91 protein-coding genes, 2 tRNA genes and 1 pseudogene (1 of these 94 cut by a window edge) are annotated in these 104554 nt (G+C 72.4%); 29 read left to right on the top strand and 65 right to left on the bottom strand.

Annotated features, from left to right (window positions below):
* A protein-coding gene (locus B5M43_RS02200; RefSeq protein ID WP_134745329.1) for an AI-2E family transporter crosses the window boundary here: on the bottom strand, positions 1-300 show its 5' end (the start). Its footprint begins 990 nt before the window's first position; 300 of the gene's 1290 nt are visible here — the first part of the coding sequence; the start codon lies at positions 298-300; the stop codon falls past the left edge of the window.
* A 97-nt stretch (positions 301-397) separates the two neighbouring features.
* Between B5M43_RS02200 and B5M43_RS02205 the strand changes: the two genes are divergently transcribed.
* Positions 398-1720, top strand: coding sequence for a winged helix-turn-helix domain-containing protein (locus B5M43_RS02205; protein WP_134745328.1), 1323 nt, complete (start codon positions 398-400; stop codon positions 1718-1720).
* Here B5M43_RS02205 and B5M43_RS02210 read toward each other — a convergent pair whose 3' ends face one another.
* The 6 genes from B5M43_RS02210 to B5M43_RS02235 form a co-directional block, all read right to left on the bottom strand.
* Positions 1721-2971: an FAD-dependent oxidoreductase gene (locus B5M43_RS02210; protein ID WP_134745327.1), complete on the bottom strand. Its 1251-nt coding sequence runs from the start codon at positions 2969-2971 to the stop codon at positions 1721-1723.
* A gap of 57 nt (positions 2972-3028) precedes the next feature.
* Positions 3029-3853, bottom strand: a complete 825-nt coding sequence (locus tag B5M43_RS02215; RefSeq protein WP_134745326.1) for an ABC transporter permease — start codon at positions 3851-3853, stop codon at positions 3029-3031.
* A complete protein-coding gene (locus B5M43_RS02220) occupies positions 3850-4707 on the bottom strand; it encodes an ABC transporter permease (RefSeq protein WP_134745325.1) in 858 nt (285 codons plus the stop codon). Before B5M43_RS02220 ends, B5M43_RS02215 begins: the two co-directional genes overlap by 4 nt.
* Entirely contained in the window at positions 4704-5645 is a 942-nt protein-coding gene (locus B5M43_RS02225) for an ABC transporter ATP-binding protein (protein ID WP_134745324.1), read from the bottom strand. Before B5M43_RS02225 ends, B5M43_RS02220 begins: the two co-directional genes overlap by 4 nt.
* 108 nt (positions 5646-5753) lie before the next feature.
* Entirely contained in the window at positions 5754-7064 is a 1311-nt protein-coding gene (locus B5M43_RS02230) for an HNH endonuclease signature motif containing protein (protein WP_230667530.1), read from the bottom strand.
* A gap of 267 nt (positions 7065-7331) precedes the next feature.
* Positions 7332-7898 carry a LemA family protein gene (locus B5M43_RS02235; RefSeq protein ID WP_055989900.1) on the bottom strand — a complete coding sequence of 189 codons (567 nt, stop codon included), beginning with the start codon at positions 7896-7898 and terminating at the stop codon, positions 7332-7334.
* 149 nt (positions 7899-8047) lie between these two features.
* Here B5M43_RS02235 and B5M43_RS02240 point away from each other — a divergent pair, with 149 nt between their 5' ends.
* The 3 genes from B5M43_RS02240 to B5M43_RS02250 are packed head-to-tail and all read left to right on the top strand — an operon-like array spanning position 8048 to position 11094.
* A complete protein-coding gene (locus tag B5M43_RS02240) occupies positions 8048-8530 on the top strand; it encodes a hypothetical protein (protein ID WP_134745642.1) in 483 nt (160 codons plus the stop codon).
* A gap of 8 nt (positions 8531-8538) precedes the next feature.
* Complete coding sequence (locus B5M43_RS02245; RefSeq protein ID WP_134745641.1) at positions 8539-10605, top strand: bifunctional polysaccharide deacetylase/glycosyltransferase family 2 protein; 2067 nt, start codon at positions 8539-8541, stop codon at positions 10603-10605.
* Between the two features lie 45 nt (positions 10606-10650).
* On the top strand, positions 10651-11094 hold the full coding sequence (locus B5M43_RS02250; protein ID WP_134745640.1) for a MarR family winged helix-turn-helix transcriptional regulator: 444 nt from the start codon (positions 10651-10653) through the stop codon (positions 11092-11094).
* A gap of 85 nt (positions 11095-11179) precedes the next feature.
* Here the strand turns inward: B5M43_RS02250 and B5M43_RS02255 are convergent, their stop codons facing one another.
* Both B5M43_RS02255 and B5M43_RS02260 read right to left on the bottom strand, forming a co-directional pair.
* Complete coding sequence (locus tag B5M43_RS02255; RefSeq protein ID WP_167626769.1) at positions 11180-11671, bottom strand: hypothetical protein; 492 nt, start codon at positions 11669-11671, stop codon at positions 11180-11182.
* Positions 11672-11758: 87 nt separating this feature from the next.
* Positions 11759-11832 (bottom strand) — tRNA-Leu (locus B5M43_RS02260).
* Positions 11833-11902: 70 nt separating this feature from the next.
* On the opposite strand from B5M43_RS02260, the gene B5M43_RS02265 reads away from it, so the two are divergent.
* On the top strand, positions 11903-13600 hold the full coding sequence (locus B5M43_RS02265) for a formate--tetrahydrofolate ligase (RefSeq protein ID WP_374198145.1): 1698 nt from the start codon (positions 11903-11905) through the stop codon (positions 13598-13600).
* A gap of 84 nt (positions 13601-13684) precedes the next feature.
* Here B5M43_RS02265 and B5M43_RS02270 read toward each other — a convergent pair whose 3' ends face one another.
* The 7 genes from B5M43_RS02270 to nagA form a co-directional block, all read right to left on the bottom strand.
* A complete protein-coding gene (locus tag B5M43_RS02270; protein ID WP_055989913.1) occupies positions 13685-15076 on the bottom strand; it encodes an NAD(P)/FAD-dependent oxidoreductase in 1392 nt (463 codons plus the stop codon).
* A 19-nt stretch (positions 15077-15095) separates the two neighbouring features.
* The gene (locus B5M43_RS02275; RefSeq protein ID WP_134745639.1) at positions 15096-16400 is read right to left on the bottom strand and encodes a S8 family serine peptidase; all 1305 of its coding nucleotides are present in this window, start codon (positions 16398-16400) and stop codon (positions 15096-15098) included.
* Entirely contained in the window at positions 16397-16915 is a 519-nt protein-coding gene (locus tag B5M43_RS02280) for a DUF501 domain-containing protein (protein ID WP_134745638.1), read from the bottom strand. The genes B5M43_RS02275 and B5M43_RS02280 overlap by 4 nt, the downstream gene beginning before the upstream one ends.
* A 73-nt stretch (positions 16916-16988) precedes the next feature.
* On the bottom strand, positions 16989-17531 hold the full coding sequence (locus B5M43_RS02285; RefSeq protein ID WP_055989922.1) for a septum formation initiator family protein: 543 nt from the start codon (positions 17529-17531) through the stop codon (positions 16989-16991).
* A 31-nt stretch (positions 17532-17562) separates the two neighbouring features.
* On the bottom strand, positions 17563-18843 hold the full coding sequence (gene eno, locus B5M43_RS02290; RefSeq protein ID WP_134745637.1) for a phosphopyruvate hydratase: 1281 nt from the start codon (positions 18841-18843) through the stop codon (positions 17563-17565).
* Between the two features lie 115 nt (positions 18844-18958).
* Complete coding sequence (locus B5M43_RS02295; RefSeq protein WP_055989928.1) at positions 18959-19633, bottom strand: O-methyltransferase; 675 nt, start codon at positions 19631-19633, stop codon at positions 18959-18961.
* Between the two features lie 57 nt (positions 19634-19690).
* Positions 19691-20845: an N-acetylglucosamine-6-phosphate deacetylase gene (gene nagA / locus B5M43_RS02300; protein WP_134745636.1), complete on the bottom strand. Its 1155-nt coding sequence runs from the start codon at positions 20843-20845 to the stop codon at positions 19691-19693.
* A gap of 89 nt (positions 20846-20934) precedes the next feature.
* Here nagA and B5M43_RS02305 point away from each other — a divergent pair, with 89 nt between their 5' ends.
* Together B5M43_RS02305 and B5M43_RS02310 are read left to right on the top strand one after the other, a co-directional pair.
* Positions 20935-22212, top strand: coding sequence for an APC family permease (locus tag B5M43_RS02305; RefSeq protein WP_134745635.1), 1278 nt, complete (start codon positions 20935-20937; stop codon positions 22210-22212).
* A gap of 13 nt (positions 22213-22225) precedes the next feature.
* The gene (locus B5M43_RS02310) at positions 22226-22708 is read left to right on the top strand and encodes an NUDIX domain-containing protein (protein WP_134745634.1); all 483 of its coding nucleotides are present in this window, start codon (positions 22226-22228) and stop codon (positions 22706-22708) included.
* Between the two features lie 6 nt (positions 22709-22714).
* On the opposite strand, the gene hisS is transcribed toward B5M43_RS02310, so the two are convergent.
* The 5 genes from hisS to mfd all read right to left on the bottom strand — a co-directional run bounded on the left by hisS (position 22715) and on the right by mfd (position 29991).
* Positions 22715-24001, bottom strand: coding sequence for a histidine--tRNA ligase (hisS, locus tag B5M43_RS02315; RefSeq protein WP_134745633.1), 1287 nt, complete (start codon positions 23999-24001; stop codon positions 22715-22717).
* 15 nt (positions 24002-24016) lie between these two features.
* A complete protein-coding gene (locus B5M43_RS02320; RefSeq protein ID WP_055989940.1) occupies positions 24017-24673 on the bottom strand; it encodes a MazG family protein in 657 nt (218 codons plus the stop codon).
* Between the two features lie 37 nt (positions 24674-24710).
* Entirely contained in the window at positions 24711-25871 is a 1161-nt protein-coding gene (gene nhaA / locus B5M43_RS02325) for a Na+/H+ antiporter NhaA (protein WP_134745632.1), read from the bottom strand.
* A gap of 114 nt (positions 25872-25985) precedes the next feature.
* Positions 25986-26324, bottom strand: coding sequence for a GNAT family N-acetyltransferase (locus B5M43_RS02330; RefSeq protein WP_167626768.1), 339 nt, complete (start codon positions 26322-26324; stop codon positions 25986-25988).
* Between the two features lie 43 nt (positions 26325-26367).
* Positions 26368-29991 carry a transcription-repair coupling factor gene (gene mfd / locus B5M43_RS02335; RefSeq protein WP_167626767.1) on the bottom strand — a complete coding sequence of 1208 codons (3624 nt, stop codon included), beginning with the start codon at positions 29989-29991 and terminating at the stop codon, positions 26368-26370.
* Positions 29992-30051: 60 nt separating this feature from the next.
* On the opposite strand from mfd, the gene B5M43_RS02340 reads away from it, so the two are divergent.
* Complete coding sequence (locus tag B5M43_RS02340; protein WP_055989952.1) at positions 30052-30561, top strand: hypothetical protein; 510 nt, start codon at positions 30052-30054, stop codon at positions 30559-30561.
* A gap of 7 nt (positions 30562-30568) precedes the next feature.
* Here B5M43_RS02340 and pth read toward each other — a convergent pair whose 3' ends face one another.
* Together pth and B5M43_RS02350 are read right to left on the bottom strand one after the other, a co-directional pair.
* Entirely contained in the window at positions 30569-31153 is a 585-nt protein-coding gene (pth, locus tag B5M43_RS02345; protein ID WP_055989955.1) for an aminoacyl-tRNA hydrolase, read from the bottom strand.
* A gap of 112 nt (positions 31154-31265) precedes the next feature.
* The gene (locus B5M43_RS02350) at positions 31266-31883 is read right to left on the bottom strand and encodes a 50S ribosomal protein L25/general stress protein Ctc (RefSeq protein WP_134745630.1); all 618 of its coding nucleotides are present in this window, start codon (positions 31881-31883) and stop codon (positions 31266-31268) included.
* A 493-nt stretch (positions 31884-32376) separates the two neighbouring features.
* Between B5M43_RS02350 and gndA the strand changes: the two genes are divergently transcribed.
* Positions 32377-33840 (top strand): NADP-dependent phosphogluconate dehydrogenase, encoded by a 1464-nt coding sequence (gene gndA, locus B5M43_RS02355; RefSeq protein ID WP_055989961.1) that lies wholly within the window; start codon positions 32377-32379, stop codon positions 33838-33840.
* Between the two features lie 65 nt (positions 33841-33905).
* On the opposite strand, the gene B5M43_RS02360 is transcribed toward gndA, so the two are convergent.
* Both B5M43_RS02360 and B5M43_RS02365 read right to left on the bottom strand, forming a co-directional pair.
* The gene (locus B5M43_RS02360; RefSeq protein WP_230667534.1) at positions 33906-34334 is read right to left on the bottom strand and encodes a BBE domain-containing protein; all 429 of its coding nucleotides are present in this window, start codon (positions 34332-34334) and stop codon (positions 33906-33908) included.
* A 463-nt stretch (positions 34335-34797) separates the two neighbouring features.
* A pseudogene (locus B5M43_RS02365) lies at positions 34798-35262 on the bottom strand (FAD-binding protein); the annotation flags it as partial.
* A gap of 107 nt (positions 35263-35369) precedes the next feature.
* Between B5M43_RS02365 and B5M43_RS02370 the strand changes: the two are divergent.
* The gene (locus B5M43_RS02370; protein WP_134745628.1) at positions 35370-36104 is read left to right on the top strand and encodes a response regulator transcription factor; all 735 of its coding nucleotides are present in this window, start codon (positions 35370-35372) and stop codon (positions 36102-36104) included.
* The gene (locus tag B5M43_RS02375) at positions 36101-37573 is read left to right on the top strand and encodes an ATP-binding protein (RefSeq protein WP_308067701.1); all 1473 of its coding nucleotides are present in this window, start codon (positions 36101-36103) and stop codon (positions 37571-37573) included. Before B5M43_RS02370 ends, B5M43_RS02375 begins: the two co-directional genes overlap by 4 nt.
* Before the next feature lie 3 nt (positions 37574-37576).
* Here the strand turns inward: B5M43_RS02375 and B5M43_RS02380 are convergent, their stop codons facing one another.
* The 6 genes from B5M43_RS02380 to B5M43_RS02405 all read right to left on the bottom strand — a co-directional run bounded on the left by B5M43_RS02380 (position 37577) and on the right by B5M43_RS02405 (position 43131).
* Positions 37577-39124: an FAD-dependent oxidoreductase gene (locus tag B5M43_RS02380; protein WP_134745627.1), complete on the bottom strand. Its 1548-nt coding sequence runs from the start codon at positions 39122-39124 to the stop codon at positions 37577-37579.
* Positions 39121-39978 carry an FAD:protein FMN transferase gene (locus B5M43_RS02385; RefSeq protein ID WP_134745626.1) on the bottom strand — a complete coding sequence of 286 codons (858 nt, stop codon included), beginning with the start codon at positions 39976-39978 and terminating at the stop codon, positions 39121-39123. The genes B5M43_RS02380 and B5M43_RS02385 overlap by 4 nt, the downstream gene beginning before the upstream one ends.
* A gap of 15 nt (positions 39979-39993) precedes the next feature.
* Positions 39994-40449, bottom strand: a complete 456-nt coding sequence (locus B5M43_RS02390) for an FMN-binding protein (RefSeq protein ID WP_205829481.1) — start codon at positions 40447-40449, stop codon at positions 39994-39996.
* A 121-nt stretch (positions 40450-40570) separates the two neighbouring features.
* Positions 40571-41608 (bottom strand): ribose-phosphate diphosphokinase, encoded by a 1038-nt coding sequence (locus B5M43_RS02395; protein WP_134745624.1) that lies wholly within the window; start codon positions 41606-41608, stop codon positions 40571-40573.
* Complete coding sequence (gene glmU, locus B5M43_RS02400) at positions 41580-43058, bottom strand: bifunctional UDP-N-acetylglucosamine diphosphorylase/glucosamine-1-phosphate N-acetyltransferase GlmU (protein ID WP_134745623.1); 1479 nt, start codon at positions 43056-43058, stop codon at positions 41580-41582. The genes B5M43_RS02395 and glmU overlap by 29 nt, the downstream gene beginning before the upstream one ends.
* A 1-nt stretch (position 43059) precedes the next feature.
* A tRNA-Gln gene (locus tag B5M43_RS02405) sits at positions 43060-43131 on the bottom strand.
* A 57-nt stretch (positions 43132-43188) separates the two neighbouring features.
* On the opposite strand from B5M43_RS02405, the gene B5M43_RS02410 reads away from it, so the two are divergent.
* Positions 43189-43698 (top strand): MarR family winged helix-turn-helix transcriptional regulator, encoded by a 510-nt coding sequence (locus B5M43_RS02410; RefSeq protein WP_055989981.1) that lies wholly within the window; start codon positions 43189-43191, stop codon positions 43696-43698.
* 124 nt (positions 43699-43822) lie between these two features.
* On the opposite strand, the gene B5M43_RS02415 is transcribed toward B5M43_RS02410, so the two are convergent.
* Positions 43823-45619 carry an ABC-F family ATP-binding cassette domain-containing protein gene (locus B5M43_RS02415; RefSeq protein ID WP_134745622.1) on the bottom strand — a complete coding sequence of 599 codons (1797 nt, stop codon included), beginning with the start codon at positions 45617-45619 and terminating at the stop codon, positions 43823-43825.
* 150 nt (positions 45620-45769) lie between these two features.
* Between B5M43_RS02415 and B5M43_RS02420 the strand changes: the two genes are divergently transcribed.
* Complete coding sequence (locus tag B5M43_RS02420) at positions 45770-47242, top strand: sugar transferase (protein ID WP_134745621.1); 1473 nt, start codon at positions 45770-45772, stop codon at positions 47240-47242.
* A 4-nt stretch (positions 47243-47246) separates the two neighbouring features.
* On the opposite strand, the gene B5M43_RS02425 is transcribed toward B5M43_RS02420, so the two are convergent.
* The 20 genes from B5M43_RS02425 to B5M43_RS02520 form a co-directional block, all read right to left on the bottom strand.
* Positions 47247-48035 carry a DNA/RNA non-specific endonuclease gene (locus tag B5M43_RS02425; RefSeq protein ID WP_134745620.1) on the bottom strand — a complete coding sequence of 263 codons (789 nt, stop codon included), beginning with the start codon at positions 48033-48035 and terminating at the stop codon, positions 47247-47249.
* Positions 48036-48118: 83 nt separating this feature from the next.
* The gene (locus B5M43_RS02430) at positions 48119-49234 is read right to left on the bottom strand and encodes a sugar-binding protein (RefSeq protein WP_055989994.1); all 1116 of its coding nucleotides are present in this window, start codon (positions 49232-49234) and stop codon (positions 48119-48121) included.
* Positions 49235-49278: 44 nt separating this feature from the next.
* Positions 49279-50637 (bottom strand): multiple monosaccharide ABC transporter permease, encoded by a 1359-nt coding sequence (gene mmsB, locus B5M43_RS02435; protein WP_134745619.1) that lies wholly within the window; start codon positions 50635-50637, stop codon positions 49279-49281.
* Positions 50634-52172 (bottom strand): multiple monosaccharide ABC transporter ATP-binding protein, encoded by a 1539-nt coding sequence (gene mmsA / locus B5M43_RS02440; RefSeq protein ID WP_055990621.1) that lies wholly within the window; start codon positions 52170-52172, stop codon positions 50634-50636. The genes mmsB and mmsA overlap by 4 nt, the downstream gene beginning before the upstream one ends.
* 148 nt (positions 52173-52320) lie before the next feature.
* Positions 52321-53346 (bottom strand): LacI family DNA-binding transcriptional regulator, encoded by a 1026-nt coding sequence (locus B5M43_RS02445; RefSeq protein ID WP_134745644.1) that lies wholly within the window; start codon positions 53344-53346, stop codon positions 52321-52323.
* Positions 53347-53517: 171 nt separating this feature from the next.
* The gene (locus B5M43_RS02450; RefSeq protein ID WP_134745618.1) at positions 53518-54507 is read right to left on the bottom strand and encodes a DUF2332 domain-containing protein; all 990 of its coding nucleotides are present in this window, start codon (positions 54505-54507) and stop codon (positions 53518-53520) included.
* 3 nt (positions 54508-54510) lie between these two features.
* A complete protein-coding gene (locus tag B5M43_RS02455; RefSeq protein ID WP_134745617.1) occupies positions 54511-55440 on the bottom strand; it encodes an ABC transporter substrate-binding protein in 930 nt (309 codons plus the stop codon).
* A 64-nt stretch (positions 55441-55504) separates the two neighbouring features.
* The gene (locus tag B5M43_RS02460) at positions 55505-56218 is read right to left on the bottom strand and encodes an ABC transporter permease (RefSeq protein ID WP_134745616.1); all 714 of its coding nucleotides are present in this window, start codon (positions 56216-56218) and stop codon (positions 55505-55507) included.
* A complete protein-coding gene (locus B5M43_RS02465) occupies positions 56215-56886 on the bottom strand; it encodes an ABC transporter permease (RefSeq protein WP_134745615.1) in 672 nt (223 codons plus the stop codon). The genes B5M43_RS02460 and B5M43_RS02465 overlap by 4 nt, the downstream gene beginning before the upstream one ends.
* Positions 56883-57722: an ATP-binding cassette domain-containing protein gene (locus B5M43_RS02470; RefSeq protein WP_055990012.1), complete on the bottom strand. Its 840-nt coding sequence runs from the start codon at positions 57720-57722 to the stop codon at positions 56883-56885. Before B5M43_RS02470 ends, B5M43_RS02465 begins: the two co-directional genes overlap by 4 nt.
* Positions 57723-57813: 91 nt before the next feature.
* Entirely contained in the window at positions 57814-58128 is a 315-nt protein-coding gene (locus tag B5M43_RS02475) for a DUF427 domain-containing protein (RefSeq protein WP_134745614.1), read from the bottom strand.
* A gap of 40 nt (positions 58129-58168) precedes the next feature.
* Positions 58169-59101 (bottom strand): 4-(cytidine 5'-diphospho)-2-C-methyl-D-erythritol kinase, encoded by a 933-nt coding sequence (locus tag B5M43_RS02480; protein ID WP_134745613.1) that lies wholly within the window; start codon positions 59099-59101, stop codon positions 58169-58171.
* Positions 59098-60171 carry an aldo/keto reductase gene (locus tag B5M43_RS02485; RefSeq protein WP_055990022.1) on the bottom strand — a complete coding sequence of 358 codons (1074 nt, stop codon included), beginning with the start codon at positions 60169-60171 and terminating at the stop codon, positions 59098-59100. Before B5M43_RS02485 ends, B5M43_RS02480 begins: the two co-directional genes overlap by 4 nt.
* Before the next feature lie 9 nt (positions 60172-60180).
* The gene (gene rsmA / locus B5M43_RS02490; RefSeq protein WP_055990025.1) at positions 60181-61056 is read right to left on the bottom strand and encodes a 16S rRNA (adenine(1518)-N(6)/adenine(1519)-N(6))-dimethyltransferase RsmA; all 876 of its coding nucleotides are present in this window, start codon (positions 61054-61056) and stop codon (positions 60181-60183) included.
* 18 nt (positions 61057-61074) lie between these two features.
* Positions 61075-61971: a TatD family hydrolase gene (locus tag B5M43_RS02495; protein ID WP_055990028.1), complete on the bottom strand. Its 897-nt coding sequence runs from the start codon at positions 61969-61971 to the stop codon at positions 61075-61077.
* A gap of 17 nt (positions 61972-61988) precedes the next feature.
* Complete coding sequence (metG, locus tag B5M43_RS02500; RefSeq protein ID WP_055990031.1) at positions 61989-63566, bottom strand: methionine--tRNA ligase; 1578 nt, start codon at positions 63564-63566, stop codon at positions 61989-61991.
* Positions 63563-65140 (bottom strand): gluconokinase, encoded by a 1578-nt coding sequence (locus tag B5M43_RS02505; RefSeq protein ID WP_055990033.1) that lies wholly within the window; start codon positions 65138-65140, stop codon positions 63563-63565. The genes metG and B5M43_RS02505 overlap by 4 nt, the downstream gene beginning before the upstream one ends.
* A 14-nt stretch (positions 65141-65154) precedes the next feature.
* Positions 65155-66174, bottom strand: a complete 1020-nt coding sequence (locus B5M43_RS02510; protein ID WP_134745612.1) for a zinc-binding dehydrogenase — start codon at positions 66172-66174, stop codon at positions 65155-65157.
* Between the two features lie 14 nt (positions 66175-66188).
* Positions 66189-66959: an SDR family oxidoreductase gene (locus B5M43_RS02515; RefSeq protein WP_134745611.1), complete on the bottom strand. Its 771-nt coding sequence runs from the start codon at positions 66957-66959 to the stop codon at positions 66189-66191.
* A 16-nt stretch (positions 66960-66975) separates the two neighbouring features.
* The gene (locus B5M43_RS02520) at positions 66976-68358 is read right to left on the bottom strand and encodes a GntP family permease (RefSeq protein ID WP_055990041.1); all 1383 of its coding nucleotides are present in this window, start codon (positions 68356-68358) and stop codon (positions 66976-66978) included.
* Positions 68359-68495: 137 nt separating this feature from the next.
* On the opposite strand from B5M43_RS02520, the gene B5M43_RS02525 reads away from it, so the two are divergent.
* On the top strand, positions 68496-69203 hold the full coding sequence (locus tag B5M43_RS02525; protein ID WP_055990045.1) for a FadR/GntR family transcriptional regulator: 708 nt from the start codon (positions 68496-68498) through the stop codon (positions 69201-69203).
* A gap of 13 nt (positions 69204-69216) precedes the next feature.
* Here B5M43_RS02525 and rsmI read toward each other — a convergent pair whose 3' ends face one another.
* Complete coding sequence (gene rsmI / locus B5M43_RS02530) at positions 69217-70035, bottom strand: 16S rRNA (cytidine(1402)-2'-O)-methyltransferase (RefSeq protein WP_055990051.1); 819 nt, start codon at positions 70033-70035, stop codon at positions 69217-69219.
* Between the two features lie 84 nt (positions 70036-70119).
* Here rsmI and B5M43_RS02535 point away from each other — a divergent pair, with 84 nt between their 5' ends.
* Positions 70120-70668 (top strand): NADPH-dependent FMN reductase, encoded by a 549-nt coding sequence (locus tag B5M43_RS02535; RefSeq protein ID WP_055990054.1) that lies wholly within the window; start codon positions 70120-70122, stop codon positions 70666-70668.
* Positions 70669-70695: 27 nt separating this feature from the next.
* Here B5M43_RS02535 and B5M43_RS02540 read toward each other — a convergent pair whose 3' ends face one another.
* Positions 70696-71829: an HNH endonuclease signature motif containing protein gene (locus tag B5M43_RS02540; RefSeq protein ID WP_230667536.1), complete on the bottom strand. Its 1134-nt coding sequence runs from the start codon at positions 71827-71829 to the stop codon at positions 70696-70698.
* Positions 71830-72178: 349 nt separating this feature from the next.
* Between B5M43_RS02540 and B5M43_RS02545 the strand changes: the two genes are divergently transcribed.
* On the top strand, positions 72179-73690 hold the full coding sequence (locus B5M43_RS02545) for a dolichyl-phosphate-mannose--protein mannosyltransferase (protein ID WP_134746571.1): 1512 nt from the start codon (positions 72179-72181) through the stop codon (positions 73688-73690).
* Between the two features lie 54 nt (positions 73691-73744).
* Here the strand turns inward: B5M43_RS02545 and B5M43_RS02550 are convergent, their stop codons facing one another.
* The 3 genes from B5M43_RS02550 to B5M43_RS02560 form a co-directional block, all read right to left on the bottom strand.
* Entirely contained in the window at positions 73745-74581 is an 837-nt protein-coding gene (locus tag B5M43_RS02550) for an aldo/keto reductase (RefSeq protein ID WP_055990066.1), read from the bottom strand.
* Between the two features lie 54 nt (positions 74582-74635).
* Positions 74636-75910, bottom strand: a complete 1275-nt coding sequence (locus B5M43_RS02555) for a glycosyltransferase (RefSeq protein ID WP_055990069.1) — start codon at positions 75908-75910, stop codon at positions 74636-74638.
* A gap of 72 nt (positions 75911-75982) precedes the next feature.
* Entirely contained in the window at positions 75983-76927 is a 945-nt protein-coding gene (locus tag B5M43_RS02560) for a DUF817 domain-containing protein (RefSeq protein ID WP_055990072.1), read from the bottom strand.
* Between the two features lie 57 nt (positions 76928-76984).
* On the opposite strand from B5M43_RS02560, the gene hrpA reads away from it, so the two are divergent.
* The 4 genes from hrpA (at position 76985) to B5M43_RS02580 (ending at position 83650) form a co-directional block, all read left to right on the top strand.
* On the top strand, positions 76985-80959 hold the full coding sequence (hrpA, locus tag B5M43_RS02565; protein WP_134746569.1) for an ATP-dependent RNA helicase HrpA: 3975 nt from the start codon (positions 76985-76987) through the stop codon (positions 80957-80959).
* A 113-nt stretch (positions 80960-81072) separates the two neighbouring features.
* Entirely contained in the window at positions 81073-81981 is a 909-nt protein-coding gene (locus B5M43_RS02570) for an ABC transporter substrate-binding protein (RefSeq protein ID WP_134746567.1), read from the top strand.
* Positions 81978-82883: an amino acid ABC transporter permease gene (locus B5M43_RS02575; protein ID WP_205829528.1), complete on the top strand. Its 906-nt coding sequence runs from the start codon at positions 81978-81980 to the stop codon at positions 82881-82883. The genes B5M43_RS02570 and B5M43_RS02575 overlap by 4 nt, the downstream gene beginning before the upstream one ends.
* Entirely contained in the window at positions 82880-83650 is a 771-nt protein-coding gene (locus B5M43_RS02580) for an amino acid ABC transporter ATP-binding protein (protein ID WP_134746565.1), read from the top strand. The genes B5M43_RS02575 and B5M43_RS02580 overlap by 4 nt, the downstream gene beginning before the upstream one ends.
* A gap of 550 nt (positions 83651-84200) precedes the next feature.
* Here the strand turns inward: B5M43_RS02580 and B5M43_RS02585 are convergent.
* Together B5M43_RS02585 and B5M43_RS02590 are read right to left on the bottom strand one after the other, a co-directional pair.
* Positions 84201-85370 carry a hypothetical protein gene (locus B5M43_RS02585; protein ID WP_134746563.1) on the bottom strand — a complete coding sequence of 390 codons (1170 nt, stop codon included), beginning with the start codon at positions 85368-85370 and terminating at the stop codon, positions 84201-84203.
* Between the two features lie 167 nt (positions 85371-85537).
* Positions 85538-86737 (bottom strand): PLP-dependent aminotransferase family protein, encoded by a 1200-nt coding sequence (locus B5M43_RS02590; RefSeq protein WP_134746561.1) that lies wholly within the window; start codon positions 86735-86737, stop codon positions 85538-85540.
* 93 nt (positions 86738-86830) lie between these two features.
* Between B5M43_RS02590 and B5M43_RS02595 the strand changes: the two genes are divergently transcribed.
* From B5M43_RS02595 to B5M43_RS02610, 4 genes are all read left to right on the top strand, one after another.
* Entirely contained in the window at positions 86831-89041 is a 2211-nt protein-coding gene (locus tag B5M43_RS02595) for an NADP-dependent isocitrate dehydrogenase (RefSeq protein WP_205829527.1), read from the top strand.
* A 75-nt stretch (positions 89042-89116) separates the two neighbouring features.
* Positions 89117-90058 (top strand): NADP-dependent oxidoreductase, encoded by a 942-nt coding sequence (locus B5M43_RS02600; protein WP_055990093.1) that lies wholly within the window; start codon positions 89117-89119, stop codon positions 90056-90058.
* Between the two features lie 87 nt (positions 90059-90145).
* Positions 90146-91159: a Gfo/Idh/MocA family protein gene (locus B5M43_RS02605; RefSeq protein WP_134746559.1), complete on the top strand. Its 1014-nt coding sequence runs from the start codon at positions 90146-90148 to the stop codon at positions 91157-91159.
* Positions 91160-91184: 25 nt separating this feature from the next.
* Positions 91185-92150 (top strand): NYN domain-containing protein, encoded by a 966-nt coding sequence (locus B5M43_RS02610; protein ID WP_055990099.1) that lies wholly within the window; start codon positions 91185-91187, stop codon positions 92148-92150.
* A gap of 6 nt (positions 92151-92156) precedes the next feature.
* On the opposite strand, the gene B5M43_RS02615 is transcribed toward B5M43_RS02610, so the two are convergent.
* Genes B5M43_RS02615 through B5M43_RS02640 form a run of 6 tightly spaced genes read right to left on the bottom strand, consistent with a single transcriptional unit; the run spans position 92157 to position 99474 of the window.
* Positions 92157-93569, bottom strand: coding sequence for a rhamnulokinase family protein (locus B5M43_RS02615; protein WP_134746557.1), 1413 nt, complete (start codon positions 93567-93569; stop codon positions 92157-92159).
* The gene (locus B5M43_RS02620; RefSeq protein WP_134746555.1) at positions 93566-95602 is read right to left on the bottom strand and encodes a bifunctional aldolase/short-chain dehydrogenase; all 2037 of its coding nucleotides are present in this window, start codon (positions 95600-95602) and stop codon (positions 93566-93568) included. Before B5M43_RS02620 ends, B5M43_RS02615 begins: the two co-directional genes overlap by 4 nt.
* 54 nt (positions 95603-95656) lie before the next feature.
* Positions 95657-96409, bottom strand: a complete 753-nt coding sequence (locus B5M43_RS02625; protein ID WP_134746553.1) for a DeoR/GlpR family DNA-binding transcription regulator — start codon at positions 96407-96409, stop codon at positions 95657-95659.
* Between the two features lie 4 nt (positions 96410-96413).
* Complete coding sequence (locus tag B5M43_RS02630; RefSeq protein ID WP_205829526.1) at positions 96414-97436, bottom strand: LacI family DNA-binding transcriptional regulator; 1023 nt, start codon at positions 97434-97436, stop codon at positions 96414-96416.
* Between the two features lie 47 nt (positions 97437-97483).
* Positions 97484-98638 (bottom strand): Gfo/Idh/MocA family protein, encoded by a 1155-nt coding sequence (locus tag B5M43_RS02635; protein WP_230667538.1) that lies wholly within the window; start codon positions 98636-98638, stop codon positions 97484-97486.
* Positions 98635-99474, bottom strand: a complete 840-nt coding sequence (locus B5M43_RS02640; protein ID WP_134747230.1) for a class I fructose-bisphosphate aldolase — start codon at positions 99472-99474, stop codon at positions 98635-98637. Before B5M43_RS02640 ends, B5M43_RS02635 begins: the two co-directional genes overlap by 4 nt.
* A gap of 126 nt (positions 99475-99600) precedes the next feature.
* Between B5M43_RS02640 and B5M43_RS02645 the strand changes: the two genes are divergently transcribed.
* The 5 genes from B5M43_RS02645 to B5M43_RS15015 form a co-directional block, all read left to right on the top strand.
* Entirely contained in the window at positions 99601-100632 is a 1032-nt protein-coding gene (locus B5M43_RS02645) for an aldose 1-epimerase family protein (protein ID WP_134747232.1), read from the top strand.
* A 145-nt stretch (positions 100633-100777) separates the two neighbouring features.
* Positions 100778-101836, top strand: coding sequence for a LacI family DNA-binding transcriptional regulator (locus B5M43_RS02650; protein ID WP_167626837.1), 1059 nt, complete (start codon positions 100778-100780; stop codon positions 101834-101836).
* A complete protein-coding gene (locus B5M43_RS02655; protein ID WP_134747236.1) occupies positions 101833-102879 on the top strand; it encodes a class I mannose-6-phosphate isomerase in 1047 nt (348 codons plus the stop codon). The genes B5M43_RS02650 and B5M43_RS02655 overlap by 4 nt, the downstream gene beginning before the upstream one ends.
* Entirely contained in the window at positions 102876-104288 is a 1413-nt protein-coding gene (locus B5M43_RS02660; protein WP_134747238.1) for an L-fuculokinase, read from the top strand. Before B5M43_RS02655 ends, B5M43_RS02660 begins: the two co-directional genes overlap by 4 nt.
* A 2-nt stretch (positions 104289-104290) precedes the next feature.
* A partial coding sequence (locus B5M43_RS15015) for an ATP-binding cassette domain-containing protein (RefSeq protein ID WP_268992992.1) occupies positions 104291-104554 on the top strand: 264 nt, incomplete at its 3' end.

Consider the following 104554-nt stretch of genomic DNA (forward strand, 5'->3'; position numbering starts at 1 on the left):
GCGCGGGACGCGGTGACGCAGCAGCCAGGAAAGCGCCGGCCAGACGAGGGCCGTGACGAGGATCGCGACGAGCAGCGGGATGACCAGGAGCTTGAACTGGATGACGAGCCAGAACAGCACCCCGGCGGCGGCCGCGATCACGAGGAAGCGCCACGCGTAGGCGGTCGCGATGCGCAGGCCGAGCGGCACGGCGTCGGGCGCGGAGGCCGCCGGGCGCGCCGTCGGACGGACGCGCGACGACTCGGCCGGGCGCGTCCGGAAGACGTCCCAGAACCCGCCGCGGGGCTTGTCGTCGCTCATCTGCGTCAGTCTAAAGCCGGGGCCTCTGCGGGCTCGGCATATATGTCAGCCGCTGCGCCCGCCCGCGATGTCGGAGCCCGCCGCTAGCGTGGCGCGCGTGAAGCAGCAGCTGTCCCTGGCCGAGGCCCGCCGCACCGCCCTCGCGGCGCAGGGCTTCGCTCGGCCTCGCCCGCAGTCCCCCACGGCGCGTCACCTCGGAGGCGCGATCGCCCGCATGGGGACGCTGCAGATCGACTCCGTGAACGTGTTCGCCCGCTCGCACTACGTGCCGCTGTTCTCGCGGCTCGGCCGTTACGACACCGCCCGCCTCGACCGGCTGGTGCTGCGGCACGGGGCGAATGGCCGGCCGCGCGCGACGGGCGCCTACTTCGAGTACCTCGGCCACGAGGCGACGTTCCTCCCGGTCGAGGACTGGCCGCTGTGGCGGTTCCGGATGGACGCCATGCGCGCCAAGTACGGCGGCCCGGGCAGCTGGTACGCCGAGAACGCCGCGACGGTCGAGTGGGTGCGCGCCGAGCTGGCTTCGCGCGGGCCGCTGCGGCCCGCGCAGATCGAATCGGACGCGCACCGCGGCGCGCGCGGGCCCTGGTGGGACTGGGATGTCGTCAAGCGCGCGCTCGAGATGATGTGGCGCTTCGGCGAGGTCGCGATCGCCGGACGAAGGGGCTTCGAGCGCCGGTACGGGCTCACGGAGCAGGTCATCCCGGCGGCGCTCCTCGACGTCGAGGTGAGCAGTGAGGATGCGATCCGCGAGCTCATGCGCCGGGCCGCACGCGCGTCCGGCGTCGCGACGGCGTCCGACCTGGCCGACTACTACCGCATCCGCGATCGCCGCGCCGTGCTGGCGGCGGTGCACGAGCTGGTCGACGCGGGCGAGCTCGCGCCGGTCGCGGTCGAGGGGTGGAACCGGGGCTCCTCTCCCCTGCCCGCGTGGGCGCACCGCGACGCGACGCTGCCACGCCGGATCACCGCCGCGACGGTGCTGACGCCGTTCGATCCCGTGGTGTGGTTCCGGGAGCGGGCCGAGCGGCTGTTCGACTTCGACTACCGGATCGAGATCTACACGCCGGCGGACCGGCGCCGCTACGGGTACTACTCGCTGCCGGTGCTCGTGGATGACCGCATCGTCGGCCGCGTGGATCTGAAGGCCGACCGCCCCGCGTCGACCCTGCGGGTGCAGTCCGCGTGGTGGGAGGCCGGCGTGCCCGCGGCGACCGCGGAGCGGGTCGCGACGGCGCTCCGTGAGGCGGCCGCCTGGCAGGGTCTGGAGCGGATCTCGATCTCGACGTGGGGCGACGCGACCGCCGACCTCGCATTCGTGATGCCGGATGCCGCCCGGCACGAGCGCCCCTCGGTCGAGCCGTCTGCCCCCGAGCCGGTCCCGGCGGAGGGGGTCGAGCCGGCGCTCGACCCCGCTTGATCAGCGACGCGCGAAGTCCGGGGCATGCTCCGGACGGACGCCCACGCCGACCACGCGCGCGGGGACGGCGCTGAGCACGGGGGCCAGCCGCAGCAGACGCGCGACGGTGCGGGGCACCAGCGGCACCGTGCGACGCGCGAACGCCCGACGCAGACCGAGGTGCACGATGCGCTGCGCCGTCTGCGTGATGATCGTCGCCGGCGCGCGCCGGCGCTGCACGGCCGTCACGACGCGGTCGCTCATCCGACCCTGCAGCAGCGGCTCGGCGACGAGGGCGGCGGCGGCCACGCCGTCCTGCACCGCCAGGTTCACGCCCACGCCGCCGACGGGCGACATGGCGTGCGCGGCGTCCCCGATGCACAGCAGGCCGCGCGTCCACCACCGTCGCGCGCGGTTCAGCCGTACGTCCAGCAGGTGGACGTCGTCGAAGCCGACATCCTCGAGCGCGGCCGCGAGCTCCGGGACGGCCGCGGCGACCTCCGCGCGGAAGGCGCCGATCCCCGCGGCGCGCAGCTCGGGCTCGGAGCCCTTCGGGATCAGCATCGCCGCCTGCACGTAGTCGCCGCGCGGGATCAGGATGAACAGGCGCCCGCCCGCGCCGCGCGGCAGCAGGCTCCGCCCGACGTCGACGGGCGCGCCGTCCGCGTCGCGCGCGGCGATCCGGAACCACAGCACATCGAACGGCACGGGGAACTCGCGCATCCGGAGCCCCGCGAGACGGCGCACGCGCGAGCCGCGTCCGTCCGCCCCGATCGTGAGCGGCGCGAGCAGCTCCTCGGTCTCCCCCGTCGCGTGGTCCCGGCAGCGGACGCCGACGACGGCGCCGTCGCGGCGGACGAGCTCGACCACCTCGGTGCGCATGCGCAGGTGGAAGCGCGGCTCCTGCCGGCCCGCGTCGGCCAGCAGATCGAGGAAGTCCCACTGCGGCGCCATGGCGATGAATGGATGCGGGTGGCGCAGGCGCCCGAAGTCCGCGAGCGTTGCGACCGTGCCGTCCGCCGCGGGCACGCGCACGCCGTCGAGGCGCGAGAACGGGATCCTCGCGAACTCGTCCGCGAGGCCCAGCTCGTCGAGCAGCAGCTGGGTCGACGGGTGGATGGTGTCCCCGCGGAAGTCGCGGAGGAAGTCGGCGTGCTTCTCGAGCACCGTGGTGTCCACGCCGGCGCGGGCGAGGAGCAGCCCCGCGATCATGCCGGCCGGGCCTCCGCCGACCACGATGCAGCGGGCCGTGCCCGGGGCTCGTTCGCTCATGCCCTCACGATCCCGCAGGCGCGCCGGATCCGCCACCGCCGGGTGCGACGGCGCCCGTCAGCCGAGGAAGAGGGCGCGCAGCCGCTTGGTCGTGAACACCAGCCCGAAGGCGATCATCACGACGTAGTAGAGGACGTGCCACAGCAGGCCGGCGCTGAGCACGCCGGTCGTGAGTCCGCGGACCAGCTCCACGCCGTGCCACAGCGGCAGCGCCATCACGATCTGCTGCACCCACTCCGGGTACACCGCGATCGGGTAGAACGTGGCCGAGAACAGGAACATCGGAAGCAGGGCGAAGTTGATCCAGTCCATGTGCTGGAACGTCTTCATGTAGCTCGTGACGGCCATGCCGAGGCTCGCGAACCCGAACGCGATCAGCAGCACCGCCGGCAGCGCCAGGATCGCGGTCCACGACAGGTTCAGCCCCGCGAGCTGCATGATCGCCATGAAGCCGGTCGCGTAGAGCAGGCCGCGCAGCAGCGCGTAGAGGATCTCGCCGAGAGCGACGTCCAGCGGGCCCAGCGACGTGGACAGCATGCCCTCGTAGAGCTTGCCGTAGTTGAGCTTGAAGAAGACGTTCCAGGTGGAGTCGTAGATGGCCCCGTTCATGGCCGAGACGGCGAGCAGCGCGGGGGCGATGAACGCGGCGTAGCTCACCTCGACCCCCTGGGAGGTCTGGACGTCGCCGACGAGGGCGCCCAGACCGATGCCCATGGAGGCCAGGTAGAAGACCGGCTCGAAGAACCCGGAGAGGACGACGATCCAGCTCGACGACCGGGCCGCGACGAGTCCGCGCTCGACGACGGACCAGGGATTGCCCGCCCACAGGGCGCGCACTCCCCCGCGGCGCGTGGTGTCCTCGACGTCTGCCACCGCGGTCATCGGGCGAGCCTCCGGACGAACACGCGACGGCCCCAGACGTACCCCGCCACGCACAGGGCGACCAGGTACGTCACGTGCACCGCGATCATCCCGGGCGCGATCCCGGCCCCGTACGTCGCCGCTCGTCCGAGCTCGGAGCCGTGCCACAGGGGCGAGATCCAGCCGATCCACTGCAGCCACACGGGCAGTGTGTCGAGCGGGTAGAACGTGCCCGAGAACAGGAACATCGGCATGAACACGAAGCGCTGCACGAGCGCGAACTGGCCCTTGTCGTCCTGCAGCGACCCCGCATAGGCCATGAGCGGGATGCCGAACGCGAGCCCGGCGAGCAGGCCGGCGGGGATGGCCAGCCACCCCGTTCCCGGCTGGGGCACGGACCCGAACAGCCACACGAACAGGTAGTACGCGGCGACCGCGACCGCCATCCGCGCGGCCGCACCCGCGATCACACCGTGCGTGATCTGCGGGCTCGACAGGGCGGAGGCGTTGAAGCCGTAGAAGTACCGCCGCCACTTGAACCCCGCCATGACCGGGTAGGTCATCTCCTCGGACGCGACCGCGATCGCGGCCGTGACCAGAAGGGCGGGCGCAACGAACACCAGGTAGGGCACCTCGGTGCCGTGGTCGACGACGGGAACCCGGATGAGCGCGGCGAGCCCGAGCGCGAGACCCAGCAGGTACATGATCGGCTGCCCGACCGCGCCGACCACGATCGTCCATCCGTACGCCCGCATGGCGCGCACCATGTGCTCGGTGACGTACCAGCTGCCCCGGCGTCGCGGGCGGCGGCCCCACTCCAGGGCCTCGGCGCGCAGCTCGTCGAGAGTCGGCTGCGCCGTGCGCGTGGCGCTCATTCGATCAGCGACCTTCCCGTCAGCCGCAGGAACACGTCCTCGAGGCTGGAGCGGCGCACGAGGCTCGTGATGGGCTGCAGACGCGCCGCGGTGACGCGCTCGAGCACGGCCTCGCCGTCGTGCGCGTAGATCAGGATGCGGTCGGGCAGCACCTCGAGGCGATCGCCGATGCCCTGCAGCTGCGCGGCGACCTGCTCGTTGCGCTCGGAGCCGAAGCGCACCTCGAGGACCTCCCGGCTGGAGTGCTCGCGGATGAGCGATGCGGGCGTGCCCTCGGCCATGATGCGGCCGTGGTCGACCACGATCAGGCGGTCGCAGAGCTGCTCGGCCTCGTCCATGTAGTGCGTGGTCAGCACGAGCGTCGTGCCGCGCTCCTTCAGCCGGAACAGCCGATCCCACAGCACGTGCCTCGCCTGCGGATCGAGGCCCGTGGTCGGCTCGTCGAGCAGCAGGATGCGCGGGTCGTTGATGAGCCCGCGGGCGATCGTGAGCCGGCGTTTCATGCCGCCCGACAGCTGATCGACCTTGCTCTTGGCCTTGTCCGACAGCTGCGCGAAAGCGAGCAGCTCGTCGGCCTTCTCGTGGCACACGCGGCTGGGCAGCCCGAAGTAGCGCCCGTAGATGTAGAGGTTCTCGCGCGCGTTGAGCTCGCCGTCGAGGTTGTCCTGCTGCGGCACGACCCCCAGCCGGGAGCGGATCTCGGGCCCGTAGCGGTCGGGATCCAGGCCGAGAATGGACAGCTCGCCCGCGGTGCGTGCCGAGACCGCGCCGATCATCTTCATGGTGGTCGACTTGCCGGCGCCGTTCGGGCCCAGCAGGCCGAACGACTCCCCCGGAGCCACCTCGAAGCTCAGCCCGTCGACCGCCACGAAGTCCGGCTTGCCCTTGACCTTGTACGTCTTGACGAGGCTCTGCGCGGAGATCACCGGTTCGGACACCGGACAACCATATCCGCGGCCTCCGACAATGGGCAGACCCCGTTCGATCGTTGAGCGGAGCGAGCGCCAGCGAGCGGAGTCGAAACACAGGAGACCGCCACCGGCACGTCAGAACGGCGGCGGGTCTGCGCCGAAGTCGGCGCGCGCGATCTCCGAGGACGCCTCGAACCGGACCACCGGGGTGGGTTTGTGCTTGTAGGCCTTGCCGGTGGGACTGATGACCTCCATCACGCCGCCCGGCCCGTGACGGAATCTCCACGCGGAGTTGTGTTTCAGGACGTGGTGGGCGCGGCACAGGTTGGCGAGGTTGCGGACGCTCGTGGGGCCGCCGTGGGAGTACGGGATGGTGTGGTCGTCCTCGCAGCGGATCGCGGGTTGCCGGCAGCCGGGGAAGCGGCAGTGCTCGTCCCGGGCGATCAGGAAGCGCCGCTGCGCTTTCGTGGGCGTGTAGGTGTCGACGGTCTTCAGGCACCCGGTGTCGGGATCCTGGAACAGGCGCGTCCATCTGGCGGCCTCGCCGGCCAGGCGGCGCGCGGCCTCCGCGGGGATCGGGCCGTATCCGGCGAGGAACGCGGACTCGTCCCCGACGCCGGTGAGGGTCTGCCACGGGACGGTGACCTGAACGGTGGCGGTGATCTTCGTGAGGGCGTCCCCGCCGTGCTGGTCGATCAGCTCGGCGGTGGGGAGGCCGGCGAGGGCGATCTCGGCGAACACGTCCGCCCGGATCTGATCCAACGTCCGCTCGTCGGTCTCATCCTTGGTGCGGTAGATCGTGCGCGCCATCTGAGTGGCCCGGTCGTGCATCGCGTACACCGTCACCGCCGGACCGATGTAGGTCAGCTCGCCCATCCCGTCCGGGAGCGGCGCCGCCCGCAGGGAGCGGTCGGCCATGGCCTCCTCGTGCCGCTCCTCCAGCGGCAGCGGCTCGATGTCATCGGCGAGCTTCCGCGCGACGGACCCGAGCTGCCCGGCGGTGAGCTTCTCCGCCCGTGGCAGGATGATCTGCTCGAACTCCGCCCGCGCGTCCTCATCCTCCAGACGACTGCCGGCGTCGACGATCGCCCGGACCTGGGCATCCGAGATGCGCCCTTCCTCGAACACCGCGAACGTCGCCGGGAACCCGTCAACCAGGTCGACGGACCATTCCATCCGCATCCGGATCGACCGGTCGGAGATCCGGGCGGCCACTCCGAACTCGGCAGCCATCGATCGGACCGGGTGCTCGAACTCCGATCCGATGCCGGCGCGGCGCATCTGCGCCTCCGCGATCGCCCGCGCTTCGGCGAGCCGCTTGGCCTGACGCGCCTGCGCCCTCGCGATGACCGCCTGGTCCTCCAGAAACCCCTCGACCAGCTCCGACATGCGCGCCAGCTCACCCAGGGTGGGAGTCCACCCGGTCGAGTGCGCCTGTGTCGTCATGCTCCGATTCTTCCAGGGGCCACCGACATTCAGCGGGCCGGAAAGGGCAGATCAGGTCAGTGAACCGAATCTGTGGAGAAGTCGTCGGTACGGCACCCTGTGGACGAGCGGCGCGCCGGCCGGCAGGGAGGGTTCGGACACGTTTCGACTCCGGCGCTGGCGCGCCTCCGCTCAACGACCGGAGGGTGGGCCGGCGCTGGCACGCCTCCGCTCAACGACCAAAGGGGTGGGCCGGCGCTGGCACGCCTCCGCTCAACGACCGAAGGGTCAGAACTGGACGCGGGGCGGCTCGGCGATTGCGGCGCCGTCGACCACCTCGAAGAACTCCCGCTCGTGGAAGCCGAGGTTGCGTGCGAACAGGTTGTTCGGGAAGACCTTGATCTTGGTGTTCAGCTCGCGCACGCCGCCGTTGTAGAACCGGCGCGACGCCTGGATCTTGTCCTCGGTGTCGACGAGGGCGTGCTGGAGCTGCAGGTAGTTCTGGCTGGCCTGGAGCTGCGGGTAGGCCTCCGCGACCGCGAACAGGCTCTTGAGCGCCTGCTGCAGGTGCCCCTCGGCGACGCCCGCCTCGGCGGGCCCCTGCGCAGAGAGGGTCTCGGCGCGTGCCCGGGTGACGTTCTCGAACACGGCCTTCTCGTGCGCCGCGTATCCCTTGACGGCCTCGATCAGGTTGGGGATCAGGTCCGCGCGGCGCTTGAGCTGCACCGTGATGTCGCTCCAGGCCTCGTCCACCCGCACGTTGAGCTGCACGAGCGAGTTGTACGTCGCCCACAGGTAGATGCCGGCGATGACGACGATCGCCAGCACGATGACGACAGGAATCAGCCATTCCATCGGGAACCCCCCTCGGTGATTGCCCCCATCCTAGACGCGGGTCCTCCCCGCACGATCGGCGGCCGCGGGACTCGCAGGGCCTCCCCATCGTCGCTCCGGGGACAGGTCCCCAGCGCGCTCGGAGCGCGAGCTTCCTAAAATGGGGCCGGATGTCGACCCGAAGACAGCTGCGTGAAGCCCGGACCACGCTCGCCGCGAAGCCGGTGTTCGTCGACACCTCGGGACGCCGCATGCGCCGCGCCCGCATCGCCGGAACCGCGGCCGTCGGCGCGTCGCTCGCGTATCTCGCGCTGGTCGGCGCGGTGCTGCTGAGCGGCCCCGATGTGATGGGACCGCTCATGCCCACGACGCCGGAGCCGGGCGCCGCGGCGGCGACCCCCGCGCCGCGACCGACCCCGGTTGCGACGCCGGCGCCCGCCGCGCGGCCCACGACGGCGCCCGCTCCCGAGACCGTCGAGGTTCCGACGCCCACCCCCACGCCTCAACCCGCCGTCACGACGCAGCCCGAGGCCGAGCCCGCCACGGCCGCCGTTCCGGCGCCGACCGCGGAGCCCGAGACCGCGACCGCGCCGGGCCGCAGCGGCGACGCCCCCGGCCGCGCCAAGAAGCCGACCGAGCCGCCGCGACCGTGACCGGCGGCATGCGACGGGCCCTGCGGCGACGTCCCGCGGAGCGCGCCCACTGGGTCGTCCTCGCGGCCGTACTGCTCGCCGTCCTGGTCGCCCTGCTGGTGCAGGGCTGCACCCATCGCCTCAGCACGATCGGCGACGCGGCGCCGCTCGCGACCGCGAGCGCCGAACGCGTTCCCTCCGAGGTGCTCCACGGCGGGCCGGTGATCGACACGAGGGGCGCGGATCCGCGCACGGCGTCACCCGCGCCGGGCACCGTGGCGCTCACGTTCGACGACGGGCCCGATCCGGAGTGGACGCCGCGCATCCTGGACGTCCTGCGCGAGCACGGCGCCACCGCGACATTCTTCGCGGTCGGCACCGCCGTGATCGACCACCCCGACCTCGCGCGGCGCATCGTCGCCGAAGGCCACGAGCTCGGCGTGCACACCCTCACGCACGTCGACCTCGCCACGGCCCCCGCGTGGCGTCGCGAGGTCGAGATCGACGCCGCGCAGCTCGCGATCATCGAGGCGACCGGGCGGTCCGCGTCGCTGCTGCGGCCGCCCTACACCTCGACGAACTCGGCGGTCGACGACGCGATGTGGTCGGCCATCCGGCACGCGGGCGACGAGGGCTACCTCACGGTGCTCGCGACGAAGGACGCCCGCGACTGGGAGACGCCGGACCCGGATGCGATCGAGCGCGCCATCGTGGACGGCGCCGCGTCGGGCCAGGTGGTGCTGCTGCACGACGGCGGCCGGAACCGCGCCGCGACCGTCGCGGCGCTCGACCGCGCGCTCGACCGGCTCGACGACGCCGGGCACCGGGCGACGACCGTGAGCGAGGCCGTGGGGCTGGAGCCCGTGATGACCGAGGCGGCACCCGGCGACCGCCTGGCCGCGTCCGCGGCGGTCTGGGGCATCCGGATCAGCGACGCCGTCGTCACCGTCATCACGTGGATGCTCGTGATCACGGGCGCCCTGACCGTCGCGCGGGCCGTGCTGGTCGTGGCCGCGGCGGCTCGGCATCGCCGTGCCGCGCGACGGCGACGGGAGGAGCCGGCGCGGCCCGTGGTGCTCGATCCGGTGACGGTCATCGTGCCGGCCTACAACGAGTCCGCCGGCATCGAGGCGGCCGTCCGCTCGATCGCCGCGTCGGAGCACGAGGTGGAGATCATCGTCGTCGACGACGGCTCGACGGACGGCACCGCCGACATGGTGGAGGCGCTCGCCCTGCCGCGGGTCCGCGTCATCCGGCAGCCCAACGGCGGCAAGCCCGCCGCGCTCAACACGGGCCTGCGCGCTGCGTCGCACGAGCTCATCGTGATGGTCGACGGCGACACCGTGTTCGAGCCGGGAACCGTGCGCGCGCTCATCCAGCCGTTCTCCGACAGCCGCGTCGGCGCGGTGTCGGGGAACACGAAGATCGTGAACCGCGGCGGCGTGCTCGGAGCCTGGCAGCACATCGAGTACGTCGTGGGGTTCAACCTCGACCGGCGCCTGTTCGACGTCGCGGAGTGCATGCCGACCGTGCCGGGCGCGATCGGCGCGTTCCGGCGCGAGGTCCTGCGGCGGCTCGGGGGCGTAGGCGACGACACGCTCGCGGAGGACACGGACCTCACGATGGCCGTGTGCCGGGACGGCTGGCGCGTCGTGTACCAGGACGACGCCGTCGCGTGGACGGAGGCACCCGCCTCGATCGGCGCGCTGTGGCGGCAGCGATACCGCTGGTGCTACGGCACGATGCAGGCGATGTGGAAGCACCGCGCGGCGCTCGTGCAGGGCGGCGCGGCGGGCAAGCTGGGGCGTCGCGGCATCGTCTACCTGCTGCTGTTCCAGGTGCTGCTGCCGATGCTCGCGCCCGTGGTCGACGTGTTCGCGGTGTACGGCCTGCTGTTCCTCGACCCGCTGCGCGTGCTCGCGGTGTGGGTCGGATTCCTCGCGCTGCAGACGATCATGGAGCAGGTCGTGTACCGGCAGCTCATGTACCTGGTCGTGTTCCAGTCGGCGTTCACGGCCGTGGCGGGCGTGCGCCTGCGGTTGCAGCGCATGGAGCGCTATGGAACGCTGCGCGCGCCCGCGGAGCCGGTCGCCTGAACGGCACATTCAGTTACCTCACGTAACAGTGAAGTAAGGAGCGGTATGGTTCCCACCATCCTCGACCACCTGCTCCATGTCAGCGAGCTGTTCCAGCGCGACATGACGCGCGCCTTCGCCGGCACCTCGCTCTCCCCCGCGCGCGTGCGCGTCCTGTGGGTGCTGCAGCACCAGGGACCCTCGACGCAGCGCGCGCTCGCCGAGGCTCTCGAGGTGAGCGCCCGCAACGTGTCCGGGCTCGTCGACGCGCTCGAGGCCGACGGCTACGTGCGACGGACGCCGCACCCGCAGGACCGGCGGGCGACCGTCGTGGAGCTCACGGAGGCCGCGGCGCGGCAGATGGCCGAGATGCAGCGCGACCACGCTGCGCTCTCCGCCACGCTGCTCGAGGCGGTCGCCCCAGAGGACCGGCCCGCGGTCGAGCGCGGCGTCCCCGCGATCGCGGCGCGGCTCGCCGAGCTCGTCGAGCGGGCGGAGCACGAGCGATGACCGCCACCGCGACGACCGCCCGTCCCACGCTGGGCGCCCGGGCGCGCTCCTGGGCCCTCAGGGCGCTGCGCGCCGAGCTCGCGATCTATGCGAGCATCGCCCGCGCGTCGTGCGCCGCCCCGCGCTGCCCGCGGGCACGGCGGGGTTCTCGTACCACCGCCCCGTGCTCACCATCCTGTGGATCTTCATCGTGCTGTCGGCGATCGAGATCCCGATCCTGGACCTGATCGTGCACCGGTGGCCCGTCGTGCGCATCGCGGTCCTCATCCTCGGGATCTGGGGGCTCACGTGGATGATCGGGCTGCTGTGCGCCATGCTGATGCGCCCGCACACGGTCGGCCACGAGGGCATCCGCGCCCGCAGCGGGCTCGAGATCGACGTGCCGCTCGCGTGGGACGACATCGCCTCGGTGGAGATCGCCCGACGCGCCGACGAGGAGAAGGCGCCGCGGATCGCCGACGAGCACGGCCGCGCGACCCTCGCGTTGCGGATGGCGAACGAGACCAACATCCTGATCGCGCTCGAGCGGCCGACCGTCGTGCGGCTGCCGGGCCTCGCGCCGAAGGGCGGCGACCACCTCGTGGAGCGGGTGCGGCTCTGGGCGGACGACCCGAAGGCGCTCTGCTGCGCGCGGTCGCGCAGCACATCTGAGCCGACGCGCGCGTGCCCCCGCTGGGATTCGAACCCAGACTGCGGCGAGTTTAAGTCGCCTGCCTCTGCCGGTTGGGCTACGGGGGCGGTCGCTCCACGTTACCCGCCGCGCGTGGCATAGCCTGGTGCCGCTGTCGACGAAGACGCAGGAGGTCCCGTGCCGCACACCCCCGGCCACAAGCCCGTGCTCAGCAACATCGAGATCGCCCAGGCCGCTCGCCTGCGCCCCATCGGCGAGATCGCCGCGGCGGCCGGCATCCCCGACGAGGCGCTCGAACCGTACGGCCGCGCGAAGGCCAAGGTCGCGCTCTCGTGGCTGCACGGCCTCACGGATCGCCCGCGCGGGCGACTGGTGCTCGTCACGGCCGTCTCCCCCACCCCGGCCGGCGAGGGCAAGACGACGACCACGGTGGGGCTCGGCGACGCGCTGACCCGGATCAGCGAGCGCGCCATGATCTGCCTGCGCGAGCCCGCCCTGGGCCCGGTGTTCGGCATGAAGGGCGGCGCCGCCGGCGGAGGCCGCGCTCAGGTCGTGCCGATGGAGGACATCAACCTGCACTTCACGGGCGACTTCGGCGCCATCGCCGTCGCGACCAACCTGCTCGCCGCGATGATCGACAACCACGTGCACCACGGCAACGCGCTGGGCATCGACGTGCGGCGCATCACGTGGCGCCGCGTCCTGGACATGAACGACCGCGCGCTGCGCGATACCGTGATCGGCCTCGGCGGCACGGGCAACGGGCACCCGCGCGAGAGCGGGTTCGACATCGTGGTGGCCAGCGAGGTGATGGCGATCTTCTGCCTCGCGACGAGCCTCGCGGACCTCAAGCGGCGCCTCGGCCGCATCGTCGTGGCCCGCACCCGCTCCGGCGCGCCCGTCACCGCCGCCGACCTCGGAGCGCACGGCGCGATGACCGCCGTGCTGCGCGACGCGCTCGCCCCGAACCTCGTGCAGACGCTCGAGCACACGCCCGCATTCGTGCACGGCGGCCCGTTCGCCAACATCGCGCACGGCTGCAGCTCGCTGATCGCGACCGAGGCCGCCCTGCGACTGGCGGACTACGTGGTGACCGAGGCGGGCTTCGGCGCCGACCTCGGGGCCGAGAAGTTCGCCGACATCGTCGGCCGCCGCGGCGTGCAGGCGGACTGCGCGGTGATCGTCGCCACGGTCCGCGCCCTCAAGTACCACGGCGGGGTGGACGTGCCGCAGCTGCCGGTCGAGGACGTCGCCGCGCTCGAGCGAGGGCTGGCGAACCTCGACCGGCACGTGCGCAACGTCCGGGAGGTGTACGGCCTGCCGTGCGTCGTGGCGATCAACCGCCGCGCGGACGACACCGACGCCGAGATCGCGGCGCTGATCGCGGGTGCCGAGCGGATGGGCGTGCGCGCCGTGGCCGCGACCCACTTCGCCGACGGCGGCGCAGGAGCCGAGGACCTGGCGCGCGAGGTCGTGCGGCTGTGCGACGAGGGCGGGGCCGCCCCGACCTTCACCTACCCCGACGAGGCGCCCCTGTGGGACAAGATGCGCGCGATCGCCCAGCGCGTGTACGGCGCCGCCGACGTGACCGGCTCGGCATCCGTGCTGCGCGCGGTCGAGACGCTCGAGGCGGAGGGCTACGGGGGCCTCCCCGTGTGCGTCGCCAAGACGCAGTACTCCTTCTCGACCGACGCGAAGCTGCGCGGCGCGCCGTCCGGTCACGTCGTCGACGTGCGCGAGGTGCGGCTGGCGGCGGGCGCGGAGTTCGTCGTGATGATCTGCGGCGACATCATGACCATGCCCGGCCTGCCCGCCGACCCCGCGGCGGCGCACATCGACGTGACGGACGACGGCCGGATCACCGGCCTGTTCTGATCCTCCCGCCCCGGGAGCGCCCGGAGAGACGGCGAGAGCCGCCGGCCCTCGCGAAGGAGGAGCGGCGGCTCTCGGGCGTCGGCCTCAGCGGGCGCCGGCCTCGACGGGCTCGGGCGCCTTCTCCGGCGCCGGCTCGACGGGAGCCTCGACCGGGGGCTTCGGACGCGACGCGAACGTCTCGAAGAAGACGCGCGGCGACTGCGTGGCGCTCAGCTGCACCATGTCGCGGCCGAGCCAGAGGTTGTGCCACCAGCCCCACAGCACGCGCCACTTGCGCTCCCACGTGGGCATCGCCAGGCCGTGGTAGCCGCGGTGCGCGACCCAGGCCAGGAAGCCCTTCAGCGCGAACTTGCCGGACTGGAAGACGCCGTTGTAGAGGCCCAGGCCCGCGACGGCGCCGAGGTTCTTGTGGAAGTAGTCGACGGGCTCGTCGCCGCGGAGGACGGCGACCAGGTTCTTGGCGAGGCGCTTGGCCTGGCGCACGGCGTGCTGCGCATTGGGCACGCACGTGCCGTCGGGCAGGCCGCCGGTCTTGTCCGGGACGGCCGCGATGTCGCCGGCGGCCCAGGCGCCCTCGACCACGGTCTCGCCGTCGACCACGCGCAGGTCGGCCTGCGTCGTGATGCGGCCGCGGGGCTCGGTCGGCAGGTCGCTGCCGCGCACGACGGCCGGGTTGGCCATGACGCCCGCGGTCCAGACGATCAGGCCGCTCGGGAACGACTGGCCGGTCGAGGTCTCGACCACGCCGTCCACCGCGCTGGTGACCTGCGTCTCCAGGTGCACGTTGGCGCCGCGCTGCGCGAGGTCCTTCAGAACCCACTCGCTCGTGGGCAGCGAGACCTCGGGCATGATGCGGCCCATCGCCTCGATGAGGTGGAACTGGGTCTCCTCGAACGAGATCTCGGGGTACTTGCCCACGAGCGACGACGCGAGCGAGCGCAGCTCGGCGAACGTCTCGATGCCCGCGAAGCCGCCGCCGACGATCACGACGGTGAGCAGGCGCCGGCGCAGCGGGTCACCGGCGGGCAGGGCCGCGGCCTTCTCGAAGTTGGAGATGAGGGTGTCGCGGACGAAGACGGCCTCCTCGACCGACTTCAGGCCCACGGCGTTCTCGGCGATGCCCGGGATCGGGAACGTGCGCGAGACGGATCCGGCGGTCACGACGATCTGGTCGTACGCCATCTCGTAGGGCTCGCCGCCCTCGGGCGTGATCGTGGCCGTCTTGTTGGCGTGGTCGATGCCCGTGACCTTGGCCGTGATGACCTTGGTGGTCTTGAGGTGACGACGGTGCGAGACGACCGTGTGGCGCGGCTCGATCGAGCCGGCCGCGACCTCGGGCAGGAAGGGCAGGTACGTCATGTACGGAAGCGGGTCGACCATGACGACCTCCGCCTCGTCACGACGCAGGTGCTTCTCCAGCTTCCACGCGGTGTAGAACCCCGCGTAGCCGCCACCGACGATGAGGATCTTGGGCACGAGTGAAGAACTCCTTGAGTCAGGGATTGCCCGGCGACCGCCGCACACGGGCCGATCGGACGCGTCGCACTGCCGCGATGACGCCCAGCACCACGAGGATACCAGCGCCGCTGAGGGCCACGAGCGGCAGGGTGCCGTAGCGCAGGCCGTCGGCCGTGGGCAGGTAGGCCGAGCCGGCCTCCGCGGGCGGGTCGGCGGGCGGCAGCGGCGGGATCTCGACCGGGGCCGCGGACTGCGTCGGCTGCGGGGCGGCGTCCTGGCGGCGGTGCAGCGCGATCCAGCGCTCGAGGTCGCCCATGGGGTTCTTCGTGACGGGGGCGACGGCCGCGTTGACCGCCGCGTTCGCGTCGACGAGGCCGTAGCCGTAGAACGCGTCGGGGACCTTGGCGACGCCCGGCGGCTTGCGCGCGGTCTGCACGATCCGGTTGATCACGTCGTTCGCGCTCAGCTCGGGATGCGCCGAACGCACCAGGGCCGCGATGCCGGCGACGATCGGCGCCGCGCCGCTCGTGCCGTCCCACTCGACGATCTCGCCGTCCGCCGACACCCCGAGCAGCTTCTCGCTGGGCGCCGAGACGCCGATCGTGATGCCCTGCGTCGAGGCCTCGACGCTCGCCTTGCCCTGCGGATCCACGCCGGCGACCGTCAGGACGCCCGGGATGGTGGCAGGCGCTCCGACGGAGTTCGTGCCTGCGCCGCGGTTGCCCGCGGCGACCACGATCACGACGTCGTTCTCCATCGCGTACAGGAACGCGTCGTCCCACGACTCGTCCCAGCTCTGCTTGTTGGTCGTGAACGAGAGGTTGATGACATCCGCGCCGTTGTCGACGGACCAGTGGATGGCCTCCGCGACCTGCTGCGCGAACGGCACGGCCGCCGATGAGCCGAATCCGAGCGAGACCGAGAGCAGGTTCGCCTGCGGGGCCACGCCGATCATCGCCCGCGGGTCGCCGCCGCTGCGGGCGGCCGCGAGCGAGGCCACCCAGCTGCCGTGGTTGCGGTTGACGACGTCGACCGGCGTGCGCCCGTCGGGGGCGCCGGCGCCCGACACGTCCGTGCCGCCCACGACGGCGCCCTCGAACTGCGCCGGCCCGGCGACCACGCCCGTGTCGATGATCGCGATCGTCACGCCCGCGCCGCGCGTGGTCTCCCACGCGTCGGTGATGCCGTACTCCTCGAGCCAGTACTGGCGCTCGCGCGGCGTCGGCTCCGCGGTCGCCGCGGGGTTCGGCGTGCCCTCGGGCGTCGGCGGCGGCGTCGGGGCGGCACCGGTCAGCACGACCACGAGGACCGCGGTCGCGAGGATCCGGCGCAGACGCGTCATCCGGCCTTCCCGGGCTCCGCGCACTCGCAGCGGTCGGGCGACCACGCGGAGCGCTCGAGCGCGGCGTCGCCGATCGGGTTCACACCGGGGCCCGCCGCGAGGGCGTGGCCCGCGAGGGCGTGCAGGCACTTGACGCGCGTCGGCATCCCGCCGGCGGAGATCCCGTCGATCTCGGGCACGTCGCCGAACGCGGCGCGGTCGGCGAGGTACGCCTCGTGCGCGCGCGTATACTGCGCGGCCAGCTCGGCGTCCTCGGCGAGGCGCGCGGCGAGCTCGGGCATCAGCTGGCCGGCCTCGAGCCGCGACATCTCGGCCGTGGCGGCCGGGTGCGTCAGGTAGTAGAAGGTCGGGAACGGCGTGCCGTCGGGCAGTCGCGGCGAGGTCGCGACCACCGCGGGGTTGCCGCACACGCAGCGCGCGGCGATGCCGACGACCCCGCGGGCCTCGCGCCCGAGCTGCGCCGAGACCACCTCGAGGTCGACCGGGCGCACGGGATCGAAGGGAGGAGTCGTCACCCCTCCAGGCTACCGGCGGCGCACCGGGAGCCCCGGCCAGGGCGGCCGCTTGCCAGCATTCCGTGAGGTCGCGTCAGGGCGCGGGCGTCTCGGTCGGCTCCGGCTCGTCCGGCACGCCGATCGTGATCTCCATGGCGGTCTCGGCCGTGCCGGCGCCCACGATCGAACGCAGCAGGCCGCCCATCCAGTCCGCGGCCCGCTCCTCCACGTCGGCGCTGACCGGCTCCGGGTCGCGCGGCACCTCGGCCTCGTCGAGGTCGTCCACGATCAGGAAGGAGACCTCCCCCGGCTTGACGTAGTAGAGCCGCTCGCGTGCCTGGGCGGTGATGAACGCCGGGTCGTTCCAGCGATCCCGCTCCCGCTCGAGCTCGGCGATCTCCTCGCGCGTGACCTGGACCGACTCCTGGAGCGCGGCGATCTTCTGCCGCTGCTCCACGTACGTCGACACGGTCGGGGCCAGGACGAGCACGGCCAGCACCACGAGGCCCAGCATGATCGCGGCGAAGCCCGAGAACCGGATGCCCCCGAGCCACTCGCGGGCATCCGCACGCGCGGCGGGCGCGGCCGCACCGCGCGCGCCCCGGGACGCGGAAGGGGGAGCCGTCTTCCTGCTCACGGCTCCCCCTCCGGTAGATCTGTGCGACTGGTTACGCGGTGAAGCGCGGGTACGCGCCGCGACCTGCGAAGGTCGCACCGGCGCCCAGCTCCTCCTCGATGCGCAGAAGCTGATTGTACTTCGCGACCCGGTCGCTGCGAGCGGGCGCGCCCGACTTGATCTGACCCGCGTTCACGGCGACCGCAAGGTCGGCGATCGTGGTGTCTTCGGTCTCGCCCGAGCGGTGCGACATCATGACCGTGTAGCCCGAGTTCTGCGCCAGCGTGACGGCGTCGAGCGTCTCGGTGAGCGAGCCGATCTGGTTGACCTTGCAGAGCAGCGAGTTGGCGACGCCCTTCTGGATGCCCTCGGCCAGGCGCTGCGGGTTGGTGACGAACAGGTCGTCGCCCACGAGCTGGACCTTGGAGCCGATGCGCTCGGTCAGGGCCTTCCAGCCCTCCCAGTCATCCTCGGCCAGCGCGTCCTCGATCGTGACGAGCGGGTAGTTGGCGAGCAGCTCCTCGTAGTACGCGGTCATCTGCTCGGCCGACCACTCGTTGCCCTCGAAGCGGTACACGCCGTTCTCGAAGAACTCGGTCGACGCGACGTCGAGGCCGACGGCGATGTCCCTGCCGGGCGTGAAGCCGGCCTTCTCGATCGCGGCCATCAGGAAGTCGAGCGCGCCGCGGTTGCTGGGCAGGTCGGGCGCGAAGCCGCCCTCGTCGCCGAGGCCCGTGGCGTAGCCGCCGGCCTGCAGCTCCTTCTTGAGGACGTGGTAGGTCTCGGTGCCCCAGCGCAGCGACTCGCTGAACGTCTCGGCGCCGAGCGGCACGAGGAAGAACTCCTGCATGTCGACGCCGGTGTCGGCGTGGGCGCCGCCGTTGATGACGTTGAGCGCGGGGACGGGCAGGACGTGGGCGTTCGGGCCGCCGATGTAGCGGAACAGGGGCAGGTCGGCGCTGTCGGCGGCGGCCTTCGCGACCGCGAGGCTGACGCCGAGGATGGCGTTGGCGCCCGTGCGCTGCTTGTTGGGGGTGCCGTCGGCCTCGATCAGCGCGGCGTCGATCACGCGCTGATCGCTGGCGTCGAGGCCCTCGATGGCCGGGCCGAGCTCGTCGATCACGGCGTCGACGGCCTTCAGCACGCCCTTGCCGCCGTAGCGGCCCTTGTCGCCGTCGCGGAGCTCGTACGCCTCGAAGGCGCCGGTCGAGGCGCCCGAGGGGACGGCCGCGCGCTGCACGATGCCGTCGTCGAGCAGCACCTCCACCTCGACGGTCGGGTTTCCGCGCGAATCCAGAATCTCGCGCGCGCCTACAGCTTCGATCAGTGCCACGGAACGACTCCCTCTGAGTGGACGGGTTCGGGGCCGCAGAGCCCCGCGGTCAGTCTATGGCCCCGCCGTGACGCCCTCATGCCGTGTGACGGCGCCCGCCCCTGCGGCCGGGCCGTCAGCCCGCGAGCACCGCAATCGCGACGCCGTCCCAGCCCTTGATCCCCACGGTCTGCAGCGCGGTGGCGTCGAAGCGCGGATCGGATCCCAGCATCGCAAGCGCCGCGCGTGTCCCCTGCACCATCGGGTCCTCGGAGTCGTCGCGCACGATCTCGCCCTCGCGGCCGATGTTGTCGACCACGACCACGGCGCCGGGCCGCCCGAGCCGCGCCGCCCAGTCGAGGTACGCGGTGTTCGACTCCTTGTCTGCGTCGATGAACACGAGATCGAAGGGCTCGCCGTCGCCCTCGAGCGTCGGCAGCACGTCGAGCGCTCCGCCGACGCGCACGTCCACGCGGTCCGCGACGCCGGCCCTGGCGAGATTCGACCGGGCCACCTCGGCGTGCGCGGGCTCGGCCTCGATCGTGACGACCTGTCCGCCGTCCGGGAGCGCCCGCGCGAGCCAGATCGTGGAGTAGCCGCCCAGCGTGCCGATCTCGAGCACGCGCCGCGCCCCGGAGATGCGCACGAGCAGGTGGAGCAGCTTGCCGGAGACCGGCGCGACCTCGATGCCCGGCATCCCGGCGGCCTGCTGGGCCGCGATCGCGGCGTCGAGCGCAGGGTCGGGTCCGATCAGGACGTCGGCAAGCCAGCGGTCGGCGGCGGTCCAGTTCTCGAGCGTGGGTTCGGCCATGCCGCCATCCCAGTGCCGCGCGCGGCGCGCGTCAAGCCGGTGCCGCGATCCCGCCCGTCAGCGCAGCTTCTCGCCGGCCGCCCAGACCGACTCGGGGCGCAGCTCGACGTCGAGCAGCACGGCGTCGGCCGCGTAGCCCGGCTCGAGCGTGCCGAGCTCGTCGTCGAGGCCGAGCGTGCGGGCGGGGACGATCGTGAGCGCCCCGACGGCGTCCGGCAGCGGGATCCCCGCCTCGACCGCGCGGCGCAGCGCCTCGTCGAGCAGCAGAGTCGAGCCGGCGATCGCGTCGCCGTCCTTCAGCCGCGCGACGCCGTGGCGCACCACGACCGCGAGCGACCCGAGGATGTAGTCGCCGTCGGCCGCGCCGGCCGCCGCCATGGCGTCGGTGATGAGCGCGATACGGCCCGGCGCCGACGAGAACGCCATCGACACCACCTCGGGATGCACGTGCACGCCGTCGTTGATGACCTCGAGCGTGACGTGATCCGAGCTGATCGCGGCGATCACGGGGCCGGGGGCCCGGTGGTGGATGCCCCGCATGCCGTTGAATGCATGGGTCAGGATGGACGCGCCGCGGTCGAAAGCGGTGCGCGCGGTCTCGAGGTCCGCACCCGTGTGTCCCACGGCCGCGCGCACGCCCTGGGCCGTGAGGCGCTCGATCGCCTCGAGCGCGCCGGGGTGCTCCGGCGCGATGGTCAGCTGGCGCAGCGTGCCGTCGGCGGCCTCGAGGACGGCCTCGATCGCCTCGGCGTCGGCGCGGATCAGCAGGCGCGGGTCGTGCGCGCCGCGGAACTCGTCGTCGATGAACGGCCCCTCTGCGTGCGAGCCGAGCACGAGCGGGTCGTTCTTCGCGACGCGCGCGATGGCCTCGAGGCGCGACGTGAGGTCCGGCAGCGCGGCGGTCACGAGCGAGAGCACGCTGCGCGTGGTGCCGTGCCGCCGGTGCACCGCCAGCGCGGCCTCGATCGCGTGGTCCTCGGCGATGTCGAACGCGAAGCCGCCCGCGCCGTGGCAGTGCAGGTCGATGAACCCGGGCGTCAGGATGCGGCCCGATGCGTCCACGACCTCATCGGCGGGCTGCGCGCGCCAGCCGTCCCCGGTCCCGGTGGCGGCGACGCGGTCGTCCTCGAAGCGCACCCAGGCATCGGCGGTCTCGCCGCGGTGCGTGACCAGGCGCGCGGAGTGGATGACGGTGGCGGCGGGGGCGTTCATCGCGCGATCCTCACGACGTCCGAGCTTAGTGGAGGACCGGTCTAGACCGCTTCCCCGCCGGGACACGTCGCTCGCCTACAATCCGGCCCATGAGCTCCTCCTCCCCCGCCCTCGCCCGCCGTCTCGGGTTGGGCGACGCGGTCGCGATCGGACTCGGCGCGATGGTCGGCGCCGGCGTGTTCTCCGCCTTCGCTCCCGCGGCCGCCGCGGCGGGCTCGTGGCTGCTCGCGGGGCTGGCGATCGCCGCCGTGGTGGCGTACTGCAACGCGACCGCGTCGGCCCAGCTGGCGGCGGTTCACACCACGTCGGGCGGCACCTACGCCTACGGTCGCGCCGAGCTCGGCGCGTGGTGGGGCTACGCGGCGGGCTGGTGCTTCGTGATCGGGAAGCTCGCGAGCTGCGCCGCGATGGCCATGACATTCGCGGCCTACGCGGCCCCGGCCGGCTGGGAGCGCCCCGTCGCGATCGCGGCCGTGGTGGCGCTCACGGGCGTCAATCTGCTGGGCGTCACGCGCACGGCGCTCGCGGCGAAGATCATCGTGACCGTCGCGCTGCTGGCGCTCGCGGTGGCGGTCGCGGCCGGCTTCGCGGCGCCGGCCGCGGCGGACGGCGCGTTCAGCGGCGACCTGTCGACCGGCGTGGGAGGCCTGCTCCAGTCCGCCGGCCTGCTGTTCTTCGCGTTCGCGGGGTACGCGCGCATCGCCACGATGGGCGAGGAGGTGCGGGATCCGGCGCGCATCATCCCGCGCGCGATCACGATCGCGTTCCTCATCGCCCTCGCGGTGTACGCGCTGGTGGGCGCATCGCTGCTCGCGGCCCTGGGCTCTGCGGGCACCGCCGCGTCGGCCGCGCCGCTGTCGGACGCGGCCGCGGCGGCCGGATGGGGCTGGGCGGAGCCGGTCGTGCGGATCGGCGCGTGCGCGGCGTCGCTCGGCGCGCTGCTCGCGCTCATCGCCGGCATCGGCCGCACGGGGCTCGCGATGGCGAGGGAGCACGACCTGCCGTCGTGGCTCTCGGCGATCCACCCGCGGTTCCACGTTCCGCACCGCATGGAGATCGCGGTCGGCGCGATCGTCGTGGCCGTCGTCGCGGTCGCAGACCTCCGCGGGGCGATCGGGTTCTCGTCCTTCGGCGTGCTGCTGTACTACCTGATCGCGAACCTGTCCGCGTACCGCCAGCGCGCCGCCGTGCGCCGGTACCCGCGCTGGATGCAGGTGCTCGGCGCGATCGGATGCGTCGTGCTGGCCTTCACGCTGCCGTGGCAGAGCGTCGCCGCGGGGGCCGCGGTGGTCGCGATCGGCCTCGCTCTCCGCGCGATCCGGCTGATGCGCGAGCGCTCCCGCGCCGACGCGGATCACGGCGAGTGACAGGCTGGAGCCCATGAGCGAGCGATACACCGAGGCCTACGCGGCGACCCACGGGCGCTTCACCGTCATCCCCGCTGCCTACGTGTTCCTCCGCCGCGGCGACGAGGTCCTGCTGCAGCTGCGGGCGGGCACCGGCTACTACGACGCGCACTGGGCCGCCGGCGCGGCCGGTCACGTGGAGCGCGGCGAGTCCCTGCTCGGGGCCGCGGTGCGCGAGGCCGCGGAGGAGCTCGGCGTCGGCGTCGCGCCCGGCGACCTCGAGTTCCTCACGCTCGAGCACCGCACGGGAGACGGCGCGGCGATCGACGAGCGGATCGACGTGTTCTTCGCGTGCGGCACGTGGACGGGCGAGCCCGCGCTGCAGGAGGACAAGGCGTCCGACCTGCGCTGGTTCCCGCTCGACGCGCTGCCGGACCCCGTCGTGCCGCACGAGCGCATCGTGCTGGACGCCTGGCGCGAGCGCGCGCTGCGGCCCATCATGCCGCTCGGCTTCTGAGCCGGATCAGCCCAGGGGCCTGAGCTCCAGCGACTCGCGCGTCGCGCCCGCGGCCACGCTCGCGTAGGCCGTGTAGCCGTCGGCCGTCGCGCGGTCGAGCAGCCCCTTGAGGTTGCGGGTGCGCTGCTCGAGGCGCACGCGCGAGCCCTCGGCCACGAGCGCGGCCTTCAGCGCGAGCAGCTCGGCCACCGGCACGTCCTTGTCGTGCACCAGCACGACCGCCTCGGCGGTCTCCGCCCCGGCCGTCTCGACGAGGTCCACGATGCGCTCGAACCCGATCGAGAACCCGACCGCCGGCACGTCCTGACCCAGGAAGCGTCCGATCATGCCGTCGTAGCGTCCGCCGCCGCCCAGCGAGTACGACACCGAGGGGTGTGCGAGCTCGAAGATCGTGCCCGTGTAGTAGCCCATGCCGCGCACGAGGAACGGGTCGAACTGCAGCGGGATCTCGCCGCCGCCGCGCGCCGCCGCGACGGCCTCTCCCACGCCGACGAGGTGGTCGACGATCTCGTCCGGGATGCCGCCGGGCAGCTTCGCGACGATCTGGTCCCGGCCGAACCGGGCCGGCGCCTCGGCGGCCGAGAGCCCGTTCAGGAACCCCTCGAAGGCGTCCACGGCCCCGGCCGTCGCGCCGCGCTCGCGCAGCTCGGCCGCGACGCCGCCGGGACCGATCTTGTCGAGCTTGTCGATCGTGATGAGCACGCCGGGGCGCTCCTCGGGCCCGAAGCCGAACGCCTCGAGCATCGCGTCGAGCGCGCGGCGGTCGTTGATCCGCACGGTCGCGCCCTCGAGCGAGAGCGCGGCGAGCGTGTCGAGCGACGCGACGATCAGCTCGGCCTCGGCGCGCGCGGACGCGTCGCCGATGATGTCGATGTCGCACTGCATGAACTGCCGGTAGCGCCCCTTCTGGGGACGCTCCGCGCGCCACACGGGCGCGATCTGGATGGACCGGAACACGGTGGGCAGCTCGCCGCGGTTCGTGGCGTAGAACCGGGCGAGGGGCACCGTGAGGTCGTAGCGCAGGCCCAGGTCGGTCAGCTTCGCGGGGTCGTCCGCGGCGTGCCGGATCGCGTCGGCGTCGAGACCGCGACGCAGGATGTTGAACGCGAGCTTCTCGTTGTCGCCGCCGATGCCGGCGTGCAGGCGCGCGTACTCCTCCATGACGGGCGTCTCGATCTCGTCGAACCCGTGGGCGCGGTAGCGCTCGCGGATCACGGCGAGCACGCGCTCGCGTCGGGCCTTGTCAGCGGGGAGGAAGTCGCGCATGCCGCGCGGGGCGTTCACAGCAGCCATAGGGAAGCAATTCTCTCAGGATTCCCGCTCGCGGATCTCCGCCTCCAGCGCGCGGAGGCGCTCGCGGAGGGCGCGCTCGGCGTCCCAGCCGTTCGCGCGGGCAGCGGCCGCCAGCGTGAGAAGCAGGTCGCCCAGCTCCTCCTCGCTCTCCGGCACCGCGCCGACCTCGGCCGCGTCGTGCACGGCCACGGCGATCTCGTCGCCCGCGCCGACCTGGGCGGCCTTGCCGACCAGCTTCTGCGCGAGGGCCAGCGAGGGCATCGAGCGGGCGACGCCGTCCAGCACGCTGAGGCGCTGCCGCTTCTCGGCGGCCTTTGCCGCGTTCCACAGCTCGAGAACGCGCTCGGGCGTCTCGGCCGTCTCCCCCGCGAACACGTGGGGGTGCCGCCGCACCATCTTCTCGACGAGCGTCGCCGCCACGTCGTCGATGTCGAACGGCTCGGCCGCGTCGCGCGAGGCGATCTCGGCGTGGAACAGCACCTGCCACAGCAGGTCGCCGAGTTCCTCGCGCAGATCGCCGCGGCCACCGGCCTCGATCGCGTCGATCAGCTCGTGGCTCTCCTCGATCAGATACGGGACGAGGGCGCGGTGGTCGATGCCCTGCGTCCAGACGCAGCGATCGCGCACCGTGCGCATCGTCTCGACCGCCTGCCGCAGCGCGTCCGCCGTCATCCCCTCACCTTCCGCTCGGCCGCCCACGAGGCGCCCGTCACGATGATGCCGCGTTCAGGCGGTGATGGCGCGCGCGCAGCGACACGATGACGCCCGACAGCACGAGCGCGATGAGGGAGCCGCCGAGCACGCCGAGGATGGCCTGATCCCGGATGGCGTCGGACTCGGCGTACGCGAGGTTCGCCAGCAGCAGCGACACCGTGAAGCCGATCCCGCCCAGCGTGCCGGCCGCGACGAGGTCGGGCAGCGCGATGGTCGGCGCCGTGCCGCGCGGGCGCATCCGCATGGCGAGCCAGCCGAACAGCGTGATGCCGAGGATCTTGCCGACCGGCAGGGCGACCAGGATGCCCCACAGGGCCGGGGACAGCTCCGACGGCCTCACCTGCGGGATGACGACCAGCGCCGCCACGAAGGCGAACAGGGGCAGGATCGCGCCGTTGATCCACGGCTCGAGGACGTGCCGCGCACGCATGCCGGGGCTCTGCTGGACCGCGAGCCCCAGCAGGACGCCCGCGATCGTGGCGTGCACGCCCGACAGCAGCACGAAGACCCACGCGGCCACCGCGACGACGATCATGGCCGCGACGATCGCGACGCGCGCGCCACGGCTGCCGGCGTCCAGGCGGCTCAGCACCGCGAACACCACGACCAGCACGATCCCGATCGCGAGCAGGCCGAGATCCATGTCGTGCGCGAACAGCACCGCGATGAAGACGATTCCGACGATGTCGTCGATGATCGCGAGCGCGAGCAGGAAGATCCGCACGGGCGACGGCAGGCCCTTGCCGAACACGGCCAGCACGCCGAGGGCGAACGCGATGTCGGTCGCGGTGGGCACGGGCCATCCGTCGCGGGTCGCCGGGTCTCCTCCCGCGAACAGCAGGAAGACCGCGATCGGCACGATCACGCCGCCCGCCGCCGCGATCGCGGGCTGCAGCGCCTTGCGCACGCTCGACAGCTCACCCGTCGTCAGCTCGTACTGCAGCTCGACCGCGACCCCGAAGAAGAAGATCGCGAGGAGGCCGTCCGACACCCAGTGCGCGAGCGACAGGTCGAGCGGCGTGCCCGGGATCGCCAGGTGCGCGTGGCTCAGGTCCAGCACGGCCGGGCCGAACGGCAGGTTCGCGAACAGCAGGCCGAGGGCCGCGGCGGCCAGCAGCAGGACGGCGGGGAATCGCTCGGAGCGGAGCAGCTTCATGTGTGCCTTTCGTCGCCCGTCATCCGCTGACGGATCATGCGGGCGGGATCGCCGGTTCAGAGGACGGACGCTCGTCCGCCGCCGACCAGACTTCCCGGCACACCGCGATCCAGCCTACCGGGCGTCGTCGGGGCGCGCGGCGAGCACGTCGTGCTGCTCCGGATGGCGCTCGAGCCAGCCCTGCACGAAGGTGCAGACCGGCACGATCTTCACGCCGCGCTCGCGCGCGTCCGCGAACGCGTGGGTCGCCAGGCGTCCGCCGATCCCGTGGCCCGAGTACTCCTCCCAAACGACCGTGTGCAGCAGCGTGCGCGTTCCCTCGCCGTCCTCGTAGACGAGGACGCCGGCGAGCGCGCCGTGCGGGTTCTGCGCGTCGCTGAAGTGGGCCTCGTAGCGGGTGTGCTCCGGGTTGTCGGACACGACGATGTCGGGCTCGGACTGCGACTCGGTCATGACGCCCATCCAACCGGTGGGCCGGTGCGGGCTCAACCCCCGGTCACGATCCCGTGGCCGCGTCCTCCTTCTTCGCCGCGGGGAAGATCGCGTCCAGCAGCTGGGCGACCCACGCCAGCAGGTCGGCGTCGCCCAGCGGCTCGCCGCCCGCGGTCGGCATCGGCACGACCATGGCCTCGCCGCCCGCCAGCAGTTTGGCGCCCGGGTACAGGCGCTGCAGCCGCACGCGCATCGAGTCGGGGAGCTGCGCGGGCGCGATCCGCAGGTTGCGGCCCATCGCGACGACGTCCGTCAGCCCGGCCTGCGCGGCGCGGCGGCGCAGGCGCGCGACCGCGATCAGCCCGTCGACCTCGGGCGGCGGCGCGCCGTAGCGGTCGGCGAGCTCCTCGATCACGAGGTCGATCGCGTCGTCCTTGGCGGTCGCCGTGGCCGCGGCCGAGAGCTTCTGATAGGCCTCGAGGCGCAGGCGCTCGGCGTCGATGTACGACTCGGGCAGGCGCGCCTCGACCGGCAGCTCGAGCCGCAGCTCGACCGGGCCCTCGGTCTCCTCGCCGCGGAACGTCGCGACGGCCTCGCCGATCATCCGGAGGTACAGGTCGAACCCGACGCCCGCGATGTGACCGGCCTGCTCGGCGCCCAGCAGGTTGCCCGCGCCGCGCAGCTCGAGGTCCTTCATCGCGACCTGGATGCCCGACCCGAGGTCGTTGTGGACCGCGATCGTCTGCAGCCGGTCCGCGGCGGTCTCGCTCAGCGGCTTGCTCTCGTCGTACACGAAGTACGCGTAGGCGCGCTCGCGCCCGCGGCCCACGCGGCCGCGGAGCTGGTGCAGCTGCGCGAGGCCGTACTTGTCGGCGCGGTCGATGATGATCGTGTTCGCGTTCGCGATGTCGATGCCGGTCTCGATGATGGTCGTGCAGACCAGCACGTCGAACTTGCGCTCCCAGAAGTCGTCGACGACCTGCTCGAGCTGGTGCTCGCCCATCTTGCCGTGCGCGACGGCGATGCGGGCGTCCGGCACCAGCTCGGCGAGGTGAGCGGCGACCGAGTTGATCGACGTGACGCGGTTGTGCACGTAGAACACCTGGCCCTCGCGCAGCAGCTCGCGCCGGATGGCGGCCGCGATCTGCTTGTCGTTGCGCGGACCCACGTACGACAGGATCGGATGCCGGTCCTCGGGCGGGGTCGCGAGCGTCGACATCTCGCGGATGCCGGTGACGGCCATCTCGAGCGTGCGCGGGATCGGCGTCGCCGACATCGCGAGGATGTCGACGTTCGTCTTGAGCTTCTTGAGCTGGTCCTTGTGCTCGACGCCGAAGCGCTGCTCCTCGTCGATGATCATGAGGCCGAGGTCCTTGAACGCCACCTGCTCCGTGAGGATCCGGTGCGTGCCGATCACCATGTCGACCGTGCCGTCGGCGAGGCCCTGCACGACCTGGCGCGCCTCCTTGTCGGTCTGGAAGCGGGAGAGGGCCTTGACCGTCACGGGGAACCCTGCGAAGCGCTCGGTGAACGTCTCGAGGTGCTGCTTGACCAGCAGGGTGGTCGGCACGAGCATCGCGACCTGCTTGCCGTCCTGGATCGCCTTGAACGCGGCGCGCACGGCGACCTCGGTCTTGCCGAAGCCGACGTCGCCCGACAGCAGCCGGTCCATCGGGACGGGCCGCTCCATGTCGCGCTTGATCTCGTCGATCGTCTGCAGCTGATCCGGCGTCTCGGCGAACGGGAACGCCTCCTCCAGTTCGCGCTGCCACGGCGTGTCCGGGCCGAACGCGTGCCCCTTGGCCGCCATGCGCGCCGAGTAGAGCTTGACGAGCTCGACCGCGATGTCGCGGACCGCCCGGCGCGCGCGCCCCTTGGCCTGGGCCCAGTCGCTGCCGCCCATCTTCGACAGGGTCGGCGCCTCGCCGCCCACGTACTTCGAGAGCAGGTCGAGCTGGTCGGTCGGCACGAACAGCTTGTCGCCGGGATATCCGCGCTTGGACGGCGCGTACTCCAGCACCAGGTAGTCGCGCGTCGATTTGGTCGCGTTGCGGCCGCCGCTGGAGACGACGCGCTGCGTCATCTCGACGAACCGGCCGATGCCGTGCGTGGCGTGGACGACGTAGTCGCCCGTCTTGAGCTGCAGCGGATCGACGACGTTGCGCCGCCGCGAAGCCAGCTTCTTGACGACGCGGGCGTCGCCGCCGATCGTGCGGCCGTAGAACTCGCTCTCGGTGAGCACCGCGAGCCGCGCCTCGTCCGACTCGAAGCCGCGCTCGATGCCTGCGACCGCGAGCGTCGCGACGCCGGGCTCCGGCGCGTCCGCGAGGCTCTCGACCAGGCGGGCGGCGAGGCCGCGGTCGGCGAGCACGTCCCGCGCGCGCTCCACGAGACCCACGCCGTTCGCGGCGATCACGACGCGCCAGCCCTCCGCGAGGCGGCGGGCGACGTGGTCGACCGCGCCGTCGATGCTGCCCTGGAACGACGGGACGGCCGCGCCGCGGATCCGGATGGCGGTGCCCGCATCCGGGGCGATCGTCACGCCGTCGTCCGCGAGCGCGTCCAGCTCGGCCGCGGTGTCGGCCGCGCCGGAGTCGAACGGGCTGAGGGTCCACCAGACGCCGCCGCGCTCGCGGACGTCGTCGTGGAGGCGGGAGATCGTGAGGAAGTCGCCCGAGTCGAGGTTGATCGGGGCGCGGGCGCCGCTCGTGGCCGCGCTCCACGCCGCCTCCAGGAACTCGCGGTTCGTCTCGCCGAGCGTGAGCGCGCGCGAGACCGCGCGCTCGGGGTCGACGAGCGCGACCGCGGCGCCCTCGGGAAGATACGAGGCCAGCGAGACGAGCTCGTCCGTGACGACCGGCGTGAGGGACTCCATGCCCTCCACCGGGATGCCCTCGGACATCTTCTCGAGCATCTGCGCGATGCCGGGGAACTCGTGCTGGAGCTGCCGCGCACGGGCGCGCACATCCGCCGTCAGCAGCAGCTCGCGGCTCGGCACGAGGTCGACCTCCGGCACCTCGCCCGGCAGCGAGCGCTGGTCGGCGACCGAGAAGGCGCGGATCTGATCGACCTCGTCGCCGAAGAGCTCGATGCGGTAGGGGTGGTCGGCCACGGGCGGGAACACGTCGAGGATGCCGCCGCGCACCGCGAACTCGCCGCGGCGCGACACCATGTCGACGCGCGCGTACGCGAGCTCGACCAGGCGCCGCACGATGTCGTCGAGGTCGTGGCCGCGTGCGCCGGCGGCGAGCCGGATGGGCTCGGCCTCGCCCAGGCCCGGCGCGAGCGGCTGGATGGCGGAGCGGATCGACGAGGTCACCACGAGCGGGCGCGCGCGATCCCATGTCGCGAGCCGGCGGAGCGTCGCGAGGCGCCGGCCGACGGTCTCGGGGCTCGGGCTGAGCCGCTCGTGCGGCAGGGTCTCCCAGGCGGGGAAGTCGAGCACCTCGGCGTCGGGCATGACCGCCGCGAGCGCCCCGGCGAGCGCCTCCGCGCGGCGGCCCGTCGGCGCGATCGCGAGCAGCGCGGCGGGATGCCCGGCCGCCACGCGGCGCTCGAGCAGCGCGGCGAGCGCCGGGGCGTCGATGCCGTCGACCATCGAGAGGTCGGCGTCCACGGCCGATGCGGTGAGAGCGTCCCGGAACGATTCGGCGGTCTCGAGGGCGCGCACGATCCCCTGAACAGTCACCACAAGAGTCTATGCGGCGCCCCGGACACCGCGGCCGGGGCGGCTCCCTAGGATGACAGCGTGAGCGCACCCCAGCCGCCGATCCCCCAGCCGCCCGTCCCCGGCGGGCACGCGGCGCCCGGCGCGCCCACCGCGCCGTACCTTCCGCCGCAGGATGCGCGCTGTGCGGCCGCGCTGCAGGCGCCACGGCGCGCGGCATCGCCGCTGCTCGGGCGTATCGCGCTCGTGCTGGCGATCGGCGCGACGGTGGGGGCGAGCATCCTGCTGGCCGTCGCCCTGGCGGCGATCGGCGCGGGCATCGGACCGCGACTGCAGGCCCTGTCGCCGAGCGCTGGGCTCGAGATCCTCTCCCCCGTGCGCGAATGGGTGCTCCTGGCAGAGGTCGCCGCGTGGGGCGGGACCGCGCTCGGCGTGTGGGCCCTCGTACAGGGCATCGTCGCGGTCGTCCGCGACCGCGGTCGCCGCTCCGGCATCGCCGCGATCGCGACCGCGGCCCTCGGCCCGGTCGTCGCCGCGGGCGCCGCGTTCGGAGGCGCCGTCGCAGGCATCGCGGGCTCCGGCGGCGTCTGACCGGAGGCTACGGCTTCGGGGCGTGGAAGCGCTGCTGCGCGTCGACCAGCCCGACCTCGACGAGGTGCTCGACCGCGTCCGCGGCGTCGGAGATCAGGATGGGCAGGGTCTGCCGCTCGGTCGCGCCGAACGGGTCCAGCACCCAGTCGGCCGGATCCTGACGGCCCGGCGGGCGCCCGATGCCGACGCGCACGCGGGCGAAGTCCGGCGTGCCGAGCGCCTTGGCGACGTCCCGCACGCCGTTGTGACCGCCGTGGCCGCCGCCCGACTTGAGGCGCAGGGTGTCGAACGGGATGTCCAGCTCGTCGTGCACCACGATCACGCGTCCGGCGTCGACGCCGTAGAAGCGCGCGAGGTTCGCGACGGGGCCGCCCGAGACGTTCATGAAGGAGTTGGGCTTGGCGAGCACGAGCTTGGCGGCGCCCGGGCGCAGCCACGTCTCGGCCACGCGCGCGTTGGCCTTGTGCTGCTTGAACGGCGCGCTGCGACGGCCCGCGAGCTCGTCGATCACCATCTGCCCGACGTTGTGACGGGTCGTCTCGTAGCGGGGTCCCGGGTTGCCGAGCCCCACGATCAGCCACGTGTCGGCCATGACTCCTCCTAGTCCTCGATCCTGCCGCAAGAGTCCGCCGCGGACGAGCCGCCGCAGACGGAGAGAGGGGGCGCGATCGCTCGCGCCCCCTCTCTTCGAAGATGTGCCGGTGTTACTCGGCGGCCTCCTCCGAGGCGGCCTCGTCCGCGGCCGGAGCCTCGGCCTCGGCCTCGGCGTCGCTCGTGGTGTCGAGCTGCGGGGTCGAGATGGCGACGACGAGCGTCTCGGGGTCGGCGACCAGGGTCGCGCCCTCGGGGAGCTTCACCTCGGCGGCCGTGATGTGGGTGCCGTCCTCCCGGCCCTCGACGTCGACCTCGAGGTGCTCCGGGATGTGGGTCGCCTCGACCTCGATCGACAGCGTCATGGCGTCGAGGTTGGCGATCGTGCCGGCGAAGGGCTCGCCCGTCACCACGACGGGGACGTCGACCGTGACCTTCTCGCCCTTGCGCAGGACGACGAGGTCCACGTGCTCGATGACCTGGCGCACCGGGTCGCGCTGCACGTCCTTGACCAGGGCGAGCTGCTTGGTGCCCTCGATGTCGAGCTCGACGATCGCGTTGGCGTGACGCACGAGCAGGAGCGTCTCGTGACCCGGCAGGGCCAGGTGCACGGGCTCGGTGCCGTGGCCGTACAGGACGGCGGGGATCTTGTGCGCGGCGCGCAGGCGGCGGGCGAAGCCCTTGCCGAACTGGGTGCGCACCTCGGTGGTGAGCGTGGTCTGCTCCGACATGATGTGTCTCCTCGTGGCCGCGCCATCCGTTCGATGTCGCGGGGGTCTGTGGCTGCTCGACTCGAACGCAACGCGTGAGGAGAGCCCCGAGGCTCACCCGCGTCGATAACGGCTGAGCACACGCATGCGCGGCTCGCCCTCGCCGAGGTCGTTTTCCATGGTACCCGACGAACGGGTACGGTGGTGACGCGCTTTGTCCGCGCGCAGAACCGCCCGACGACCGCGATTCCGCGGGCGTCGCCGCACGCCAGGAGCCCCCGTGATCGATCCCTCGCACGTCGTCGCCGGCGTCATCGCCGTCATGTCCCTCACCGCCACGGTCCTGCTGGTCGGCGCGTTCTTCTCGCTCGGCCGCTCGGGCTACCGCAAGGACTGACGCCGCCTCACGGCGTCACGCGGACGCATGTGAGCGCCCGCCCCACTAGCCTGGACCCGACGAGGCCGATTCCGGCACCCGCTCGTCTCCCCTGTGATCCGTGTGCAAGGAGATCGCGTGACCGACGCTTCCACCACAACCGCCGTCGCCAACATCGGGGTCGTGGGCCTCGCCGTGATGGGCTCGAACCTGGCTCGCAACCTGGCCAGCCGCGAGGGAAACACGGTCGCCGTGTTCAACCGCAGCCGCGCCAAGACCGACGAGCTCGTCGCCGAGCACCCCGAGGCCGGCTTCATCCCGGCGTACTCGTACGAGGAGTTCGCGGCGTCGCTGGCCAAGCCGCGCACCGCGATCATCATGGTGAAGGCCGGCGCCGGCACCGACGCGGTGATCCAGGCGCTGACCGAGGTGTTCGAGCCGGGCGACATCATCGTCGACGGCGGCAACGCCCTGTTCACCGACACGATCCGCCGCGAGAAGGCCGTCCGTGAGACCGGCATCAACTTCGTCGGCGCGGGCATCTCGGGCGGCGAGGAGGGCGCGCTCACGGGCCCGTCGATCATGCCCGGCGGTCCGGAGGAGTCGTGGGTCACGCTCGGCCCGATCCTGAAGTCGATCGCCGCGGTCGCCGAGGGCGAGCCCTGCGTCACGCACGTGGGCACCGACGGCGCCGGCCACTTCGTGAAGATGGTGCACAACGGCATCGAGTACGCCGACATGCAGCTCATCGCGGAGGCGTACGACCTGATCCGCCGCGGCACGGGCAAGACCCCCGCCGAGATCGCCGACGTGTTCGCCGAGTGGAACTCCGGCGAGCTCGAGTCGTACCTGATCGAGATCACCGCCGAGGTGCTGCGCCAGGTCGACGCGGAGACCGGCAAGCCGCTGGTCGACGTCATCCTCGACCAGGCCGGCGCCAAGGGCACCGGCGCGTGGACCGTGCAGACCGCCCTGTCCCTCGGCGTCCCCGTCTCCGGCATCGCCGAGGCCACCTTCGCGCGCTCGCTGTCGTCGCACCCCGAGCAGCGCGAGGCCGCCGCGGCCCTGCCCGGCCCGGACGAGACCTTCGAGGTCGCCGACGCCGACGCGTTCATCGAGGACGTCCGCCAGGCGCTGTTCGCCTCGAAGATCGTGGCGTACTCGCAGGGCTTCGACGAGATCCGCGCCGGCGCGGCAGAGTACGGCTGGAAGATCGACCTCGGCGCGATCTCGAAGATCTGGCGCGCGGGCTGCATCATCCGCGCCCAGTTCCTCAACCGCATCGCCGACGCCTACGCGGAGACCCCGGACCTGCCGCTGCTCATGTCCGCGCCGTACTTCGCCGACGCGCTCACGCGCGGCCAGGCCGCGTGGCGCCGCGTCGTGATCGCCGCGACCCAGGCCGGCATCCCCTCGCCCGCGTTCTCCTCGTCGCTGGCGTACTACGACGGCATCCGCGCCGAGCGCCTGCCCGCCGCGCTCATCCAGGGCCAGCGCGACTTCTTCGGCGCGCACACGTACAAGCGCATCGACAAGCCGGGCACCTTCCACACGCTGTGGTCCGGCGACCGCACCGAGATCGAGGCCGAGGACACCCACTGACCTCGCGCTGATCCGACGCCGCGTCCCCCTGCCCGCCACGGGCAGGGGGACGCGGCGTCTCCGGCTCACGCCGGCCGCACGTTGTGGTTGCGCGAGAACACGTTGCGCGGATCCCACTCGCGCTTGACGGCGGCCAGTCGCGCCATCGCCGCCGGCGGGTACATGCGCTCCGCCCAGTCGGGCTCGGTGGAGGTCGTGAAGTTGCCGTAGACCCCCGCGCCGCGCGCCTCGATGCCGGCCCAGTCGGCGAGAGCCCGCGCCCGCGCGGCGTCATCGAGCAGGCCAGGGACATCGAAGGCGCCCGCCATCGCGAACCACGTCGCGTCGCGTGCGGGGAACGCCGAGTCGTCCTGGGCGACATCCCCGAACGCGCCGCTCAGCGACCGCAGGAAGATCACGGACGCGTCGTTCTGCCGACGGAACGCGACCAGGTCGTCGATCGTGTCGTCGTCGAGCTCGCGCAGCAGCGTGTTGCCGCCGACGAACCCGGGCATCGGCATCTCGGGGTCGAACTCGGGCGCCTCGAGCAGGACCTCGGGGGTACGGCCGCACTCCCAGGCCGCGTTCGACCACCCCGGGTGCGGCGAGCAGCGGCGCGAGCAGCCGGCAGAGCCGGTCCTCGTCCGAGCCGATCCAGACGGCGCCGATCGAGGCTCCCGCCGGCGCGCTCGGATCCATGGGCGGGACGTCCATGTAGGTGACGGTCAGCTCGCGCGGCGCATCCGCCATGAGGTCGCGCAGGGCACGGAGCATCGGCCGCGGATCGCCGTCGATTCCCAGCTCGGCCGCCACGACGCCGTCGAGCGGCCGCGCCCGGAAGTCGAATCGGGTCACGCCGCCGAAGTTCCCGCCGCCGCCCCGCAGCGCCCACAGGAGCTCCGGATGGGTCTCGTCGGTCGCCTCGACGACGTCGCCCGCCGCCGTGACGAGCTGGACGCCGGTGAGCTGATCGCACGCCAGGCCCCAGGCGCGCAGCATCAGACCGATGCCTCCGCCGAGCGTGAGCCCGCCCACGCCGACCGACGCCGTGTCGCCGGAGCTCAGGCCGAGGCCGCGGTCGGCCAGGGCGCGGGCGACCGCGCCCCAGTGCGCGCCGCCGCCGACGCCGACGCGCGTGCCCTCGACCGTCACGGCGTCGAGGGCGGTGAGATCGAGGGTGAGGCCGCCGGGAACGGAGCCCCAGGCGCTGTGGCCGCCGCTGCGGACCATGATGTCGACTCCGGCCGCGGCGGCACCGCGCACGGCCCGGCGGACGTCGTCGACCGACGTCGCGCGCACGATGACGGCGGGCTCTCCGATGCCGGAGTGGAAACGTCGGGCGGCGTCCCAGTCGGGGTCGCCCGGGAGGATCGCGGTGCCGCCGAACGCGGCAGTGAGCTCGGGGGAGGTCATGCGCCGCACCATAGCCGGGCCCTCCGACATCGGACAGTCCCTCCTCCGCCCGGCCGCCCTCGAGAGCGTCGACACTCACACGCGGCGCATAGCCGGCTCCATAGAAAGCTCATAGGTTCGCGGACACAATGGGTGCCATGACCACCCCGCACGCCTCCCCCGCCCTGCTGCGCGCCGACGGCACGCCCGTCCGGATCCTGGTCGTCGATGACGAGCAGATGCTGACCGACCTGCTGTCGATGGCGCTCAAGATGGAGGGCTGGCAGGTGCGCACCGCCGGCAACGGCTTCGAGGCGCTGCAGGCGGCCAAGGAGTTCAAGCCCGACGCGCTCGTGCTGGACATCATGATGCCCGACCTGGACGGCATGACCGTGCTGCAGCGGCTGCGGCAGGCGGGCGACGACGTGCCCGTCCTCTTTCTCACCGCCAAGGACGCCGTGTCCGACCGCGTCGCCGGCCTGACCGCGGGCGGCGACGACTACGTCACCAAGCCGTTCAGCCTCGAGGAGGTCGTGGCCCGGCTGCGCGCCCTCATGCGGCGCTCCGGCACGGCGCACGCCGCCGAGGACGCCCCCATCCTGCGCGTGGGCGATCTGACGCTGAACGAGGACAGCCACGAGGTGGAGCGCGACGGCACCGAGATCGAGCTCACGGCGACCGAGTTCGAGCTGCTGCGCTTCCTGATGCGCAACGAGCGCCGGGTCGTGTCCAAGGCCCAGATCCTCGACCGCGTCTGGAGCTACGACTTCGGCGGGCGCTCGAGCGTCGTGGAGCTCTACATCTCCTACCTGCGCAAGAAGATCGACGCGGGGCGCGAGCCGCTCATCCACACGGTCCGCGGCGTCGGGTACATGATCAAGGCACCCCAGTGACGCCGCTCGGCCGGATCCGGAGGCTGCCGCTGTCGTTCCAGGCGCGGCTGATGCTGACGGTGTTCGGCTTCGTCTCGCTGATCTTCGTGATCGTCGCGGCCGTCACGAGCGTGATGCTGAACTCGGTGCTCGAGGAGCGCCTCAGCCAGCAGGTGCGCAGCCTCGTCACGGAGGCGGGTCCGTGGCTGATCGGCTCCGGCGCGGAGGACGCGCCGCGCGTGCTGGACGGCCTGCAGGTGCCGCCGGGCACCGTCCTCGTGCTCGAGACCGCCGACGGCGACCGCAGCGGCGCCTTCGTCGACGACCACTTCCAGATCGAGACCCTCACGACCTCCCAGCTCGCGGGGTTGAAGCTCGACCGGCCGGAGGGCCAGGAGCAGGTGCGGACCATGACCGTGCGCGGGCTCGGGGAGTTCCGCGTGCAGGCCGGCGAGGTGCCCGGCGGCGTGGTCGTCATGGGCATGTCGACGCAGGAGGTGCGGGCCACGATCGGCGAGCTCCTCACCACGATCACGTTCGCGACCGCGGCGGGGCTGGCCGTGCTCGGCCTCGCGATCACGGTCGTGATCCGGCAGGGTCTCAAGCCCCTGCGCGCGGTTGCCGAGACGGCCCAGCGCGTCGCGCGGCAGCCGCTCGACCAGGGCGTGGTGTCGATCGAGGAGCGCGTGCCGGCCGAGCAGGCGGATGCGCGCACCGAGATCGGGCAGGTGGGCGCGGCGCTGAACACCCTGCTCGACCACGTCGATGCGTCCCTGACCGCGCGGCAGCGCAACGAGGAGCGGATGCGCACCTTCGTCGCGGACGCCAGCCACGAGCTGCGCACGCCGCTCGCGTCGATCCGGGGATACTCCGAGCTGTCCCTGCGCGATCCGTCGCTCAGCGAGACGACCGGACAGTCGCTCGAGCGCATCCAGGCGCAGTCCGTGCGGATGACGGGCCTCGTGGAGGATCTGCTGCTGCTCGCCCGCCTGGACGAGGGACAGGAGCTCGTCTACGGCGCGGTGGACCTCACCCGGCTCACGCTCGAGGCGGTCGCCGATCAGCGCGTCGCCGGGCCCGAGCACGTGTGGCGGGTCGAGGTCGACGAGGCGCCGGTCATCGTGGCGGGCGACACCGCACGGCTGAACCAGGTGATCGCGAACCTGCTCGCCAACGCGCGCACCCACACCCCCGCCGGCACGACCGTGACGGCGTCGCTGGCGCTCGACGGCATGGGCAGCGCGACCCGCGCGATCCTGCGGGTGCACGACGACGGCCCCGGGATCGATCCCGCGCTGCAGGGCGAGCTGTTCACGCGCTTCGCCCGCGGCGACCGGTCGCGCGCCCGGTCCACCGGCGGCACGGGCCTGGGGCTGGCCATCGTGAAGGCGATCGTCGACGCGCACCACGGCGAGATCCGGGTGACCAGCCGCCCCGGCGATACGACGTTCGAGGTGGCGCTGCCCGCCAAGCCCGTCGATCCCGCCTGAACCTCAGTAGCCGGCGAAGGCGTCGGTGGTCAGGCCGTGGGCGCGGCCGAGGGCGGGCGCGAGGTCCGCGATCAGCGCGGGCGGTCCGGAGACGTACGCATGGCGCCTCGACAGGTCGGGGACCGCGCGGTGCAGGCCCTCGGCAGTCAGCCGCTCTCCCCCGGCCCACGTCCAATGGGCCGGGAGGTCGGCGGGCTCGTCGCGGGTGTACACGACCGTGCGCACGCGGGTGGCCTCGAGCTCCGCGCGGTAGGCGAGCTCGTCGGAGCTGGAGGCGGCGTAGACCAGCACGACGTCGCGGGTCTCACCCGCGAGCCGGAGGTGCCGCAGCTGAGACACGAACGGCGTCACGCCGATGCCGGCCGCGACCATGAGCACCGGCGTGCGCGCCGATCGAGGCAGCGTGAAGTCACCCCAGACCCCGGTCACGGCGAGGACGTCGCCCGGTTGGGCGGCCGCGAGCGCCCGCTTGTAGCTCGAGGCGGTCCCCGTCCGGCTCTCGCGGAACGCGATCCGGATCTCCGGCAGGTCCTCGGGCGCCGACGAGATCGAGAACTCGCGGCGCGTGCCCCGCGCGTCCGGATGGCGGTGCGGCACATCCAGCTCGAGGTACTGCCCCGGCTCGAACCGCACGGGGCGCCTGGCGGTGAAGGCCAGCTCCTGCACGGTCGGCGTCAGCGCCGTGCGGCGCAGCAGCGTGAGGCGGACGGCGCCGCGCGCCGCGAACGCGAAGGCGATCAGGTTGCCGATCAGCAGCGCCCGCTCCTGGCCGAGCGTGATGACGCCGAGCGGGATCGGCCATCCGGCGAGGGCGCCGACCGCGACCGCCACGAGGTACTGCTGCCACCGGCGCGGCGGCAGGGTGAGCGGCTCCGAGAGCATGAACGCGCCGAGGAACAGGTACGGCGACTGCACGAGCACCGCCTGCAGCAGCGTCTCGAGCGGCATCGCGGCGCCGGCCGCGTAGAGCTGCGCGATCGTCCGGCCGGCCGCGACCACCACCGCGACGCCGTAGAACAGGGCGACGACCCGCAGCTTCTCGGTGCGCCACAGCACGAGGACGCTCACGAGGAGCAGCGGCGCGAACAGCGCGGGCGTACCGACCCACCACGCCGAGCCTCCCAGCGTGGACAGGGTGGCCGCGGTCGCGCCGACCGCCGCCGGGTTCAGGATGTGCCGGCCGCGCCAGACGATCAGGTACTTCGACAGCGACGCCGCAGCGGCCGCGATCGCGGCTCCCGCCAGCGTCGCGACGTCCAGGCCGGGCCGCACGACGAACACCAGGATGGCCGCGGTGATGAGCGTCGACTCGGGGCGCCACACGAGCCGCAGGACGCGGTGCGCGACCACGTCGACCGCGGCGGCCACCGCGACCAGCACGGCGGCCGTCGCCAGCAGCTCGGCGGGCGACGGCAGGACGAGCCCGAAGAACGACAGCGCGAGCGCGACCAGCGTGAGCACGCCCAGCGCGAGCAGCACCAGCCGGTACATGGACAGGCGCCCCAGCTGCCGCATGCCCCGCTGGTAGACGGCGGTCAGGCGTCCGATCATGTGAACAGCTCCGCTTCTCCTCGCTCCAGGCGCGACCCCAGCGACCATTCTGCGCGGCCGTCGGACAGCATTCGCACCCAGTGCACGTCGTGGTCGCGCGCGTAGCCGGGCCCGCCCTCGAAGAACAGCGCGGTCGCGGCGGCGTCCGCGATCATGGCGGTCTCGGCGAGCGCCCAGGTCGCGGCGACCGTGCGCACGGGAGCCCCGGTGCGGGCGTCCAGCACGTGATGCAGGCCGTCGCCCCACGCGCGACGATTGGCGGCGGATGCGCACAGCGCGCCGTCCGCGACCACGATCACGCCGATCGCGCGGCGCGGGTCGTACGGGTGCTCGAGCGCGACGCGCTGCGGCATGCCGCACACGCGCAGGTCGCCGCTCGCGTCGACGACCGCGGGACCGGGGATGAGCTCGGCGACCCGGTCGACCAGGCGCCCCTTGCCGAGCGCGCCGACATCGATCGTGGCGCGGCCGCGGAGACGCAGCGTCCCGTCGCGCCAGGTGAGGCGCGCGCGCCAGTCCGCCGGCGCCGCGACGGGGTCCTGGGCGCGCAGCAAGTACGCGGCGTCGTAGCCGAGCCTCTCGAGCGAGGCTCCGACGAGCGGGTTCACGGCGCCGCCGGTCGCGCGGCCGAGCTCGGCGTATGCGCCGAGCATGGCGGCCGCGTCGGGAGGGGCGGGGGCCTCTCCCCCGTGCGCCAGCCGGGCGATCAGCGAGTCGCCGCGGAACCGCGACCATGCGGCGTCGAAGGCCGCGAGGACGCCGTTCACGCGCTCGCGGATGTCCTCAGGAAGCGGCTCCGGGGTGTCGATCCGCCAGCCGGTGCCGATGGCGTCGAAGCGCCACGTCGCTGTCATCGGGACGCGGCCATCTCAGGCCGCCGCGTCCTGCTTGATCCGCTTGATCGCCTCGTTGAAGCCGCCGCTCGTGAGCGAGGAGCCGGCCACCCGGTCGACGGCCAGCTCGTCGATGTCGACGCCCACGACCTCGTCCGCGATGCCCGCGATGAACTGGCCCTGGTACTGCCGGCTCTCGCGCGCCTGCGGGTCGCCCGTGACCTCGACCGCCGTGACGATGTCGTCCTCGAGCGTGACCGTGACGGAGACGGTCTCGATCGTCTCGGGCGTCTGATAGCTGCCCTCGGCCGTGTAGGCGCCGTCGGCGTATGCGGGCTCCGCCGAGGTGGTCTCCGACGTCTCGGTGCCCGTGCTCTCGGCGGGCGCCTCCTCGTCGGTCGAGGCGCCCACGGTCACGGCGCCGCAGCCGGCGAGCGCGATGACGCCCGCGACTCCTGCGAGAGCGGCGCCGGTGCGTGCGGATCGGTTCATGTCGGTCCCCTGTCGTCGGTGCCGCCTGCGCGGCTCTGACTCCATCCCGGCCGACGTCCCCCGGCACCGGATCGGCACCGCTTGTGAATCCCCTCTGCGCTCGCCCGCCGCGGGCGGACTGTCAGGCCGCGCCGTCGAACATGCTGGTCACGGAGCCGTCGTCGAAGACCTCGCGGATGGCGCGGGCGAGCAGCGGTGCGGCCGACAGGACCGTGAGCTTGTCGAAGCGCTGCTCGGGCGACAGCGGCACGGTGTCGGTCACCACGACCTCGTCGATCGCGGCGTCCTGGAGGCGCTCGGCGGCCGGGTGGCTGAAGATCGGGTGGGTCGCGGCGACGATGACCTTGCGGGCGCCGTTCGCCTTGAGGGCCTGGGCGGCCTTCACGATCGTGCCGCCGGTGTCGATCATGTCGTCGACCAGCAGGCAGGTGCGGCCCTCGACCTCGCCGACGATGTCGTGAACCGTGACCTGGTTGGCGACCTTGGGGTCGCGACGCTTGTGGATGATGGCGAGCGGCGCACCGAACTCGTCGGCCCACGTGTCGGCGACGCGCACGCGGCCCATGTCGGGTGACACGACGGTCAGGGTCTCGCGGTCCTCGCCCTGCAGCGACTCCTCGAAGTACCGCGCGAGGATCGGCTTGGCGAACAGGTGGTCCACCGGGCCGTCGAAGAAGCCCTGGATCTGCGCGGCGTGCAGGTCGACGCTCATGATGCGGTCCGCGCCGGCGGTCGCGATGAGGTCGGTGACGAGGCGGGCCGAGATCGGCTCGCGGCCGCGGCCCTTCTTGTCCTGGCGCGAGTACGGGTAGTACGGCGCGACCACGGTGATCCGCTTGGCCGACGCGCGCTTGAGCGCGTCGAGCATGATCAGCATCTCCATGATCCACTCGTTGACCGGCTGGCCGAACGTCTGGACCACGAACACGTCGCAGCCGCGCATCGACGTCTCGAAGCGCGTGTAGATCTCGCCCGAGGCGAAGGTGCGGCGCTCGGTGGGCGCGACCTCGATGCCGAGCTGGTGCGCGATCGCGTCCGCCAGCTCCGGGTGGGATCCGCCCGAGACGACCACCAGACGCTTCTTGGTCTTGGTGACGATCCCCGGGGCGATGCCCCGCTGGCGCTCGTCGTCAGTGGTCGTCTTGCTCTTGCGCGCCATCGGCCGCCTTCTCTGCGCTCCGGGCGCGCGCCGCGGCGTCGGCCGCGGCGGTGCCCGCTCGGTTCTTCTCCACCCACCCCTCGATGTTGCGCTGAGGGGCGACGCTCAAGGCCAGGGCACCGGCCGGGACATCCTTGCGGATCACGGCTCCGGCCCCCGTCTTGGCGCCGGCCTCAATCCTAACCGGCGCCACGAACACGTTGTGCGAGCCGGTGTGGACCTCGTCGCCGATCACGGTGCGGTGCTTGGCGATGTCGTCGTAGTTCGCGGTGATCGCGCCCGCGCCGAGGTTCACGCCGCGACCGATCGTCGTGTCGCCGACGTACGACAGGTGCGGCACCTTGCTGCCCTCGCCGATCTGGGAGTTCTTCACCTCGACGTACGTGCCGACCTTGGCCCCGGCGGCGAGCTCGGCGCCCGCCCGCAGGTAGGCGAAGGGCCCCACGTTCGCGCGCGGCCCGATCACGGCGAGCGTCGCGTCGGCGCGCCGCACGACCGCGTCCTCGCCGACCTCGCAGTCCACGAGCGACGTGTCGGGGCCGATCGTGGCCCCCTCTGCGATCGTGGTCGCGCCCAGGATGTGGGTGTTCGGAAGGATCGTGACGTCCGGCGCCAGCGTGGCGGTGTCGTCGATCCACGTGGTCGCGGGGTCCTGGATCGTGACGCCCTCGCGCTGCCAGCGGCGCACGATCCGGGCGTTCAGGATGGCCGCCGCCTCCGACAGCTGCACGCGGTCGTTCACGCCGAGCGCGACGCGCGCGTCCTCGGCGGCGCGCGCCGCGACCTGGCGGCCCGCCTCGCGCAGCAGGCGGATGACGTCGGTCAGGTACATCTCGCCCTGCGCGTTCGCGGTGCCGACCTGCGCGAGGCTCTCGCGCAGCGTCCGCGCCCGGAACACGTACACGCCCGCGTTGATCTCGGCGACCGCCGCCTCGTCCTCGGTCGCGTCCTTCTGCTCGACGATCCGCAGCACCGAGCCGTCGGCGTCACGGATGACGCGGCCGTACCCGCTGGGGTCGTCGAGCGTGGCGCTCAGCAGCGTGGCCTCGGCCGCGGCGGCGCGGTGCTCCTCGATCAGCGCGGCGAGCGCGTCCGTCTCGAGCAGCGGCACGTCGCCGCTCAGCACGAGCACGTCGCCGTCGAAGTCCGCCGGCAGGCCCTCGACCGCGAGCTGCACCGCGCGCCCGGTTCCCGGGATGTCGTCCTGGTCCACGACCTCGACGCCCGGGATGTCCTCGAGCTCCTGCACGACGCGGTCGCGCTCGTGCCGCACCACCACCCGCACGACCGAGGCGGGAAGCTGCTGTGCGGTGTGGAGCACATGCCCCAGCAGCGTGCGCCCGCCGATGGGGTGCAGCACCTTGGGGGTGCGCGAGCGCATCCGGGTGCCCTGCCCCGCCGCCAGGATGACGATCGCCAGGCTCTGAGTCGTCGCTTCGCTGTTGCTCATGCTCCGCCACCAGGATTCGAACCTGGTCCTCACAGCTCCAAAGGCTGTCGTGCTGCCGTTACACCATGGCGGACCGCGGCATGATCCGGAGGTCCCGGGGCCGCTCGGTCAAGTCTGCCATTCTTGAGGGATGGCATCCGAGACGGACGAGGTCGACCGCATCGTCGACGCGTGGACGCACCAGCGCCCCGACCTCGACTTCTCGCCCATGGAGGTGCTCTCGCGCGTGGACCGCCTGTCGCGGCACCTCGACCGGGCACGCCGCGAGGCGTTCCGCCGCACCGACATCGAGCCGTGGGAGTGGGACGTCCTCTCCGCGCTGCGGCGTGCGGGGGCGCCGTACCAGCTCAGCCCGAAGCAGCTGCTGCAGCAGACGCTGGTCTCGAGCGGCACCATGACCAACCGGATCGACCGGCTCGTCGGACGCCGGTTCGTGCGCCGCGAGGCGGATCCGGACGACGGCCGCAGCGTGCTCGTGACCCTGACGGAGGACGGCCGCGTGCGGGTGGATGCCGCGATCACGCGGCTGATGGACGCCGAGGCCGAGCTGCTGCGCCGCCTCAGCGCCGCCGACCGCGACCGGCTCGCCGCGCTGCTGCGCCGCCTCTCGCTCGGCTTCGACACGGCACCCGAGGCCTGATCCGCCCGAGACTGCAATCCCCCGCCGAGACCGCTGTGGACCACCGCCGTCTCGGCGGCGCGATGCAGTCTCGGCGGTGCGATGCTGTCTCGCGAGGGGGGGCAGAGCCTCAGCCCGTCTGCCCTCAGCCCGTCTGCTCTGTGAGCTCGAACCAGCGCTCCTCGAGCTGGGCGACCTCGTCCTGGAGGGCGCCGATCGCCTCCATCTCGCCCGCGAGGCCCGCGTAGTCCGACTGGTCGTGCTCGGCCAGCGCCGTGCGGGCGGCGTCGATCTGCTCCGTGAGCCGGCCGATGCGCCGCTCGAGGGCCGCGATCTCCTTCTGCGCGGCGCGGAGCTCGGCGCCGCTGAGGGCGGGCTCCACGGCCGCGGCCGTCGCGGCGGCGGGCTTCGCCGCCGGCGCCGCCTGCTCGAGCTGCCGCAGGCGCAGGTACTCATCCACACCGCCGGGGAGGTGGCGCAGCCGGTGGCCGAGGATCGCGTACTGCTGGTCGGTCACGCGCTCCAGGAAGTACCGGTCGTGCGAGACGACGATGAGCGTGCCCGGCCACGAGTCGAGCAGATCCTCCATGGCCGCGAGCATGTCGGTGTCGAGGTCGTTGGTGGGCTCGTCCAGGATCAGCACGTTGGGCTGATCGAGCAGGATGAGCAGCAGCTGCAGGCGGCGCTTCTGCCCGCCCGAGAGGTCCTTGACCGGCGTCGACAGCTGCGCGCTCGAGAAGCCCATCCGCTCCAGCAGCTGGCCGGGCGAGAGCTCCTGCACCTTGGAGCCGGAGCCGAACGTGTACGTCGTGCGCAGACGCGAGATCACCGCACGGACCGGCTCGTCGAGGTGCTCCTCCAGCTCGTCCAGGCGCTGCGTGAGCGTGGCGACCTTGACGGTCTTCCCGCGCTTGACGCGGCCCTCGGTGGGCTCGACCGCGCCGGAGATCAGACCCAGCAGGGTCGACTTGCCTGCGCCGTTCACCCCCAGGATGCCCGTGCGCTCACCCGGCGCGAGCCGCCACTCGACCCGGTGCAGCACCTCCCGCTCGCCGTAGGACACCGACACGTCGAGCAGGTCGACGACGTCCTTGCCGAGGCGCGAGACGGCGAGCGACTGGAGCTCGGTCCTGTTCCGGATCTCGGGCACGTCCTCGATCAGCTGGTTGGCCGCGTCGATCCGGAACTTCGGCTTCGAGGTGCGCGCGGGAGCCCCGCGGCGCAGCCACGCGAGCTCCTTGCGCGCGAGGTTCTGGCGCCGCTGCTCGATCGCCGCGGCCTGACGGTCGCGCTCGACGCGCTGCAGGATGTACGCGGCATAGCCGCCCTCGAACGGCTCGACGATGCGGTCGTGGACCTCCCACGTGGCCGTGCACACCTCGTCCAGGAACCAGCGGTCGTGGGTCACGGTCAGCAGGCCGCCGGCGTTCGGCGCCCAGCGCCGCTTGAGGTGCTCGGCGAGCCAGGCGATCGCCTCGACGTCGAGGTGGTTGGTGGGCTCGTCGAGCGCGAGCACGTCCCAGTCACCCGCGAGCAGCTTCGCGAGCGCGACCCGGCGCCGCTGCCCGCCCGAGAGCGTCCCGAGTCTGGCGTCCCAGGGCAGGTCGCCCAGCAGCCCGGCGATGACGTCGCGGACCTTCGGGTCTCCGGCCCACTCGTGCTCGGGTGTGTCGCCCACGACGGCGCCGCCGATCGTGTCGTCGTCGTCGAGCGTGTCGGCCTGGTCCAGGACGCCGATCCGCACGCCGCCACGCACCGTGACCCGGCCGGCGTCGGGCTCCCGGCGGCCCGCGAGCATCGCCAGCAGGCTGGACTTGCCGTCGCCGTTGCGGCCGACGATGCCGATGCGGTCGCCCTCGTTCACGCCGAGCGAGACCGAGTCGAAGACCACCTTGGTCGGGTATTCGAGGTGCAGGGCCTCAGCCCCGAGAAGATGCGCCATATCCCCTCCAGCGTAGGCGAGCCGCGGTGTATCAGACCGCGGGGCGCCCTCTCCTGACACCCGTCGGGACCGGGCCCCAGCCCTCCCGCATCCACGACGCGATCTGCCATCCCGAGGAGGACGCATGAGCTTCGACGTGAGCGTGCCCGCATGACCACGGTCGGCATCGCCGCCGCGCGACTCCTGCCCGCTCCCCCCGTCCTGGGCGCCCACCCGGCCTCCGCCCCGGCCGACGACGCCCTCCCGGCGTTCGACGCGCCCGTGCCCGTCGCGCGCGCCTCGCTGTCGCGACGGCGCGCGAGGGACGCGTCGCACCGCCGCCGCCTGCTCGTCACAGACGCGGCCATGGCGTCCGGAGCCTGCGCGGCGGTCGCGCTCGCGTCTCCGGCCCTCGCGGCACCCGCCGCCGCGACCGCCGCGCTCTGGTGCGCCTGCCTGGTGCTGGCGCGGTCGCACGACCCCTCGCTCACGCCCCGCGGCGAGCTGGCGCGCGTGGCGGCGGCGACCGCCGCGGCCCTCGGCCTGATCGCGGTCGCGGCCGTGGCCGGCGTCCTGCCGCTCGATGCGGCGCGCGCGGTCCTCGCCGTGGGCACGCCCATCGGGGCCGTCGCGATCGCGACCGGCAGGATCGCGTGGCGCTCGCTGCGCGGATCCAGCCCGGCGCGGGCCGTCGTGGTCGGACGCGCGGCCGACGTCGCGAACGTCGAGCACGAGATCGCCCGCATCGCGGCGTCGCCCGTGCGGGTGTGCGGAGCGGTCGTGTTCGATGCCGACGACGCGAGCGACGCCGTCGTCGGGACGGTCGCCGACGCGGTCGACCGCGTGTCGGCCGACACCGTGCTCGTCGCAGGGACGCCGGATGGAGCCCCGGCGTTCCTGCGACGGCTCGCCTGGGCCGTGGAGGGCCGGGCGGCCGATGTGCTGTCGTGGAGCGGGTTGACCGATGTCGCCGCCGCGCGGCTGTCCGTCTCGGCATCCGGTTCGCTCCCGATGCTGCGCCTGCGCGTCGCCCGGTACGACGGTCCGCGCCGCGCCGCGCAGCGGGTGTTCGACGTGGTCGTCGCGTCGCTCGCGCTCATCCCGGTCGGCCTGCTCGCGGTGCCGATCGCGATCGCCATCCGGCTCGACTCCCCCGGCCCGGTCCTCTACCGGCAGGAGCGCGTCGGCGAGGGCGGGCGGACGTTCCGCATGCTGAAGTTCCGCTCCATGAGCGTCGACGCCGATCGGCGCTCGGCCGCGCTCATGGCGCTCAACGACGCCGCCGGCCCCCTGTTCAAGGTGCGCGAGGACCCGCGCGTGACGCGCGTCGGCCGCGTCCTGCGGCGCTGCTCGCTCGACGAGCTGCCGCAGTTCTGGAACGTGCTGCGCGGCGACATGAGCGTGATCGGGCCCCGGCCCGCGCTGCCCCGCGAGGTCGCGCAGTACACGGAGGACGAGCGGCGTCGGCTGTACGTGCGGCCCGGGATCTCGGGCCCGTGGCAGGTCGGCGGGCGCAGCACCCTCAGCTGGGAGGACGGGATCCGCCTGGACCTCGGCTACACCGAGAACCGGTCGATCCCCGGCGACGTCGCGCTGCTGTTCCGCACGGTCACGGCGGTCCTCACGGCGCGCGGCGCCTTCTGACGCCCTAGAGGCGGATGTCGCCGGGCGCGCGCAGCTCGCGCCAGGGCTCGGCGCGCGCGGCGGGCGGCACGACGTCCGCCGCGATCAGCGGTCCGAGATCGAGCCGGCCCAGGCCCGCGATGTCGGCGATCGGCACCTGGAAGGTGCGGAACGGCCCGAGGTCGGGCGTCCGGTCCGCCGCGACGCCGCGGTCGAGGTCGTCGCGATCGAGCACGGGCGACTGGTCGAGCACGAACCCGGCGGCACGCAGCTCGGCGCCCCGGCACCACGCGGCGATCTTGAAGAACCGCAGCGGGATGCGGATGCCGCGGTACGGGATGTCGCGCTCGCCCAGCACGGGTGCCGTGAGCACCGAGATCCGCAGGTCGTTCGCGTCGGCGTACTCGAGCACGTGGTCCTCGAGCCCCACCCACAGCTCCTGGGACTGGTTGAAGCCGGAGGCCTGCGGCGCGGCGTTCGTGTAGTGGAACGTGTCGCTGTCCGCGCGGCGGGCATCCGGGCCCCACACCGGGTCGCGGCGGCGCACCAGGTGACCGCGGTCGAGGTCGTTGCGGGCATACACCTCCGGGCCCGCCTGCCACTCCGCGGGGATCCGGTCGTCGAGCCGCCAGTCATCGCCGCGCGGCACGTCGACGAGCTCCGCTCCCGCGACGTTCACGGCGGTGAGCCGCGCGAGGCGCCGATCGCGGTCGAGCAGCACCGTGAAGTGCGTGTAGTCGAGCCGCACGGCGTCCGCCGCCTCCGGCAGCGGCAGCGGCGCGTCCAGGAACCCGTCGTCGTAACCCTCGGCCATGCCCCGACGGTATCGGCACCGTCCGACACGACGGGGGCCGCCGGGTGAACACCCGGCGGCCCCTGTGATCGCGCGCGTCCGGGTCAGTACGACTCGACGATCTCCAGCAGGCTCGGCACGTTGGCGTACGCCTCGGCGGCGTTCTCCTTCGTGACGATGACCGGCTCGAGCAGGTACGCGGGGACGACCTTCACGCCGTTGTCGTACTGCTCGGTGTCGTTGACGTCGACCTCCTCGCCGGCCTGCAGCTGACCGATCATCTTGATGGTCTGCTCGACCAGCAGCGTCGTGTCCTTGTTGATCGTGGAGTACTGGCGGTCCTCCATGATCCAGCGCACCGACTCGGCCTCCGAGTCCTGACCGGTCACGACCGGCTGCTTCTTGCCCGCCTGCTCGACCGAGGTCAGGATGGCGCGGGCCAGCGTGTCGTTCGGCGAGAGCACGCCGTCGAGCTCCGTGTCGCCGCTGTAGGTCGACGTGAGCAGGCTGTCCATGCGCTCCTGGGCGTTCTCGGCGAGCCAGCCCTGGGTCGCGGTCTGGGCGATGTCGGTCTGGCCCGAGGCGACCACCAGCGTGCCGTCGTCGATCTTCGGCTGCAGCACGCTCATGGCGCCGTCGAAGAAGACGGCCGAGTTCGCGTCGTCGGGCGAGCCCGAGAACAGCTCGACGTTGTACGGGGCGTCGTGGCCGGCCTTGGCCTCGAGGCCCTCGAGCAGCGCCTGGCCCTGCAGCTCGCCGACCTTGAAGTTGTCGAAGGCGACGTAGTAGTCGACGGCCTCGGTGTTCTCGATCAGGCGGTCGTACGCGATCACCGTGACGCCGGCGTCCTTGGCGGCCTCGAGCTGGGTGCCCAGCTGCTTGCCGTCCTTCGCGCCGACCACGATGACCTTGGCGCCCGACGTGACCATGGCCTGGATCTGGTTCTGCTGCTCGGCGACCGTGTTGCTCGCCGGGGCGTACTGGACGTCGGCCTGGAAGCCGGCCTCCTCGAGGCCCTCGGTGAACAGGTCGCCCGCGAGCACCCAGTTCTCGCTGGTCTTGTCGGGCAGCGCCACGCCGATCGTGGCGCCGGCCTCGAAGCCCGCGGGGGCCTCGGTCTCGCCGGGGGCGGCGCCGCCGCCGCGCTCCGAGGAGCACCCCGTCAGGCCCAGCGCCAGCGCTGCGACCGCCGCCGTGGCGGTGAGAGCGATCTTCTTCATGCGATTCGTGTCACTTTCTGTGTGTGCGGGACGGAGAGCGCGGCTCAGCTGCGAGTCGCGTTCTCCTTCTTCCCGGCCGCGTCCGCGGCGGCGGGGGTCTTGATGTCGCCGGAGAAGTCGGCGACGGCCTTGCGTCGGTTCATGAGGAAGCCGATGACCGAGGGGCGGCCCTGCTGCTTGTTCCAGACGTCGACGCCGACCGCGACCAGCAGCACGAGGCCCTTGATCATCGACACCATGTCGGCCTGGACGCCGAGCAGCAGGAGGCCGTTGTTGAGGAAGGCCATGACCAGGCCTCCGATGATGGAGCCGATCACGGTGCCGATGCCGCCCGAGACGGCCGCGCCGCCGATGAAGACCGATGCGATCGCGTCGAGCTCCCAGCCGTTGCCGTCCTGCGGGCCCGAGGCGCCCGCGCGGGCGACGTAGATCATGCCCGCGATCGAGGCCAGCACCGACATGTTCATCATCACGAAGAAGTCGACCCAGCGGTCCTTCACGCCCGACAGGCGCGCGGCCTGGCGGTTGCCGCCGACCGCGTAGATGTGGCGGCCGAACACGGTGCTGTTCGTGAGGAACGAGTACACGATCACCAGGACCAGCAGGATGATGCCGGCGATGGGGAAGCTCGTGCCGGGGCGTCCGTTGGCGAACATCCAACCGGCCCACAGGATCGCCGCGGACAGCGCGACGGTCTTGACGACGCTGACCCACAGGGGCGCCTTGGCGGCGCCCATCTTCGTCTGGATGCGGCGCAGCCGCACCTCGTTGAACACGATCCAGGCGACGCCCGCGAGGGCCAGCACCATCGTGAGGACGTTGAAGTTGAGGGGCACCGCGAGCTCGGGCAGGTAGCCCGCGCCGATGTACTTGAAGTCGGCCGGGACCGAGACCGTCGTCGACTGGCCGATCCACTGGTTGGCGCCGCGGAAGAACAGCATGCCCGCCAGCGTCACGATGAACGCCGGAACGCCCACGTACGCGACCCAGAAACCGTGCCACGCTCCGACCAGCACGCCCACGCCGAGGCCCAGCACGATCGCGAGCGGCCAGGGCAGGCTCCAGTCCGCCATGGCCTTGGCGACGATGATGCCCGTGAACGCCGCGACCGAGCCGACCGACAGGTCGATGTGACCCATGATGATCACCATCACCATGCCGATCGCCAGGATCAGGATGTACGAGTACTGGTTGACGACGTTGATCAGGTTGCCGCTCGAGAGCGTCAGGCCGGCGCCCTTGAACACGAGCGTGAGCACCTGGAACAGCAGGATGATCACGATCAGGCTGCCCAGGATGCCGAACTGGCGCAGCGTGGACTGGCCGCCGCCGCCGAACATCGCGCGGATGTCGCTGAGGTGGAAGCCGCGCTTGGCGGACGGGGTGCTGGCGGTGTCGGTCATGCGTTCGCCTTCGATGCGGGGTCGTTCAGGGGACGGAGCGAGGTCATGCTGCGCATGAGCGCCTCGGGTGTGGCGTCTCGGGCGTCGAGGCAGTCGGTGACCCGCCCCTCGAACACCGTGTAGATGCGGTCGCTGATGCCGAGCAGCTCGGGCAGCTCGCTCGAGATCACGATCACGCCCTTCCCGCTGGCCGCGAGCTCGTTGATGATCGTGTAGATCTCGTACTTGGCTCCCACGTCGATGCCGCGGGTCGGCTCGTCGAGGATCAGCAGGTCCGGGTCGGTGAACATCCACTTGGCCAGGACGACCTTCTGCTGGTTTCCACCCGACAGCGTCGCGACGCCGACGTCGACGCTCGGGGTCTTGATGCGCAGCGCCTTGCGGTACTCCTCGGCCACCGTGTGCTCGAGCCGCTCGTCGACGACGCCGCGGCGGGAGATCTTCGACAGCTTGGCCGCGACGGTCGAGCGCTTGATCGTGTCCAGGAGGTTCAGCCCGAGCACCTTGCGGTCCTCGCTCACATAGGCGAGGCCGTGACGGATGGCCGAGGGGACGTCCGGGAGCGTGATCTCCCGGCCGTCCTTGACGATCGTGCCCGAGACGTACTCGCCGTACGAGCGGCCGAAGATGCTCATCGCGAACTCGGTCCGCCCGGCGCCCATGAGGCCCGCGATGCCGACGACCTCGCCCCGGCGCACCTCGATGCTGGAGCCCTTGACCACGAAGCGCTCCGACACGGTCGGGTGGCGGACCACCCAGTCGCGGACCTCGAAGAAGACCTCGCCGATGTGCGACTCGCGGTCGGGGTACCGGCTCTCGAGCGAGCGGCCCACCATGCCGCGGATGATGCGGTCCTCGTTGATCTCGCCCTTGGTGATGTCGAGCGTCTCGACCTTGCGGCCGTCGCGGATGATCGTGATCTCGTCGGCGATCTGCTCGATCTCGTTGAGCTTGTGGCTGATGATGATCGACGAGATGCCGCGGCCCTTGAGCCCGAGGATGAGGTCGAGCAGGTGCTGCGAGTCGTCCTCGTTGAGCGCGGCGGTCGGCTCGTCGAGGATCAGCAGCTTGACGTCCTTGTTGAGCGCCTTGGCGATCTCGACCAGCTGCTGCTTGCCGACGCCGAGGTGCTTGATCGCGGTGTCGGGGTCCTCCTCGAGGCCCACGCGCGCCAGCAGCTCGACCGCGCGCGACCGCGCCGCGCGCCAGTCGATCGCGATGCCCGCGCGCACCTCGTTGCCGAGGAAGATGTTCTCGGTGATCGACAGCTCGGGGATCAGCGCGAGCTCCTGGTGGATGATCGCGATGCCCGCCGCCTCGCTGGCGCGGATGTCGCGGAAGCGCATCTCCTCGCCGCGCAGCAGGATGTCGCCCGTGTACGTGCCGTAGGGGTACACGCCCGACAGCACCTTCATGAGCGTGGACTTGCCCGCGCCGTTCTCGCCGCAGATCGCGTGGATCTCGCCGGCCTTGACGGTCAGGCTCACGTGCGCGAGCGCCTTGACGCCCGGGAACTCCTTCGAGATGTCCCGCATCTCCAGGATGGGCGGGGACACCGTCGGCACGGCTGCCGTATTGCTCACATCGACCTCGCTGTCTGTGTCACACGCGCTCCGTGTGACCGTTCACATCGCAGTACATCGTGCACCGGCCGCCCGGGCATGTCAAGCACGGGGCGAGAAGTCAGCTGCGCCAGGACGCCGCGGACGAGGCGCGCACGAGCAGCTCGGGCTGGAGCTGCCCGAAACGGGGCGGCTCCTCGCCGCGGATGCCCGCCAGCAGCAGCTCGACCGCACGGCGGCCGAGCTCGGCGAAGTCCTGGTGCACCGTGGTGAGCGGCGGCCACACGTGCTTCGCGACCGGGATGTCGTCGAAGCCGACCACGCTCACGTGGCCGGGAACGTCGAGCCCGGCGTCGCGGAACCCGTGCATGAGGCCGATCGCCATGAGGTCGTTGGCGGCGAACACGGCCGTGAAGTCGCCGCGCCGCGCCAGCTCCACCCCGGCGAAGTGGCCGAAGTCGGCGGTCCAGTCGCCCCGGATGGGCGCGATGGTCGGCAGATCGGCGTCGAGCAGGGCGTCCAGGTAGCCGCGCATGCGCGACTCGGCCTCGATCCAGTCCTGCGGTCCGGCGAGGTGGACGATGTCGCGGTGGCCCAGCTCGATCAGGTGGGCGGTCGCGAGCCGGGCGCCCTCCACCTGGTCCGCCGCGAGACTCTCCCCCGTGGCCCCGGAGGCGGTCTGGAGGCTCACGAAGGGGACGTCGATCGCCATGCCGCGCAGCACGTGGAACACCCGCACCTGCGGCGCGAGCACCACGATGCCGGCGATCTGCTCGCGCAGGAGCTGGCGCACGGCGGCGCCGATCGCCTCGGGCGTCGTGTCGGGCAGGTTCACCGTGGTGACCGAGTACCCCTCGACGCGGGCGGCCTCCTCGATGGTCGCGATCGACGACGCGGGACCGAACTCACCGATGGTCGCCGACATCACCCCGATGACGTTCGAGCGGCTCGTGACGAGCGCGCGGGCCGCGAGGTTCGGCCGGTAGTCGAGCACCGCGATCGCGTCGAGCACCCGCTGCTTGGTCTCGGGGCGGATGCTCGGGTGGTCGTTGAGCACGCGCGAGACCGTCTGATGCGAGACGCCGGCGAGGCGCGCGACGTCGCGGATGCTCGGCACGGCGGAACGCCGGCCCGGCGTGCGCTCCATCGCCTGCTCCACAGTCCCCACCAGCCTCAGTGCTGCGCGAGCGCTCGCTGCCCGCCTGCCGTCGCCGTGGATCGCCCACGGCACTCATGTGTACGTTCACACACGGTCCCGATCATCATGCCAGGATCCCGCGAGGGCCGCACCTCGGGAGCCGGCGACCGGTCGAGACGCTCAGCCGAACCAGTCGAGGGTGCGACCGTGCTGGTGCGCCGCGCCGGCCGGTGCGCCGTCGATCGCGAGCACCAGGCGGCCCGCCGTCACGCCGTCCCCCGCGACGCCGGGGACGACGCCCGGGACCTCGCTCGACACCCAGTGGCACCGGCCCGCGGCGACCCGCGCGCGCATGGCGTCGGCGAAGGCCGCGCGGTCGTCGGCCGACAGGTACATGGCGACCACCGTGTGGAACACGATCACGGCGGCCCCGGGCGCCTCGGCCTGCGCCCGGTCGATCAGACCGTCGAGGTCGACGAGCAGATCTCCGCGCACGAGCGGCGGCGGGTCGGCGCGCGTCAGCCGGATCGCCGTTCGCAGCTGCGCCCGGCGATCATCCTCCTCCGGCCACACGAGCGTCTCCAGCCAGGCCATCTGCTCGTCGTCCCGCACGTCGAGCGGGTTGAGGTCGAGCCCGGTGCGCCATGCCACGGTCGGCACGCGTTCCGGGAGGGGCGCGGGGCCGGTCACGTCGCACGAGAGCACCCCACCGCCGTCGGGCGCCGGGATGCGCTTCTCACCCGCCGGCGTGCGCCAGGCGTAGCCCCACCGGTCGGGAACCAGGCACAGCCCCGCCGAGGGACCGACCTCGATCAGCGCGAGCGGCCGCTCCCCCGCCACCGCCGCGAACGCCGGCACCAGGGTCGCCATCCGCCCCGCCTCGTTCGTCTGCGTCGCGTGGCTCAGGATGGTCGCGCGGATGGATCCGTCGTCGTCCAGCAGGGCGCGCCGCAGGCCCTCATAGGGCCCGGGCGCGGGGACGCCGTGTCGCCGTGCCGCGGCGAAGACCAGATTCGGCTGCCGCTTGACCGGCGGAAGACTCTCGAGCCAGGCCACCATGTCGGCGTCCGCAGCGACGCGGCGCGCCCACCTCGCGAAACTCGGCGACGACCCGTCAGCGTAGTCCGCGAACTCCGCGTACATCGCGGGGACGTCGCCGTCGAGCCGCATGGCTCAGTCCAGGCCGTGCTCGGCGAGCCACTCCGCCGCGATGTCCGCCGCCGACCGCTGCTCGACCGTGTTCTGGACGTTGAGCGCCACCAGGCCCTCGGGCGTGAGCGCCTCGCTCACGGGGTCGATGACCGGCGCGATCTCGTCGGCGACGTCGCCGGAGGCGATCGGCACGACGTTCGACGCGAGGAACAGCCCCTCGGGGTCGGCGAGCGGCACGAGGTCCTCGGTCTCGATGCGCGGGTCGGCCGTGAACACGTTGGCGACGTCGATCGTGCCGGCGAGCAGGTCCTCGACCGTGGTGTCTCCCGTCGCCGAGAACTCGAGCTCCACGCCATAGACCTCGGCCGCCCCGTCGGGGCCGTACGGGCGCTCCTCGAGCTCGGGCGGACCGCCGAGCGTGAGGGGCCCCTCGACGTCCGCGAGGTCCCCGATCGTCTCCAGTCCATGCTCGTCCGCGAATGCCCGGGTCACGGTGTAGGAGTCCTGATCGGTCGCGCTGGACATCGCGAGCGGGGTCAGCCCCTCCGGCAGCGCGTCGCCGAGCGCGGCGTACACGTCGTCGGCCGTGCGGGCCTCGGTGTCCTCGTCGTAGAACTGCAGCAGGTTGCCGGTGTACTCGGGGAACAGGTCGATCTCGCCGCTCTCGAGCGACGGGAGGTACGCGTCGCGCTGCCCGATGTTGAAGCGCCGCTCGACCGTGTAGCCCTCGGCCTCGAGCGCCTGCGCGTAGATCTCCGCGATGACCTCGTTGGACGGGTACGCCTGCGAGCCCACCACGATCGCCTCGTCGCCCGCCGGGGCGGAGGCGTCGCCCGAGGGCTCCGCGAGGGGGTCGCTCGAGCCGCAGCCGGACAGGACGAGCGCGAGACCCGCGCCCAGGACGCCCGCGATGGCCGCGCGCGTGGCGCGTGAGTGTCGAGTGCCGATCATGCCTGCCGCCTTCCTGACTGGCCGTCGTCGGGCCGTGTGAGTGTGTGCCGCGGTCGATCCGAGCCTACGCCGGGGCGCCGACAAGGGGGCGCGACGCCGGGCCGCGGCCGGCGCGCCGCAGATGTCCGGGCGCCGCGGCTCGCTGCAGCAGCGCGAACACGGCGTCCAGCAGGAGCGCGAGGGCCGCCACGGCGATCGCGCCGCCCAGCACCTGCTCGAACCGGCGCAGCTGCAGGCCCTGGAGGATGTCGAAGCCGAGTCCGCCCAGGTTCACGTAGGCCGCGAGCGTGACGGTCGCGACGACCTGCAGCACGGCCGAGCGGATGCCCGCGACCAGCAGCGGCAGGCCGAGGGGCGCCTCCACGCGCCACAGCACCTGCCATCCGGTCATGCCCTGCGCGCGGGCCGCGTCGATGGTCGCGCGGTCCACCGCCTCCAAGCCGGCGTACGCCCCCGCCAGGATCGACGGGATCGCCAGCAGCACGAACGCGATCAGCGCCGCCTCGGGCTTGTTCGTGACGCCCAGCAGCAGCACGAGCAGCAGGATCAGGCCGAACGACGGGATCGCGCGGGCCGCGCCGGCGAGGCCCACGGCGATCTCGCGGCCGCGCCCGGTGTGGCCGATGGCCCATCCCGCCGGGACCGCGATCGCCGCGGCGATCGCGACCGCCGCGAACGTGTACGCCAGGTGCACCAGGACGGCGCGGGGAAGGGAGCCGGATCCCTCGAGCCGCTCGGGCGAGAGCAGCCAGGCGAGCGCCTCGAGCAGCAGGTTCATGCGAGGGCTCCCGCCGCACGGCCTGCGCCCGCGGCGTGCGCGCGCGTCCAGGGCATGAGGGCGCGGCCCGCGAGCTGCAGCAGCAGGTCGACCGCCAGCGCGACGAGCGCGACCGCGACCACGCCCGCCAGGATCTCCTCGACGATGCGGCGCTGGAAGCCGTTCGTGAACAGGTATCCGAGGTTGGTCACGCCGATCAGGATGCCGACCGTCGCGAGCGCGATCGTGCTGACGGCCGCGACCCGCACGCCCGCGAGGATCACGGGCCCCGCGAGCGGCAGCTCGACGCCCCAGAAGCGTCGAGCCGGCCCGTAGCCGACCGAGACTGCGGCGCGGCGCACCTCCGGGTCCACCGAGTCGAACCCGTCGGCGACCGCGCGCACGAGGATCGCGACCGCGTAGATCGTGAGGGCCAGCAGCAGGTTCAGCTCGCTGAGGGCGCTGATCCCGAACACGACCGGCAGCAGCGGCAGGAGCGCGAGCGACGGCAGCGTGTACAGCAGGCCCGTCGCGACGATCAGCGGGCCGCGCACCAGCCGCCAGCGGTGCGCGATCCAGCCGAGCGGCAGCGACACCGCGAGGCCCCACACGATCGGCAGCACGCTGTGGCGCAGGTGCTCCAGCGTGAGCGCCGCGATCAGTCCCGCGTTGTCGGCCACCCAGCTCATCCGCGCGGCGCCCCCTCCTCGCGCAGCACGCCGTGCACGCGGCCGGCCGCGTCGACGATCACCGTGGCGCCGTCCGAGCGGCGCAGCGTCAGCTCGCGGTCGCCGCCGGCGATGCCCACGAACTCCGCGACGAAGTCGTCGGCCGGCGCCGCGAGGATCTCCTCGGGCGTCCCCTTCTGGGCGATGCGGCCGCCGGCGGCCAGGATCACGACCTCGTCGCCGAGCAGGAACGCCTCGTCCACGTCGTGCGTGACGAACAGGATGGTCTTGCCCAGCGTCTGCTGCAGCCGCAGCAGCTCCTGCTGCAGCTCGCGCCGCACGATCGGGTCCACCGCGCCGAACGGCTCGTCCATCAGCAGGATGTTCGGGTCTCCCGCAAGGGCCCGCGCCACTCCGACGCGCTGCTGCTGGCCTCCGGACAGCCGGCCCGGGTACCGGTCGGCCAGGCGCCCGTCGAGCCCCACGGTGTCCATCAGCGCGCGGGCGCGCTCGCGCGCCTCGCGTCGCGGCACGCCGTTGAGCACCGGCACGGTCGCGATGTTGTCGATCACGCGCACATGCGGCAGCAGGCCCGCCTGCTGCATGACGTACCCGATGCCGCGTCTGAGCGCCACGGGATCCCGGTGGCGGACGTCCTCGTCGTCGATCAGCACGGCGCCCGAGGTGGGCTCCACCATCCGGTTCACCATGCGCAGCAGCGTGGTCTTGCCCGAGCCGGAGGAGCCGACCAGCACCACCGTGCGGTGGGACGGCACGATCAGGCTGACGTCGTCGACGGCGACGGACTCGCCCGCGCCGTCAGGGTAGGTCTTCCGGACGGATCGGAACTCGATCACGGCACTCCTGACGTCGGTCGGACGGGCGTCCCTGTCGGACTCCCTCGGACTCTACCGGCGGCCGGGGACCCGGGGTCCGCGCGCGGGCGCGTCAGGGCAGGACGGTCACCTCGGCGCCGAAGGCGACGTACCCCGAGAAGTCCGCGCCCACGCGCTCGATCGCGCTGTGCTGCGGCGTGGGGTAGCTCCAGGCGGCGTCGACCGCCTCGTCCTGCGTGTCGCCCTGGCTGTGCCGCAGCGTCCAGTACTGGCACTCGCCCTTCCACGGGCACGTGTACGGCGTGGGGCTCGCGTGGAACAGGGACCGGTCGATCGTGTCGGGTGGGAAGTACCGGTTGCCCTCGATCTCGATGATCCGCTCGTCCGGGGATTCGGCGACCACGTGGTCGCGCCACAGTGCGCGCATGCTGCGAGGGTAGCCCCGCGCGCCGCGCGCCGGAACCCGCTCAGCCGATGACCCGCGCGCCGGGCACCGGGCCGTGCACGTGCAGCGCCGTGTGGCCGTCCGCCTCCAGCAGCGCGCGCAGCTCGGCGGCGTGCTCGGGCGTGGCGCACAGGAACGCCAGCGTGGGGCCGGAGCCCGACACGATGCCCGCGAGCGCGCCCGACGCCTCGCCGTACTCGAGGATCGACGCCAGGTCGGGGCGCAGCCGCAGCGTCGCGACCTGCAGGTCGTTGCGCAGCGCGGCCGCGAGCATCGCGGGGTCGCCGGCACGCAGCGCGTGCAGCACCTCGGCGTCGACCGACGGGCGCGCGGCGATCGGGCCGATGTCGACCCGGTGCCGCTCGCGGTGCGCGTCGAGCTCGCCGTAGACCTTGGGCGTCGAGACGCCCTCCTCGCTCGTGACGAGCACCCAGTCGAAGCGTCCGCGCGCGAGGGCCGGGTTGAGCACGTCGCCGCGGCCCGTGCCGATCGCCGTGCCGCCCTTCAGCGCGAACGGCACGTCGGCGCCGAGCCGCGCGGCGAGCCGGTGCAGCTCCGGGTGTGACAGGCGCGTGTCCCACAGCGCGTCGCACGCCACCAGCGCCGCCGCGGCGTCGGCCGATCCGCCGCCCATGCCTCCCGCGACGGGGACCTGCTTGTGCACCTCGAGGTGCACGCCGCCCTCGTAGCCGGTCTCGGCCGCCAGCAGCCGCGCGGCCCGCAGCGCCAGGTTGCGGTCGTCGACCGGGACGCCGTCGATATCGACCGTGCCCGTGACGGCCATCGTGAAGCCGTCGGAGTGGGTGGCGACGATCTCCTCGCACAGCGAGACGGCCTGGAACGCCGTGGCGAGCTCGTGGTAGCCGTCGTCCTGCAGCGCGCCCACCTCGAGGTAGACGTTGATCTTGCCGGGCGCGCGGACGCGCACGGACGGGAACTCCTCGGCGATCGTCATGCGCCCTCGGGATCCGCCCAGAGGTCCGCGGGCGCGCGCGAGGCGATCTCGTCGATCCGGGCGAGCTCGTCCGCGTCGAGCGCCGGGGCCTCCAGTGCGGCGAGGTTCTCGTCCAGCTGCTCGGGCCGCGACGCCCCGATCAGCGCCGACGCGACCACCGGGTCGCGCAGCACCCACTGGATCGCGAGCTGCGCGAGGGTCTGGCCGCGGCCGGACGCGACCGCATCCAGCTCCCGCAGGATCGCGAGCGTCGCCTCCGGCAGCCGGCGCCCCGGCAGCGACGAGCGCTGCTGCGCGCGCTCGGCCGTGCCGTCGCCGAGGTACTTCGACGTGAGCAGGCCCTGCGCGAGCGGCACGAACGCGATGGCGCCCATGCCCTCCTGGCGCAGCACGTCGGTGAGGCCGTCCTCGATCCAGCGGTTCACGATCGAGTACGACGGCTGGTGGATGACCAGCGGCGTCCCGAGCGAGCGCGCGGCCTCCTGCGCCCGCGCGGTCTCCTCGGCCCCGTACGACGAGATGCCCACGTAGAGCGCCTTGCCCTGGCGCACGAGCGTGTCGAGCGCGCCGATCGTCTCCTCCACGGGCGTGACCGCGTCGACGCGGTGCGAGTAGAAGATGTCGACGTGGTCGAGGCCCATCCGGGTGAGCGACTGCTCGGCGCTGCGCAGGATGTACTTGCGCGAGCCGTGATCGCCGTACGGGCCGGGCCACATGTCGTAGCCGGCCTTCGACGAGATGATCAGCTCGTCGCGGTACGGCTTGAGGTCCTCCGCGTAGATCCGGCCGAAGTTCTTCTCGGCCGAGCCGTAGGGCGGGCCGTAGTTGTTGGCGAGGTCGAAGTGCGTGATGCCGCGGTCGAAGGCGTGGCGCAGCAGGGCGCGCTGGCGGTCCATCGGGATGTTGTCGCCGAAGTTCCACCACAGGCCGAGCGACAGGGGCGGCAGGTACAGGCCCGACGCGCCCACCTGGCGGAAGTCGCCGAGCCGCGCGTAGCGGTCGTCCGCCGCGGTGTAGGGACGGTGGATGTCGGCGACGGGGCGCGAGTGGAAGCGCGGAGCGTGGGTCACGCCCCCAGGCTATCCGTCGACGGCCGCCGGGGCCGCCCCGGGTCGGACCGCGCGGGCGATCCGGACGAAGTCGTCGATCGCGAGCTCCTCGCCCCGGGCGGTGGGGGCGACGCCCGCGCGCTCGAGCACCTCGGTCGCACCCGCGGCCGAGCCGCCCAGGACGCCCGCGAGCGCCTGGCGCAGCATCTTGCGCCGCTGCTGGAACGCGGCGTCGACGATCCGGAACGTCAGCTCGCGCTCGGCCTCGGTGCCGCGCGGCTCGGCGTCGCGGTGGAAGCCGACCAGCACGCTGTCGACGTTCGGCACCGGCCAGAACACCTGGCGCGACACGGTGCCGGTCAGGCGCCACGGCCCGTACCACGCGGCCTTGACGCTCGGCGCTCCGTACACCTTGCTGCCGGGAGGGGCGGCGAGCCGCTCCCCCACCTCGGCCTGCACCATCACGACGCCGCGCTCCAGGGCCGGGAACGTCTCCATGAAGTGCAGCAGCACGGGCACCGACACGTTGTACGGCAGGTTCGCGACCAGCACCGTCGGGTCCCCCGGCAGCTCGGTCACGCGCAGCGCGTCCGCGTCGACGACGGTCAGCGCGCCCTCCGGGACGCCGTGCGCGGCCGCCGTGGCCGCCAGCTCGGCGGCCAGGCGGTGATCGATCTCGACCGCGGTCACGCGCGCGCCGGTCTCCAGGATCGCGAGCGTGAGGGATCCGAGCCCCGGCCCGACCTCGACGACCCGGTCGTCCGCCGTGACGCGCGCCACCTGCACGATCTTGCGGACCGTGTTGGCGTCGACCACGAAGTTCTGCCCGAGCTTCTTGGTGGGCGTGACGTCGAGGCGCGCGGCGAGCGAGCGGATCTCGGTGGGACCGAGGAGAGTGACCATCACCCTATTGTCGCCGGTCGCTCAGAACTCCCCGTACACCGCGAGCGTGTTGGACGCGACCTGCGCGCACAGCTCGTCGAGGTCGGCGCCGAGCTCCGCGGCCATGAACCGCATCGTCACGGGCACCAGGTACGGCGCGTTGGGGCGGCCTCGGTGCGGCACGGGCGTGAGGAACGGCGCGTCCGTCTCGACCAGGATGCGCTCGCGCGGCGTCACGGCGAGCGCGTCGCGCAGGTTCTGCGCGTTCTTGAACGTGATGTTGCCCGCGAACGACAGGTAGTAGCCGGCGTCCGCGCATTCGCGGGCCATGTCGGCGTCGCCCGAGAAGCAGTGGAACACGGTGCGCTCGGGGGCGCCCACGCGCGCGAGCGTGTCGAGCACGTCGCGGTGCGCCTCGCGGTCGTGGATCTGCATCGCGATGCCGTGCTTCTTGGCGAGCGCGATGTGCGCCTCGAAAGACGCGTGCTGCGCCGGCAGGCCGGGCTCGTCCGTGCGGAAGTAGTCCAACCCGGTCTCGCCGATCGCGCGCACGCGCGGGTGCGCGGCGAGCTCGTCCATGACCGCGAGGGCCTCGTCGAGGCGCCCGGCCTCGGCGTAGTGCGGCGCGTCGTTCGGGTGGATCGCGACGGCGGCCAGCACGCGCGGGTGCGCCTCCGCGGCTGCGACGGCCCAGCGCGACGACTCGATGTCGCCCGAGGCCTGCACCACGCCCGCGATGCCCGCCTCGAGCGCGCGGTCGAGCTGCTCCTCGAGGCTCAGGGGCTGCTCGCCGTCCTCGATCTCGAGGTGGCAGTGGTTGTCGAAGACCGGCACCGCGAGCGGCTCGGGCACGGGCGGATGCCGGAGGTCCTTGCGGCCGTCGGCGTCGCGCTGGCGGACGTAGCGGCTCGGGTCGTCCGGGGTCTCGAGCGGGGTCATGCGGCGGCGGCCCCGGGTCAGTCGGCCTGCTCGATCCGCGGGAAGAGCGGCGCGAGCGCCTGCGTCGCGGTGCCGGCGGGCAGCTGCCCCCAGGCGCCGGCCTCGCGGATCGGCTGCGCGGCGAGGCCGCCCAGCGCGCCCTCGGCGCCGAGAGCGGTCCACAGCTTCCCGGTGGCCTGCGGCATGACGGGCGACAGCAGCACCGCGAGCGCGCGCAGCCCCTCGGCGCACGTGTACAGCACGGTGGCGAGACGCTCGCGCTTCGACTCGTCCTTCGCGAGCGCCCACGGCTCGTTCTCGGTGATGTAGCCGTTCAGCTCGTCGACGATCGTCCAGATGCGCGCGATCGCCTCGTCGATCCGGAACCTCTCGATCGCCGCGTCGGCCTCGCTCGCCGCGTCGGCCACGACCTGCTGGATCGCCCGGTCGGCCTCCGTGTACTCCCCCGGCTGCGGGATCACACCGTCGAAGTACTTGCCGATCATCGCGATCGTGCGCGACGCGAGGTTTCCGAAGCCGTTCGCGAGCTCGGCCTGGTAGCGGGCGGAGAGGTCCTCCCACGAGAACGAACCGTCCTGACCGAACGCGATCGCCGACAGGAAGTAGAAGCGGTACGCGTCCGAGCCGAACACGTCGGTGATCGCGTCGGGAGCGATGCCCGTCAGCTTCGACTTGGACATCTTCTCGCCGCCCACGAGCAGCCAGCCGTGCGCGAAGACGCCCTTGGGCACCTCGAGGCCCGCGGCCATCAGCATGGCGGGCCAGATCACGGCGTGGAAGCGCAGGATGTCCTTGCCGACCACGTGGTAGCCGGGCCAGCGGCGGTCGAAGGACTCGGGGTCGGCACCGTAGCCGATGCCGGTCGCGTAGTTCAGCAGCGCGTCGATCCACACGTAGAGCACGTGCGAGGAGTCCCACGGGATCGGGATGCCCCAGTCGAACGCGGAGCGCGAGATCGACAGGTCCTTGAGTCCCTGCTGCACGAACGCGACGACCTCGTTGCGCGCCGACTCGGGCTGCACGAAGTCGGGACGGTCGCGGTACAGGGCGAGCAGGCGGTCCTGGAACTCGCTGAGCTTGAAGAAGTAGTTCTTCTCGTGGAGCAGCTCGAGCGGCTTCGAGTGGATCGCGCAGACCTTCAGTCCCTCGAACGCGCCCGTGCCGTCGACGATCTCGCTCTCGGGCTTGAACTCCTCGCAGCCCACGCAGTACAGCGCCTCGTACTCGCCCGCGTACACGTAGCCGCGGTCGTAGATGGCCTGCCAGAACTTCTGCGCGTTGGTCTCGTGCCGCTCCTGTGTGGTGCGGATGAAGTCGTCGTTCGCGACATCCAGGGTCTCGAGCAGCGGCTGCCACGACTCGGACACGAGCTTGTCGACCCACTCCTGCGGCGAGACGCCGTTGGCGGCCGCGGCCCGCATCATCTTCTGGCCGTGCTCGTCGGTGCCCGTGAGCATCCACGCGTCGTCGCCCGCCTGGCGGTGCCAGCGCGCGAGCGCATCCACCGCCACGGTCGTGTACCCGTGCCCGATGTGGGGCACGTCGCTCGGGTAGTAGATCGGCGTGGTGATGTAGAACGATCGGCCGGAAGTCACCCGTCAATCCTAGATGCGCCTTCACCCGGCGTTTCGCGGTCCAGCGGGAGCGAGGGGGCGAGCTTCTGCAGGCGCGCGTTGGTCGACAGCAGGGCGTCGTAGAGCTCGTCGAACATGGGGCGGAGGGTCGCGTAGACGGCCGCGTCCGCGGGGCGCGTGCGCACCTCGCGGCTGACGGGGATCATCTGGGCGGCCACGTCGATCGACTCGATCAGGCCGAGGGCCTCCATGCCGAGCAGGGCGGCGCCGAAGCCGGAGCCCTCCTGCCCCTCGGGCAGGCCGATGGGCGTGCCGAGTGCGTCGGCGAGCGTCTGCTGCCACAGCGGGTGCTGCATGACGCCGCCCGTCGCGCGGATCTCGTCGATCTCGAGCCCCGCCGCGCGCATCGAGTGCAGCACGAGCGAGAGCTGCAGGGCCACGCCCTCGACCGCCGCGCGGACGAGGTGCTCGCGCCGGTGCCCGCGGGTCAGTCCGACGTAGGCGCCGCGCGCGACGCTCGACCAGTGCGGCGCCCGCTCGCTGAGCAGGTACGGCAGCATCATCAGACCGCCGGATCCCGCCGGGACCGCCGCGGCCTCGTCGAGCAGCTGCGCGGTCGGCACGTCCTCGCCGCCGGCGATCTCGGAGCGCACCCAGTCGAGCACCACGCCGCCGTTGTTGATCGCGCCGCCGATCACCCAGCGGTCCTCGGTCAGGGCGTAGCAGAACACGCCCCCGCGGGGGTCGACCGCGGGCCTGTCGACGCCCACGCGCAGCGCTCCGCTCGTGCCGATCGAGCAGGCCGCGACGCCGGGGCGCACGGCGCCCACGCCAAGGTTGGCGAGCGGGCCGTCGCCGGCCCCGACCACCACGGGCGTCGCGAGCGGCAGGCCGGTCGCGGCCGCGGCCTCCTCGGTCATGCCGGGCAGCACGGTCGTGGTCGAGACGAGCTCGGGCAGCTGGTCGTCGCGGATGCCCGCGAGGCTCAGCGCCTCCTTGTCCCACGCGAGCCGGTGGATGTCCATCAGGCCCGACGCCGACGCGAGCGAGTGGTCGACCACGAGCGCGCCGGTCATCCGGAGCAGGACGTAGTCCTTGATTCCCACCCAGAACGCGGCGCTCTGCCGGATGCGCGGCTCCTGCTCGCGGAACCACATCAGCTTGGTGAGCGGCGACATGGGGTGCACGGGCGTGCCCGTCCGACGGTGCAGCGCCAGCCCCCCGGCCGACGCGCGCAGACGCTCGGCCTGCACCGAGGCGCGCGTGTCGGCCCACGTCACGACCGGCGTCAGGGGCTGCAGCTCGACGTCCAGCGCCATCACGCTGTGCATGGCCGACGAGTACGACAGGCCCGCGATCCGGCCCGCGCCCACCTCGGCGACGACCTCGCGCACGCCCGCGTACACGGCGCCGAGGATGAGGTCGGGGTCCTGCACGGCGTGGCCGGGATGCGGCTCCTCCAGCGGGTAGCCGTTCGAGGCGGTCGCCACGCGGCGACCGTCGGGCGTGTACGCGACGACCTTCGTGGCCGTCGTGCCCATGTCGACTCCGATGACGACGTCGCGCGCTCCCCGCGGCTCGGCTCCTGTGCCCATGTCCGCTCGCTTCCTCAGGCCGCCGGCTCGCCCAGCGACACCACCACTTTGCTGGATCGGCGCGAGTCGCGCGCCAGCTCGAATGCCTCCAGCGCCCGGTCGATGGGCAGCACGTCGGTGACGACCTGCTCGAGCTCGGGGCGCGCGGCCAGCAGCGCGACGGCCTCGTCGATCTCGTCGCGGAACCGGAACGCACCCAGCAGCGCCACCTCCTTCGAGATGAACGGCGCGAGGTTGATCGGCCGCGGCTCGTTCGGCAGCATCCCGACCTGCACCACGGTGCCGCGGCGGCGCACCGCCACGCCCGCGGCGCTGATCGCGACGGGAGCGCCCGAGCACTCGAGCACGACGTCGAACGCCTCGACCGGCAGCGACTCCTCCGTGACGCGCACGACCGCGTCGGCGCCGAGCGTCGTGGCGCGCTCGAGCGGCTCGGCGAGCACGTCGCTGACGGTGACGGATGCCGCGCCGCGCGCCTGAGCGGCCGCGAGCGCCAGCAGGCCGATGGGACCCGCTCCCGACACGAGCACGCGCGCGCCAGCGAGGTCCCCGGCCCGCGTCGCGGCGTGGAGGGCCACGCCGAGGGGCTCGGCGAGGACCGCCCGGCGCACCGGCAGACCCTCGGGCAGCACGCGCACCATGTCGGCGCGCACCACGAGCAGCTCGGCCATCGCGCCCTGCGTGTGGGGCCACGTCGAGGCGCTGCCGAGGTAGGAGCCACCCGGCCACAGGTGCGGCTGGTCCTCGGTGCCGGGCACGGCGGTGCCGAACCGCGCCGGGTGCACCGTGACCGGCGTGCCCGGCGCGAGCGCGCCGGACGGGTCGAGGTCGACCCGTCCCGACAGCTCGTGGCCGGGCACGAGGGGCTCCCGCACGACGTACTCGCCGTTCGCGCCCTCGAAGCAGTAGTGCAGGTCGGATCCGCAGATGCCGACGTAGTCGATCCGGATCCGCACCTCGCCCTCGCCGGGCTCGGGCTGCGGCGTCTCGCGCACCGCGAGCGCCTCCTTGCCGTCGATCCAGACCGCGCGCATGTGGTTCCTCCTGCTCACACGACCGCGGTCATGCCGCCGTCGACGAAGATGTTCTGCCCCGAGACGAAGCTCGACGCGTCCGACGCGAGGTAGAGCAGCGTGCCCCACAGCTCGCGGAAGTCCCCCCAGCGCTGCGCCGGGGTGCGGTTCACGAGCCACGAGTTGAACGCCTCGTCCTCCACGAGGGCGCGGTTCATCTCGGTGGCGAAGTAGCCGGGCGAGATGGCGTTGACGTGGATGCCGAAGCGCGCGAGATCCGCCGCCATGCCCTGGGTCAGCAGCGCGACGCCGCCCTTCGACGCCGAGTACGGCGCGATCGTCTGGCGCGCCAGCTTCGACTGCACCGAGCCGACATTGATCACCTTGCCCGAGCCGCGCTCGGCCATGCCGGGCGTGACGAAGCGCGACACGTAGAACACGCTCGACAGGTTCGCGGCGATGACCGTGTCCCAGTCCCCCACCGGGAACTCGGTGAACGGCGCGCGGCGCTGCACGCCCGCGTTGTTGACGAGGATGTCGGGCACGCCGTGCTCGGCGATCAGGCCGCCGATCCCGTCCTCGACCGCTGCGGCGTCCGTCACGTCGAACCCGATGCTCGCGGGGCGGAAGCCGCTCGCGCGCTCGAGCTGGTCGCTCGCGTCGCGCAGGGCACCCTGGTCCCGGCCGTGGAGCACCACCCTGGCGCCCGCCTCCGCGAGCGCCAGGGCGAGCGACCGGCCGAGGCCGCGCGACGAGCCCGTCACCAGGGCCAGGCGGCCCGTGATGTCGAAGATGTCGTTCGTCATGGTCCCGGCCGCCGGATCAGAAGATCGCGTAGACGGCGAGCACGATCGCGAAGCCGACGAGCGACTCCAGCGCCTGCTGCACTGTCCACGTCTTCAGCGTGGTCTTCACATCCATGTTCATGAGGCGGCCGACCAGCCAGAAGCCCGAGTCGTTCACGTGGCTGGCGAACACCGAGCCGGCCGCCGCCGCGAGCGTGATGGCCGCGGTGTCGACGACGCCGAAGCCGCCGGCCGTGACGGCCGGGGCGAGCAGGCCCGCCGTGGTGACGAGCGCGACCGTGGCCGAGCCCTGCGCGACGCGCAGCGCGACCGCGATCAGGTATGCCGCGAAGATGAGCGGCAGGCCGAGGTCGTCGAGCGACTCCGAGAGCGCCGCGCCGATCCCCGACGCGCGCAGGACGCCGCCGAACATGCCGCCCGCGCCCGTGATCAGGATGACCGACGCGACCGTGCCGAGCGTGTTCTCGATCAGCTTCTCGAGCGCCGATCCGGTCTCGCCGCGGAACTTGCCGAGCACCAGCAGCGCGACCAGCGCGGTGATGAGCAGCGCGACCGGCGACGTGCCGATCAGCATGAGCGCCTGCACCCAGGTGTCGTCGCGGTTGACCGCGCCCACCGAGCCCAGCGCGTTCAGGCCCGTGTTCATGAAGATCAGGAGGATCGGCAGCAGCAGGATCGCGACGACCGTGCCCGCCTTGGGCGGGTTCACCGGCTGGTCGGGGTCGGTCGTGCCGAACAGTGCGGGGACGATCATCGGGTAGCGCTTGTTGACGAACTTGCCCCACAGGTAGCCCGACAGGTACCACGCCGGGAACGCGATCACGAGGCCGATCAGCATCACGACGCCCAGGTCGGCGCCGAACAGCTCGGTGGCCGAGACGGGGCCCGGGTGCGGCGGCAGGAAGACGTGCATGACCGAGAACGCCGCGGCGCCGCTGAAGCCGTAGAGCAGCAGGTTCTTGCCGCCGATGCGGCGCGCGACGGCGAAGATGATCGGCAGCATGACCACGAGGCCCGCGTCGAAGAAGATCGGGAAGCCGAGGATCAGCGACGTGAGACCGAGCGCGAACGCCGCGCGCTTCTCGCCGAAGATCGCGACCATCCGCTCGGCGATGACCTTGGCGCCGCCGCTGGACTCGATCAGGCGGCCGATGATGGCGCCCAGGCCGATCAGCAGCGCGACCGATCCGAGCGTCGATCCGAAGCCCGAGACGAGCACCTCGTTGACCAGCACGCCCATCGGCAGCCCGGTGGCGATGGCCGTGAGCAGCGAGACGACGATCAGCACGAGGAACGCGTGCAGGCGCACCTTGATGACCAGGAACAGGATCAGGGCGACGGCCGCCGCGGCGATGCCGAGCAGCGGACCGGCCCCGAGGGTCTGGGTCCAATCTTCCATGTGGTTTCTCCGTTGAAATCGAGGGATCGCGCCGTCGTGGCGCTCCGCGCGTCGCGGCTCGGGAAAGTCGAGACCGCTCAAAGGTACTACTTATTCAGCAGGTAAGGTAGCACCATTCCGGATGGCAAGGGAGCGAGATGGCCGGTGGAGTGCACTCGGACGTGCTCGGCGAGCTGGGGCGGCGCATCGCGGCGGGCGAGATCCCGCCCGGCGCCGTGCTCACCCTGGCGGGCATCGAGGCCGAGCAGGGGGCGTCGCGCACCGTCGTGCGCGAGGCGGTCCGGGTGCTCGAGAGCCTCGGGATGGTCGAGTCCCGCCGCCGGGTCGGGATCACGGTGCTCCCCCGCGAGCGGTGGGACGCGTTCGATCCCCTCCTGATCGGCTGGAACCTGGAGGGACCGTTCCGGCAGCAGCAGCTCGAGGCGCTCATGGAGCTGCGCGTCGCGGTCGAGCCGATGGCCGCGCGCCTCGCGGCGGAGCGGGCGACGCCGGCCCAGCGCGCCGAGCTCAAGCGTCTCGCAGAGGAGCTCAACGACCTGGGCCATCGCGGCCTGGGCGCCTCAGACCCCTATCTCGAGATCGACCTGGCGTTCCACGCGACGCTTCTCGCAGCATCCGGCAACCCGCTGCTGGCGGCGCTCGAGCGCCCGGTGCACGCCGTGCTGGAGGGCCGCACACGCCTGGGCCTCACTCCCTCGATCCCAGTCGCGGGGACGCTCGAGGACCACCTGCGCCTCGCGCTCGCGATCGTCGCCGGCGACGCGGATGAGGCCGAGCGGCACTCGCGCGGGCACATGCACACCGTGTGGGGCGAGGTGGCCGGCGACGCGTCGGCCTGGGGCTGACGCGAGCCCGTGCTCAGCCGCGGGCCGCGAGCGCGGCCTGATACAGGTCGCGCGACGAGTGCCCCGTGTGCGCGGCGACCTCGGCGGCGGCATCCTTGAGGCGCGTCCCCGACGCGACCAGGCTCTGCACCTGGGCGAGCGCGTCCTCGAGCGGGGTCTCGCCCGCGGTCGCGCCCTCGACCACGATCACGAGCTCGCCGCGCACGCCCGCCTCGGCCCACGCGACCAGCTCGGCGAGCGTGCCGCGCGCGACCTCCTCGTGCAGCTTCGTGAGCTCGCGGCAGACCGCCGCGCGCCGGTCGGCGCCGAACGCGGACGCCATGTCGGCCAGGGTCTGCGCGACGCGGGTCGGCGCCTCGAAGAAGACGAGGGTGCGCGACTCCGCCGCGAGGGCCGTCAGCTCCCGGCGCCGCTCCCCGGGCTTGCGGGCGACGAAGCCCTCGAACGCGAAGCGGTCGGTCGGCAGGCCCGACACCGCCAGCGCGGTGAGGACCGCGCTGGGACCGGGGATGGCCGTGACCAGGACGCCGGCCTCGGCCGCCGCCGATACGAGCCCGTAGCCCGGGTCGCTGACGGTGGGCATGCCCGCGTCGGTGAGGACGACCAGATCCTGCTCGCGCGCCAGCTCGACCAGCTCCCCGGCCCTCTGCCGCTCGTTGTGGTCGTGCATCGCGATCAGCCGCGGGCGGTTCGAGATCCCGAGCGCGGCGAACAGCCGCTGCGCCGTCCGGGTGTCCTCGGCCGCCACCAGGGGGGCCTCCTCGAGCACCTCGATCAGGCGCCGCGAGGCGTCGCCGAGGTTGCCGATCGGGGTCGCCGCGAGGATGATCACCGCCTCAGCGTAGCCGCGTCCACCCCCTTGGCCCGGGCGCGGCCGGCGCCCAGACTGGGGGTCCTACGACGAGAGGAGCCAGCCATGGCCGACACGCCGCTCATCCAGATCATCATCGGAAGCACGCGCCCCGGACGTATCGGACGCACCGTCGCGGAGTGGTTCACGGCGCACGCCGAAGCAGACGAGCGGTTCGACATCGAGCTGATCGATCTCGGCGAGGTGAACCTGCCGATGCTCGACGAGCCGAACCACCCGCGCAAGCGCCGGTACACGCAGGAGCACACGAAGCGCTGGAGCGAGACCATCGACCGCGGCGACGCGGTCGTGTGGGTCATCCCGGAGTACAACTACGCGCTCAACTCGGCGACCAAGAACGCGATCGACTACCTGTTCCACGAGTGGGCAGGAAAGCCCCTCGGCGTCGTGAGCTACGGCGGCGTCTCGGGCGGCCTCCGCGCGGCACAGCAGCTCAAGCAGGTCGGCTCGTCGCTGTGGATGAAGACCATGCCGGACATCGTGATGATCCCGAACGTCCACTCCCTGGTGGACGACGACGGCGCACTGCAGCCCACCGAGATCATGGACACGTCGGCCGCAGCGCTGCTGGACGCGATCGCCGAGCGACTCTAGCCCGGGACGCCGCTTCCGCGCTCGACCTCAGAAGGGTGGGGCGCCCCCACCGGCGTATTCGATGCGGTACGGGCTGTCGAAGTACTCGTACCCGGCCGGGGACCGGTACCGCAGGATGCCGCGGCCGACCTGGGTCACGCCCCAGGGCGAGTGGTGCTTCATCATGTGATGCGGCTCGCACAGGTGGGCCGTGTTCTCGACGCTGGTGGGGCCGTCCTTGGACCACGGGATCGTGTGGTCGATGTCGCAGTTCTTCGCCTTCGTCGTGCACCCCGGGACCCGGCAGGTGCCGTCCCTGGCCAGCAGGTACCGCCGCTGCGCCGCCGTCGGCGTTCGGTGGTCCACCGTGAGGAGGGCCCCGGTGTCGGGGTGCAGGAACAGCCGCTCCCACCCCACCGCACCCGCCGCGAGGCGACGCGCGGTGTCCGCGTCGATCGGCCCATGCCCCGCCAGCAGGGCCGCCTCGTCGTCGAGACCGGCGAGGGTGTTCACGGGGATGGTGACCTCGATGGTCGCGGCGATGTGCGCCTCGACCGGGTGCCCCGACGGCATGCCCGACAGCAGCAGATCCAGTGCCAGATCCGCCCGCAGCCGCCCCAGCTCCCGCTCGTCCGCCGCGACCGCGGGGTCGTCTGAACCGCGGCGGGCGCGCGTGACCACCCTCGCCTGTGCGGTGAGGCGGTCATGGGCGGCGTGGATCACGTACGCCGGACCGCTGATGCACAGCACCGCCTGCCCGTCCGGCTGGTCCTCCACCCACGTGCCCCGCCGCTCCCGCGCCTCCTCATGCCGCACCGTCGCCGACACCGGCTGATGCTTCTCCGCCACCCGCGCAGCCAGCGCCTTGGTGCGATACGGGGTCGCCTTCTCCGCCAGCGGGAGGATCTCCGACTCGAACGCCGCCCGCACCGCATCCTCATCGAGGTCCGCACCGGCCTCTGCGATCACCTGCGCATGCCGCGAGGTGATCCGCCCCTCCCCCAGCGCCGCGTGCGTCGCCGGGAACCGGGTCACCAGCGTGTGGGCGCGATCCATCCGGCCCTGCATGGCGCGGGGCGACTCCCTCGTCGCCAGCGCCACCTCCGCGGCCATGGACCGCACCGGGAACTCGTACACGCTCGCATCCGGCATCCGCCCCATCTGATCGATCGCGATGCCCATCGCCTCCGCCTGCAGCGCCGCCTCCTCGGCATCCAGCCCCGCACGCTCCCCCCCGGATCGCCTTCAACCGCTCCACGATCGCCCGCGTCCGCGACAGCTCAGCCGGGGTGAACCCCCACCCCGAGGCATCCGCATCCGTGAACCGTGGCATGCCCCCATCATCCCACCACCCTCGGACATTTGTTCGAAGGTCGGGAGAGGTTGTGGAGAAGTCGGAGGGCTGCGCCGCGGGCGGGTTCAGCCGTTTCGACTCCGCTCGCTGGCGCTCGCTCAGCTCAACGAACACGGCGGGGCGGCGCTCCCTCGCTCGGCGCCCGGGGCCGACGAGCGCCCGCCGTAGGCTGATCGGGTGACTCTCGCGCCCCGGACCGCCCGCTGGCTGGTCCCGCTCGCGCTCACGCTGCTCGCCGCCGCGCTGCGCTTCATCGGGCTGTGGCATCCGCAGGACCTGGTGTTCGACGAGACCTACTACGTCAAGGACGCGTGGACGCTGCTGCACCTCGGATACGAGGGCGCGTGGCCCGACGACGCGAACGAGAGCTTCACGTCGGGCGACACCGACGTGTACTCCACCGACGCCGCGTACGTCGTGCATCCGCCGCTGGGGAAGTGGCTGATCGCGCTCGGCATGCTGCTGTTCGGGGCCGACTCCGGCTTCGGATGGCGCTTCTCGGCCGCGCTGATCGGCACGCTGCTGGTGCCGCTCGTCTACGAGATCGCGCGGCGCCTCTCGGGCTCGATCGCGATCGGCGCGGTCGCGGGCGGCCTGCTCGCGGTCGACGGGCTCGCGATCGCGCTCAGCCGGGTGAGCCTTCTCGACGGGTTCCTGGCGTTCTTCGTGACGCTCGCGTTCTGGTTCGTCCTGCTCGACCGCGATCGCACCGACGAGCGCATCCTGTCGTCCGAGGGCATCGCGGGCCCCTTGATGTGGCGCCGCCCGTGGATCGTCGCCGCCGGGCTCGCGCTCGGCGCGGCGTGCGCCGTCAAGTGGTCGGGGCTGTACGTGCTCGCCGCCGTCGGCATCTGGATCGTCGTCCACGACGCCATCGTGCGGCACCGCGCGCGCAAGGAGGAGTGGTTCGCCGGATCCGTGCTGCAGGGCGCCATCGCGTTCGTGCTGCTCGTCCCCGTCGCGGCCGCGGTCTACCTCGCGTCGTGGACCGGATGGCTCGTCACATCGGGCGGCTACGACCGGGGTTCGGATGCGAACCCCCTCGTCGCGCTCCTCAACTACCACTCGTCGATGTACGCGTTCCACGTGGGGCTCTCCAGCAGTCACCCCTACGCCAGCCCGGCCTGGCAGTGGCCGCTGCTGCTGCGGCCCACCGCGATGTGGCTGGCCCGCCCCGAGGCGGGCGAGGAGTGGTGCGGCTGGAGCGACGACTGCATCGGCGTGATCGGCAGCCACCCCAACCCCGTGACGTGGTACGCCGCGTGGGCGGCGGTCATCCTGGCGGTCGTGCTGCTCATCCGCCGCCGCGCGGGCGCCCTCACGCCGGGCTTCGGCTTCGCGCTCACCGGCCTCGCGGCGACCTACCTGCCCTGGCTGCTGTACCCGTCGCGCACGATCTTCCAGTTCTACACGGTGGCGATGCTGCCGTTCCTGGTCATCGCGCTGGCCCTGGCGCTCGGATGGCTGACGCGTCCGCGCGATCCCGTCACGCCGCGCGACCCGAGCCCGGTGGAGGTCGTGTCGGCCGAGGAGGTCGCGGCGGCCGAGACGCGCGCGTGGCGGGTGTTCGCGATCGCGTTCGTCGCGCTCGCCGTGCTCACCGCGGTGTTCTTCCTGCCGCTGTCGACCGGCTTCCTCGAGCCGTACCCGCTCTGGCAGCTCCACAACTGGCTGCCCGGCTGGGTCTAGCACGAGGCCCCGGATCCGACGTCCGGATCCGGGGCCTCGACGGCTCAGCGAGCGTCAGTTGAGCTCGAGCGGGTGGGCGCCCACGCGGCCCGAGCCGTCCAGCGGGTCCAGCGCGTCGATCGCGGCGACCTCGGCGTCGGTCAGCTCGAAGTCGAACACGTCGAAGTTCTCGGCCATGCGCTCCGGGCGCACCGACTTCGGGAAGACGATGAAGCCCTTCTCGAGGTGCCAGCGGATGACGACCTGCGCGGGCGTCTTGCCGTGCGCGGCGGCGGCATCGGCCACCGCCTTCTCGCCGAAGAGGTCGTACTTGCCCTGGCCCAGCGGACCCCAGGACTCGATGAACATCCCGTGGTCGGCGGCCCACTGCGTGATCTCGCGCTGCTGGTATGCCGGGTGCAGCTCGATCTGGTTGACCGCGGGGGTCACGCCGGTCGCCTCGACGACCGCCTCGAGGTGCTCGACCAGGTGGTTCGAGACGCCGATGCTGCGCGCCTGACCGGCGTCGCGGATCTCGACGAGCTTCTGCCACGCGTTCACGAACGTGCCGCGCTCGGGGGCGGGCCAGTGCGTCAGGTACAGGTCGACGTAGTCCAGGCCCAGCTTCTCGAGGCTCTCGGCGATGGCGGCCTTCGGGTCGTCGCCGCCCTGGCGGTCGTTCCAGAGCTTGGTGGTGATGAACAGCTCGTCGCGCGGGATGCCGCTCTTGGCGATCGCGGCGCCGACGCCCTCCTCGTTCTTGTAGATCGCCGCCGTGTCGATGTGGCGGTATCCGGCCTCGAGGGCCGCGGTGACGGCCGCCTCGGCCTCGGCCGGGGGCACCAGGAAGACGCCGAAGCCCAGCTGGGGGATCTCGAAACCGGAGTTGAGGGTGATGGTGGGTACGCTCATGATCTCGAGCCTAGAAGCGCCAGAGGCCATTAGGGGCGACTGGCGACAAATCCGTCAGACGAACACGGGGTCGAGCGCCGCGACGCGGTGGAAGAGCCGGTCGAACACGCTCATCCGGTCGAACTGCAGCGCGTGGGCGCGCGCCCGCTCCTCCCACACCAGGCGCTCCTCCGGGCCCATCGCGAGCGCCCGGTCGATGCTCGCGGCGATCTGATCCGGCGCGTCGACGTCGATGACCATCGCGGTGTCGCCCACAGCCTCCCCCACGCCGCCCGTCAGGGTCGTGATCGCGGGGCCGCCGCCCGACAGCGCCTTCTCGGCGAGCGCGATGCCGAACGTCTCGATGAACTCCGGCCGCGGCTTGGTCGGCAGGACGTAGGCGGCCGATCCGGCGAACAGGAACGGCTTCTCGGCGTCGTCGACATCGGTCAGGAACCGGATGCGGTCCGCTGCGGGCGAGGCCGCCGCGATGCCGCGCAGCTCCTGCTCCTCGGGCCCGCGCCCGGCGATGATCAGCTGCTTCCCCGCCGCGGACTCGGACGCGGCGAAACCCGCGATCAGGTCCTCGACCCCCTTGGCCCGCGCCAGGCGCGACAGGTACAACACGTAGCCGTCGCGCTCCAGACCGCGCACCGCCAGGTGCCGATCGACCTCGGAGGGATCGAGACCCAGGAAGAGCGAGGAATCGATCGCGGGGTACGAGATCGCGATCTTCTCGGCGCAGCGCTCGGCGTAGCGGGTGCCGTGCATCCGGTCGAGCAGGCCCGCCTCCTCGACGATGAGGTCCTTCGTGTACTGCGACACCGCGACGCACACGTCGCTCGCCAGGTACGACTCCAGCACGTGCGCGGCGGCGCCGAAGCGCCCCTCGGTCACGCACTGGCGGACGACGTTGGTGACATCGGATCCGACCGCCTCGGCGATCGACACGACGTTCACCGGCAGGCCGGTCCGGCGCGCGACCTCGACCGCGTCGGTCACGGCCGTGGTGTGCGGGCTGAGGTACAGCGACATCGCGACCGTGGGCACGCCGTCGGTGAACAGCTCGACGAGCCGTCCGACCAGACCCTGGATGTACCGGCCGTCGACGACCTTGTAGTCGCCGACCGGCTCGGGACGCTCGACCACGATGCCGTCGCTGTACGGCAGCACGGTGTCGAGCGGCTTGAGCGGCAGGCCCGCGGCCTCCAGGCGCTCGATGGGCCACGTGACGATCCGCACCTCGTCGAAGCCGCGCCGCAGCGCCGCCTCCGCCAGGTTGCGGGCTTCGCCGGAGTGACCGCAGATCACGGGATCGGCACGGACGACGATGACGAGTCGGCGGGACATGTCGGCTCCTCTGCTCGGGGGCGCAGATGCGGCTCGCTGCCGCGATTCCGGGCATGGTACGCCACGGATGTGTCAGACGGATGCCCGATCCGGAAACGCGGGCACCGCTCCCCTCCCGGCGCCCTCCACCGGGTCCGTCGCCTGCGGCCGGTAGACGAACGTCACCAGCACGACCGAGATGATCATGAGCAGCAGCCACGACACCAGCTTCGAGATCGACACGATCTGCCAGCCGTCCGCCTGATCCGGGTAGATCCAGGCCCCTGCCGCCGTGCCGATGTTCTCGGCGATCCAGATGAAGAACGCCACGCCCGTGAACGCGACCAGGATCGGCATGCGGCGCCACGCCCGCGTGCGGTGGTTGCGGAAGTGCAGGGTGCAGCGCGCGCAGACGACCAGCACCAGCGCGAGCAGGACCCACCGCGCGTCGGGCAGGTAGTGGTGCGAGAAGAAGTTGACGTAGATCGCCGCGGCGAGCGCCGCCGTGGCCCACCGCGCCGGGTACCGGTCGAATCGCAGCTCGAACAGGCGGAACACGCGGACCATGTACGAGCCGACCGCCGCGTACATGAACCCCGTGTAGAGCGGCACGGCGGCGATCCGCAGCACGCCGTCGCCCTCGTAGCTCCACGACCCGACGTCGGTCTTGAACACCTCCATCACCATGCCGACGGCGTGGAACAGCAGGATGACCCACAGCTCGCGGCCGCTCTCGAGCCGGAACACGAGCATGAGCGCCTGGATCGCGACCGCGGCGATCACGAGCGCGTCGCTGCGCGCGACCAGAGCATCGTCCGGATACCAGAGCCGCGCCGCGACGATCGCCGCGAGCATGGCCGCCCCGAAGATGCAGGCCCACGCCTGCTTCAGCACGAACACCGTGAACTCGATCAGCCCGCGCCGCGCCGGACCGCCGCCCTCGAGGCGGGCGAGGCGCCGGGACGCCCAGGCGTCGATGCGCTGCTCGACGGGCGTGAACGCCCGGCGGCTCTCAGACTGCTGCGACGCGGGCGACATGGCGCGGCCCTAGGGCCGCCGCCGGGGAGCCGCCCGGGACTCGTAGACTGGGAGGCTATGCCCGAGGACCCGACCGCGCCCTGGCGGATCGCCTACCCGCCCGAGCTGCCCGTCAGCGCCGCGCGGGACGAGATCGCGCGCGCGATCCGGGAGCACCAGGTCGTGATCGTCGCGGGCGCGACGGGCTCGGGCAAGACCACGCAGCTGCCGAAGATCGCGCTCGAGCTGGGCCGGGAGCGGATCGCACACACCCAGCCGCGGCGGCTCGCGGCGCGCACGATCGCGGAGCGCGTGGCCGAGGAGCTCGAGGTGCCGCTCGGCGGGCTCGTGGGCTACAAGGTGCGCTTCACCGACAAGGTCTCGGACTCCACGCGCATCGCGCTGATGACCGACGGCATCCTGCTCAACGAGATCCACCGCGACCGGAGGCTGTCGCGCTACGACACGATCATCGTGGACGAGGCGCACGAGCGCTCGCTCAACGTCGACTTCCTGCTCGGCTACCTCAAGCAGCTGCTCCCCCAGCGTCCCGACCTCAAGGTGATCATCACCTCGGCCACGATCGACCCGGAGTCCTTCGCGAAGCACTTCGCGGCCGCGGACGGCACGCCCGCACCGATCATCGAGGTCTCGGGGCGCACGTTCCCTGTGGAGATCCGGTACCGCCCGCTGGTGGCGGATGCCGCGGCCGAGGACGCGCCCGACGAGGGCTACGAGGTCGAGGACGAGGTGTCGGCGATCGTCGCGGCGCTGCGCGAGCTCGACCGCGAGGCGCCGGGCGACGTGCTGGTGTTCCTGCCGGGCGAAGCCGAGATCCGCGACGCGGCCGACGCCGTGCGCGGCGCGTTCCGCGACCAGCGCGCGCCCACCGAGGTGCTGCCGCTGTACGGCCGGCTGAGCGCGGCCGAGCAGCACCGCGTGTTCGAGCGGTCGACCGTCGCGGGCCTCAAGCGCCGAGTGGTGCTCGCGACCAACGTGGCCGAGACGTCTCTGACCGTGCCGGGCATCAAGTACGTGATCGACACGGGCACGGCCCGCATCTCGCGATACAGCAACCGCGCCAAGGTGCAGCGCCTGCCGATCGAGGCGATCTCGCAGGCGTCGGCGCAGCAGCGGTCCGGTCGCGCGGGCCGCACCAGCGCCGGCATCGCGATCCGGCTGTACGGCGAGGACGACTTCGCGCGCCGCCCCGAGTTCACCGAGCCCGAGATCCTGCGCACGAGCCTGGCGTCGGTCATCCTGCAGGCGCTCGCCCTGGACTTCGGCGACATCCAGGACTTCCCGTTCCTGACGCCGCCCGACTCGCGCGGCGTCAAGGCCGCCCTGGATCTGCTGGTCGAGCTCGGCGCCGTCGTGCTGACGCGGGACGGCTCGCCGCGGCTGACGCGCGTGGGCCGCGACATCGCGCGCCTGCCGATCGACCCCCGCTTCGCCCGGATGCTCGTCGAGGCGCACCGCAACGGGACCGTTCCCGAGGTGCTCGCGATCGTGTCGGGCCTGTCGATCCAGGACGTCCGCGAGCGCCCCGAAGAGCAGCGCGAGCAGGCGGATCAGGCGCACGCCCGGTTCGCGGATCCGACCAGCGACTTCCTGACGCTGCTCAACCTCTGGAACCACCTGCAGGAGAAGCAGGACGAGCTCGGCTCGAGCGCGTTCCGCCGCCTGTGCCGCGCGGAGTTCCTGAACTACGTGCGCGTGCGGGAGTGGTTCGACGTCCACCGCCAGCTCCGGGGACTGGCCTCGGGGCTGGGACCCCGCGACAGCGGGAAGCGCAACCGATCTGCGAGCGCTTCCCGGTCGTTGAGCGGAGCGAGCGCCAGCGAGCGGAGTCGAAACGGAGGAGACCAGCCGGGGCATCAGGCCGATCTGATCCACCAGGCCCTCCTCGCCGGTCTCCTGTCGCAGATCGGGTTGCTCGACGAGCGCGAGAAGTCGAAGGACCCGCGCAAGGGAGCCGAGTACCGCGGTGCGCGCGGCATCCGGTTCTCGATCTTCCCGGGTTCGGTTCTGCGCAAGCGGCGACCGAAGGCGGTCATGGCCGGCGAGCTGGTCGAGACCTCGCGGCTGTTCGCCCGGACGGTCGCGCAGATCGACCCGGCGTGGGCGGAGGCGCTCGCGGGCGACCTGGCCAAGCGGCAGGTCACCGAGCCGCACTGGTCGAAGGACGCGGGGGCCGCGGTCGCGTATGAGAAGGTCACGCTGTACGGCGTCGAGATCGTGCCGCGCCGGCGCATCCAGTTCGCGCGCGTGGACCGCGCGGCGGCGCGCGAGCTGTTCGTCCGGCACGCGCTCGTCGAGGGCGAGTGGGATCCGTCCCGCCTGCCGCAGAACGTCACGGCGTTCCTCCGCCAGAACCACGAGCTGCGCCGCCGCCTCGAGAAGCTCGAGGAGCGCGAGCGGCGCCGCGACATCCTGGCCGGCGACGAGGCGGTCTTCGCGTTCTACGACGCCCGCATCCCCGCCGACGTGTTCGACGTGCGGTCATTCGAGGCCTGGTGGCGGGACGCGCTGACGCGCACGCCGAAGCTGCTGACGATGCGCGAAGCCGACCTGATCGAGGGTCAGGCGACGGCCGACGCGCGGGACTTCCCCACGCGGTGGACGCAGGGCGATCAGACGCTCAACCTCGCGTACCGGTTCGAGCCGGGCGCGCCGGATGACGGCGTGACGGTGGTCGTGCCGCTCGCCCTGCTGGCGTCGCTCGAGCCGGTCGGCTTCGACTGGCAGGTGCCGGGCATGCGGTCGGAGCTCATCACGGCGCTGCTGCGCGCGCTGCCCAAGGCGATCCGCCGGCACGTCGTGCCCGCGGCTGACTGGGCCGACAAGCTCGCCGCCGAGCTCGAGGGCGCGGGCCCCGAGGACCACGCCGGCCGGCCGCCGCAGACCCTGCGCGAGGCGCTCGCCCGTCGCATCCAGCGCGTCGCGAACCAGCCCGTCACCGACGCGGACTTCGAGATGGAGCGCGTGCCCGCCCACCTGACCATGTCGTTCCGCGCCGTGGATGAGCGCGGCCGTGCGCTGGGGTCGGATCGGGACCTGCGGGCGCTCCAGGAGCGGCTCGCGGGGCGCGCGCGGCAGAGCGTCGCGCGGTCGCTCGACCGGGCCTCCCAGCAGGCCGAGGCGCGCAAGGCCGGCCCCGCAGCCGTCGCCGCGACCGCATCGGCCTCCGTGCTGGAGCGCAAGGGCCTCACCGACTGGGCGATCGGCGATCTGCCCGAGGTGGTCGACACCAAGGTGGCCGGCGGCGTCGTGCGCGGCTATCCGGCGCTGGTCGACGCGGGCTCCTCCGTCGCGCTGCGCGTCGAGGCGACGCCCGAGCGCGCGGCGTCCGAGACCCGCCGCGGCGTGCGGCGGCTCCTGCTGCTGCAGGTTCCCTCCCCGACTTCGTACGTGCAGGAGCACCTCACCGCGAACGAGAAGCTCGCGCTGGCCGCCTCGCCGTACCCGTCCGCCAAGGCGCTGATCGAGGACTGCCGCGCCGCCGTCGCCGACGCCGTGATCGACCGCGCAGGCGCGCTCCCCCGCACCCGCGCGGCGTTCGACGCGCTCCGCGCCGAGGCCACGCGCGGATCCGTGGACGACGTGTTCGCCTGCGTGTCGCTCGTCGCCCGCATCCTGACCGCCGCGCGCGAGGTGGAGCGCGGTCTCAAGAAGTCGAACTCCATGGCCCTCCTCGGTCCGCTCGGCGACATCCGCGGTCAGCTGGCGGGCCTCATCCACCCGGGCTTCGTCTCGGCGACCGGGCTCGCGCGCCTGCAGCACCTGCCCCGCTACCTCGAGGGCGCGCGACTGCGTCTCGAGGCGCTGCCCGACAACCCGGGGCGCGACCGCGCTTGGATGACGGAGCTCGAGCGCGCGACGGCCGCCTTCGCCGAGGCCGGCGGCACGATCCCGCTCCCGGCCGAGACGCCCGAGCGCCTCGTACGCGTGCGCTGGATGCTCGAGGAGCTGCGCGTAGGCCTGTTCGCGCAGCGCCTCGGCACCGCCGAGCAGGTCTCGGTGCAGCGCATCCAGAAGGCCCTGCGCGGCTGAGATCCGACGCCGCCGGGCCGAAACGGGGGCGAAACGCCGCCGATTTAGAATGGACCATCCCTCGCACTCGCACCGCCGCCTCGCACACCCGCACGCGCGGCATCGATAGGAGCATGATGTCCTCGACTCTCCCCGCACGTCCGATCGCCGCGGCCGCCGCTCTCGCACTGTCGGGCCTGCTGCTCGCGGGCTGCGCCGGCGGCGCCTCGACCGAGTCGAAGGCGCCCGAGACCGCGATCAGCGCCGACGAGGAGCTGCACGCGATGCTGCCCGCCGACGTGCAGGAGTCGGGCTCCGTCGTGGTCGGGACCGAGGCCGGCTACGCCCCGTACGAGTACATGGACACGGACGGATCGACGATCATCGGCCTCGACATCGACCTGCTCGACGCCGTCACGGCTCGCCTGGGCATCGAGTACACGCTCGAGAACGTCGCGTTCGACACGCTGCTCCCGTCGCTCGACGCCGAGCGCTTCGACCTCGTCGTCGCCGGCATGACCGACACGGTCGAGCGCCAGGCGAACTATGACTTCGTCGACTACTTCATGGCGGACCAGGCGATCATCGTGGCGGCCGGCAACCCGGAGGGCATCGGCACGCTCGCCGATCTGTGCGGCCACCCGGTCTCGGTGCTGGTCGACTCGACGCAGCAGGGCATCCTCGAGGCGCAGAGCGCCGAGTGCGACGAGCCGATCGAGATCCTCACCCAGACGACCGACTCGGACGCGCTGCTGCAGGTGCAGCAGGGCCGCACGGTCGCGATGCTGACGCAGGAGGCGACCGGTCGCTACAACGCCGCGCAGATCGGCGGCGGCCAGGCGTTCGAGGTCGCCAACACGGAGTCGATCGACCCGTCGCCGCTGGGCTACGTCTTCAAGAAGGGCGACGACGAGCTGGTGGCGGCGTTCCAGGCCGGCCTGCAGTCGCTGGTCGACGACGGCACCTACGGCGAGATCCTCGCGTCGTACGAGCTCGAGTCGTCGGGCCTCGACGAGATCACCGTCAACGGCGCGGACGAGTGACCTCCGCCGGCCCCCTGAGCTCCGACGCCCGCGCGGCCGCCGGGGCGCGCGTCGTCCCGGTGCGGCACTGGGGCCAGTGGGTCGTGGTCGCCATCCTGGTGGCGCTCGCGGTCAAGCTGGTCGCCGACATCGCCGCGCACAGCGCGGTGCGCTGGGATGTCGTGTTCTCGCGCTTCGGCGCGCAGGCGGTGCTCGAGGGCCTCGGCATGACCGTGGTGCTGACGATCGTCAGCATGGTGCTCGGCGCCGCGCTCGGCGTCGGCATCGCGATCATGCGCCTGTCGAGCAACCGCCTGCTGGCCGCCTTCGCGTTCGGGTTCGTGTGGCTGTTCCGCGGCACGCCGCTGCTCGTGCAGGTGCTGATCTGGTTCAACCTGTCGCTCTTCCTGCCGCGCATCGATCTCGGCTTCACGACGGTCGAGACGAACGCGATCATCCAGCCCTTCACCGCCGCGATCCTGGCACTCGCCCTCAACGAGGCCGCGTACATGGCCGAGATCGTCCGCGGCGGCATCCTGTCGGTCGACAAGGGCCAGGCGGAGGCCGCCGGCGCGCTCGGCATGACGCCCGGCCAGACCATGCGCCGCATCGTGCTGCCGCAGGCGATGCGCTCGATCCTGCCGCCCACGGGCAACGAGCTGGTCACGCTGCTGAAGGAGACGTCGCTGGTCTCGATCATCGGCGCCGGCGACCTGCTGTTCCGCTCGCGCCAGATGGGCACCGGGGACTTCACGCAGATGGAGATGTTCCTCGTCGCGAGCGCGTGGTACCTCATCCTGACCAGCGTCGCGAGCGTGATCCAGGCGGTCATCGAGCGCCGCTTCGACAAGGACCGGGCCCCCTCCGGCCTGCTCGCGCGACTGCTCCCGCTCCGCGGCGAGCGCAAGGAGGTGGAGGCATGACGTCGGACGCGCTGGTGACCATCCAGGACGTCGAGAAGTCGTACGGCCACAACGAGGTGCTCAAGGGCGTCAGCCTCGAGGTGCGCGCGGGCGAGGTCGTGGGCATCCTGGGCCCGTCCGGCTCGGGCAAGTCCACGCTGCTGCGCTGCATCAACCACCTCGAGGAGGTCGACCGCGGCGAGATCCGCGTCGACGGCGTCCTGGTCGGCTACCGCGAGCACCGCGGCCGCCTGTACGAGCTGCGCGCCCGCGAGGTCGCCGAGCGGCGCCAGGACATCGGCATGGTGTTCCAGCGGTTCAACCTGTTCGGGCACATGACCGTGCTGGAGAACGTGATCGAGGCCCCGCTGCGCGTGCGGCGGCGCCCCCGCGCCGAGGTGCGCGCGGAGGCCATGGAGCTGCTCGACAGCGTGGGCCTCGCGCACCGCGCCGACGCGTACCCGTCGCAGCTTTCCGGCGGGCAGCAGCAGCGCGTGGCGATCGCCCGCGCCCTGGCCATGAAGCCCAAGGTCATGCTGTTCGACGAGCCGACGAGCGCGCTCGACCCGGAGCTGGTCGGCGAGGTGCTGGGCGTCATGCGCCGCCTGGCCGACGAGGGCATGACGATGATCGTCGTCACGCACGAGATCGGCTTCGCGCGCGAGGTCTGCGACCGCGTGGTCTTCATGGCCGACGGCGTCGTGGTCGAGCAGGGCCCGCCTGCGCAGGTGATCGACGCCCCGCAGCACGAGCGCACCCGGACGTTCCTGGCCCGGATGTCCCGCTGACGCGAGCGATGGCGGGCCGCCGCGCGCGGCCCGCCATCTGTAGCGTGACGCCCGCCTGTGGCGCCAGCTGCCACTTCCATTCGTGCGACGCCGAGTCGCCGAACGTGTCGCGGATCGCGACGATCGTGTCGACGTCGCCGCGGTCGGCCATGTCGACGACGGCCTCGCGGGTCGCCGTCTGGACCCCCACGTTGCCGGCGTCGACGACGCCACGACACCGTGCCCGCGTCGCCGCCGACGCCCCACTGGAGCTTGTGGTTCGGCTCGCGGAACGACGCGGTGTGCAGCAGCATGCCCGCCGTGCCGGGCGCGGCCCACGCCGAGCGCAGCGCGTCGATGCCGGCGTCGAAGCTCCCCGTGATGCCCGGCACCGAGATCATGTTGGTGTAGTCGAGGTAGTCCAGGCCCTCCTGGAACCACCCGCCGTCGGTGTGCGCGGCGTCGAGGTGCTGGCGCAGCTGGTCGATGATCCGGCCCATGCGCGCGTCGCGGAAGCCGTACGTGCCCTCGCCGCGCAGGGCGAGGTGCTGGGCGAGCTCGGCGCCGCGGATCACGGCGACCCAGTTGCTCGCCTTGTCGGGCCCGACGACGTTCGGGTGCTTGACCGACTCGAAGAACACGCCGCGGGCTTCAGCCAGCTCAGCGCGATGTCCCCCGACGCGGTCTTGGACGTCATGAGCTCCATGGCGGCGGACGAGGCGTGCACGATCACGTCGTCGTACAGCGCGGTCGCCTTGACCTGGTCATTGAAGACATGCACGCGGATCTTCGTGGAGTTCGCCGGCACGACGAACGCGCCGCGCGTGCGCTCCCAGCTGTTGGTGGGCACGTTCGTCCCGAAGAAGAACGTCCCCTTGGATCCGTCGAGCACGTCGATCCGGAAGCCGGCCTTGCCGCCGCCGCTGATCGCGTCGATCTTGGACGCGAAGTCGACCACGTACGTGCCGCCGCCCGCGGGCAGCGTGATGTCCTGCGTGAGCGCGAGACGGCTCGTCGTGGTGTCGGTCGTGATCGACGCGGCGTTGTTGCCCGCCATGCCGGGCACCTTGGCCACGGTGCCCGTGCCGGCCGCGGGCCAGCGGCCCCAGCTGTCCGGGTTCACGCCGCCGAACGCCTCGAAGCCGCCGTTGACGGCGAGGTCGGTGAACGCGCCGTTGATCTCGATGTCGACGTCGTCGAGGCGCATGGCGCCCTTCATGTAGTCGACCATCGGCTCGATGCGCACGTTGGTGGCTCCCGCCGGCACCTTCAGGCGCGTGGCCACCTCGTGCCAGCCGCTCGCCGCGTCGAGGCCGAAGAACTGGGCAGGCGAGCCGGTGAACGTCACGCGCACGCCGGCCTTGCCGGCGCCGGTCATCGCGCCCTTGTCCTGCCAGAACGACAGGTCGATCGACTCCGCCCCGGCGGGCAGCGCCACATCCTGGACGAGGAAGCCGCGGCTTCCCGTCGTCGCGGTCTCGATCTGCACCGCGCCGGATCCGTCGCGTCCCGCGACCTTGGCGTGGGTCGCCGTGCCCGCGGGCGTCCACGTGCCCCAATCCGTCGGCGCGGTGGCGCCGAACGACTCGAACGAGCCGTTCTTGACGAGGTTCGCGGCGGCGAGCGCCGGGAGCGGCGCGAGCAGCAACAGGACGAGGCCGGCGAGGGCGCCGGCGAGGGCGAGCGCCTGAGCGCGACTGCGGATGCGGGTGCGGGTCGATCGGGCGGCGATGGGATTCAACGGCGGATCCTCGGGTCATCGGCATCGCACAGCTCCGTGCGATGCGCCGAAAAAGGTTGGAAGCGACCATAAGTCGCACCCGAAGACCGGATCAATCGCGATGATCGAACGATCACGAGGTCTATCGTGCTACCGATATCCCACGGGTCGGCGACCCCGCGCGACCCTCAGCCGAGCGCGCGGATCGCCTCCCCGAGCCGGCGCGCGCCCTCCGCGAGACGGTGCTCGGGCTCGAAGCTGTACGCGAGCCGCAGCGTGTCCGCGCGGCTCCCGTCGGCCATGAACTCGCTGCCGGGGACGTAGACCACGCGGGCGTCGATCGCGGCGTCGAGCAGGCCGTCGACGGGCGTGCCGGGCGGCAGCGTGACGACCGTGAAGAACCCGCCGTGCGGCCGCGTCCACGTCGTGCCCGGGGGCATGTGCTCGTCGAGCGCCGCCATGAGCGCGTCGCGGCGCGCGTGGTAGACGTCGGCGCTGCGGCGCACGTGCCCGCGCCAGTCGGTCTCCGTGATGAACCGCTGGGCCAGCACCTGCCCGACCACGGACGCGTGGATGGTCATGGCCTCGACCGCGAGCTGCACGCGCCCCCGCAGCTCGGGCGGCGCCGCGAGCCAGCCGACCCGCACGCCGGGCGAGAAGATCTTCGAGAACGACCCCAGGTAGACCACGTTCTCCGGATCGCGCGCATACAGCGGCAGCCGGTGCTCGTCGTCGAACGCGAGCATCCCGTACGGGTTGTCCTCGACGATCAGGATGCCCTCGCGACGGCAGAGCTCCACGACCGCCTCGCGCCGCGCGGCGCTCATCGACGCGCCGGACGGGTTGCCGAACGTCGGCACCGTGTAGAGGAACGGGATGCGCGACCCGGTCGCCCGGACGCGCGCGATCGTCGCCTCGAGCGCGTCCGGGAGCATGCCGTGCTCGTCGATCTCCACCTGCGCCACGCGAGCCTCGAGCCCGCCGAACACCGACAGCGCGCCCACGTACGTCGGCGCCTCCGCGATCACGGTGTCGCCCGGGTCCGCGAGCAGCGTCGTGAGCACCTGCAGGCCCATCTGTGAGCCGGCGGTCACCTGGATCCGGTCGTGCGCGGCGTCGACGCCCTCGGCCCGCATGACCTCGCGGATCGCCTCGATCGTTCCGTCCAGCCCCTGGGCCGGCTGGTACTGCAGCGCGTCGGGGCCCGCGCCGCGGATCATCCCGGCCGCGAGCTCGGCCACCTGCTCGCGCGGCAGCACGGAGAGGTCCGGGCTGCCGCCGGCCAGGGAGATCATCCCCGGGCGCATCGCGATGTCGAACACGGAGCGGACGCCGGACGGCCGGAAGCGCGCCGCGCGGGCCGCGTAGGCGAGGGGGTGGGAGGTCATCGGACTCGATGCTCTCACGCGCTCGGGTATCTTCATATCGAGAGAGTCGACGGCTCGACGTCGATGTCCTGCGATCCCTGGAGCCTCATCCGCATGTCCAAGATCATCTACACGCACACCGACGAGGCGCCGCTCCTGGCGACGTACTCGCTGCTCCCCATCGTCGCGGGATACGCGGCCAAGGCGGGCATCGACATCGAGACCCGCGACATCTCGCTCGCCGGCCGCATCCTGGCTCAGTTCCCCGAGCGTCTCACCGAGGAGCAGCGCATCGGCGACGCCCTCGCGGAGCTCGGCGAGCTCGCCAACGACCCGTCGGCCAACATCATCAAGCTGCCCAACATCTCGGCCTCCGTGCCGCAGCTCGAGGCGGCCATCGCCGAGCTGCAGGCGCTCGGCTATGACGTCCCGGACTACCCGGCGAACCCGGAGACCGACGAGGAGCGGGACTTCGCCGCGCGCTACGACAAGGTCAAGGGCTCGGCCGTGAACCCGGTCCTGCGCCAGGGCAACTCGGACCGCCGCGCGCCCGCGTCGGTCAAGGCGTACGCCAAGGCCCACCCGCACTCGATGGGCGACTGGAGCGCCGACTCGAAGACCGCGGTCGCGACGATGGGCCACGACGACTTCTTCTCCAACGAGAAGTCGGTCGTGATCCCCTCCGACGACACGCTGCGCATCGAGCACGTCGCGACGGACGGCACCGTGACCGAGCTCAAGGGCGACCTCAAGGTGCTCGCGGGCGAGGTCGTCGACGCCACCTTCATGAGCGCCAAGGCGCTCGACGCGTTCCTCGCCGAGCAGGTCGAGCGCGCCAAGGCCGACGGCGTGCTGTTCTCGGTGCACCTGAAGGCCACCATGATGAAGGTCAGCGACCCCATCCTGTTCGGTCACGTGGTCAAGGCCTACTTCAAGCCCGTGTTCGAGAAGTACGGCGACGACCTCGCGGCCGCCGAGCTGTCGCCCAACGACGGCTTGGGCGCGATCTTCGCCGGCCTGGACGCGCTGCCGAACGGGGCCGAGATCAAGGCCGCGTTCGAGGCAGCCATGAGCGAGGGCCCCGCCCTCGCCATGGTGAACTCCGACAAGGGCATCACCAACCTGCACGTGCCGAGCGACGTGATCGTCGACGCCTCGATGCCCGCCATGATCCGCATCGGCGGCCACATGTGGGGCCCCGACGGCAAGGAGGCCGACACCCTCGCCGTCATCCCCGACTCGTCCTACGCCGGCATCTACCAGGCCGTGATCGACGACTGCAAGACCAATGGCAAGCTGGACCCCGCCACGATGGGCACCGTTCCCAACGTCGGCCTCATGGCGCAGGCCGCCGAGGAGTACGGCTCGCACGACAAGACGTTCGAGATCCCGGCGCCCGGCACCGTCCGCATCGTGAACTCGGCCGGCGACGTCCTGCTCGCGCACGAGGTCGAGGCCGGCGATATCTGGCGCGCCTGCCAGACCAAGGACGCCGCGATCCGCGACTGGGTGAAGCTCGCCGTGACGCGCGCCCGCCTGTCGAGCACCCCCGCCGTGTTCTGGCTCGACGCGAACCGCGCGCACGACGCCAACCTGATCGCGAAGCTCGAGCAGTACCTGCCCGAGCACGACACCGAGGGCCTCGAGCTGCACGTGATGGCGCCCGCCGAGGCGACGCTGTTCTCGCTCGCGCGCATCCGCCAGGGCCTGGACACCATCTCGGTGACGGGCAACGTGCTGCGCGACTACAACACCGACCTGTTCCCGATCCTCGAGGTCGGCACGTCGGCCAAGATGCTCTCGATCGTGCCGCTCATGGCGGGCGGCGGGCTGTTCGAGACGGGCGCGGGCGGCTCGGCCCCCAAGCACGTCCAGCAGCTGGTCGAGGAGGACTACCTGCGCTGGGACTCGCTCGGCGAGTTCTTCGCGCTCGCGGCCTCGTTCGAGCACCTCGCGCAGACCACCGACAACGCCAAGGCCCAGGTGCTCGCCGACACGCTCGACCGCGCGACCGGGACGTTCCTCGACCAGGACCGCTCGCCGGGCCGCAAGATCGGCACGATCGACAACCGCGGCTCGCACTTCTACCTGGCCCTGTACTGGGCCCAGGAGCTCGCGAAGCAGACGCAGGACGCCGAGCTGGCCGCCGCGTTCGCGCCGCTGGCGGAGAAGCTGACGGCCGAGGAGAAGACGATCGTCGACGAGCTGATCGCCGTGCAGGGGCAGCCGGTGGACATCGGGGGCTACTACCGCCCCGACGCCGAGAAGACCTCGGCCGTGATGCGCCCGTCGGCCACGTTCAACGCCGCGATCGACGCACTCTGACACCTCGCGCACGACGGCCCCGGCTCCTCCACGAGGACCGGGGCCGTCCCGCGTCCACGGCGATAGCCTGACGGTATGGCGAAGGCGATCCAGTACACCGAGTTCGGCGGCCCCGAGGTCCTCACCCTCAACGAGATCCCGGATCCGGAGCCGGGTCCCGGGCAGGTCGTGATCCGCGTCGAGGCGGCCGGTGTGAACCCGATCGACTGGAAGCTGCGCGAGCGGATCCGCCCCTCGGCGGACATCACCAAGCCGCGCGGCACGGGCACCGACGGCGCGGGGCACATCCTGGCCGTGGGCGAGGACGTCGACGGCTTCCGGCCCGGCGACCCCGTGGTCTTCACCGGGAAGATGGGCGCCTACGCGACCGCCCTCGCGGTGCCCGCCGAGAAGGTGTTCGCGCGCCCGGTCGGCGTCTCGGCGGCCGTCGGCGCCGCGCTCGGCACGCCCGTCGGCACCGCGTACCAGGCGCTGCGCTCGCTCGCGGTCCGCGCCGACGACACCCTTCTGATCCACGGCGCCTCCGGCGCGGTCGGCCAGGCCGCGATTCAGTTCGCCGTGCTCGCCGGCGCCCGCGTGCTCGGCACGACGAGCGACGCGCGCGCCGAGCGCGTGGCCGGCCTCGGGGCCGAGCCGATCGCCTACGGCGAGGGACTGGTCGAGCGCGTGCGCTCCGCCGCTCCTGAGGGCGTCACCGTGATCCTCGACTGCGCGGGGACCGACGAGGCCCTGGACGCCTCGCTGGAGCTGCTCGCGGACCGTGACCGCATCGCGACCATCGTGCGCGGCGCGGACGCGGCGGGCCTCGGGATCCGCGCCTTCAGCGGCGGCTCACCCGAGCCGCTCACCCCGCGGCAGGAGGCGTGGCGCCTGGAGGCCATCCCGGTCTGCCTCGCGCTGCTCGCGGCCGGTCGCTTCTCGGTCGAGCTCGGCGAGCGCTACCCGCTCGAGCGCGCCGCCGACGCCCAGCGGGACAGCCGCGCGGGCGCGCCCGGCAAGCTCCTCGTGATCCCCTGACTGCGTGGGGTGCTCCGCGTCGGCGGGTGCGCCTAGGCTCGAACGTGATGCGTCGCCTGCTGCGACGCGACCGAGCGAAGGAGCGAAGTGACCGATTCGACATCCGGACTGCGCTGGGGGATCCTCGCCACGGGCGGCATCGCGCACGCGTTCGCCTCGGACCTGCGCACCGCGGGCCTCGACCTCGCGGCCGTCGGCTCGCGCTCGCAGGCCTCCGCCGACGCGTTCGCCGCGCACTTCGGGATCGCCCGCGCCCACGGCTCGTACGAGGACCTCGCGGCCGACCCCGACATCGACATCGTGTACGTGTCCACGCCGCACCCGATGCACGCCGAGAACGCCCGCCTCGTGCTGGAGGCGGGCAAGCACGCGCTGGTCGAGAAGCCGTTCACGGTGAACCGGCGCGAGGCCGAGGAGCTGCGGGATCTCGCGGCGAGCCGCAGACTGCTGGTCATGGAGGCGATGTGGACGCGCTACCTGCCGCACATGGCGCGCGTGCGCGAGATCATCCGCGCCGGCACGCTCGGCGAGATCCGCACGCTGTTCGCGGACCACACGCAGAGCCTGCCGGTTGATCCGTCGCACCGCATCAACGCGCTGAGCCTGGGCGGCGGCGCGCTGCTCGACCTCGGCATCTACCCGATCTCGTTCGTGTGGGACATCCTGGGCGAGCCGGCGACCGTGCAGGCCGCCGCTCGTCTGGTCGACACGGGCGCCGACGCCGAGGTCGCCACGCTCATGACCCACGCCTCGGGCGCCGTGTCCACGACCGTCTCGTCCTCGCGCGCCGTGGGTCCGAACACGGCGCACATCGTGGGCACCGAGGCGCGCATCGACATCGACCGCGTCTGGTACACCCCCACGTCGTTCACCGTCACCACGCCCGACGGCACCGTGACCGAGCGCTACGAATCGCACGTCGAGGGCCGCGGCATGCAGTACCAGGCGCTCGCGGCCGAGCGGTTCGTAGCCGAGGGCCTGCTGCAGGGCGACGAGCTGCCGCTCGACGAGTCCGTCGCGATCATGGGCGCGCTCGACGAGATCCGCCGCCAGATCGGTGTGCAGTATCCCTTCGAGGCCGCGGCCCCCGCCGCACGCTGACCTCCCCTCTTCCGGAACAGGACCCATGGCCGACTCCCCCGACGCCCGCGTGGCGGTCTACCTCGACTTCGACAACATCGTGATGAGCTGGTACGACCGCGTCCACGGGCGCAACTCGTACAGCCGCGACCGCCAGCGGATCGCCGAGAACCCCACCGACCCCGAGATCGCCGAGCGCCTGGCGCTCGCCACCATCGACGTGGGAGCGGTCATCGACTACGCCGCCTCGTTCGGCACGCTCGTGCTGACCCGGGCGTACGCCGACTGGTCGTCGCCCGTCAACGCGATCTACCGCTCGCAGCTGGTCGGCCGCGCCGTGGATCTCGTGCAGCTGTTCCCGGCCGCCGCGTACGCCAAGAACGGCGCCGACATCCGGCTCGCGGTCGACGTGGTCGAGGACATGTTCCGCCTGCCCGACCTCACCCACGTCGTGATCGTCGCGGGCGACTCGGACTACGTGCCGCTCGCCCAGCGCTGCAAGCGGCTCGGGCGCTACGTGATCGGGCTCGGCGTGGCCGGCTCGACCGCGAAGTCGCTGGCCGCGGCATGCGACCAGTTCGAGGCCTATGACACCCTGCCGGGCGTCACGCTGCCCGAGAAGCCCAAGCCCGCGGCGGCCGCCAAGCCCGAGCCCGAGCCGGCCGCCGAGGAGACTCCGGCGAAGCAGCGCAGCCGTCGCGCGTCACGCGCCAAGCAACAGCCTCCGGCGGAGGAGGACACGCTCGTCCCCTTCGACGAGATCCCGCCCGAGGACCTGCACGCGGCGGCGACCCGCCTCCTCGAGCGCGCGCTGCGTCTGGGGCGCGATCAGGGCGACGACGCCGAGTGGCTGCACACGTCGGCGGTCAAGCAGCACATGCGCCGCATGGACCCCTCCTTCAGCGAGAAGGCGCTCGGCTTCCGCTCCTTCACGGACTTCGTGAAGTCGCGGGAGGGCCTGGCCGAGGTGCAGGAGAGCGGCCACGAGCGCCTCGTGCGCCTGAAGGACTGAGCGCGGTCAGGCCCGCGGCTCGTACCGCACGGGCTCGAACGCCGAGGTCACCGTCGCGCGCAGGGCGTCGAGGTCGCCTGACACGAAGCCGGCCGAGCGCGCCCGCACCAGCAGGTTGCCGATCGCCGTCGCCTCGACCGGGCCCGCGAGGACCGGCAGACCGGAGCGGTCGGCCACGCGCTGGCACAGCAGCCGGTTGAGCGAGCCGCCACCCACGATGTGGATGGTCTCGACCGGCACGCCCGAGAGCTCGGCGGCCGCGTGCACGGTGCTCGCGAACGCCTCGGCCAGGCTCTCGACGATCACGCGCGCGAACTCGGCGCGCGACCGCGGCACGACCAGGCCGCGCTGACGCAGCCAGTCGGCGATCCGGCCCGGCATGTCGCCCGGCGCGAGGAAGACGGGATCGTTCGCGTCGAACACCGGCACGGTCTCCGGCACGTGCGCCGCCTGGTTCAGCAGGTCGGGCAGGTCGATCATCGCTCCCGATTCGGCCTCCCAGGCGCGCACGCTCTCGCTCAGCAGCCAGAGCCCCATCACGTTGTGCAGGAACCGCACGCGGCCGTCGACGCCGCCCTCGTTGGTGAAGTTGGCCTCGCGCGCGGCGTCCGTCAGCACGGGGCGCTCGGTCTCGACGCCCACCAGGCCCCACGTGCCGCACGAGATGTACGCCGCTCGGTCGGCGCGCATGGGCACGGCCACGACGGCCGAGGCCGTGTCGCGCGAACCCACCGCAACCACAGGCGCCTGCCCGCCGAGCTCCTCGGCCACGGAGGGCAGCAGCGCGCCGAGCTCCGCGCCGGGGTCGACGAGCCCGGGCAGGATGCCGGTGGGGACGCCGATCCGCTCCGCGAGCTCGCGGTCCCACTCCCCCGTGCGCACGTCCAGCAGGCCCGTGGTCGACGCGTTCGTGCGCTCGCCCGCGCGGCGACCCGTCAGCATCCAGCCGATCAGGTCCGGAACGAGCAGGAGGCCGTCGGCGAGTCCGAGCATGTCGCCCTCCGCCGCCAGCTGGTACAGCGTGTTGAACGGCAGGAACTGCAGGCCGTTGCGGCGGTACAGCTCGTCGAACGGCGCGACGGCGTGCACGGCCTCGACCCCGCGGGCGGTGCGCTCGTCGCGGTAGTGGAACGGCACGCCCAGCATCCGGTCCTGCCGCATGAGCGCGTAGTCCACCGCCCACGAGTCCACGCCGATCGACGCCAGCCGAGGCTCGGCGCGGAACGCCTTGCGCAGCCCGTCGAGCACCCCGCGGTGCAGGCCGAGCAGATCCCAATGGAGCCCGTCGGGGGTGCGGACGGGCGTGTTCGCGAACCGGCCGACGGTCTCCATCGAGATGGAGCCGCCGCCGAACCGGCCCACGATCACGCGGCCGCTCGTCGCCCCGAGGTCGACCGCCGCGACCGCCCCGGAGCTCATCGCAGGAACGCCTGCGCGACGCCGGAGTCGACCGGGATGTGCAGGCCGGTCGTGCGGCTGAGCTCGGGCCCGGTGAGCACGTACACGGCGTCGGCGACGTTCTCGGGCACGACCTCGCGCTTGAGGATCGTGCGGTTGGCGTAGAACTGACCGAGCTCCTCCTCCTTGACCCCGTAGGTCGCGGCGCGGTTGGCGCCCCAGCCCGAGGCGAAGATCCCGGATCCGCGCACGACGCCATCCGGGTTGATGCCGTTGACGCGCACGCCGTTCTCGCCGAGCTCGACCGCGAGCAGGCGCACCTGGTGGGCCTGATCGGCCTTGGTGGCCGAGTACGCGATGTTGTTCGGGCCGGCGAAGACCGAGTTCTTCGAGGAGATGTAGACGATGTCGCCGCCCATGCCCTGCTGGATCAGCGGGGTGGCCGCGGCCTTCGAGACGAGGAACGAGCCCTTCGCCATGACGTCGTGCTGCAGGTCCCAGTCGGCCTCGGTCGTCTCGAGCAGCGGCTTGGACAGCGACAGGCCCGCGTTGTTGACGACGAGGTCGATGCCGCCGAACGCCAGCAGCGTGGCGTCGATCGCCGCCTGCACGCCGTCGGCGTCGGCGACGTTCGCGGCCACGCCGATCGCGACGTCCGTGCCGCCCAGCTCGGCCGCCGCGGCCTGCGCCTTGGCGAGGTCGAGGTCGGCGACCACGACGCACGCGCCCTCGTTCGCGAGGCGCGTCGCGATGGCCTTGCCGATGCCGGATGCCGCGCCCGTCACGAACGCGATGCGGCCCTGGTGGGTCTTGGGCTTGGGCATCCGCTGCAGCTTGGCCTCCTCGAGCGCCCAGTACTCGATGCGGAACTTCTCGGCATCCGAGATCGGGGTGTACGTCGACAGCGCCTCAGCGCCGCGCATCACGTTGATCGCGTTGATGTAGAACTCGCCGGCCACACGCGCGGTCTGCTTGTTCGCGCCGTAGCTGAACATGCCGACACCCGGCACCAGCACGATCAGCGGGTCGGCGCCGCGCATGGCGGGGCTCTCCGGCGTCGCGTGCGCCTCGTAGTACGCCGTGTAGTCCGCGCGGTACTGGGTGTGCAGCTCCGTCAGGCGCGCGATCGACTCCTCGACGGACGCCGTCGCCGGCAGGTCGAGGATCATCGGCTTGACCTTGGTGCGCAGGAAGTGGTCGGGGCAGCTGGTGCCGAGGGCGGCGAGCTCGGGGGCGCGCTCCGACGCGAGGAAGTCGAGCACGACATCCGCGTCGGTGAAGTGGCCCACCATGGGCTTGTCGTGGCTCGCGAGCCCGCGGATGGTCGCGGCCAGCGCGGCCGCCTTCGCGCGCCGCTCCGCCTCGGGGAGCGCCTCGTAGCCGGGGCGCACGCCGCCGAAGGGCTCGGCCTTGCCGTGCTCGGCGATGTACGCGGCGGCGGTCTCGATGATCCAGAGCGAGTTGCGCTCGCTCTCCTCGCTCGTGTCGCCCCACGCCGTGATGCCGTGGCCGCCGAGGATCGTGCCGATCGCCTGCGGGTTGCGCTCCTTGATGGCGGCGATGTCCAGGCCCAGCTGGAAGCCGGGGCGACGCCACGGCACCCACACCACCTTGTCGCCGAAGATCTTCCGCGTGAGCTCCTCGCCGTCGGCGGCGGTCGCGATGGCGATACCCGAGTCGGGATGCAGGTGGTCGACGTGCGCCGCGTCGACGAGGCCGTGCATGGCGGTGTCGATCGACGGTGCGGCGCCGCCCTTGCCGTGCAGGCAGTAGTCGAACGCCGCGACCATCTCGTCCTCGCGCTCGACGCCGGGGTAGACGTCCACGAGCGCGCGCATGCGATCCAGGCGCAGCACCGCGAGCCCCGACTCCTTCAGCGTTCCCAGGTCGCCGCCCGAGCCCTTGACCCACAGCAGCTCCACGGGCTCGCCGGTCACCGGGTCGGTCTCGGTGCCCTTGGCCGAGGTGTTGCCGCCGGCGTAGTTGGTGTTCTTCGGGTCTGCTCCGAGGCGGTTCGACCGCGCGATGAGGTCGGTGACGGCGGGCGAAGTCATTGGTGCCTCCGAGTTGAGTGATCGTGTGAAATCAAACAAAACGTAACACGGCGCTCACCGGATGTCGACCAGGGGCCGGAAGGGATCGAGGCGCTCGTCGTTCGGATCGAGCTCGGTCACCAGCAGCGCGACGTCGTCCCAGGCGAGCGCCCGCGCGGTGGCGTGGCGGCCGAGCTTCGTCGAATCGGCGAGCACGATCGTCTCGTCGGCGTGGTCGGCGAACACGCGCTTGATCTGGCTCTCGTCGATCGTCGCCTCACTCGTGCCGAAGTCGGGATCGAGTGCAGCGGCGCTGGTGAAGAACCGGTCGTAGTGCAGCGAGGCCGCCGTCTGGCAGGCGACCGCGCCCACGAAGCTGTCGGTGCGCAGCTCCAGCCGGCCGCCCACGAGGACGGCGTCTACCGCGGCGCGGCCTTGCGCGGTGCGCAGGTTGTCGTACGAGTTGGTCACGACGAGCAGTTCGTGGCTGGCGTCGAGCTGGGCGACGAGCGCGCCCACGGTGGACGAGGCATCCATCGCCACCGCTCCGCCGTGGGGGAGCAGGTCGAGTGCCTTGCGGGCGATCTCGGTCTTCGCGCCGCCCCGCGCGGCCATCCGCACCCCGAACCCCTGCGGCACGATCGCGGCGACGGCCCCGCCGCGCACACGCCGGACGAGGCCCTCGCGCTCCAGGTCATCGAGGTCGCGCCGCACCGTCATCGCTGAGACGCCGAGGGCCTCGGCGACCGGGTCGAGCCGGATGCTGCCGTCGCGGGCGAGGATCTCGAGCAGGCGCGCGCGGCGCTCGGTGCTCAGCATCGGGGGCATGCGATCAGGGTAGCCGCGACGCGTCGACGCTCACCCGCCCGCCGCGGTCCACGAGCGTCGTGGGCACGAGCTGGGTCGTCGGCTCCGCGGTCGCGCCTGTCGCGATGCGGTCCAGCAGCGTCGTGGCGGCGCGGATGCCGAGCTCGGCGACGTCGTACGAGGCGATGCGGATACGGCGGGGCAGCATCCACGACAGCTCGAAGTCGTCGAAGCCGCTGACGGCGACGTCGGCGTCGCGCGTCATGATCTCCTCGAGCGCGCCGACCGTGGCGCGGTTGTTGCCGCAGAAGACGGCGGTCGGCGGCTGGGGGGAGTCCAGCAGCCGCGCCATCGCGGCGCGCGCGTCTTGCGGGGTGTGCACGCCCTCGATCACGAGCGCGCGATCGTGCGGTCGTCCTGCGGCGGCGAAGGCTTCGCGTGCCCCCTCGAGCCGCTCCCGCATCGTATAGATCTCGGGGGCGTCCAGCAGGATCGCGATGCGCTCGTGCCCCGCCGCGAGAAGCTCCGCGACGGCCGCGCGCGCGCCGCCGCGGTTGTCGATCAGCACCGCGTCCGCCGGGATGCGCGACCCCGGGCGGTCGAGGAACACCACGGGCGTTCCGTGGGCGACCTCGCGAGCGAGGTACGAGTGGTCGGATGCCGCGGGCACGAGGATCAGCCCGCCCACGCGTCGCTGGCACAGATCGAGAGCCAGCCGGCGCTCGGTGGCGGCATCCTCTTCGCTCGAGGCCATGACGACATGCATTCCCCGCTGCACGGCCACGCCGGAGAGCGCCGCGGCGACGCCGAGGTAGAACGTGTTCGCGAGGTCGGCGGCGACGAACGCGATCGTGTCATTCGTGCCCGAGCGCAGGCTCGCGGCGAGCGCGTTGCGGTGGTAGCCGAGGCTCTCGATCGCGGCGTGGACGCGTGCGGCCATCGCCGCGTCGACGTTGGGCTCGGTGTTGATGACACGCGAGACGGTCTTGAGGCTCACCCCCGCCGCCGCCGCGACGTCGATCATCGTGGGACGGCCGCTCTTGCGCATCGGGGAGTCCTTCGGTCGGTTCGCCTCAACGATAGGCACTTCGCCCGTCAGAGAGCGGGAGCGACGAACGAGCCGGTCTCGTGCGCCGCGATCGCGGCGGCGAAGATCCGGTGCGTCATCGCGGCCTCCTCCGGGCGCACGGTGCCGAAGCCCTCGCCGAGCGCGCCGGCGCGCTCGGCCAGGAAGGCCGCCCACATCTGCAGGATGGCATCCGAGAACCCGGACTCGAAGTTCGGGCCCGTCACCGTCGGCCACACCGACTGGCTGCCGGCGTCGATGCGCTGCCAGCTCTGCTCACGGCCGATGCCGGGCACGTCGATCCAGGCGAAGACCTGCACCTCCTTGGGGTTCTTCGTGCTGAAACGCACGCCCCCCGCCATGCCGATCGCCTCGAACTCCCACGTGTTCTTCTCCCCGGGCGCGATGCGCTTTGTCTCGGTCGCAAGCGGGAACGGCGCGCCGTCGTGCGAGGCCCACGAGTGGATGACGGCGTTGTCCCACGTGTCGCACGGCTGCAGCTCGCCGTCGGGGCCGGGGCGCTCGGTGACGATGTCCTGCAGGACGCCCATGACACGCTCGGGCGCCCAGCCGAGGCGCAGTGGCACGTGCCACGTGTGCATGCCCAGGTCGTTGAGCACGCCTGCCTCGCCGCAGAACTTCTTCTGCCGCTTCCAGTTGAGGGGCTTGCCGGTGTCGAGATCGCTGGCGTGCAGGAACGTGCACTTGGCCTCGACGATGCGGCCCAGCGCGCCCGAGCGCACGTAGTCGATGGCCCACTGCGCGCCCGGGAAGAACGGCATCTCGCTCGAAACGCGCACGAACGCGCCGGGCGTCTCGTCGATGGCGGCCAGGATCGCGTCCGCCGCGGCGCGGTCGATGCCGAACGGCTTCTCGGCCAGCAGCGCCTTGCCCGCCCGGATGGTGTCGACGTAGAGCTGCTCGTGCAGATCGTGGCGCACCGCGATGTACACGACGTCGATGTCGGGGTCGGCGAGCAGCTCGTGGTGGTCGGTGGTGGTCAGGCGCACCGTGTCGATGCCCCGGAACCACTCCAGGGCGGCCGGGTTGATGTCGCACACCGCGACCAGCTGCGGATCGGCGGGGTGATCGACGAGGGCGGGCCACCGCCGCAGGGCCGCCGCGATCTCGCGGCCCATGAGGCCACCGCCGATGATGCCGACGTTCACGCGCTCGCCGCTCATCGGGCGCATCCGATCAGGGCGAGGGCGTCGTCGACCGACGCGTTCTCGTGCACGACCGCCATGAGGGCGGCGGTGATCCCGGCGGGATCGGGATGCTGGATGACGTTGCGTCCGTAGACGATGCCGCGCGCGCCCTGGGCGAGCACCGCGACGGTCCGCTCGAGCAGGGTGCGGTCGTCGACGCGTCCGCCGCCGCGCACGAGGACCGGGGTGTCGACGGCGGCCTGGATGACACGGTGGTAGTCGGTGATGTCGTCGGTCGGGTCGGCCTTGATGAGGTCGGCCCCGAGCTCACGCGCCTGGCGTACGAGGGTCACGATCTTGGCGGTGTCGCCGTCGACCGCGTAGCCGCCGGAGCCGGGCTTGGTCTGCATGACGAGCGGCTCGATCATGAGGGGCATCCCGTACCGCTCGGCGTCGGTGCGGAGGGCGAGGATCGACCGGATGCACTGCTCGCGCACCTCGGGGTGGCCGGGCAGGTCGAGGAGGTTCACGCACACGGCGACGGCGTCCAGCCGCACCGCGATCTCGATCGCGTCGGGCACATGGAGCGAGTGCAGCGGCGACTCCAGCGGGTCGTTGTAGACGTTCGCGATGTCGGTGCGCAGGACGAGTCCCGGCTTCTGCTTCCCGGGCACGGCCTGCAGGAGAGGCGCCTGACCGAGGCTGAGCTGGATGGCGTCGGGGCCCGCGTCCACGAGGGTGGCGACGGTCTGGCGCATGTCCTCGATGCCGCTCAGGAACGAGTGCTCGTGGAATGCTCCGTGATCGACGGCGACGTCGAGGGCGCGCCCGGAGCGGGCGTGGAACAGGCGGTTCAGGCGGGGCTTCGTCATCGAGGGAGCCTCTCGGTTCGAGGGAAGCGCGGCGATGCGCAGGATCAGTATGGGTTGCTTCAGACAACGTTGTCAATTGCGCGGGCCGCGCGGCCCCGCCCGCTGCTACGGTGGCGGGCACGCGCCGTGTCGCTGCGGGAAGGGCAGGAGATGATGACCGAGCTGTTCGAGGTGCCGATCGACGAAGCCTGGCGCCGCGTGGGACATCGCGGTCAGGCCGTGGCCGTGGAGTCCTCGCTCCGCACCGACGGCCCCGACGCGGGTTCTCGCCGCATCAGGCTCGTCAACGGCGACCTCGACGTCGAGCTGCTCCCGGATCGCGGGCTGGACGTCGGGCAGGTCCGGGTCGCCGGCATCCCGCTCGCGTGGACCTCGCCGACCGGCTTTCCGCCGCTCGTCCAGGAGGCCGACGCCGGGGGGTGGCTGCGCGCCTTCGGAGGCGGGCTGCTGACGACCTGCGGCCTGCTCAGCTACGGCGCGCCGTCGGTCGACGACGGTGTCGAGCATCCGCTCCACGGTCGCTACTCGTCCCTCAAGGCGCAGGTCGTCCGCGCCGAGGCGACCGACGACGAGGTGGTCGTCGAAGGCGTCGTGCGCGAGGCGACGGTGTTCGGCGCGCACCTCGAGGTGCGGCGGCGGATCACGAGCGCGATCGGGTCGCGCACGCTGCGCCTGGAGGATGTCGTCGTCAACCGCGGTGCGCACGCGGTCGAGCCGATGGTGCTCTATCACCTGAACCTCGGCTGGCCCCTCGTCGACGAGGGGACGCAGCTGCGCAGCCCCGCCACCAGCGTCGAGCCGCGCGATGCCGACGCCGAGCGCGGGCTGGATACCTGGGCCCACTTCCCGGCACCCGAAGACGTCTACCCGGAGCAGGTGTTCCGGCACGAGCTTCCGGAGCAGCAGCCGGTGACGGTCGCCGTGGAGAACCGGCGCGGCGTCGGCGTGCGGATCGCCTTCGACACCGGCGCGCTTCCAGCGATGTTCCAGTGGCGGGTCGCCGAGCGCAACGGGCATGTCGTGCTCGGGATGGAGCCGGCGACAGCTCCCACGATCCTCGGCCGAGCCGACGCGCGGTCGCGGGGGATGCTGCGCCCGCTCGCGCCCGGAGCGGCGCTCCAGCTCGGCGTGGAGATCACGGCGACCCTCGGCGCGTGAGCGAGGCCTCCGTCGGGTAACGAATCGGGAACCCGTCTTGACAACGTTGTCGCATCGGCCTCAAGATGTTGGCTACTGGATCCGAGAACCGCGAGGATCCGACCATGACAACGCTGTCGAGGTAGCGATGACGCACGAGGGACGCATGGCTGACGCCGCGGCCGACGTGCGCTCGTCGGGCCCACGACGGGCGCGCATCAAGGACGTGGCCGACCTCGCCGGCGTCAGCATGAAGACCGTCTCGCGCGTGGTGAACGGCGAGTCCGGGGTGCTCCCCGAGACCCGCGACCGCGTCACCGCCGCCGTGGTCGAACTCGGCTTCGTGCCCGACCGTCACGCCCGGTCGCTCAAGCGCGGCGACTCCGACACCATCGGCATCCTCATCGACGCCATCTCGGACCCCTTCTTCGCCGCCTTCGTCAGCGCGGTCGAGGAATTGGCCCTCGCAGAGGGCGTGAGCGTCCTGTTCGCGAGCACCGGTTACGACGCCGCACGCGAGCGCGAGCAGCTGGCCCGTCTCACCGGCGACCGGCTGCGGGCGCTCATCGTCGCTCCGGTCGGCGTCGCTTCCGCGGAGCTCGAGGTGCTGCGCCACCGGTTCCCCGTGATCTGCGTGGACCGTGCCCGCGAGGGAATCGACTCGATCGTCGTCGACGACTTCGGTGCGACAGTCGAGGCGATGCGGGAGTTCATCGCGCGGGGGCACCGGCGCATCGGCTTCATCGGCGAGAAGACGCCGTACCCCACCGTCGCCGCGCGGCTGGAGGGCTACCGCGCCGCGCTCGCAGAAGCGGGTCTGGAGTTCGACGAGTCGCTCGTGATCGCCCAGGGGCGCCTCCGCGACGAGCAGTCGGTGACCGGCCTGCTGGCCCGACCGGATGCCCCCACCGCCGTCTTCTGCGCCACGAGCCCTGCCGCGATCGCCACCATCAACGCGATCGCCGCCGACCGCCTGCGGATGCCGGCGCTGATCTCCTTCGGCGACTTCGAGTTCGCGGGCGCCTTCACCCCGGGGATCACGTGCGTCGACCAGGACCCGCGCCTCATCGGCGAGGCCACCTTCCGCCGTCTCGTCGCGCTCGCCGACGACCCCGCCGCGGCCCCGGACCACATCGTGGTGCCGACCCGGCTCATCCGCCGCGGCTCCGGGGAACTGCTTCCCGAGGCCGCCGACCTTCCCGCCCCGATCGGAGCCCTTCGATGATCCCGGTTCTCCTCCCGCCGAATCCCGTCCAGCACTTCTACCGCGGCGGCGACCGCATCGCGGCGCTGCGGGGCATCGTGCCCGAGACGGACCACCAGCCCGAGGAGTGGCTCGGCGCCACCGTGTCGCGCTTCGGCGACCCGGTCACCGGGCTCGCCGTCACCGACAGCGGCGCGCTGCTGCGCGACCTCGTGACCGCGGACCCGGCGGGCTGGATCGGCGGTGGCCGGGGGCGCGACGCCGGCGATGTCGGCATCCTGGTCAAGCTCCTCGACGCGCGGCAGCGCCTGCCCGTCCACGTGCACCCGAGCCGTGACTTCGCCGCCCGGCACCTGGACTGCCCGTACGGCAAGACCGAGGCCTGGTATGTCCTGGACACCGAGCCGGACTGCGCCGTCCACGTCGGCTGGAACACCGACCTCGACCGCGCCGAGCTGGACCGCCGCCGCGACGCCCAGGACAGCGAGTGGATGCTCGCCCACATGAACCGCGTCGTGGTGCGAGAGGGCATGGGCGTGCTCGTACCCGCCGGCACCGCGCACGCCATCGACGGCGGCATCTTCGTCGCCGAGGTGCAGGAGCCCACCGACTTCTCGATCCTGCTGGAGTGGTCGGTGACGACCTCGACGCGCGACGAGTCGCACCTCGACCTCGGCTTCGACACCGTCATGCCGGCCGTCTCGGCATCCCGGCTTGCGCCCGAGCAGCTGGCCGCCCTCATCAGCGAGGTCGGCACCACCGCCGCAGGCCCGGCGTTCCGGTCACTGCTGCCCGCGGCCGCCGACCCGTACTTCCGGCTCTGGGATGCCGCCGTGCGCGGCACCGCCAGCAGCGTGCGTCCCGCCGGGTTCGCCGTCGTGCTCGTCACCGAGGGCGAGGGTGCCATCGTCGGCGCCGCCGACCGGGTCCCGTTCGCGCACGGTCAGGTGTTCGCCGTGCCGCACGGCTTCGGCGACTGGCGCATCGAGGGCGAGGCGTCCGTCCTCGTCGCCGAGCCCGGCGCCGGCTGGCCGGACACCCTCACCGGCGGGGGCATCGTATGAACGAGTACGTCGTCGGTGTCGACATGGGGTCGACGAGCATCAAGCTGCTCGTCGCCACGCGCGACGGGCGCCAGGTGCTCGTCGCCAGTCGTCGGTCGCCGTGGACCAACCTCGACCACGGCCGCACCGAGATGCCGGCCGGCCGCGCCATCGACACCGTGCGCGAACTCGCCGCCGAAGCCGATGCCGCGCTCGCCGAGGACGGGCCGTACCGCATCCGCGCGCTCGGGGTCTCGGGCATGGCCGAGGCGGGTGTCCTCCTGGATGCCGCAGGCCGGCCCGCGGCGCCGATCATGGCGTGGTTCGACCCGCGCGGCGCCGAAGAGATCGCCCGGACCCCGGAGGCCTTCCGCGCCGAGTTCCTCGGCCGCACCGGTCTTCCGGTCGGACCGCTCGCCTCGATCGCGAAGATCCTGCACCTGCGCGACGGCGGCGTCGACCTCGCCGGACGGACCTTCCTCAACGTGCCCGAGTACGTCGTGCACGCCCTGGGCGGCCCCCGTGTCGCGGAGTACTCGCTCGTCTCCCGCACCGGCCTTCTCGACCAGGACGACAGCACGCCGTGGGCCGCCGCGTTCGACGTGCTCGGCACGAGCGAGGAGCTGCTGGGCGAACGGGTCGGCGCCGGGACGGCCCTCGGTATCCTCACCGACGCCGGGATGCCGGAGCCCTTCCGCGGCGCCGTGCTCACCGTCGCCGGGCACGACCACCTGGTCTCAGCCGTCGCCGTCGGGGCGACCCACAGCGGCCAGCTCTACGACTCGATGGGCACGGCTGAGGCGCTGGTCCGCGTGCTCGACGAGACGCTGCCCTTCGAGGCCCGCGAGCGCCTCGCCCTCGCCGGCATCAACACGGTGCGCCACGTCCTGCCCGGCAAGTACGTGCTGCTGGCGGGCACGAAGTCGGGCCTGCTGATGCGCCGCGTGCTGCAGCTGCTCGGCATCACCGACGCCGCCGGGCGCGCCGAGATCGACGACCGCGTGATGGCGCTGCCGGTTCGCGGCACGCTCGCCGACGGCGGCATCAGTGTGGACGGCGCGCGCAACGACGACGGCGTGCTGAAGATCGTCGCCAACAGCGACGGGCTCAGCCCCGCGGAGCTGTTCGCCGCCGCGCTGCTGCACGGCAACGACATGTGCGCCGAGCTCATGGCCGTTATGGACCGCGAGGTGCCGGCGCCCACGTCGACGGTGCTCACGGGCGGTTGGTCGAGCATGGCCAGCGTCGTCCGGGCACGCGAACTGATTCTTCCCGAGGTCACCGTCGCCACCCACGACGAAGGCACCGCGTACGGCGCCTCGCTGTTCGCGGCCTTCGCTGCCGAGACCTCCACCGACTTCGACAACGTGGCCGCCGCGTACCTCGCGGGCCACTCCGACCACATCCACCACAGCAAGGGAAGGAGCTGACGATGTCGTTCAGTTCTACGGTTCCGGTTCTGCAGGCGCGGGGGTTGTCGCGTCAGTTCGGGCATGTGCGGGCGCTCAATCAGGTGGACTTCGAGGTGTTCCCGGGGGAGGTGACGGCGCTGATCGGTGACAACGGTGCGGGGAAGTCGACGCTGGTGAAGGCGCTGTCGGGGAACCTCGCGATCGATTCGGGGACGATCCTGTTCGATGGGCAGGAGGTGGACATGTCCACCCCGTCGCAGGCGTCGGCGCTGGGTATCGAGACG

It is taken from the genome of Microbacterium sp. MEC084, assembly GCF_004514465.2.
In the GTDB taxonomy this organism is placed as follows: Bacteria; Actinomycetota; Actinomycetes; order Actinomycetales; family Microbacteriaceae; genus Microbacterium.

Coding starts and splice junctions, on each gene's coding strand:
- B5M43_RS02210 (WP_134745327.1), bottom strand. CDS start 2,971: ATGAGCGAACGAGCCCCGGGCACGGCCCGCTGCATCGTGGTCGGCGGA.
- B5M43_RS02215 (WP_134745326.1), bottom strand. CDS start 3,853: ATGACCGCGGTGGCAGACGTCGAGGACACCACGCGCCGCGGGGGAGTG.
- B5M43_RS02220 (WP_134745325.1), bottom strand. CDS start 4,707: ATGAGCGCCACGCGCACGGCGCAGCCGACTCTCGACGAGCTGCGCGCC.
- B5M43_RS02230 (WP_230667530.1), bottom strand. CDS start 7,064: ATGACGACACAGGCGCACTCGACCGGGTGGACTCCCACCCTGGGTGAG.
- B5M43_RS02235 (WP_055989900.1), bottom strand. CDS start 7,898: ATGGAATGGCTGATTCCTGTCGTCATCGTGCTGGCGATCGTCGTCATC.
- B5M43_RS02240 (WP_134745642.1), top strand. CDS start 8,048: ATGTCGACCCGAAGACAGCTGCGTGAAGCCCGGACCACGCTCGCCGCG.
- B5M43_RS02245 (WP_134745641.1), top strand. CDS start 8,539: ATGCGACGGGCCCTGCGGCGACGTCCCGCGGAGCGCGCCCACTGGGTC.
- B5M43_RS02250 (WP_134745640.1), top strand. CDS start 10,651: ATGGTTCCCACCATCCTCGACCACCTGCTCCATGTCAGCGAGCTGTTC.
- B5M43_RS02275 (WP_134745639.1), bottom strand. CDS start 16,400: ATGACGCGTCTGCGCCGGATCCTCGCGACCGCGGTCCTCGTGGTCGTG.
- B5M43_RS02295 (WP_055989928.1), bottom strand. CDS start 19,633: ATGGCCGAACCCACGCTCGAGAACTGGACCGCCGCCGACCGCTGGCTT.
- nagA (WP_134745636.1), bottom strand. CDS start 20,845: ATGAACGCCCCCGCCGCCACCGTCATCCACTCCGCGCGCCTGGTCACG.
- B5M43_RS02305 (WP_134745635.1), top strand. CDS start 20,935: ATGAGCTCCTCCTCCCCCGCCCTCGCCCGCCGTCTCGGGTTGGGCGAC.
- B5M43_RS02310 (WP_134745634.1), top strand. CDS start 22,226: ATGAGCGAGCGATACACCGAGGCCTACGCGGCGACCCACGGGCGCTTC.
- hisS (WP_134745633.1), bottom strand. CDS start 24,001: ATGGCTGCTGTGAACGCCCCGCGCGGCATGCGCGACTTCCTCCCCGCT.
- B5M43_RS02320 (WP_055989940.1), bottom strand. CDS start 24,673: ATGACGGCGGACGCGCTGCGGCAGGCGGTCGAGACGATGCGCACGGTG.
- nhaA (WP_134745632.1), bottom strand. CDS start 25,871: ATGAAGCTGCTCCGCTCCGAGCGATTCCCCGCCGTCCTGCTGCTGGCC.
- B5M43_RS02330 (WP_167626768.1), bottom strand. CDS start 26,324: ATGACCGAGTCGCAGTCCGAGCCCGACATCGTCGTGTCCGACAACCCG.
- pth (WP_055989955.1), bottom strand. CDS start 31,153: ATGGCCGACACGTGGCTGATCGTGGGGCTCGGCAACCCGGGACCCCGC.
- B5M43_RS02350 (WP_134745630.1), bottom strand. CDS start 31,883: ATGTCGGAGCAGACCACGCTCACCACCGAGGTGCGCACCCAGTTCGGC.
- B5M43_RS02360 (WP_230667534.1), bottom strand. CDS start 34,334: ATGCCCGGGTTCGTCGGCGGCAACACGCTGCTGCGCGAGCTCGACGAC.
- B5M43_RS02370 (WP_134745628.1), top strand. CDS start 35,370: ATGACCACCCCGCACGCCTCCCCCGCCCTGCTGCGCGCCGACGGCACG.
- B5M43_RS02380 (WP_134745627.1), bottom strand. CDS start 39,124: ATGATCGGACGCCTGACCGCCGTCTACCAGCGGGGCATGCGGCAGCTG.
- B5M43_RS02385 (WP_134745626.1), bottom strand. CDS start 39,978: ATGACAGCGACGTGGCGCTTCGACGCCATCGGCACCGGCTGGCGGATC.
- B5M43_RS02390 (WP_205829481.1), bottom strand. CDS start 40,449: ATGAACCGATCCGCACGCACCGGCGCCGCTCTCGCAGGAGTCGCGGGC.
- B5M43_RS02395 (WP_134745624.1), bottom strand. CDS start 41,608: ATGGCGCGCAAGAGCAAGACGACCACTGACGACGAGCGCCAGCGGGGC.
- glmU (WP_134745623.1), bottom strand. CDS start 43,058: ATGAGCAACAGCGAAGCGACGACTCAGAGCCTGGCGATCGTCATCCTG.
- B5M43_RS02410 (WP_055989981.1), top strand. CDS start 43,189: ATGGCATCCGAGACGGACGAGGTCGACCGCATCGTCGACGCGTGGACG.
- B5M43_RS02415 (WP_134745622.1), bottom strand. CDS start 45,619: ATGGCGCATCTTCTCGGGGCTGAGGCCCTGCACCTCGAATACCCGACC.
- B5M43_RS02420 (WP_134745621.1), top strand. CDS start 45,770: ATGACCACGGTCGGCATCGCCGCCGCGCGACTCCTGCCCGCTCCCCCC.
- B5M43_RS02425 (WP_134745620.1), bottom strand. CDS start 48,035: ATGGCCGAGGGTTACGACGACGGGTTCCTGGACGCGCCGCTGCCGCTG.
- B5M43_RS02430 (WP_055989994.1), bottom strand. CDS start 49,234: ATGAAGAAGATCGCTCTCACCGCCACGGCGGCGGTCGCAGCGCTGGCG.
- mmsB (WP_134745619.1), bottom strand. CDS start 50,637: ATGACCGACACCGCCAGCACCCCGTCCGCCAAGCGCGGCTTCCACCTC.
- mmsA (WP_055990621.1), bottom strand. CDS start 52,172: ATGCGGGACATCTCGAAGGAGTTCCCGGGCGTCAAGGCGCTCGCGCAC.
- B5M43_RS02445 (WP_134745644.1), bottom strand. CDS start 53,346: ATGGAGCGCACGCCGGGCCGGCGTTCCGCCGTGCCGAGCATCCGCGAC.
- B5M43_RS02450 (WP_134745618.1), bottom strand. CDS start 54,507: ATGCGGCTCGACGGCGACGTCCCCGCGATGTACGCGGAGTTCGCGGAC.
- B5M43_RS02455 (WP_134745617.1), bottom strand. CDS start 55,440: ATGATCGGCACTCGACACTCACGCGCCACGCGCGCGGCCATCGCGGGC.
- B5M43_RS02460 (WP_134745616.1), bottom strand. CDS start 56,218: ATGAACCTGCTGCTCGAGGCGCTCGCCTGGCTGCTCTCGCCCGAGCGG.
- B5M43_RS02465 (WP_134745615.1), bottom strand. CDS start 56,886: ATGAGCTGGGTGGCCGACAACGCGGGACTGATCGCGGCGCTCACGCTG.
- B5M43_RS02475 (WP_134745614.1), bottom strand. CDS start 58,128: ATGCGCGCACTGTGGCGCGACCACGTGGTCGCCGAATCCCCGGACGAG.
- B5M43_RS02480 (WP_134745613.1), bottom strand. CDS start 59,101: ATGACGATCGCCGAGGAGTTCCCGTCCGTGCGCGTCCGCGCGCCCGGC.
- B5M43_RS02495 (WP_055990028.1), bottom strand. CDS start 61,971: ATGACCCCGCTCGAGACCCCGGACGACCCGAGCCGCTACGTCCGCCAG.
- B5M43_RS02505 (WP_055990033.1), bottom strand. CDS start 65,140: ATGGGCACAGGAGCCGAGCCGCGGGGAGCGCGCGACGTCGTCATCGGA.
- B5M43_RS02510 (WP_134745612.1), bottom strand. CDS start 66,174: ATGCGCGCGGTCTGGATCGACGGCAAGGAGGCGCTCGCGGTGCGCGAG.
- B5M43_RS02515 (WP_134745611.1), bottom strand. CDS start 66,959: ATGACGAACGACATCTTCGACATCACGGGCCGCCTGGCCCTGGTGACG.
- B5M43_RS02520 (WP_055990041.1), bottom strand. CDS start 68,358: ATGGAAGATTGGACCCAGACCCTCGGGGCCGGTCCGCTGCTCGGCATC.
- B5M43_RS02525 (WP_055990045.1), top strand. CDS start 68,496: ATGGCCGGTGGAGTGCACTCGGACGTGCTCGGCGAGCTGGGGCGGCGC.
- B5M43_RS02535 (WP_055990054.1), top strand. CDS start 70,120: ATGGCCGACACGCCGCTCATCCAGATCATCATCGGAAGCACGCGCCCC.
- B5M43_RS02540 (WP_230667536.1), bottom strand. CDS start 71,829: ATGGGCATCGCGATCGATCAGATGGGGCGGATGCCGGATGCGAGCGTG.
- B5M43_RS02550 (WP_055990066.1), bottom strand. CDS start 74,581: ATGAGCGTACCCACCATCACCCTCAACTCCGGTTTCGAGATCCCCCAG.
- B5M43_RS02555 (WP_055990069.1), bottom strand. CDS start 75,910: ATGTCCCGCCGACTCGTCATCGTCGTCCGTGCCGATCCCGTGATCTGC.
- B5M43_RS02560 (WP_055990072.1), bottom strand. CDS start 76,927: ATGTCGCCCGCGTCGCAGCAGTCTGAGAGCCGCCGGGCGTTCACGCCC.
- hrpA (WP_134746569.1), top strand. CDS start 76,985: ATGCCCGAGGACCCGACCGCGCCCTGGCGGATCGCCTACCCGCCCGAG.
- B5M43_RS02570 (WP_134746567.1), top strand. CDS start 81,073: ATGATGTCCTCGACTCTCCCCGCACGTCCGATCGCCGCGGCCGCCGCT.
- B5M43_RS02580 (WP_134746565.1), top strand. CDS start 82,880: ATGACGTCGGACGCGCTGGTGACCATCCAGGACGTCGAGAAGTCGTAC.
- B5M43_RS02590 (WP_134746561.1), bottom strand. CDS start 86,737: ATGACCTCCCACCCCCTCGCCTACGCGGCCCGCGCGGCGCGCTTCCGG.
- B5M43_RS02595 (WP_205829527.1), top strand. CDS start 86,831: ATGTCCAAGATCATCTACACGCACACCGACGAGGCGCCGCTCCTGGCG.
- B5M43_RS02600 (WP_055990093.1), top strand. CDS start 89,117: ATGGCGAAGGCGATCCAGTACACCGAGTTCGGCGGCCCCGAGGTCCTC.
- B5M43_RS02610 (WP_055990099.1), top strand. CDS start 91,185: ATGGCCGACTCCCCCGACGCCCGCGTGGCGGTCTACCTCGACTTCGAC.
- B5M43_RS02615 (WP_134746557.1), bottom strand. CDS start 93,569: ATGAGCTCCGGGGCGGTCGCGGCGGTCGACCTCGGGGCGACGAGCGGC.
- B5M43_RS02620 (WP_134746555.1), bottom strand. CDS start 95,602: ATGACTTCGCCCGCCGTCACCGACCTCATCGCGCGGTCGAACCGCCTC.
- B5M43_RS02625 (WP_134746553.1), bottom strand. CDS start 96,409: ATGCCCCCGATGCTGAGCACCGAGCGCCGCGCGCGCCTGCTCGAGATC.
- B5M43_RS02630 (WP_205829526.1), bottom strand. CDS start 97,436: ATGCGCAAGAGCGGCCGTCCCACGATGATCGACGTCGCGGCGGCGGCG.
- B5M43_RS02635 (WP_230667538.1), bottom strand. CDS start 98,638: ATGAGCGGCGAGCGCGTGAACGTCGGCATCATCGGCGGTGGCCTCATG.
- B5M43_RS02640 (WP_134747230.1), bottom strand. CDS start 99,474: ATGACGAAGCCCCGCCTGAACCGCCTGTTCCACGCCCGCTCCGGGCGC.
- B5M43_RS02650 (WP_167626837.1), top strand. CDS start 100,778: ATGGCTGACGCCGCGGCCGACGTGCGCTCGTCGGGCCCACGACGGGCG.
- B5M43_RS02655 (WP_134747236.1), top strand. CDS start 101,833: ATGATCCCGGTTCTCCTCCCGCCGAATCCCGTCCAGCACTTCTACCGC.
- B5M43_RS02660 (WP_134747238.1), top strand. CDS start 102,876: ATGAACGAGTACGTCGTCGGTGTCGACATGGGGTCGACGAGCATCAAG.